We start from the raw sequence: 114542 nt of genomic DNA, 5'->3' as shown, positions 1-114542 counted from the left end.
CGGTGTCGAGGTACTGCGGGTGTTTGGGGGTACCTCCCATGCCGAAGGCTATGGGGGAGGGCCGGACGGGCGCGGTGGGAACGCGCTCGGCGTCGTGCGCGATGGCGCGGCCGTGCCCGGGGCGGCGCGGCGCCAGGCCCTGGCGGCCGAACTCGGTTTCAGCGAGACCGTGTTCATCGATGACACGGAGCGCGGCGTCGTCGACATCTACACCCCCAGTGTCCGGCTGCCCTTCGCGGGCCACCCCTTGGTCGGCACCGCCTGGCTGCTGCGGGACCTCGGCCGGGCCCCGGACGTGCTGCGCCCGCCCGCCGGGGAGGTCCCGGTCTCGTACGACGGCGAGTTGACGTGGGTGCGCGGCCGGGCCGCGTGGGCGCGGGGGAAGCGCACCGAGCGGTACGGCTCGGCGGCCGAGGTCGACGCCATCCCCGGCCCGCCGGAGGGCGAGGGGTTCCTGTACGCATGGGCCTGGCTGGACGAGTCGGCCGGGCTGGTGCGCGCGCGGGCCTTCCCACGGCGCGGCGACGCCATCGTGGAGGACGAGGCGACCGGGGCCGCCGCCGTCGTCCTCACCCACGAGCTGGGCCGCGCCCTGGACATCCGCCAGGGCATCGGCTCGCGGATCCTCACCCGCCCGCACCCGGACGGCACGGTCGAGGTCGGCGGCCGGGTCACCCGGGAACGGGGCGGGACCGCCGACTAGCCTCGGACACTACGCGCTGACCGGGAACTGCCTCGGACACTACGCGCTGAGCGGGAACTGCTCGCCCAACTCCCGGAAGACCGCCGTGTTCAGCGCGAACGCGCGCTTGCACTCCTCGACCACCCGGTGCCGCTCCAGGTCGTCCACCGGCAGCGCGTCCAGCAGCTCGCGGTAGTGCCGCTTGAACGCGGCCGGGTTGGCGATGCCCTCGAAGACGTAGAACCGCACGCCGTCGCCTTTGCGTTCAAAGCCCCACGTCTTCTCCGCCGTGCCGCGGATGATCTGGCCGCCGGAGAGGTCGCCGAGATAGCGGGTGTAGTGGTGGGCGACATAGCCCGCGGGCCAGGTGCGCGCGCACTCCTCGACCCGCGCCGCGTACGCCGCCGTCGCGGGCAGCGGCCGCAGGCCCGTCCGCCAGCCGGTGCCGCCGAGGTGCGCGAGGTCGCGCTCCAGCTCGGCGGTACGGGCCAGCTCGGGCTGTATGAACGGGCCCGCGACCGGATCGGCGGCGAGCCGCGCGGAGCAGGACTCCAGCGCGCGGTAGACGAACCACAGCTGCTCGGTGTAGCGCCGGTAGGCGTCGACGCCGAGCCTGCCGCCGAGCATGTCGCTCATGAACGTGGAGTTCTCGGCCTCGGTGTGCTGCTCGTGCGAGGCCGTGCGGATGAGCACGGAGAACGGCGGATACGGCGTCGTGCCGGCTGCTGCTGCGGCTGCGGCGTCCAAGACGGCCTCCGGGTACCAAGAGGGGACGGGAAGACAAGTATCGTTACTTAGGCTTGCCTAAGTCAAAGCCTTCCCGACGCGCTGTCGGTAAAACCTACGGGAGGGTGAGAATCTCCGCACCGGTGTCGGTCACGACCAGGGTGTGCTCGAACTGGGCCGTCCGCTTGCGGTCCTTGGTGACGACGGTCCAGCCGTCCTCCCACATGTCGTACTCGTGCGTCCCCAGCGTCAGCATCGGCTCGATGGTGAAGGTCATCCCCGGCTTGATCTCGGTCGTGTGGTGCGGGCTGTCGTAGTGCGGCACGATCAGGCCGGAGTGGAACGCCGAGTTGATGCCGTGGCCGGTGAAGTCGCGCACGACGCCGTACCCGAACCGCTTGGCGTAGGACTCGATGACCCGGCCGATGATGTTGATCTGGCGGCCCGGCTTCACCGCCTTGATCGCGCGGTTCAGGGACTCCCGGGTCCGCTCGACCAGCAGCCGGGACTCCTCGTCCACCTCGCCGCACAGGTAGGTGGCGTTGTTGTCGCCGTGTACGCCCCCGACGAAGGCGGTGACGTCGAGGTTCACGATGTCGCCGTCCCGCAGCACCGTGGAGTCGGGGATGCCGTGGCAGATGACCTCGTTGATCGACGCGCACAGCGACTTGGGGAAGCCGCGGTACCCCAGCGTCGACGGATAGGCCCCGTGGTCGCACATGTACGCGTGCGCCACCCGGTCCAGCTCGTCGGTGGTGACCCCCGGCGCGATGAGCTTGGCGGCCTCCGCCATGGCCTGCGCGGCGATCCGCCCGGCGATCCGCATCCGCTCGATCGTCTCGGCGTCCTGCACCTCGGGCCCGGTGTACGGGGTCGGCGCGGCCTTGCCCACGTACTCGGGGCGGGGGATCGAAGCGGGCACGGAACGGGCGGGGGAGAGCGTCCCCGGGACAAGAAGCGACTGGCCAGACATGTCAGCGAGTGTATCCGGGGGCCATCGGGCAGCATGGCGACAAGACGATGAGCGAGGACAGCGAGGACGGAGACGGGGATGGCGCTGTTCAAGAGACGGCCCGTGGGCAAGCCCGGCGAGTGGTACTACTGCCTCAGGCACCAGAAGGTCGAGGAGGGCCCCGAATGCCGTGCCGCCGACCGCTTCGGCCCGTACGGCACGCGTGAGGAGGCCGCTCACGCGATGGAGACCGCCCGCGAACGGAACGTGGAATGGGAGACGGACCAGCGCTGGCGAGACGATCGGACCTGACCAGCCCTACGGCACCGGTGCCGCGGCCTGCTCTCCGCGCTTCGCCCGCGCCGCGCGCACGCGCGCGGCGTGGTCGTCGGTGCGGGCGTCGTACGACATGAGCTTCGGCAGGGTCAGGGCGAGCAGCCCCACCGCGCCGACGCAGGCGAGCCCGCCGGACCAGACGGCGGTGCGTACGCCGGTCAGGCCGGCCATCGTGCCGGCGCGGACCTGGCCGAGTTGGGGGCCGACGGTGTACGAGAGGAGCTCGATCCCGGCGAGCCGGCCGCGCAGCTCGTCGGGGATGGTCTGGTTCCACATGGTGGAGCGGAACAGCCCGCTGACCATGTCCCCGGCGCCCGCGACGGCCACGCACAGCAGCACCAGCCAGATGTTCGTCATCTGCCCGGCCGCGGCCATCGCCAGCCCCCACACCGCCGCCCCGAGCACCACCATCCGACCGTGCCGGTGCACCCGCGAGGTCCACCCGCTGGTCGCGCTCACCACCATCGAACCGGCCGGCATGGCGGCGTAGAGCAGGCCCAGCGCCCAGGGGGCGTCCAGGTCGTCGGCGAGGAACGGGTAGATCGCGGTGGGGAAGGCGAAGAGCATCGCGGCCATGTCGACCACGTAGGTGCCCAGCAGCTCCTTGCGCCGCCAGGCATAGCGCGCGCCCTCCGCTATCGCGCGCAGCGAGGGTTTCTCCGCGTCGTGCGCGGGCGGCGCGGCGGTCAGCCGCAGGCTGAGCAGCACGGAGCACACGAAGGTCAGCACGTTCAGGCCGTACGCCAGCGGCAGCCCGAGGTAGGCGACGATGACACCGGCCAGCGAGGGGCCCGCCACGGCCGACACCTGCCAGCGCAGCGCGTTCAGGGCGGCCGCCGCGGTGATCTGGTCATGCGGCACGATGCGGGCCACCACGGCGTCGATCGCCGGGCGCTGGAGTCCGGTGAGCGCGCTGGTCAGCGCCGCGACCACGTACAGCGGCCAGAGCATGGGCTGCGGCAGCAGGCTGTTGATCAGCAGCAGCACCGCCAGCAGGCCCAGGCCGGCCTCGGTGAGCAGGATGACCTTGCGGCGGTCGACGGCGTCCGCCAGCGCCCCGCCGTACAGCCCGAAGACGATCAGCGGCACCAGCTCCACCGCGCCGATCGCGCCGACCGCGAACGCCGAACCCGTGAGCTCCTTGATCTGGAGCGGCAGCGCCACCAGGCTCAGGAAGCTGCCGAAGGAGGTCACCAGGCCGGCGACCCACATCAGGCGGAAGTCGCGGGAGGAGCGCCACGGGGACAGGTCGGGCAGCAGGGCGCGCAGCCGGGAACCGCGTGGGGGATGGTCGTCTTCGGTCACGACGGCCCATCGTCCGGTGGGGTGGCTGTAGGCGGCAACCGAATTTCCACGGGCCCGGGGCGGTCGGGCCCCGGCGGCAGCCGGTGCCCGGCTGCCTCCGGCCCGGCCGCTACCAGCGGGGCGGCGGCGGGGCCGTCAGCCGTTCCGCCAGCCGGGAGAGCCGGTCGCGGAACCGGTGCCGACCGCGGCGCGGCGGCAGGCTGTTCTCCCCGGCGGCCGCGCTCACCAGATGCTGCACCGTCTCCAGGTCCAGATCCGCGCCCGCCGGCACGGCCAGCGCGTCATGGGCCAGCGAGTGCAGGCACCGGTCCCCGCCGTCGAGGGCGAGCACCGTCGCGCCGCTGCGCCGCGCGTCGTGCACCCGCTCCAGCAGCCCCGCGCCCGGCCCGTCCGGCGCCACCACCAGCAGCGTCTCCCCGCGCCCCGCCGCCTCCAGCCGGCCGAGCCCGACCGACAGATGGGCCGGGACCCCGTCCGGCACCTGGTGCCGTACGAGGGTCGGGGACAGCTCGGGGAGGCCGGACCAGGCGGCCTCGTCGTCCAGATGCGCGGCCAGATGCCACGGCTCGTACGCCTGGCTGCCGACCAGCAGCAGCCCGCCGCCGCGCGGGCCGACCGCGGCCCGCAGCGATCCGGCGAAGCGGCGGGTGGCCGGCAGCCACTCGGTTCCGGCGAGTACCTCGCGCAGCAGCGCGACTCGTACGGCGTCCATGCGCCCGTATCCTGCCCGCCGCGGCCGCTCGGCAGGCCGGATTCCCCGCCCCGGTCACCTCTTCGGGCGGTGCGCCCGTCCGGGGTCTGGCGCGTCGCGCCGCCGGCCGTCGCACCGGCCGCATCCCCGGCCGTCGAACCGACCTCGCCCCCGGCCGTCGCACCGACATCGCCCCCGGCCGTCGCACCGACCACGCCCCCCGGCTGCCGCACCAACTGTTCATGTGCCGTGCCTTGACGCTCCGTAAGGCAATCCCTATGGTCACCGCACACAAGGGACGTCCTACGTCCGGACGTTCCACGCCCAGTGGGCCGACAGCAGCGCTCGATCGCGACGGGGCATCGGGAGGTCTGATGGCAAGCGGAGTGGCGGCGCGTACCCGTACCTACGAGGTGTCCGTGCCGTTCCGGGCCGGGACCGGCGGCTACGCCAGCTACCGCATCCCCGCCGTGGTGGCCGCGGCCTCCGGTGAGCTGCTCGCCTTCGCCGAGGGCCGGGTGGGGTCCTCCGCCGACACCGGCGACATCGACGTGGTGCTCAAACGGTCCGTCGACGGCGGCCGCACCTGGGGCCGCCCGCAGGTCGTCGCCCGGAACGGGACCGGCACCGCCGGGAACCCGGCGCCCGTGGTCCTGCACACCGGCCCGCACACCGGCCGGATCGTCCTGGTCCACGTCCGCAACGGCGCCGCCGCGAGCGAGAACGCCATCCGGCGGGGCGAGGTCCCGGCGGCCGACGGGCGCCGGGTGTGGGTGCAGTACAGCGACGACGACGGCCGGACCTGGAGCTCGCCGCGCGAGATCACGGGGCAGGTGAAGAAGCCCGCGTGGCGGTGGTACGCGACCACCCCCGGCCACGCCCTCCAGTTACGGCACGGCCCGCACGCCGGGCGCATCGTGGTCCCCGCCAACCACTCGCTGCCCCCGGCCGGTTCCGACGACCCCACCTCGGGCCGGTACAACGGCGGACACGTCCTGCTGAGCGACGACGACGGCCGGACCTGGCGGATCGGCTACGTCGACGACAACCCCGACGGCTACGTCAACGTCAACGAGACCACCGCGGCCGAACTCCCCGACGGCCGCGTCTACTTCAACACCCGCACCGACGCGAACGCCCCGGGCAACCGCGCGGACGCCTACTCCCGCGACGGCGGCGCGACCCTGGTCAAGCCCTTCCGGCCGCAGGCCGGGCTGGTCACCCCCGTGGTCGAGTGCAGCGTGCTGCACCTGGGCGAACCGGACGTGCTGCTCTTCTCCGGCCCCGCCGACCCCGAGTACCGGGCCCTGATGACGGTCCGGGCCAGTGACGACGGCGGCGTCACCTGGCGGACGGCGCACACCGTCGACGGCCTGCCCGCCGCCTACTCCGACCTCGTCCGGATCGACGACGACACGGTCGGACTGCTCTACGAGACCGGCGACTTCAGCGCCTACTCGACGATCACCTTCCGGCGCATCCCGGTGGAGGAGCTGGTATGAGCGAGCACCCCGTCCACGAGCACCCCGTCCACGATCACCCCGTCCATGACCGCCGCACGGTCCTCGGCGGCGCGGCCGCCGCGGCCGCGGGCCTGGCGCTGACCGGCTGCGGCTCCGACGACGACGCCGACGGCGAGCCCAAGGGCCGCAAGAAGGGCGAGAAGGCCACGCTGACCTTCTGGTCCTGGGTGCCGGGCATCGACAAGCCCGTCGACCTGTGGAACCGCAACAACCCTGATGTGCAGATCAAGCTGGAGAAGGTCTCGGCGGTCAACGGCGCGCAGTACGCCAAGATGCACGCCTCCATCAAGGCGGGCAACCCGCCGGACCTGGGCCAGATCGAGTACCCGGTCGTCCCCAGCTTCCTCCTCGACAACGGGCTGCTGGACCTGGCGAAGCACGGCGTCCAGAAGCACAAGAGCAAGTTCGTCGGCTGGCAGTGGCAGCAGGCGGTCTTCGGCGACGGCGTCTACGCCGTCCCGCAGGCATCCGGCCCCATGGGACTCTTCCTGCGCCACGACCTGTTCGACAAGTGGGGCATCGAGCCGCCCGCGACCTGGGACGACTACGCGGCCGCGGCCAAGGCCGTCCGCAGGAAAGGCGCCTGGATCGAGACGTTCTCCGCCACCAACGGCAACCGCTTCGCGGGCCTGGCCTGGCAGGCCGGGGCGACCTGGTTCGGCACCTCCGGCGACGCCTGGACGGTCAGTATCGACGACGAACCCACCCGCAAGGTCGCCGACTTCTGGGAGGACCTGGTCAAGCAGAAGCTGATCAAGACCATCCCGGACCGGCAGAACGCCTGGTACAAGGACATCCAGACCGGCGACATGGCCGGCTGGCTCGGCGCCAGCTGGGGGGACGCGCTGCTGGTCGGCAACGCACCCAAGACCTCCGGCAAATGGCGGGTGGTCCCCATGCCGCAGTGGAAGAAGGGCGCCGGCGCCTACGCCAACTGGGGCGGCTCCACCACCGCCGTGTTCGCCAGGACCGACTACCCCGAGGACGCGCTCGCCTTCGCCGTCTGGCTCAACACCGACCCCGAGTCGATCAGGCTGCTCATCGAGGGCGGCTACGGCTTCCCGGCCGCCCAGCGGGGCTTCGCCGCCTCCGACCTCGACGTGCACAAGGACTTCTTCGGCGGGCAGGCGTACAGCGAGGTGTTCGCGGAGGCGGGCAAGGGGGTCGACACCAGCTGGCGCTGGGGCCCCGCCGTCGACACGCTCTACCAGCGGCTCGGCGACGCGTTCACCGAGGCCCTCGGCGACGGCGGCTCCTTCCGGTCCGTCCTGGCGAAGGTGCAGCGCGAGACGGTCCAGGACCTCAAGGACAAGGGCCTGAAGGTGGAGACCGGGTGAGGCGCGACGCCAAGGGGCGAGGCCGCGCCCGGCGCTGGACCCGCACCGAAGCCCGGAACGCCCGCGCGGCGGCAGGCTTCCTGCTGCCGTTCCTCGCGCTGTTCGTCCTGTGCTTCCTCGCGCCCATCGGCTACGCCGTCTACCAGAGCCTGCTCAAGGTCGAGCGGACCGGGCCGCTCGGCCTCGGCGGCGAGACCAGGGACGTGTGGGCGGGCTTCGCCAACTACCGGCACGCGCTGGAGGACGACCGGTTCGTCGCCGGCTTCGGGCGGGTGCTGCTCTTCGGCGCCGTACAGATCCCGGTGATGATCCTGCTCGCGACGGCGCTCGCGCTGCTGCTGGACGCCGCCTCGGCCCGCTGGGTCGGCTTCTTCCGCACCGCGTTCTTCCTGCCGTACGGGGTGCCGGGCGTCATCGCCTCCATCCTGTGGGGCTTCCTGTACGTGCCGGGGATCAGCCCGCTGGTGGAGATGGCCCACTCGGCGGGCTGGGAGGTGGACTTCCTCGCCCGCGACACCGTGCTGTGGTCCATCGCCAACATCGTCACCTGGCAGTTCACCGGCTACAACATGCTCGTCCTGATCGCCCAGCTCAAAGCGGTCCCCGAGGAGCTGTACGAGGCCGCCAGGATCGACGGGGCGAACGCGTGGCAGGTCGCCCGGCACGTCAAGCTGCCGCTGATCCGGCCCGCGCTCGTCCTGACCACCGTGTTCAGCATCATCGGCACGCTCCAGCTCTTCGCCGAGCCCATGGTGCTGCGCCCGCTGGCCAACACCATCGACTCGGGCTACACCCCCAACCTGCACGCCTACAACGAGGCGTTCACCAGCAACAACCAGCACATCGCGGCGGCCGAGGCGGTGCTGCTCGCCGTCGTTGCGTGCGTGCTGTCGTTCGGCTTCCTGCGCCTGGTGGGAGGCGGCGCGCGGCGGCGCGGACGGGAGGACGGCGGGTGAGCCGGGCCGACACGATCGACAAGACCGGGGAGCCGGACGAGCCGGACGCCGCCGCCGGTGCGGGCCGTGCCGCGCGTACGCCCCGTACGGCCCGTACGCGGCGGGGACGTGGAAGGCCAGGCGGCACGTCCGCCCGGCAGCCGCCGCTCCGGCACCGCGTCATCACCGTCTCGCTGCTGACCGTCGCCGCGATCTACTTCCTCACCCCCGTCTACTGGCTCGCGGTCTCCGCCACGAAGTCCAGCGGCGACCTGTTCGGCACGTTCGGCTTCTGGTTCTCCGACCCGCACCCCGTCGACTACCTCGGCGACGTCCTCACCTACGACGACGGCATCTACGTGCGCTGGTTCGCCAACAGCCTGCTGTACGCGGGGATCGGGGCCGTCGCCGCCACGCTGCTGTCGGCCGCCGCCGGATACGCGCTGGCCAAGTACTCCTTCCCGGGCCGGGAGGCGATCTTCAACGTGGTGCTCGCCGGGGTGCTGCTGCCCGGCACCGCGCTCGCCCTCCCGCTGTACCTGCTCTTCAGCGAGATGGAGCTGGCCAACACGTACTGGGCGGTGCTCATCCCCAGCGTCGTCAGCCCCTTCGGGGTCTACCTGTGCCGGATCTACGCCACCGCGGCCGTCCCCGACTCGCTGCTGGAGGCGGCCCGTATCGACGGCGCGGGAGAGCTGCGGATCTTCGCCACGCTGGGGCTGCGGCTGATGACGCCCGCGCTGGTCACCGTCTTCCTGTTCCAGTTCGTGCACATCTGGAACAACTTCTTCCTGCCGCTGGTGATGCTCTCCGACTCCGACCTGTACCCGATCCAGCTGGGGCTGACCTCGTGGCAGGGGTACGCGGACCGGCAGCCCGAGCTGTACCAGTACACGGTCGGCGGCGCGTTCCTGTCCGTACTGCCGCTGATGGTGCTGATGGGCGTGCTCCAGCGGTACTGGCGTACGGGCCTGACGGAGGGCAGCGTGAAGTCGTGAGGCGTCGTGTGACGGCGTGAGGCGTGGCGTCACGGCGTGACGGACGCAACGGCTCGGGCGCCGGACGAGCGTGACAGTATCGCTGTCATGACGACGACGAACGATGCGGCCGACGCGACTGCCGCAGCGAAGAAGGCCCCCGCCAAGGACCCGTGGGACCTGCCCGACGTGTCCGGTCTCGTGGTGGGCGTGCTCGGCGGGACCGGCGACCAGGGCCGCGGCCTGGCCTACCGGCTCGCCAAGGCCGGCCAGAAGGTGATCATCGGTTCGCGCGCCGCCGACCGGGCCCGGGCGGCCGCCGCCGAGCTGGGCGCCGAGCTCGGCGTCGAGGGCGCGGACAACGCCGAGTGCGCGCGGCGCAGCGACATCGTGATCGTCGCCGTGCCGTGGGACGGCCACGCCAAGACGCTGGAGTCGCTGCGCGAGGAGCTCGCGGGCAAGCTCGTCGTCGACTGCGTCAACCCGCTCGGCTTCGACAAGAAGGGCGCCTACGCGCTGAAGCCGGAGGAGGGCAGCGCCGCCGAGCAGGCCGCCGCCCTGCTGCCGGACTCGCGGGTCACGGCCGCCTTCCACCACCTGTCGGCCGTCCTGCTCCAGGACGAGTCGATCGACGAGATCGACACGGACGTGATGGTGCTGGGCGAGTCGCGCGCGGACACCGACGTGGTACAGGCGCTGGCGGGCCGGATCCCCGGGATGCGGGGCGTCTTCGCCGGGCGGCTGCGCAACGCGCACCAGGTGGAGTCCCTGGTCGCCAACCTGATCTCGGTGAACCGCCGCTACAAGGCGCACGCGGGGCTGCGGGTCACGGACGTCTGACGGCCGCGGCCGGCGGACGCCTGACGGCTGGCGCCGGCGGACGCCTGACGGCGAGGGGCGTGGGGTGCGGGGTGCGGCCGGGGGCCATGGGGGACAATGGCCCGGACTGCTACACCCGGACAGGAGCCGACCCCATGCCCCGCCTCGCTCTCTACTCCTTGATCGTCTGCGCCCTGGCCGTCGCGGCGGCCGTCGTGTCGTTCGCGCAGGGGCTGTGGCTCGGCATCGTCTGGATCTTCGTCGCCGGCATCTCGTCGAACATGGCGTGGTTCTACCTGCGGAAGGCGAAGCTGGAGCGGGCGCAGGCGCACGCCGAGTAGGGGAGGGACCTTGATTCGTACGGTGTTCTACGAGGACTGGGAGATGGAGTGCTGCGGCACGCCGTTCTCGGTGGGGGACGAGGTGACGTGGAACGTCGTGCGCAGCACCTTGCCACCGGGGCAGCGCCCGGCCCCGGTGGACGCCGCAGACGGCGCCGGTGAGCTCTTCGTGTTCACCGCGCACTCCTCGCAGACCGGCACGCCGGCCACCCTCACCGGTCGCGTCCGCCGCATCCAGGTGGTGATCCGGGGCTATCGCGCCTCCCGCCGCGAGCCCGACTCGTTCTCGCCCGTGCCGGGCGACTTCCGGTTGCGCCCGGTGGACACCTGCCCGAAGTGGTTCAAACAGCCCGTCGGCGGACAGCTGCCGCCCCGCGACGGGCGCGCGTACCGGCAGGAGGAGACGGGCGTGCTGGTCGAGTTGGAGGATGCGGCGGAAGGGTGACCCGGTGACGGGTCCGTACGTTCGCGGGCGGGGGGACATGGCGACGGGGACAGGCGAGGCGCCGGGGCACGACGGGGGCGACGGCACGGCGCGGGCGGACGGGGGAGAAGGGCCCGACCGCAAGGACGGGCAGCCGCGCTACGGCATCCTCGGCACCACCCAGGCCCACCGCCCCGACGGCACCGCGATCCCCCTCGGCGGTGCCCGGCTGCGCGCCCTCCTCACGGCGCTGGCCCTGTACCCCGGGCGGGTGCGCACCACCGGCGCGCTGATCGCCGAAGTCTGGCCGGACGAGCCGCCGCGCGACGCGCATGCCGCGCTCCAGGCACTCGTCGGGCGGCTGCGCCGGGCGCTGGGCAAGGACGAGGTGCGATCGGCACCGGGGGATACCGGCTCTGCGCCGACCCCGAGGCGGTGGACCTGTACCGCTTCGAGCGGCTCGCCGACGACGGGGCACGCGCGCTCACGGGCGGCGACCCGGCCGCGGCCGCCGCCCTGCTGGACCAGGCGCTCGCGCTGTGGCGCGGCCCGGCATGCGCCGACCTCCCGGACCGTACGGCACCAGCCGCCCGCGCCGACGCCCGGCACCTGGCGGCGCGCCGGGACCGGGCCGAGGCCGACATCGCGCTGGGCCGCGCGGAGGAGGCGGTGCTGGCGCTCACCCGACTCAGCGGCGACCACCCGCTCGACGAGCCGCTGCACGCCGCACGGATCCGCGCCCTGCGCGCGGCGGGCCGCATGGCGGAGGCCCTCGCCGCGTACGAGGCGGTGCGCGAGGACCTCGCGTCCCGCCTGGGCACGGACCCGGGCCCGGCGCTCCGCGCCCTCCACGCGGAACTGCTGGCGCCGCCCGCCGGTCCGGCGACGGTGCCGACTGGTCCCGATGCGGCCGGTCTCGACGCGGACCGGCCCGTCGCGGCGAGGGCCGTCGCGGCCGGGCCCGCCGCCGGTCTCGGTGCGACGGGGGCCGGCGCGGTCGGACCCGCTCCGGCCGGTCACGGCGCGGCCGGGTCTGTTGCGGCCGGCCCCCTCACGGCCGGGGGCGCTACCGGTCACGGCGCGGCAGGGCCCGGCAATCTGCGGGCCCGGCTCACCAGTTTCGTCGGCCGTGAGGACGACCTCGCCGTACTCCGGGGCGACCTCGCCGCCCACCGGCTCGTGACGCTGCTCGGGCCCGGCGGCGCGGGGAAGACACGTCTGTCGCAGGAGGCCGCCGACGTCGCCGCCGGGGGCTGGCCCGACGGCGTCTGGTTCGTGGAGCTGGCCCCTCTGGACGACCCCGCGACCGTTCCGGAAGCGGTCCTCACCGCGCTCGGCGCGCGCGAGACCGTCATCCGCGGCACCGCCGCCGAGGGGCTGCGCGCGGCTGCCGATCCCGCCGAGCGGGATCCGTACTTCCGGCTCGGCGAGCACTGCGCCGCCCGCCGCATGCTGCTCGTCCTCGACAACTGCGAGCACCTGGTGCACGCCGCCGCGTACCTCGCCGAGTGGCTGCTCGCGCACTGCCCCGGCGTCACCGTTCTCGCCACCAGCCGGGAACCGCTGGCGGTTCCCGGGGAGTTGGTCCGCCCCGTCGACCCGCTGCCGGACCCCGTCGCCCTCAAGCTGCTCCAGGACCGTGGCGCGTCCGCCAGGCCCGGGTTCCGTACGGACGACGATCCGACGGCCTGCGCGGAGATCTGCCGCAGGCTCGACGGGCTCCCGCTGGCCATCGAACTCGCCGCGGCCCGGCTGAGGTCGCTCACCCCGCGCCAGCTGGCGGACCGGCTGGACGACAGGTTCCGGCTGCTGACGAGCGGCAGCCGGACCTCACTGCCGCGCCAGCAGACCTTGCGCGCGGTCGTCGACTGGTCCTGGGACCTGCTGGACGAGCCGGAGCGCGTCGTGCTGCGCCGCCTGTCGGCGTTCGCGGGCGGCTGCGACCTGGCCGCCGCGGAGGCGGTCTGCGCGGACGGCCCACCGTCGCCCGGACCGCATCCGGCAGCCGGGCCGGAGCGAGGAGTCCGGCCCGAGCCAGCAGCCGGTCCAGACCCCCGCGACGTCGCCGCGCTGCTCGGGTCGCTTGTCGACAAATCTCTGGTCGTCGCCACGCCCCAACCCGGCCCCGACGCCGCCGATGGCGGCATCGGCGGCGGGATGCGGTACCGGCTGCTGGAGACCGTCGCGGAGTACGCGGCCGAGCGGCTGGACGCCGCCGGGGAGCGGGCGGCGGTGGAGCGGCGGCATCTTGTCGCGTACCGGGAACTCGCCCGCGCCGCCGACCCCCTGTTGCGCGGCCCCGCGCAGCGCGCCTGGCTGGACCGGCTGGAGCGGGAGCACGACAACCTCCGTACCGCGCTGCGCCGCGCCGTCGCGGCGGGCGACGAGCAGGAGGTCCTGTGCCTGGTGCTCTCGCTCGGCTGGTTCTGGCAGCTGCGCGGGCACGGATCCGACGCCCGGCACTGGTCGGCCGCCGCCGCCCGGCTCGGCCCGAGTCCGCTCCGGCCGCCCGTCACCCCCGCCCCGCCGCTGTACGTCTCGCCGATCGACGCGCCGCCGCCGATGCCGCCCGAGCTGCTGCAAGAGGCGCGGCGCGGCGTGCGGCTGATCTCCCTGGCGAACCTGGACGGCGACATGACGGTGCTGGACGAGCGTCAGGAGGAGTTGCGCGACGGGCTGGTGGCGGCCTACCGCCCCGGGCTGCCGCAGACCTGCCGTACGCCCGGGGTCATGTGGTTCTACGCGGTGATCCTGACCGGCGACTTCGAACTGCTGCAGAAGGCGATCGACGGGGCGGTGGCCGCCTCCCGGGAGCTGGGGCTGGTGTGGGAGCTGGCGTTCGGCCTGCACCTCCGCGCCAAGATGGTGCGGGACACCGGCGAGTCGAGCTCCCACCACGCGGACGCGGACGAGAGCCTGCGGATCTTCACCGAGGTCGGTGACGCCTGGGGCGCGGCCGAGGCGCTGTCCGCCCGGGGCGAGTTGTTCGAGGCGGACGGCGAATACGAGGCGGCCGCCGCCGACTACCGGGCGGCCATAGGTTACGCCCACGAACTCGGCGCCCTGGCCCAGGTCGAGGTGCTGCGCGCCCGGCTGGCCGGGGCCCAGATCGAGTCCCCGGACCCGGCCGAGGCCGAGGAGGGCGAGCGGGTGCTGCGGGAAGTGAGCGCGGGCGAGAGGCACATCGGCGTCGACGCGGTGGCCTACGCCCAGCTGCATCTGGCCCTCCGGTACGGGGGAACCGGCCGCACCGACGCGGCGCGGGCCGAACTCGGCAACGTCATGCAGCAGTTCCATATCCGTGAGCTGCAGATGTTCCAGGGGGTGGTGGAGGGGATCCACGCCTGGCTGGACGTGCAGGACGGGCGGGCCGAGGAGGCGCTGACCCGGGTGCGGGTGGCGCTGCCGAAGGTGCTGCACCCGGTGGCGCGCGTGGTGGCCCCGCAGCTGCCGACCGTCCAACTGCTCACCGCCGCCCGCACGTTCGCCGCCATCGGCGGCGCCGGCGACGCCGCGGCGGCCGGGAAGGCGACGCGGCTGATCGGTGCCTACGACGCGCTACGGGGCGCGATGCGGGACCGGGTGCGGCGTCTGCCGTTCATGGAGCAGCAGGCCCGGGCGGCGGCGGAGGACCTGGCCCGGGCGGAGCTGGGCGATGCCGTGTACGAGCGCCACTACGCCGAGGGGCGCGGGATGACGCTGGAGGACGCCATCGCCCTGGTGCTCACGTCCGGTCGCGGAACTTCCGTACCGCCAGCGGCGCCGTCACCGCCGTGATCGCCACCGCCCACGCCAGCGTGCCCAGCACCGGCGAGGTGACCGCCCCGTGCCCCTGGGTCAGCGCCCGTGCCGCGTCGGCCAGCAGGGACAGCGGGTTGTAGTCGGTGAACGACTCCAGCCAGCCCGGCATGGTGGTGGGCTGCGCGAAGATCGACGATCCGAACTGCAGCGGCATGAGCACCATGAAGCCCACGCCCTGGACCGCCTGCGCGGTTTTCATGGACAGGCCGATCAGCATGAACACCCACGTCAGCGATGCCCCGAAGAGCAGGGCGAGGGCCACCGCGGCGATCAGCTCCAGCGGTCCGGTCTTCACGTCGAAGCCGATGACGAAGCCGAGCGTGAGCAGGATGAGCGTGGAGACCAGCATCCGGCCCATCTCCACGATGACCTTGGCTATCAGCACCGAGGAGCGGGCGATGGGCAGCGACCGGAAGCGGTCCATCACGCCGGTGTTGACGTCCTCGTTGAGGCCGGTGCCCACCCCCATCGCGATCTGGATGCCGCCCATCGCCATCATCCCGGGGATGAAGTAGTCGATGTACGCGTCCCGGTTGCCGCCCGTCATGGCGCCCCCGAAGACGTACACGAAAAGCAGCGTGAAGATGATCGGCATCAGCACGGCGTCGAACATCGACTCCGGATCCTGCTTGATCTTCAGGGCGTTGCGGCGCACCAGCGCGCCGATGTGCCGGGCGTTGTCACGCAGCCCGATCCGGCCGTCTTCGGGCAGGGCGGCGGGATTCGCGGGCAGGGCGGTGGCGGGTTTCGTGGTGACCGCGCTCATGCGGCGACCTCCTCAAGGGTGGTGGCGCCGTCGTCGGCGGTGGAGGTCTTCTGGCCGGTGATGGCCAGGAACACCTCGTCCAGGCTGGGCAGATGGGTGTCGATGCCGGCGAGTGCGAAGCCGCGCTCGCCGAGCAGGCCGATGACGGCGGTCAGCTGCTCGTCGCTGACGATGGGGACGTAGACCAGCCCCTCCTGTGGGGCGGCGGTGGCGCCGCCGATGCCGTCAAGACCGGCCTGGGCCAGGGCGCCGACCATACGGTTCAGCTCGCCCGGATCGGTCGGGCGGATGCGCAGGGTGCGCCCGCCGACCTTGGCCTTGAGCTCGTCCACCTTGCCTTCGGCGACGATCTTGCCGCGGTCGATGACCGTCAGCTCGCTCGCGAGCTGCTCGGCCTCCTCCATGTACTGGGTGGTGAGCAGCACCGTGGTGCCCTCGGTGACCATGTGCTTGACCTCGTCCCACACCTCGTTGCGGGTACGGGGGTCCAGACCGGTCGTGGGCTCGTCCAGATAGAGCACGGCGGGGCGGCCGATCATCGAGGCCGCCAGGTCCAGCCTGCGGCGCATCCCGCCGGAGTAGGTGTGCGCGGCCCGCCGGGCGGCCTCGGTGAGGGAGAACCGCTCCAGCAGCGCGTCCGCGCGCCGCCGCGCCTCCTTGCGGGGCAGGTCGAGCAGCCGCCCGATCATGTACAGGTTCTCCCAGCCGGACAGTTTCTCGTCGACCGAGGCGTACTGGCCGGTCAGGCCGATGGTGCGGCGCAGCTGCCGGGGCTGGCGTACGACGTCGTAGCCGGCCACGGTGGCGGTCCCGGCGTCGGGCTTGATGAGGGTGGACAGGCAGCGTACGAGGGTCGTCTTGCCGGCGCCGTTGGGGCCCAGCACGCCCAGGACGGTGCCCTCCCGCACGTCCAGGTCCACGCCGTCGACGGCCTTGGTGGCACCGAAGTGCTTGACCAGTCCGCGGACCTGGACGGCGTTCCCCCCGCTGGGGTTCGTCTTCGTTTCCGTCATGCCGCAGACGATGGCAGCCGCCACCGACAGACCACCGACAAGCGGCAGACAGCCCGCCGACGGGGGAAGATCGGCGGGCTGTCGGTGTGCCGCGATGGCTTGACGGGTGCCGCTGCGGCCTCAGCGGACCAGTGGTCAGCGGATCAGCTGCCCCACTGGTCGGTGGATCAGTGGAACGAGTGCTCCTCCGCCGGGTAGGCGCCCCCGACGACGTCCTCCGCGAACGCCTTGGCCGCGTCGCCGAGGGTCTGCCGCAGCTGCGCGTACTGCTTGACGAAGCGCGGTACCCGGCCGCCGGTCAGGCCCGCCATGTCCGTCCACACCAGCACCTGCGCGTCGCACTCCGGACCCGCGCCGATGCCGACGGTCGGTATGTGCAGCGAACGGGTGACCTCGGCGGCCAGCTCGGCGGGCACCAGCTCCAGGACGACGGCGAAGGCACCCGCGTCCTGGACGGCCTTGGCGTCGCGCAGCAGCTGCTGCGCCGCCTCCTCGCCGCGGCCCTGGACCGGATAGCCGCCGTACGCGTTGACGGACTGCGGGGTGAGGCCGACGTGCGCCATCACCGGGATGCCCGCCTGGACCAGCAGCTCGATCTGGTGGGCGGAGCGCTCGCCGCCCTCCAGCTTCACCGCGCCGACGCCCGCCTCCTTCACCAGCCGGGTGGCGTTGCGCAGCGCCTGTACCGCGCCTTCCTGGTAGGCGCCGAAGGGCAGGTCGCCGACGATGAGGGCGCGCTTGGTGCCCCGTACCACGGCGGCGGACAGGATGGTGACCTCGTCCATCGTGACGGGCACCGTGGACTCGTAGCCCAGGTGGCAGTTGCCCATCGAGTCGCCGACCAGCATCACGGGGATGCCGGCCTCGTCGAAGACGGAGGCCGTCATCGCGTCGTAGGCGGTGAGCATGGGCCACCGCTCGCCGCGCTCCTTGGCGGCGGCGATGTCACGGACGGTGATGCGTCGGGAACCGCTTCCCCCGTACAGCGCCTTGCTGCTGCCGTCGGGTTGTTTCCGCGCAGCCGCCGGGGCATGGCTGACGTGCGTCATTGCGAACGCTCCTTTGTCATCTCGAAGCACCCTCAGTGGTGTCTCCGGACCACCCCCATGCTGGCATGCGCCCCAGCGCTGGGAAAGTGCCCTCTCTCAGCGGTACGGAGACGGCGGAACGCGCGAACTCGGTCGGGTCACTTTCGATACGAGACGGCTTCGTATCGGAATTGATTTAACGTGGATCACATGGCGACCACTTCCGAGTCCGGATCCGAGGGCGTACGGGGCGTCCCCGAGAGCGTCCACCGCAGGCGGTGGGCGATCCTGACCGTCCTGATGTTCAGCGTCATCGTCGTGGTGCTGGACAACTCCATCCTCAACGTGGCGATGAAGACGATCGCCTCGCCCAAACCCACCGGCCTCGGTGCCCGGCAGAGCCAGCTGGAGTGGGCGATCAACTCCTACACGCTCGTCTTCGCCGGGCTGCTGTTCACCTGCGGGCTGCTCGGCGACCGGCTCGGCCGCAAGAAGACGCTGCTCACCGGCATGGCGGTGTTTGGGCTCGGCTCGGTGCTCGCCGCCTGGTCCAGCTCGCCCGGCGACCTCATCGCCTACCGCGCGCTGATGGGTCTCGGCGCCGCGCTCGTGATGCCCGCCACGCTGGCCATCCTGGTCAACGTCTTCGACCGCGAGGAGCAGCCCAAGGCCATCGGCATCTGGGTGGCCTCCGTCGGCCTGGCCATCGCGATCGGCCCGGTCACCGGCGGCCTGCTGCTGGAGCACTTCTGGTGGGGCTCGGTCTTCTTCGTCAACGTCCCCATCGTGATCGCCGGGATCATCGCGATGGTGCTGCTCATCCCGGAGAGCAAGGACCCCGACCCGGGCCGCCTGGACCCGCTGGGCGTGGTGCTCTCCATGATCGGACTCAGCCTGCTCGTCTACGGCATCATCAAGGGCGGCCAGCTCGCCGACTTCGGCAACGCGGAGGTCCTGGGCACGGCCGCGGCCGGCCTCGCCGTCCTGGCCTGCTTCGTCGTGCACGAGAAGCGCAGCGACCACCCGGCCATCGACATCGGCTACTTCCGCAAGCCGGCGTTCTCCGCCGCCGTCACCGCACTCGGCCTGATCTTCTTCGCCCTCATGGGCGTCACGTTCTTCATCGCCTTCTACACCCAGAGCGCGCGCGGCTACAGCGCCCTGCAGTCCGGCCTGCTGCTCCTGCCGATCGCCGCCACCCAGCTGATCTTCGCGCCACGCGCCCTGCTGGCCGTCGACCGCTTCGGCGCCCGCGCCGTCTGCACGACGGGAATGGTGCTGGTCGCCGGGTGCATGGCGGGCTTCCTGCTGATGGACCGCGACTCGCCGATCTGGTGGCTGGAGGTGCTGTTCTTCCTTCAGGGCTGCGCGATGGCGCACATCATGCCGCCCGTCACGGTCACCATCATGCACGCGCTGCCGCCCGAGAAGGCCGGGTCCGCCTCGGCGCTCAACAGCACCTTCCGGCAGCTCGGCGGGGCCCTCGGCGTCGCCGTGCTCGGCTCGCTGCTCTCCGCCACGTACCGCCGGGGCGTACGGGACGAGCTGGCGGCCGTGCCCGGGCTCCCCGACTCCGTACGCAAGGCGGCGGGCGAGTCCCTGGAGGCGACGCTCGGCATCACCGGCCGGATGGGCTCGGCGGGCGAGGGGCTGGCCGCCTCGGCGGAGGCGTCCTTCGTCCACGCCATGCACGTCACGGCCCTCAGCGCCTCGGCCGTCGCGCTCGCCGGCGCGCTGGTCGTCTGGTTGTTCCTGCCGGGCAAGCAGGCGGCGGGGGAGGAGGCCGGGACCCTGGCGGAGCCGCGGCGGACGACCTCGGAGCGCGGTCGATGACCGGCGCGCGCCCCGGGCCGCGACCGCCCGCCGGCCCCCCGGGCCGCCCGCCCGGCAGGCCGCGCAGCGCCGCCGCCGACACCGCGATCATCGAGACGGTGCTGCGCCTGCTGGAGGAGGGCGTGGGCATCGGCGGGCTGTCGATGGAGCGGATCGCGCGCGAGGCGGGCGTCGGCAAGGCGACCGTCTACCGCCGCTGGCGCGGAAAGGAGGCACTGATACTGGACGTCATGCGGTCCCTGGACGAGCCGAGCCCCGAACCCGCCGGGCTCTCGGTCCGGGACGACCTGGTCACCATCCTGGAGTTCATCCGGCGGCGGGCGCTGGCCAAGCGCCACTCCGCACTGCTGCGCGCCGTCGTCGCCCACGTGCGGGCCAATTCCGATCTCTGGCGCGAGTACCACGAAACCGTCATACAGGCGCGGCGCGAGACCCTGCTGGCCGTACTGCGGCGCGGTATGGCGACCGGCGAGATCCGCGACGACGAGGACCCCGAGCTGCTCGCCGAGCTCTTTGTGAGCCCGATACTCGCCAGGTCGATGCTGCATGAATGGAAGGACCTGTCGGACGGGCTGGCGGAGCGCATCGTGGACACGGTGCTGGAGGGCGTCCGGCCCCAGACGGGCCGGTAGCGGCCCCGACCCGGACCCGCCGTCGGAGGCCCTGCCCCGGACCCGGAAGGGCGCCGTGGACCCGCCCCCCGATCGGGCGGTTGTGCCCGTTCTGTCACAGCTGCCGCGTCGCGGCCCGAATTCGGAACCCACCCCGTCCGCCCTTACGTCCTCCCCTCCGTGAGGCGCCCGCGGCGGCGCCGGAAAAGCCCTGGTCATCGCCTATGGTCATGCCGTAGGCGAAGGTCAGCGGGCAGACACGCAGGTCCGGCAGTGAGGAACAGCGAATGGCGCAGGCGCACACGCAGGAGACGGAGCGGGACGGGGAGCCCCCTCTCCGGCGGACCGGCTCCCGGGCCCGGAACCTGTCGGACCGCCTCCGGAACCTGTGGGACCACTGGCGTACCGACCGCGGCATCTGGCGGCGCGGCATCGTCCTCGCCGCCTGCGCCGTGCTGCTCTCCCTGGTCATGATCTTCCACGCGCAGGTCCCCAACCGGGTGGGCAACCTCGGCAGCCTGGTGGAGACCTTCCTGCCGTGGCTGGGGCTGTTCATCCCGTTGCTGCTGGTCCTGGCGCTGGTGCGCAGGTCGGCGACGGCGCTGCTGGCGCTGGTGCTGCCGGTCGCCGTCTGGCTGAACCTGTTCGGCGGGCTGATGTTCTTCGACAAGTCCGGTGCGGGCGGCGACCTGACCGTCGTCACCCACAACGTCAACGCCGGCAACTCCGACCCCGAGGGGACGGCCCGCGACGTGGCCGCCTCCGGCGCGGACGTGGTGGCGCTGGAGGAACTGGGCGGCGACGGGGTGGCCGCGTACGAGAAGGTGCTGGCCGGTACGTACCGCTACCACACGGTGCAGGGCACGGTCGGGGTGTGGAGCAAGTACCCGCTGCGGGACAGCAAGCCGGTCGACATCAAGCTGGGCTGGACGCGCGCGCTGCGCACCACCGTCGCGACCCCGGACGGCGACCTGGCCGTGTACGTGGCGCACCTGCCCTCCGTCCGGGTGAAAATCGAGGCCGGATTCACCGCCAGCCAGCGGGACGACAGCGCGGAGGCGCTCGGCCAGGCCATCGCCGCCGAGCGGCTGGACAGGGTCGTCCTGCTCGGCGACCTGAACGGGACGATGAACGACCGGGCGCTGGCCCCGGTCACCTCGCAGCTGCGCTCGGCGCAGGGCGCGGCGGGCGACGGCTTCGGGTTCAGCTGGCCGGCCTCGTTCCCGATGGCGCGGATCGACCAGATCATGGTGCGCGGGGTGGACCCGGTGTCGGCGTGGACGCTGCCGAGGACCGGGAGCGACCACCTGCCGGTGGCGGCGTCCGTCGACTTCTGACGCCGTTCACCTGCGCGATTCCCGCCGCGAACACGGGGCATGAGAGACTTTGTTCCGCAAGGAAACATAATCGGTGCCGGGTCGACCGGGCCGGTGGCCACCCCGCCTCGTGAAAGGTCTCTCATGCCCCTCGCCCTGCTCGCGCTCGCGATCTCGGCATTCGGCATCGGCACCACGGAGTTCGTGATGATGGGCCTGCTGCCCAACGTCGCGGACGATCTGGGCACCTCCGTGCCCACCGCCGGCTACCTCGTCTCCGCCTACGCCCTCGGCGTCGTCGTCGGCGCCCCGCTGCTGACCGCGCTGGGCTCGCGCATCCCCCGCAAGCGGATGCTGATCGCGCTCATGGCGCTGTTCACCGTCGGCAACCTGGCCTCCGCCCTCGCCCCGAACTTCGGCCTGCTGATCGCGGGCCGGCTGCTGGCCGGACTGCCGCACGGCGCGTTCTTCGGCGTGGGCTCGGTGGTCGCGGCACGGCTGGTGTCCGAGGGCCGGCAGGCACGGGCGGTCGCCACCATGTTCCTGGGCCTCACCGTCGCCAACATCGTCGGCGTACCGGCCGCCACCCTGCTGGGTCAGCATCTGGGCTGGCGGGCGACCTTCCTGGTCGTGACCGGCATCGGCCTGGTCGCCATGGCCGCCCTCGCCCGGCTGGTCCCCGAGATCCCGCGCGACCAGCAGGCCGGCCTGCGCAGGGAACTGGGCGCCCTGCGCGACCGCCAGGTGCTCCTCGGTCTGCTCACCGCCGTCTTCGGCTTCGCGGGCGTCTTCGCCGTCTACAGCTACCTCGCGTCGATGATGACCGAGGTCACCGGCTTCGCCGAGTCCTCCGTGACGATCGTCCTGGCGCTCTTCGGCATCGGCATGACCCTGGGCGCCCTGGTCGCGGGCCCGCTGACCGACCGCGCCCTGCGCCCCACGCTGTACGGCTCGCTGGCGGCGCTCGCGCTCGTCCTGGTGGCCTTCGACTTCACCGTGCACGTGAAGTGGGCGGCCATGGCGACCGTCGTCGTCCTCGGCGCCGTCGGCTTCATGACCACCACCCCGCTCCAGATGCTGGTCATGGACAAGGCCCGGCACGCCCCGACCCTGGCCGCCGCCTCCAACCACTCCGCCTTCAACCTCGCCAACGCGGGCGGCGCGTGGCTGGGTGGCGCCGCCATCGCGGCGGGCTGGGGCTGGACCTCCCCGACCCTGGTCGGCGCGGCGCTGGCGGTCGCGGGCCTGGCCATCGCGGTGACCGCGGGCCTCATGGACCGCGCGTCGGCGGGCGCGGGGGAGCCGTCCCGGGTGGTGGCACGCGGCGCGGAGCCGGCGATGTCCCCGGAGCGCGTCACCCACTGACGCGCCCGGCGCGACGCGACCTGGCGCGGTGTCACGGGGGCGTGGGCGAGGGCCGGTAGCCCGTACATAGGATCAATGATCGACGCCGGGGCCGGCTCCACGCCGACTCCGGCGTCTGTCCTGCTCCACCCGCACCTTGGAGGACGCATGCGCGCCAAGCGCACCCTCGTCACGGGCCTGCTGGCCACCGCCGCCCTCGCCGCCTCGGTCCCGGCCGCCGACGCGACCCCGCCCGCGACCTCGCCCGCGCCCGCGTACCGTACGAACTGCCCGCAGCTCGACACGTCGCTGACGTGGTACGGCGACAACCGCGCCAAGCTCCAGAAGATGATCGACGAGCGCGGAAGCTGCTCCGGCACCGGCGGTCCCCGCCCCGTCGCCGCCTTCGACTGGGACAACACGGTCGTCAAGAACGACATCACCGACGCCACGCTCGCCTGGGCCCTCAAGCACGACAAGATCCTCCGCCCCAAGAGCTGGACGGACACCAGCGCCTGGCTGACCCCGGCCGCCGACCGCGCCCTGACCCGGGCGTGCGGCACCTCCGTCCCCGTGGGCAGGCCGCTGCCCACCTCCCGCAACGCCGCCTGCGCCGACGAGATCATGGAGATCCGCTCCACCGCCACGACGATGAGCGGCGAGGAGGCCTTCGCGGGTGACTGGAACCACCGCCGCACGGTGCCCGAATACGCCTGGATACCCCAGCTGTTCGCCGGCCACAGCCCGAAGGCGTTGAACTCGTTCGCCAGGAAGGCCCGCGCCGAGAACCTCGCGGCCCCCGTCGGCAGCACGCAGACGGTCGGCACCCACAAGCTGGCCGGCTACATCCGCTACTACGACCAGCAGAAGGACCTCATCCGCACCCTCAAGGCGGCCGGTTTCGACGTCTACATCGTCTCGGCCTCCTCCGAGCCCATCGCCGAGGCATGGTCGGGCGGCGTCGGCCTGGACCGTGAACACACCATCGGCATCCGCAACCTCACCCGGCACGGAAAGCTCACCACCGGCATCCGCGGGTGCGGCGACGTCGCCGACGGCCGGGGCGACGCGCTGCCGTTCATGGACGGCAAGCGCTGCATGATCAACCAGGAGATCTTCAAGATCAAGGGCGCGAACGCCTGGCAGCGGCAGGACCCGGCGCACCGCCTCGCCTTTGGCGCGGGCGACGCGGACACCGACGTGACGTTCGTCGACGACGCCACCGGCGCGCACCTCGCCATCAACCGCAACAAGCCCGAGCTGATGTGCCGCGGCTACGACAACGCGGACGGCCGCTGGCTGGTCAACCCGATGTTCATCGACCCGCTGCCGCAGAAGCCGGGCACGTACCCGTGCGCCACGACGGGCGCCGCCGCGGAGGACGGCTCGCACGTCCCGGTCCTCCGCGCCGACGGCACGGCGATCCCGGACCAGACCGACCGGGTCTTCGGGGGCTGAGGGCAGTTGAGGGGCCACGTCGCGCCGTACGTGGCGCCCTCACCTTCCGGCGATCCGGCACCCGAGGCAGCGCGTATGCCGGGCGCACCGGTCCGGCCGCCGCCGAGCGCGTGCAGGCCGTCTACGGGCCGTACTACGCGCTCCTCGCGGTCCTCTTCGCGGGACTACTCGCCGGACGAAATCGCCGTACTCGCCGACTGGTTCACGCGCGCCGGTACGCTGACGCGCACTATGGTCCACGCTTCGCTGGGGACAGCGTCAGCCACCAAAACGAGAACGGGATACATGACTGCGAGGCAACGGGACTGTCGCAGAGGACGGATCACAGCGGCGCTCGTCGCTCTGTCCTCGTTGATGGCGCTGATATCGGGCACCCAGCAGGCGGCCGCCGACAACACGCCCATCAAGGACGCGGGCCGGCCGTTCACGAGCGAGGACGCGTCCCGCTTCGTTCTCCATCCGCGGGAGATGCCAGGTGTTGACGAGGGCCAGACGGCACGGTCGGTGATCGAGGGGGCCGAGGCGAAGGGCGTCGTGAAGCGGGTGACCCCGCTGAGCGTCGCGCAGTGGCAGGACGACATCAACGTCGGCCGGTCCCTGTGCCACACGACCGGCATCAACGGCACCTTCAAGTACAACGGGTTCTGCTGGGACAAGACCGACGACGACACCAGCGCCTGGTCCGGGGGCTGGCATCCGCAGGGCTTCACCGCCTCGCACGACGCGTACCCGGGCGGCACGGTCGACGGCCATCACCTGTACATGGCGACCTGGTACTACGGCGACGGCGAACGCGAGAGCGACCGCAACAAGAAGGCCCGCATCTCCATCCTCGAATCGACCAACGCGGTGCGGACCTACGGGCACGTCCTGCTCGTCAGGCCCACCGGCAGCCGGGCCAACCCCCAGTTCGCCACGGTCGACGATATTCACGCCGACGGCATGGTCTGGTACGGGGACAAGCTGTTCGTCGCCAATGGCGGCGAGTTGCAGATCTACGACCTCAACCACCTGTGGAAGGTCAACTCGATCTCCGAGAAGTCGGGCATCTCGGGCGGCACATCCGCGGCCGAGGGGCACCGGTGGGCCCTGCCCATGGTCGCCCGCTACTCGAACCGCACCAAGGACCAGCAGTACGGGGCCCCGCCGGACAAGCGCTCCAACATGAACTGCGACGGAGCGGTGGCCTGCCTGAGTTCCTTGAGCCTGGACCGCAGTGTGTCGCCGCCGAGCCTGGTCTCAGGACGCTTCGGGAACGCCCAACGCTCCGAGCCTGTGGACGTGATCCGCTGGCCGCTCGAGAAGCTCAGTGAAGGCGGAACCTCCCCCGTCACGGCGACGGCCGCCTACTCCACTCCCGTCCACGGTTTGCAGGGCGTGGCCACCGACGGCACGTACTACTACATGTCGGCCATGTGCGACACCGGTTACATGGGAGTCGCCGATCCCACGAACACGGATGCCTACTACTGCATTTGGCAGGCCAAGCCGGGTGGCTCCGTATCGATCCTCACCCGTACGTCGCCCCTCACTCAGAACCTGTCCTACGCGCCCTCCTCGGGCCGTTTGTGGGGCATGAACGAGCGCAACGGCAAGCGCGTCGTCTTCTCCCTGCTGCCGCGGAGGGCCGATGACTACCAGTACCTGTCCAACGACTACAGCAAGCTGTGCGCGGGCGTCGGCAGCAAGATCGACAACAGCAGGCCGGTCATCCAGTGGGGCTGCAACAACGCCCAGGACGAGCGCTGGGTGTTGGAGGAGACCAAGGACAGCAACGGCAACCCCGCCTACTTCATCCAGAACACGCACTCCGGCAAGTGCCTGGGCACCGGCAACAGCCTCGCCAACGGCAAGGGCATGATCCAGTACGCCTGCAACGGCAAGGTGGACGAGAAGTGGTGGTACGACCAGGACTCCCACGAGCTGCGGAACGTCTACTCGGGCAAGTGCCTGGGCCTGGGCTCCGCCGCCAAGAAGGGCAGCCAGCTCATCCAGTGGACCTGTAACGGCGCACAGGACGAGCGCTGGACCATCTCCAGGACCGCCCCCAAGGTGTGACCTGAACACGCGCCTCTGACGGCCCGCCGGGAAACCCGGCGGGCCGTGGCGTACCGGCCGACCCCTCCCTTCCTGCCTCTGAGGTCCAGGACCTGCCCGATGGGTCGCGAGCCGTGCGGGGCGAGCGAACGGTGTCAGTGCCCGGCACTAGGGTCCACGGCATGAATCACGACCGCCGACCGATACGTCTGCCCCGCATGGACGCCGCTCCCGTTCTCCGGACCGACTTCACCGACCCCGCCGGTTGGGCTCGCCTGCTGCAGGCCCTGGAGATGCCCGTCACCTTGGAGGAGGGCTCGCAGGACGTCTGCGACTACGACCGGGCCATCTCGTATGTCACCCCGATCGACAAGGAGAAGTACCGGGGCCTGCTGCCCGAGACGGTGCTCGCCGCCGCCCCCGGCACCGGCCACGACCTGCCGTACGATCACCTCTATCTGGCCGACGCGGAGACCTTCGCCTCCGACGATCTGCCGCTGCTCGGCATCGACATCCATGTGGACGACGCGGGCGATGAGCCCTGGCCGCGCGAGAAGCCGTTCCGTGTTCCGGCCCTGCAGGTGGCCGGCATCGAAATCAACGACAGCATCGCCAACTTGTTCTTCCGCGAATTCCACGCCTTCGACTGGTCGGACTCCGAGGTGCATGTGGCGGGGCCGGGGACGGCGGTGTACGAGGAGTTCCGCCAGATGGATCAAGAGGACGAGGACGACGACTGACGGGGTGTGAGCCCGCCCCTCCCAGGGCCGTCAACATGCCTATGCGCTTCCCTGACCAGACCAAGCTGTGCAATACCTGGGCCAACATCGCGGGTAAGCCCTGCGGCACCGTCCACGACTGATCGATGTCGGGGAAGCCGACACACAGGAGGCCAGGACATGCGGAGCAAGCGGCATCGACGCCAGGTGGCGCAAACCGTCGCGCTGCTGAGAGACCCTGTCGAGTCGGCCAAGCTGAGTCGCAGGGAAGTGGAGCGGTTGCTCTTCGACCAGGATGTCTGGAAGGAGATGACCATCGACGACCTGACCCGACTGGGCTTCCCTCCCGGTAGCGGCGACATCACCATCACCACGACCTAGATCCGGCCGCCTGTGGGGAGGCACCTGACCGGCTCAGACGCCAGTGCGGCACCTCGCGCCCAACCAGCCAGTGCGATCGCGCCGTCCGACGCAGCCCTCAGAGTCAAGGTCACGGGGTGCCGCACCAGGGCGTGTTGCGAAGGTGTGTGCGGCGACGGACGTGCCGTAGTACACCTGGGGAGACATAGAGACGCGTTTGTTCTCACTTGGAGTCGTCGATGGCCGTTCGCCGTGTCGTGCCCAACATCCAGTCGGAGGCCGCGCAGGGGAGCCGGGAGTTCTATGGCCTGCTGGGTTTCGAGGAGGTCATGAACCACGGCTGGATCATGACGCTCGCCTCCCCGTCCAGCCCGGCAGCGCAGATCAGCATCATGACCAGCGACAAGACCGCGCCTGTTACCCCCGATATGAGCGTCGAGGTGGACGACGTGGATGCGGCCTATGCGGTCATGCGGGAGAACGGTGCGGAAATCATTCACCCCTTGCAGGACGAGGAGTGGGGCGTGCGGCGGTTCTTCGTCCGTGACCCCAGCGGACGGGTGGTCAACGTCCTGGGCCACCGCTGACGGCCTCTCCCGCACCCCTGGTGAAGGTGCTGGTCACAGCCACTCGTTGATGGCCGCGACCAGGGCGGTAGCTTCGTAGCGGACGGCGAGTTTCTCGTAGCGTGTGGCCACTGCTCGGTGCCTCTTGAGGCGGGCGATGACGCACTCCACCGCGTGCCGCTGGCGGTAGTCGATCTTGTCGAACTTCGGCGGACGGCCGCCGCGGGCGCCGAGCTTCATTCGATTGCGAGCCTGGTCGGCCTTGTCTGGGACGGTACAGCGGACCCCACGTCGTCGCAGGTAGGCGCGGTTCTTGCGGGAGGCGTACGCCTTGTCAGCCCGCACCCGGTCCGGCCGGGTGCGCGGCCTGCCAGGTTCGATGCGACGCACTCGAATCCTCTCCAGCACGGGCTCGAACTGCGGGGAGTCCCCGCGGTGGCCAGCCGTGATCACGATCGACATCGGCTTCTGACCCTGCTCGACGGCCAGGTGCAGCTTGGTGGTCAGGCCGCCACGCGAGCGTCCGAGCCCGTGATCGCCCGGCTCGACTCCGATACCGCCGGGCGGTTCTACCTGCAGGCCCCCCGTTCCGGATCGGCGACCGCGTACGCGGCATCTCGTATGTGGAGCCAGAACGGCGCCGCTGGGACCGGCCGGAACCGTTCGAGGGGGTCGTGGTCCAGGTCGGCAGCGGCTGGGCGGGGGTAGACGCCGACCAGGCGTACCTGTGGACGCGCTTGGTGGACCACACCGAACGCAAGTCGCTGGTGTCGGAGGCGGAATTGCTGCTACGAGCCGAGGAGCGCCGCGGTGGACCACACCCTCATCAAGGGCGCTGAGTGGATGCTGAGCCCCGAGACCGCTGAGGGCGCACCACGGGGGATCTACGGCGCCCAGTGCCTCACCTGCGCGGAAGAGTCCGGCCTGGTCGACGACGACACACGCCCTGTCGGCGTGTGGGCGATCGCGCACACGCGGGACAACCCGACGCACCGGCAGTTCCTGGTCACCACGCACAAGCACTGGCGGGTCGAGCCTGTTCCCGCCAACCACGCCGCCGAACCCGAGCCCGAACCCGAACCCGAGCCCGAGGAACCAGCTCAGACCGCCCCGTCTGTTTCGGCCAAGCCGCCGTGAATCAGTCATCCCCGGCAAGCGCGGGAACTCAAACGATCCGGCGTTCATCTCCTAGGACAGCCCGACACACACGCATATTCCGGGCGATTCACTAACTATCTTTACTTTTCCCAAGGAGTCCCATCATGTCTCGTCGTAGCGCTCTGCGCTTCGCCGTTGCCTCCGTGGCCCTCGCCGGAGCCGTCCTGGCCCCGGCCTCCGCCTTCGCGGCCGAAACCCCTGGCGACAAGGGCGGCGGCGGTCAGGGGCCGGTGCTGCCGGTCGGCACGTGTGTGGTGAGCAAGGAGGTTTCGGTCGGCGCCGGCACCGTGGCGGTGCTGCTCAACACCAACATCGGTCCGTACGCGTCCTTCAAGGACGCGGGCGACGGCACCCAGGTCACCGACTGGCTCGACCGCAAGCACCCCAAGCTGCCCGAGTCCGCCGGAGTCCGGGCGGAGATCCTCGATGCCAACAGCGCCTCTCCCAAGCTGCTGACCAAATTCGAGGGCGGGGATGTCAAGCCGCTGATCACGGCCTTCCCCAAGGCGCCGACGAAGTCGAAGTGCTTCTGATCGCCTGATCCCGCTGTTCGCTTCAGCGTCGTAGTCCGCGAACAGCGAGCAGCGGACAGCGGACAGCGGGAGCCGAACCAGCACCATCACGACCGGCGGGACCCCAGCGGCCCGCCGGTCGCCCGCTGTCGGCGGCGCACGTGCTTACGGCCGGTCCTGGGCGGCCCGTGGCGGTACCGCGCAGGCGTCTGCGATCGCCGCGGTGTCCCAGTAGAAGGGACGGACGTTGGCGATCCGGCCGTCCGTGACCTTGATCGTCTGAAGGATCGGGAACGTGAGCTCGCGGCCGGTGGCACGGGCGCGGGCGCGGACCCGGGTGAGGACCACCGCGGTCTCGCCCGTCGCGAGGAACTCCTGCTCCGCCATGTCGAAGGTTTCCCACACCTGGCTCATCATGACGAAGAACCGTTCCATGCCCGCGTGTCCACGCCAGGTTCCGCCATAGGGCAGAGCGTCGGCCTGGTGCAGTACGACATCGGGCGCGAAGAAAGGGGCGAGCAGAGCGAACGGGGCCTGGCCCGGGCCTCCGGCTGCCAGGTATTCCGCCTCGGCCGCGTACATGCCGGTCAGGACGGTCATCGAGTCGAGGGTGGGTGAAGTGGTCATGCCGCCAGTGTGATCAGCCGCGGCAGATCACGCTGGCGGCGATCAGACATCGACATGTCTCGGCAACCGGTGGTCCCACGACTGTCTCTGAAGGGTCGCCAGGAATGATCGGTCAGGCGGCTACTGCACAATGAGCGGCAAGCAGCCCCCGACCTCGGCAGGGGCTGCTGCCTTGCCTGGAGGCGCGTTGCCATAACAGCAACATGAGTTGTAGCCCCGGTCGTTGTGGCCGCAGTCTGATGCTCGACCGAAGGCCGTCGACAACCATCAGGAGGCCACCACCATGACCACCCACGAAGGCGCCCGTTCCGCGCTGAGCGCCGACGGCAACCGGCCGCTGGGCGACCGCGTCCACCACGTCCGAGCCGGTGAGTTGGACGGCCATGCCGCCATCAGCGGCGGCACGGTCGGCTCGACGAACCTCTGGATGGGCCTTGTGGAGAATCCGCCCCTGAGCGCGACGGACAACCACCATCACGGCGCGTCGGAGGCGGGGATCTACGTGGTCAGCGGCCACCCCGTGTTCGTCTTCCACGACGGCACACAGGAGGTGCGGATCTCCGCCGGTCCCGGCGACTTCCTGCTGGTCCCCCCGTTCGTCCCGCACCGCGAGGAGAACCCCGATCCGGACGAGCCCGTGGTCGTCGTGATCGCACGGACCACGCAGGAGCCGATCAAGGTCTCCGTTCCCGAGCTGTACCACGTCCTCGCGGAGGAGCCGGACGCGGCGGCCCCGTGAGCGGTCAGGGGCCGACCTCGGCGAGGAACTCCCGCATCATCGCCAGCCACTCCTCCTGGCGCTCCGCGAACGGCAGGTGGCCGGTGGCCAGTTCGCTCAGGCGGGCGCCGGGGATGCCCTCGGCGAGTTCCCGGTGGTGGAAGGGCGTGACCAGGCTGTCGTGCGTCGTCGAGACGACGAGCGTCGGCGCCGTGATCTGCGCGAGGTCGCCGCGTACGTCGACGCGCTCGACCAGGTCGAGATGGTCCGCCGTGCCGGGCGGGATGGTCGCCGCGGCCTGCTTGAGGGCGGCGTCGAGGGTGTCCTGAGGGAGGGCGTCCAGGGCCGGCGCGCCCATGCCGATCAGGGCCGCGAAGGCCGCCAGTCGAGCGGCGTCGCCTGCCTGGAGGAGCTCCCGCCACAGCTGTACCGCGAGAAGGAAGCGCGGGTTCGGCCGGGCGAAGCCCGCGGTGAGGACGAGGGCCGTGACGCGTTCGGGGTGGCGGGTGGCCGCGCGCACGGCCACCGCGGCGCCCAGGGAGTACCCGGCGATCGCGAACGACTCCACGCCCTCCTCCACGGCGGTGGCGACCAGTTCGTCGGCCAGCCCGTCCAGCGTCAGCGGGGTGCTCCTCCGCGGGGTACGGCCCGTCCCCGGGAAGTCGGGCCCGACCACGGTGCGGCCCTCGGCCAGCCCGGCCAGTATCGGTCCGTAGTTGGGCTCGACGCCCCCGCCCGCGCCGTGTGCGAGCAGCAGACCGGGGCCCGTACCACGGACGACGCGGCCGAGCGAGGAGGTCGGAAGGGCAGGGGTGGACGTGGACATGCGCGCCTCTCTTTCGGTTACGGGGGCTTCCGCGAGAGGGACGCTAAGGCCTGACATCGATGTGAGAGTCAAGGCGTGAGAGTCAAGGCGTGGGAGTCAAAGGATGTGAGAGTCAGAGGATGTGAGAGTCAAGCGCGGGGAATCGAGGCCGCACCGAGTCGCGTCACCCTGATCGCAGGAGTTCCCCGATGACATGCCGTGCGGTGGTCGCCATGACCGGATGCGTGTCCCGGTAGTACGAGAGCTCCATGAGCGCGATCGACAACGCCCAGCCGCGGCCTCGCGCCCACATCGCGTCATCGGCCCCCACGGCGGCCCGGAAGACGCCGCGCGCGTCGGCGGGCAGGACGTACCACGCCGCGATCAGGTCCACGGCGGGATCGCCCACGCCCGCGCACCCGAAGTCGATGACGGCGCTGAGCCGGCCACGGGCGGCCAGCAGGTTCCCCGGTTGCAGGTCCGCGTGGATCCAGACGGGCGGGCCGGGCCACGCGGGTGCCCGCAGGGCCGACTCCCACGCGGCGGCGGCCGCGCCGGAGTCGACGACTCCGCGCAGCTTCTCCAGCGCGGCCCGCGTCGCGGCGTCTCGTGCCGCCAAGGGCTCGCTGCGGTACGCGGGAGGCGCGTCCGCGGGGTCGATCCGGCGCAGCGCGGTGACGAACTCCGCCAAGCCCCTCGCGAACGCGCCCGGTTCCGCCATGCTGTGGGCGGCCGGTGTCTCGCCCTCCAGCCAGCGGTAGACGGACCACGGGTACGGGTAGCCCTCGGCGGGCACGCCCTCGCCCAGCGGCACGGGGATGGCGACGGGAAGCGGCGGGGCGAGCCGCGGCAGCCACCGGTGCTCCTTCGCCACGTCGGCGGCGGCCCCCGCGATGCGGGGGAGCCGCACGACCATGTCCGGGCCGAGCCGGTACATCGCGTTGGCCGTGCCGACCGAGCCGACCGGCGCGACGGGCAGGTCCGCCCACCGCGGGAACTGCGCGGCGAGCAACCGGCGCACGAGGGATATGCCGATGTCCGCCTCGTCGGGATGCATCATGCGGGCATCCTGCCAGTGCCCCTGAGCACAGGCCACGGGGTTTCGGATCACCCGCGGGGGCGGCTCACGCGTGCTCGCGCCACCGGTTGGTGATGGGCAGGCGGCGGTCCTTGCCGAAGCCCTTACCCGAGATCTTGGTGCCCGGCGGGTACTGGCGGCGCTTGTACTCGGCCGTGTCCACCAGCCGCAGCACCCGCGTGACCAGCTCCTCCTCGAAGCCCGCCGCCACGATCTCCGCGCGGCCCCGGTCCTGGTCGACGTACAGCTCCAGGATCCGGTCCAGGACGTCGTAGTCGGGGAGTGAGTCGGTGTCGACCTGGCCGGGGCGCAGCTCCGCGCTCGGGGGCTTGGTGATGGAGTTCTCCGGGATCGGCGGGGTCTGGCCGCGGTCCCGCGCCGCCTGGTTGCGCCACTTCGCGAGGCGGAAGATCTGCGTCTTGTACACGTCCTTGATCGGGCCGTACGCGCCGACCGAGTCGCCGTAGAGCGTCGAATAGCCGCAGGCCAGCTCGGACTTGTTGCCCGGGGCCAGGACGATGTGGCCCTCCTGGTTGGACAGGGCCATCAGCATCGTGCCGCGCAGCCGGGACTGGAGGTTCTCCTCGGCCAGACCGGTCAGCCCCAGCGAGCCCATGTACGCGTCGAACATCGGGGCGATGGGGACGGTGCGGAAGTTCAGGCCGGTGCGGCGCGCCAGTTCGGCGGCGTCGTCCTTGGAGTGCTCGGAGGAGTAGCGCGAGGGCATCGACACGCCGTACACGTGCTGGGCGCCGAGCGCGTCGCACGCGATGGCCGCGACCAGCGCCGAGTCGATGCCGCCGGACAGGCCGATCAGGACGCTGCGGAAGCCGTTCTTGGCGGCGTAGGCGCGCAGGCCCACGACCAGCGCGGTGTACACCTCCTCGTCGTCGCCGAGCCGCTCGGCCTCGCCGCCGGCCAGCTCCGGCTCGTAGGGAGGCAGGGGGTCGGCGGAGAGCGTGACGTGGTCGACGCGCAGGCCGTCGTCCACGGTGCCCGAGGGGATCTCGTCCGCCGCGGCGGGCAGGTCCAGGTCGAGCAGCACGCAGCCCTCGGCGAACTGCGGCGCGCGCGCGATCACTTCGCCGTCGCGGTCGACGACGATCGAGTCGCCGTCGAAGACCAGCTCGTCCTGGCCGCCGATCATCGCCAGGTAGGCCAGGGTGCAACCGGCCTCCTGGGCGCGCTTGCGGACCAGCTCCAGGCGGGTGTCGGTCTTCTCGCGCTCGTACGGGGAGGCGTTGATCGACAGCAGCAGACCGGCCCCGGCGGCGCGGGTGGCCGGGACCCGGCCGCCCTCCTGCCACAGGTCCTCGCAGATCGCCAGCGCCACGTCCACGCCGCGCACCCGGATGACGGGCAGCGTCTCGCCGGGCACGAAGTAGCGGAACTCGTCGAAGACGCCGTAGTTCGGCAGGTGGTGCTTGGCGAAGGAGAGGGCGATCTCGCCGCGGTGGAGTACGGCGGCGGCGTTCTGCGGGGCGCCGGCCGGCTGCCCGTACCGCGGCTGGGCCTGCTCGCCGCGGTCGAGGTAGCCGACGAGTACGGGCAGGTCGCCGAGGCCCTCGTCGGCCAGGCGGGCGGCGAGCGCGCGGAGGGCGGCACGGGACGCCTCGACGAAGGAGGGGCGCAGCGCCAGGTCCTCGACGGGGTAGCCGGTCAGCGCCATCTCGGGGAACGCCACCAGGTGGGCGCCCTGCTCGGCGGAGTGCCGGGTCCAGTGGACGATCGTTTCGGCGTTCCCGGTGAGGTCGCCGACGGTCGAGTCGATCTGGTTCAGCGCGAGGCGAAGATGAGGCACGCGCCCAGTGTAATCGTCTGTCTGACGCAATAGGCGTGGGCTGGACCACACCCGCCGGCACGACGGCGGCGGGTGCCGGGTGGGCTCGTACTCCCGTCCCCGGCACCCGCCCGCGCCGTTCCCCGTCGTTACTTCTTCGCCGGGTCGACCTTGAAGATCTTGGCCATGTCGTCCAGCACGATGTGCGCGCCCTGCACCGAGACCGACGTCATCCAGGTCTCGTCGTCCACCTCGTGCACATCGCCGCTCTTCACGCCCTTGAGGCGCTTCCACAGCGGGTTGCCGAGGAACTTCTTCTCGCGCTCCTCGCCACCGGAGAAGGTGGTGTAGAAGATGACGTCGCCGTCGGCCTGCCCGATCTGCTCCTCGCTGATCTCGATGTTGAACTCCTTCGGATCACGCTGGTTCTTCGGCCGGGCCAGGCCCATGTCCTGCAGGATGATGCCGCTGAAGGTCTTCGGCAGGTAGATCCGCGTGGGGCCGTCGACGAAGCGGACGATCGACACCTCCGGCTTGTCCGCCTTGGCGTTGATCGCGTCGCCGACCTTCTTCGCCCGCGTCTCGTACGCGGTCAGCAGCTCCTCGGCCTTCTTCTCCTCGCCGAGCGCCTTGCCGAGCAGGGTGAGGTTGTCCTTCCACAGCGGGCCGGTGGTCTCCACGAAGACCGTCGGCGCGATCTCGGAGAGCCGGTCGTACAGGTCGTCGTGGCGCACCGTCGCCGAGACGATCAGGTCGGGCTTGAGCGCCGCGATGGCCTCCAGGTTCGGGCTCTCCTGCGGGCCGACGTCCTTGGTGTCCTTGACCGCGTCGCCGAGGTACTTCGGGAACCCCTTCTGGTCGCGGTACGAGCCGATGCCGCCGCACAGCGGACGGTCCAGCGCCACGACGGCCTCGACCAGGCTGTTGTCCAGGGCGACGACGCGCTTCGGCTTCGCCTCCAGCTTGGTGCTGCCCTTGTGGTGCTTGACCGTCCTGGGGAAGCCCGCGGCGGACTCGGAGCCGGCCTCGGAGGACGAGCAGGGGCCGGACGCCTTGCTCTCGGAGTCACCGCCGCCGCAGGCGGCGACGCCGACGGTCAGGGCGGCGGTGAGGACGAGGGCGCCGATTCGGCCACGCCAGCGGCGTCTGTCGATGTGCAGCACGGTGTTCCTTCCAAGGGGAGCGGGGATGGCTTAGGTAAGCCTTCCCTGTCTAAAGGCTGCGTAAGGGTAGCTCCACAGCGTGGAGGTGTGTTCCACAGGGGGTGGCCGAAAACGAAGGTTAGGCATGCCTTAACGTGTGCGCGTGTCCTTGAAGCCCGCGCCTGCCGCCGCGCAGGAACCGACGGCGACCGCCCGGCCCGCGCGGCGGACCTCCACCCGCCTCACCGTGGTGGTCGTCCTGCTCGCGCTGCTGGCCGCCGCGGGCTGCGCCTCGCTCGCCATCGGCACCAAGCCCGTGCCGCTGTCCGACGTGTTCGCCGCGCTCGGCGGCAGCCGGGAGGGCGACGCGGTCGTCGTACGGGAGCTGCGCATGCCGCGCACCCTCCTCGGGCTGCTCGTCGGACTGGCCCTGGGCGCGGCGGGCGCGGTCGCCCAGGACATCACCCGCAACCCGCTCGGCGACCCCGGGCTCATCGGCATCAGCGCCGGAGGCTCCTTCGCCGTCGCGGCGAGCATCGGCGGGCTCGGGCTGACCAGCTCGTACCAGTACATCTGGTTCGCCTTCCTCGGCGGGGCGCTGGCCGGTCTCCTCGCGTACGCGGTCGGCGGCACCGGATACGGCGGCGCCACCCCCGCCAAGCTGGCCCTGGCCGGAGCCGCCGTCACCGTCCTGCTCGACGCCTGCACCAACACCCTGCTGATGCTGGACGTCCGCACCCTGGACCAGTACCGCTTCTGGGCGGTCGGCTCGCTCGCCGGCCGCGACGCCGACCTGGCCTGGCAACTGCTGCCGTTCATCGCGGTGGGACTGCTGCTGGCCCTCGGGCTGAGCGGGCGGCTCAACGCCCTCGCCCTCGGCGACGACCTCGCCAGCAGCCTGGGCACCCGGGTCCGCACCACCCGGGCGCTCGGCGGGCTCGCGGTCATCCTGCTCACGGGCGCGGCCGTCGCCGCCGCCGGCCCCGTCACCTTCGTCGGCCTCGTCGTCCCGCACGTCGTACGGGCCTTCACCGGGCCGGACGCGCGCTGGCTCATCCCCTGCTCCGCGCTGGGCGGAGCCGTCCTGCTGATCTCCGCCGACGTCGTCGGACGCATGGTCGCCCGCCCCGGCGAGTTGGAGGCCGGAGTGGTCACCGCGCTCGTCGGCGCGCCGTTCCTCGCCCTGCTGGTCAAGCTCGGCAAGCTCAAGGAGCACACGCGATGAGAGTGGAGTTCGGGCCGGTCGGCGTACGGCTGCGCCCCAGGGTCGCCCTCACGGTCCTCGGGCTCGCGGTGGCCGGTTTCGCCGCCCTCATCGCCTCGGTGTCGATCGGCACCTACCCCATCCCCCTGCGGGACGTGCTCGGCGCGGTCCTCGGCTTCGGTGACGGCTCCGCCGACCTGATCGTCCATCAGCTCCGGCTGCCGCGCGCCCTGACCGCCCTCATGGTCGGGGCCGCCTTCGGGATGGCCGGCGCCATCTACCAGGCGGTCACCCGCAACCCGCTGGCCAGCCCCGACCTCATCGGCATCTCGGCCGGGGCCGGCGCGGGCGCCGTCTCCGCGATCGTCCTGGGCGGGGTCACCGCGGCCGGCGCCGGCACCTTCGAAGCGGTGCCCTTCGGGGCGCTGGCCGGAGCGCTGGCCACCGCCACGCTGATCTACCTGCTGGCCTACCGGGGCGGCACCATCACCGGCTACCGCTTCGTCCTCGTCGGCCTGGCCGCCAACGGCGCGTTGATCGCGCTCACCCGCTGGCTGCTGGCCCGCGCCGACATCGACCAGGCCTCCCGCGCCCTGGTCTGGCTCACCGGCAGCCTCAACGGGCGCGGCTACGACCACGTCCGCTGGGCCGGGTACGCGCTCCTCCTCCTGGTCCCGCTCACCCTCGCCCTGGCGCGGTCCTACCAGCTGCTCCAGTTCGACGACGACACCGCCCTCAGCCTGGGCATCCGGCTGGGCCGGGCCCGTATCGCCCTGCTGGTCCTGGCCACCTGCCTGACCGCCGTGGCCACCGCCGCGGCCGGACCCATCTCCTTCATCGCCCTGGGCGCCCCGCAGATCGCCCGCTGGCTCGCCGGAACCGCCGGGATCCCGCTGGTCATCAGCGGGATGGTCGGCTCCGTCCTGCTGCTGTTCGCCGACCTCGCCGCCCGCCAGGTCCTCGCCCCGACCGAGCTGCCGGTCGGCATCATCACCGGCGCCATCGGCGCGCCCTACCTGCTGCTGCTGCTCGCCCGCGCCAACCGGGCCGGAAAGGGAGGCTGACCATGGCCGACATGGCCGACATGGCCGACATGGCCGAGACGACGGGCGCGGCCCCTGCGGATGGCGTATCCGGTGCGGCGAAGACCGCCGATGCCGGCGCACCCGGCGCCGCGCTCGGCGGCACCGGGCTGCGCCTCGCGTACGGCGACCGCGTCGTCGCCGACGGGCTCGACCTGGAGATCCCCGCGGGCCGGGTGACCGCCCTGGTCGGCCCCAACGCCTGCGGCAAGTCCACCGCGCTGCGCGCCCTGGCCCGCCTCCTCAAGCCCGCCGCCGGCGCCGTCCACCTCGATGGCCGGGACATCGCCGAGCTCTCCGCCCGCGACCTCGCCCTCCGGCTCGCCCTGCTGCCGCAGAGCCCCGCGGCGCCGGACGGGATCACCGTACGGGACCTGGTCGCCCGCGGCCGCACCCCGCATCAGCGCTGGTGGCGGCAGTGGTCCCAGACCGACGACGCCGCCGTCGACGCGGCCCTGGAGGCCACCGGCGCCGCCCCGCTGGCCGACCGCGGCCTGGACGAACTCTCCGGCGGCCAGCGGCAGCGCGTGTGGATCGCGATGGCGCTGGCCCAGGACACCTCCGTACTGCTCCTGGACGAGCCCACCACCTACCTCGACCTCGCCCACCAGGTCGACGTCCTGGAGCTGGTCAGCGAGCTCAACCGGGCCGACGGCCGCACGGTGGTGATGGTCCTGCACGAGCTCAACCTCGCCTGCCGCTACGCCGACCACCTCATCGCCATGCGCGACGGCGAGGTGGCCGCCGCGGGCCCGCCCACCGACGTCGTCACCCCGGACCTCGTCCACGACGTTTTCGGCATGCGCGCCGCCGTCATCGAGTGCCCCGTCGCGGGCACGCCGCTGGTCATCCCCGAAGGCGGCCGCCGTACCGCCCGCTGAGCCGGGAGTCGACCACATACGCACCAACAGGCAAGATGGGCAGCACAGCGGTACACCCGTACGAGGTGAGGCGCAAGCGCCGTGTCTCGACCTGTGTGCGCAACGCACACGTAACGGTGTGGTGGGATGCTCAGGTGCCCCCGATGTGCCCCGCGGCCTGGGAACGGGCGGCCTGACCTGCGAGGATGGGTGGATATGGATAAGCAGCAGGAGTTCGTGCTCCGTACGCTCGAAGAGCGCGACATCCGGTTCGTGCGGCTGTGGTTCGCCGACGTGCTCGGCTTCCTCAAGTCCGTGGCGGTCGCCCCCGCCGAACTGGAGCAGGCCTTCGACGAAGGCATCGGCTTCGACGGCTCCGCGATCGAGGGCTTCGCCCGCGTCTACGAGTCCGACATGATCGCCAAGCCGGACCCGAGCACCTTCCAGATCCTGCCCTGGCGCGCCGAGGCCCCCGGCACCGCCCGGATGTTCTGCGACATCCTGATGCCCGACGGCTCCCCGTCCTACGCGGACCCGCGCTACGTCCTCAAGCGCATCCTCGCCAGGACCTCCGACCTCGGGTTCACCTTCTACACCCACCCCGAGATCGAGTTCTTCCTGCTCAAGGACAAGCCGGTGGACGGCACCCGGCCGGTCCCGGCCGACTCCTCCGGCTACTTCGACCACACCCCGCAGAACGTCGGCATGGACTTCCGCCGCCAGGCGATCACCATGCTCGAATCCATGGGCATCTCGGTCGAGTTCTCCCACCACGAGGGCGCCCCCGGCCAGCAGGAGATCGACCTGCGGTACGCCGACGCGCTCTCCACCGCCGACAACATCATGACCTTCCGGCTGGTCATGAAGCAGGTGGCGCTGGAGCAGGGCGTCCAGGCCACCTTCATGCCCAAGCCGTTCTCGGAGTACCCCGGCTCCGGCATGCACACCCACCTGTCCCTCTTCGAGGGCGACCGGAACGCGTTCTACGAGTCCGGCGCCGAGTTCCAGCTGTCCAAGGTCGGCCGGTCCTTCATCGCCGGTCTGCTGCGGCACGCCGCCGAGATCTCCGCCGTGACCAACCAGTGGGTCAACTCCTACAAGCGCATCTGGGGCGGCGCGAACCGCACCGCGGGCGCCGGCGGCGAGGCGCCCTCGTACATCTGCTGGGGCCACAACAACCGCTCCGCGCTGGTCCGCGTCCCGCTCTACAAGCCCGGCAAGACCGGCTCCACCCGCGTCGAGGTCCGCTCCCTCGACTCCGGCGCCAACCCCTACCTGGCGTACGCGGTGCTGCTGGCGGCCGGCCTCAAGGGCATCGAGGAGGGCTACGAGCTCCCGGCGGGCGCCGACGACGACGTGTGGGCCCTGTCCGACGCCGAGCGGCGCTCGCTCGGCATCGAGCCGCTGCCGCAGAACCTCGGCGAGGCCATCTCCCTGATGGAGCGCAGCGAACTGGTCGCCGAGACGCTCGGCGAGCACGTCTTCGACTTCTTCCTTCGTAACAAGAAGCAGGAGTGGGAGGAGTACCGGTCGGAGGTCACCGCCTTCGAGCTGCGCAAGAGCCTGCCGGTGCTGTAGCGGATCCGGCCCGGGCGGTCGCCTGGCGGATCCCCCGGCGGTCGCCTGGCGGGTCCCGCCCCGGCCGCCTGGCGGATCCCGCCCCGGCCGCCGGGCCGTCGCCGGGTCGCCGGGGCTAAGCTCGCAGGCGAGCGATCATGAGGCAGGCAGTGGGAGGCGGTGCGCCGTGCTGCACGGGCGACGGGACAGCCGGTTCGGGCGACTGCTGCGGTACGGGTTCAACGACCCGGCGGCGGCCGAGCGCCTGCTCGATCTGCCGGAGCTGGCCGGGGTGCGCGGCGACCCGGTGCTGCTGGACGCCCTCGGCGGCACCGCCGACCCCGACCTGGCGCTGCTCGGGCTCGTACGGCTGGTGGAGGCGCTGCCCGGTCCCGAGGACGCCGGCGGCACGGGGCGCGACGGCTCCCGGCAGGCCCTGCTCGACACGCTCGTCGCCGCCAAGCCGCTGCGCGACCGGCTGCTCGGGGTGCTCGGCGCGTCCGAGGCGCTGGGCGACCACCTGGCCCGGCACCCGGGGGACTGGCAGTCGCTGGTCACCTACGAGGCGGCGGACCTGCACCCCACCACGCCGGAGTTCGAACGGGCGCTCGCCGAGGGCGTCCGGGGCCCGGCAGGCATGGCCCGCCCGCGCCCCGACGCGCTGCGCGCCGCCTACCGCCGCGCGCTGCTGGGCATCGCGGCCCGCGACGTCTGCGGCACCATCGACGTCGTCCAGTCGGCCGCCGAGCTGGCCGACCTCGCCACGGCGACGCTCCGGGCCGCCCTGGAGATCGCCGCGGAGGAGCAGCCCGCGGACGCCGCACGCTGCCGGCTCGCCGTGATCGGCATGGGCAAGTGCGGCGGCCGGGAGCTGAACTACGTATCGGACGTGGACGTCATCTTCGTCGCCGAGCCCGCGGCGGACGACGGGGGACGGGAGGGCGAGGAGGCCAAGGCCCTCCAGGCCGCCACCCGGCTGGCCTCCCGCATGATGCGGATCTGCTCCGACGTCACCGCCGAGGGCACCATCTGGCCGGTCGACGCCAACCTCCGCCCCGAGGGGCGCAACGGGCCGCTGGTGCGGACCCTCTCCAGCCATCTGGCGTACTACCAGCGCTGGGCCAAGACATGGGAGTTCCAAGCCTTGCTCAAGGCCCGGCCCGTCGCCGGCGACCCGGAGTTGGGGCGTGCCTACGTTGAAGCCGTGGAACCTCTGGTATGGCAGGCCGCCGAGCGCGAGAACTTCGTCACCGACGTCCAGCAGATGCGCCGCCGCGTCGTCGAGAACATCCCCGTCGCCCAGATCGAACGGGAGCTGAAACTCGGCCCCGGCGGGCTGCGCGACGTCGAGTTCGCCGTGCAACTGCTCCAGCTGGTGCACGGCCGCACCGACCCGTCCCTGCGCAGCGGCACCACCCTCGACGCCCTCGACGCGCTGGCGGCCGGCGGCTATGTGGGCCGCGCCGACGCGGCCGTACTCGACTCGGCGTACCGCTTCCTGCGCTCCATGGAGCACCGCATCCAGCTCTACAAGCTGCGGCGTACGCATCTGATCCCCGAGGACGAGGCCGAACTGCGCCGCCTGGGCCGCTCGTTGGGCTTCCGTACGGAGCCGGTCAGCGAGCTGGGCAAGGAGTGGCGGCAGCACGCGCGCGAGGTCCGGCGGCTGCACGAGAAGCTGTTCTACCGGCCGCTCCTGGACGCCGTCGCCCGGCTGGAGCCCGGCGCCGCCCGGCTCAGCGCCGCGGCGGCCGGCCAGCGGCTGGAGGCGCTCGGCTATGCCGACCCAGCAGGCGCTTTGCGCCATCTCGAGGCGCTTGCCTCAGGAGTCACCCGGAAGGCGGCCATTCAGCGTACGCTGCTGCCCGTGCTGCTGGGCTGGTTCGCCGACTCCGCAGACCCCGACGCGGGCCTGCTGAACTTCCGTAAGGTGTCCGACGCGCTGGGCAGGACGCCGTGGTACCTGCGGCTGCTGCGAGACGAGGGCGCGGCCGCGGAGAACCTGGCGCGGGTGCTGTCCGCCGGACGGCTCGCCCCGGACCTGCTGCTGCGCGCCCCCGAAGCGGTCGCCCTGCTCGGCGACCCGGAGGGGCTCAGGCCCCGTGGCCGCCCCGCCCTGGAGCAGGAGATCCTCGCGGCGGTCGGCCGCGCCGACGGCGGTGAGCAGGCGGTGGCGGCGGCCCGCGGCGTCCGGCGGCGCGAGCTGTTCCGCACGGCCGCGGCGGACATCATCGGCGCGTACCGCAACGGCTGGCACGCGGGCGGCGGCGGTCTGCACCGCAACGGCGCGACCACGGCCGCGCCCGGCGCGCTGGGCGGCCCCCTGGGGGCCACGCCCGCGAGCGGCCTGGTCGGCGGGACGGCGGCCCCCGGCTCACTTCGCGGCGTATCCGGCGACGGTACGGTGCGCGGCACGGGTGGTGGCATGGCGGCGGGCGGACCTGGCCCGCAGGGCGGCTCCGGCGGCACCGCACGCGGCGTCACCCCAGGCTTCCGCGCGCCCGGTTCCGGTCCCGCCCCGGCAGGCCGACAGGGCACAGGACGGGGCGGCGGCGGCCTCGGCGGTGTCGGACAAGGGGCGCCCGGTTCCGGTTCCGCCCCGGCAGGCCGCGGGCCCACAGGACCGGTCGGCGGCGCTCCGGGCGCCGCGGCCGGGGGCTCGCGCGGCCCGGCCGGACGCCTCGGCTCACCGGGCGGCCAGGACGGCCCCGGCGGCCCCGCCGCGGCCGCCCGGCACACGGCTGCCGTCCCGGTCATGGCCGATCCCGACCCCGCCCACAACAACCTCGGCGCCTCCGTCGACCTCGTCGGCGGTGCCGTGTCCGACATCAACGCCGCCACCCTCGCGGGCGCGCTGCGCGCCGCCGTGCGCGATGCCTGGGGCGAGACGCTGCCGACCCGTTTCGCGGTCATCGGCATGGGCCGCTTCGGCGGCCACGAACTCGGCTACGGCTCCGACGCCGACGTGCTCTTCGTGCACGAGCCCCGTGACGGCGTCGCCGAGCAGGAGGCGTCCCGGGCCGCGTTCGCCGTCGCCAACGAGATGCGGCGGCTCCTCCAACTGCCCACCGTCGACCCGCCCTTGCACATCGACGCCGACCTGCGCCCGGAGGGCAAGTCGGGGCCGCTGGTGCGCACCCTCGGCAGCTACGCCGCCTACTACCGGCGCTGGTCGCTGGTCTGGGAGAGCCAGGCGCTGCTGCGTGCCGAGCCGGTCGCGGGCGACGCGGAACTCGGCCGCCGCTTCACCGAACTCATCGACCCGCTGCGCTACCCGGCCGAGGGTCTCGGCGAGGACGCGGTCCGGGAGATCCGGCGGCTCAAGGCCCGGATGGAGAGCGAACGGCTGCCGCGCGGCGCGGACCCGACCCTGCACACCAAGCTGGGCCGCGGCGGCCTGTCCGACGTGGAGTGGACCGTCCAGCTGATCCAGATGCGGCACGGCTGGGCCGAGCCGGGCCTGCGCACCACCCGCACCCGCGAGGCGCTGGCCGCCGCGCACGCGGCACGGCTGATCGACACGGAGGACGCGCAGATCCTCGACGAGGCGTGGGTGCTGGCCACCCGGGTGCGCAACGCGGTGATGCTGGTGCGCGGCCGGCCCGGCGACACCTTCCCCGTCGGGAGCCGCGAACTCGCCGCCGTCGGCCGGTATCTGGGCTACGAGCCCGGCCACGTCGGCGAGATGCTCGACGACTACCGCAGGATCACCCGCCGCGCCCGCGCCGTGGTGGAACGGCTCTTCTACGGCGGCTGAGCGGGTCCACGACGTGTTCCGGTGCGAGGGCTTCCCCTGTCCCGCCCCTTCCCGAAACTGGGGCTCCGCCCCAGACCCCGGGGTTCCAGGGGCGGAGCCCCTGCCACGCGGCGGAGCCGCGCATGAGACGCGGTGCCGCGTGGCACACCGGAGAGGCCCTACGCCCGCGGCCGGGCGGGAGGGACCGTGGCGCGCTGCCGTACCAGGTCAGGGCCAAGGGCGGAACCGCCGCCGCCCCGCGGCGTCGGCGCGAAGAGCTGCTCCAGGACCGCCGCCACCCCGTCCTCGTCGTTGCGCGGCGCCACCTCGTGCGCGACGGCGCGCAGGTCCGGGTGCGCGTTGCCCATCGCGACCCCGTATCCGGCCCAGGTCAGCAGCGGAATGTCGTTCGGCATGTCACCGAAGGCGATCGTCTCGGACGGGGTGAACTCCAGCCGCTCGGCCGCGCGCCGCAGCCCGGCCGCCTTGGTGACCCCGGCGGGCAGGACCTCGACCATGCCCTTCTCGGAGTGCGTGACCGACACGTCGGCCCCGCCGACCCGCGCCGCCGCCTGGGCGACCAGCTCGTCCGGCAGCTCCCGGTGGCACAGCAGCACCTTCTCGATGGGCTGGGCGAACAGCTCGGCCGGGTCCTCGACCAGACCCCACTCGGGCCGCATCCGGTCGGTGAAGCGCGGCGTGATCACAAAGCGGTTCGCGGGCGCGGCCGTGACCACCGCCAGCTCCAGCCGCGTCCCTCCCAGCGCCCGCTCCGTACGGTCCACCACCGAGCGGGCCAGGTCCCGGTCGAGCTCGGCGCTGCTCAGCAGCCGGTCCGCCGTGGCGTCGTACAGCTGCGCGCCCTGCCCGCACACCGCGAGGCCCCGGTAGCCGATCGCGGTGAGGAACGGCCGGCAGGAGGCGGCGGGCCGCCCGGTGACGACGATGTGGCGCGCCCCGCCGTCCGCGGCCAGCGCGAGCGCCGCGCGGGTACGGGCCGAGACGGTCCGGTCGCTGCGCAGCAGCGTGCCGTCCAGGTCCGTGGCGACGACGGTTAACCGGGACCGTGCCGGGCGGCGCGGCGCCCCCGCGCCCTGCCGCGGGCCCAGGGTGCATTCCATGTCAGGTTCCCTCCCAAGACGGGGCGCATCCGCTGGTCGGTGCGGATGCGATCAAGGAACCTTAACCGGTGTGGCGGCCGGTCCTCCGGGGGCCGCTGGGGGAGGACGCCGCAGGCTCCGCGACCCGCGACGCCTGTTCCACCCGCCCCGTCCGTTCCACCCGCGCCGGCTGTTCCACCCGCGCCGGCTGGTCCGCCGGTACCTTCGGCAGCCGGTAGCAGAACCTGCCGTACCACAGGAGCGACAGCGCGAAGCCGAAGCCGAGGCAGAGGATGCCGCCGGCCGCGTCCAGCCAGAAGTGGTTGGCGGTGGCCACGATGACCACCAGGGTCGCCGTCGGGTAGAGCAGCCCCAGCACCTTCACCCACACGGGGCGGGCCAGCATGGCGATCGTCAGCCCGCACCACAGGGACCAGCCGATGTGCATCGAGGGCATGGCCGCGTACTGGTTGGACATGTTGGCCAGGTTGCCCGACGCCATGGAACCCCAGGTGCGGTGCACCACGACGGTGTCGACGAAGTCCCCGCCGGGCATCAGCCGGGGCGGGGCCAGCGGGAACAGGTAGTAGCCGAGCAGCGCGACACCGGTGGTCGCGAAGAGCACCAGGCGGGTGGCGGCATATCGGCCGGGATGCCAGCGGTACAGCCACACCAGCACGCTGATCGTCACGATGAAGTGCAGCGTCGCGTAGTAGTAGTTCATGGGCACGATCAGCCACCCGACCGAGTCGACCGCGTGGTTGACCGAGCGTTCGAAGGCGAGCCCGAGGGTGTGCTCCCACTCCCAGATCCAGTCGGCGTTGCGCAGCGCCTCGGCGCGCTGCGCGGGCACCGCGTTGCGGATCAGGGAGTACGTCCAGTAGCTGACGGCGACCAGCAGGATCTCGAACCACAGCCGGGGCCTACGGGGCGTGCGCAGCCGGGTCAGAAGCGTAGGCGGGGAGGAGGGGACGGCCTCGGTCTCGTCGATGGGTGACGAGGTCGCCGTCCGGCCTTCAGGGGTCCTCAGGATCGCTTCACCCATAGGGCAACAGTCTGCCAGATGGTGAGCTGCACCAGATCATCCCGAGGTACGGTCTTCGCCAGTTCTGTCCCGCTTCTGGACGGATCCTCGTCCCCCGGGTACCGAGGCGGTTGAACCTCGAACCACCAGTTCGGGGAGGAAGACGAACTCGCTGTGCGGGGCCGGGGTGCCGCCGATCTCCTCCAGCAGCGCCCGCACCGCCGCCTGCCCCATCGACTGCACCGGCTTGCGGATGGTGGTCAGCGGCGGATCGGTGAACGCTATGAGCGGGGAGTCGTCGAAACCGACCACCGAGATGTCGCGCGGGACCGCGAGCCCCCGCTGCCGGGCGGCGCGGATCGCGCCCAGCGCCATCATGTCGCTGGCGCACACCACCGCCGTGCAGCCGCGGTCGATCAGCGCGGTCGCGGCGGCCTGTCCGCCCTCCAGGGTGTAGAGGGAGTGCTGGATCAGCTGCTCGGACTCCTCGGCGGACAGCCCCAGCTGCTCGGCCATCCCGCGCTGGAAGCCCTCGATCTTCCGCACCACCGGGACGAACCGCCTCGGGCCCAGGGCCAGCCCGATCCGGGTGTGCCCCAGCGACGCCAGGTGGGTGACGGCCAGCACCATCGCGGCCCGGTCGTCGGGGGAGATGAACGGCGCCCGCACCTTCGGCGAGAAGCCGTCCACCAGCACGAACGGCACGCCCTGGCCGCGCAGCTGGTCGTAGCGGCCCATGTCGGCGGAGGTGTCGGCGTGCAGTCCGGAGACGAAGATGATCCCCGCGACGCCCCGGTCCACCAGCATCTCGGTGAGCTCGTCCTCGGTGGAGCCGCCGGGGGTCTGGGTGGCCAGCACCGGCGTGTAGCCCTGACGGGTCAGCGCCTGGCCGATCACCTGGGCCAGCGCCGGGAAGATGGGGTTCTCCAGCTCGGGGGTGATCAGCCCGACCAGCCCGGCGCTGCGCTGCCGCAGCCGCACCGGCCGCTCGTACCCCAGGACGTCGAGTGCGGCCAGGACGGATTCGCGGGTGCCCGCCGCCACCCCCGGCTTGCCGTTGAGCACGCGGCTGACCGTGGCCTCGCTGACCCCCGCCTGGGCTGCGATGTCAGCAAGCCGTGCGGTCATGGGATTGGACTGTACCGGTCGCATGTCACATTGCCCACCACGTACAGGAGTCGGGGGGCAGACGCACCGTGTCCGCCCTGGCGCCCGGCTCGGCGGAGGACAGCAGCAGCCGCCCCGGTACGGGGAGTTCGACGGCGTCACCGCGGGTGTTCAGGACGCACAGGAAGCCCGGCCGGGACAGCGCGAGCACGCCCTCCGGCGCAGGTCCCCAGGACATCGGGCCGTCGCCGAGGCCCGGCACCTTCCGGCGGATGGCGAGGGCGGAGCGGTACAGCTCCAGGGTGGAGCCGGGGTCCCCGGTCTGGGCCTCGACGCTGAGCGCGGCCCAGCTGTCGGGCTGCGGCAGCCAGCTCGGACCGCCCTCCTCGGGCCCGAACCCGTACGGTGCCTGCGTACCCGACCACGGGATCGGCACCCGGCAGCCGTCCCGGAAGCCGTCCTGGCCGGCCGCGTCGCCGGTGCGGAAGAAGGCGGGGTCCTGGCGGACCTCGTCGGGCAGGTCGGTGACCTCGGGCAGGCCGAGCTCCTCGCCCTGGTAGATGTACGTGGAACCGGGCAGCGCCAGCATCAGCAGCGCGGCCGCGCGCGCCCGCCGCAGCCCCTGCTCCGGGCTGTCCTCGGCGTAGCGGGTGGTGTGCCGTACGACGTCGTGGTTGGACAGCACCCATGTCGTCGGCGCCCCCACCGAGGCGGTGGCGGCCAGCGACTCGTCGATGACCGCCCGCATCGCGGCGGCGTCCCACGGACAGCGCAGGAAGTGGAAGTTGAACGCCTGGTGCAGCTCGTCGGGGCGGACGTACAGGGCGAGCCGGTCGGCGCTGGGCGCCCACGCCTCCGCGACGCCGATCCGGTCGCCGGGGTAGGAGTCCAGCAGCCGCCGCCACGAGCGGTGGATCTCGTGCACGCCGTCCTGGTCGAAGAACGGCAGCACCTGCGCGCCGATGAGTTTGGCCTGTTCCTTGCGGCCGATGTCGGGCAGCCCGGCCGCCTTGACCATGCCGTGCGCGACGTCGATACGGAACCCGTCCACACCCAGGTCGAGCCAGAAGCGCAGCACGGAGTCGAACTCGGCGCGCACCTCGGGGCAGTCCCAGTCCAGGTCGGGCTGCTCGGGCGCGAACAGGTGCAGGTACCACTCTCCACCGGTCCTCGACCGGGAGGTGCCCCCAGGCGTGCCGTCGGGGTCCGTGGTCCGGGTCCAGGCCGGGCCGCCGAAGACCGACTCCCAGTCGTTGGGCGGCAGCGCGCCGCCGGGTCCCCGGCCGGGGCGGAAGTGGTAGCGGGCGCGGGCCGGGCCGCCGGGCCGGTCCGCCAGCGCCTCGGCGAACCACGGGTGCCGGTCGGAGGTGTGGTTCGGCACCACGTCGACGATCACCCGCAAGCCCAGCTCATGGGCGGTGCGCACCAGGTCGTCGGCGTCCTGGAGGTCCCCGAAGAGCGGGTCCACGGCGCGGTAGTCCGCCACGTCGTAGCCGCCGTCGGCCTGCGGCGAGGCGTAGAACGGCGTGAGCCAGACGGCGTCCACACCCAGCCGGGCGAGGTGCGGCAGCCGCTGCCGGGCCCCGCGCAGATCGCCGATGCCGTCGCCGTCGCTGTCCGCGAACGACCGCACGTACACCTGATAGATGACCGCGTCGCGCCACCAGCCGGCGCCGCCGTCCGGTGCCGGGGCGGTCTCGGGGCGGGGAGAGGGAGCGGAGGTCGTCGTCAGCTCTTGCGTCATGGGCAGCTCCTGCGTCATGGGCGCTCTCTGTCGAACCGGCCGGGCGGCTTAACCGGAACGTAACAGCTTTGCAAGACTTGCGGAAGAGCTTGCAGACTCTCAGCCGGGCGCGCCGCCTACGCCCCCGCCACGGCGGTGTCAAGCGCCCCATCGGCAACCGCCAGGACACGCCGACGTAACGATCCCCGGCTCTTGCAGAAATTTGCCGCAAGGTCTTTCGGTGCTTTTGCATCCCTGTTACGTTCCTCGACAACTCGGCGCCGCGATGGCGCGGCCGGCTTCGAAGGAGTTCACATGCGACGTGGCATAGCGGCCACTGCGCTCGTCGCGGCGATAGCGCTCGCGGCGACCGCCTGCGGCGGTGACGACAGTGACAGCGGTAGCAAGTCCCCCGGAGAGATCTCCGGCACCGTGACCTACTGGGACACCTCCAACGATGCCGAGAAGGCCACGTACGAGAAGCTCGCCGAGGACTTCTCCAAGAAGTACCCGAAGGTCAAGGTCAACTACGTCAACGTGCCCTTCGGCGAGGCGCTGAACAAGTTCAAGAACGCCGCCGGCGCCGGCGGCTCCGGCGCCCCCGACGTGCTGCGCGCCGAGGTCGCCTGGACCCAGGACCTCGCCAATATCGGCTACCTGGCCCCGCTGGACGGCACCCCGGCCCTCGACAACGAGAAGGACTACCTGCCCAAGGCGCTCGCCAGCACCAAGTTCAACGGCAAGACCTACGCCGTACCGCAGGTCATCGACACCCTGGGCCTCTTCTACAACAAGAAGCTCCTCAAGGACGCGGGCGTCGAGCCGCCGAAGTCCCTGACCGAGCTCAAGGCCGCCGCCAAGAAGATCAAGGACAAGACCGGCAAGACCGGTCTGTACCTGCGCGGCGACGACGCCTACTGGTTCCTGCCCTTCATCTACGGCGAGGGCGGCGACCTGCTCGACACCGAGGCCAAGAAGGTCACGGTGGACGACGAGGCGGGAGTCAAGGCGTTCGCCGCCGCCCGCGACCTGGTCAAGTCCGGCGCCGCGACCACCGACGCCACCGACGGCTGGGACAACATGCAGAACGCCATCAAGAACGGCGACGTCGCCATGACGATCAACGGTCCGTGGGCGATCGAGGACACCCTCGCGGGCAAGGCGTTCAAGGACAAGGACAACCTCGGCGTCGTCCCGGTCCCGGCCGGCGGCGCCGGGCAGGGCTCCCCGCAGGGCGGCCAGAACCTCACCGTGTACGCGGGCTCGAAGAACCTCGACGCCTCCTACGCGTTCGCCAAGTACATGAGCTCGGCCGAGGTCCAGATCAAGACCACCGAGAAGCTCAGCCTGCTGCCCACGCGCGCCTCGGTCTACGAGAACAAGGCCGTCGCCGCCAACCCGAAGGTGAAGTTCTTCAAGGACGCCGTGGACAAGGCCGTCGAGCGCCCCTGGATCCCCGAGGGCAACAGCCTCTTCCAGGCGATCCTCGTCCAGTTCCCGAACGTGGTGACGGGCAAGACCTCGCCTGAGGACGCCGCCTCCGAGGTCGGCGACGCGTACCGCAAGCTGCTCAAGGGCGACTGGAAGTAGGGGACCGGACACCGATGGCTGTCGACACCAGGCAGTCGGCGGGATCGGCCGGGGGCGCGGACGGCGCCCCCGGCCGGGTCCGCAAGACTGCCACGAGCAAGGGCGGACCCGGCCGGATCCGCCGCGCACTGGCCACCCACTGGTACGCCTGGGCCATGGTCGCCCCCGTGGTGATCGTGATCGGCGTGATCGTGGGTTACCCGCTGGGCCGCGGCGTCTACCTGTCGCTGACCGACGCCAACGAGGCCAACGTCGAGCGGCACATCGGGGTCAACCACCTCCCCGCGACCTACGACTTCGTCGGCCTGGACAACTTCACCGCGATCCTCAAGGACGAGATCTTCTGGGACCGGCTCGGCTGGACGGTCGTGTGGACCGTCTCCTGCGTCGCCGTGTCCTTCGTGCTCGGGCTCGGCCTGGCCGTCATGCTCAACCGCCAGTTCAAGGGCCGTACCCTCTACCGGTCCTTGCTGATCCTGCCGTGGGCCGTGCCCGCCTTCGTCTCCGTCTTCGCCTGGCGGCTGCTGTACAACGAGAAGAACGGCATCCTCAACAAGATCCTCGACGGCGGCGGCATCGACGCGGTGCCGTGGCTGAACGACCCCACCATGGCGAAGGTCTCCGTCATCGCGGTCAACGTCTGGCTGGGCGTGCCGTTCATGCTCGTCGCGCTCCTCGGCGGCCTGCAGTCCATCCCCGGCGAGCTGTACGAGGCCGCCGAGATGGACGGCGCGAGCCCCTGGCAGCGGTTCCGGCACATCACCCTGCCGGGCCTGCGCTCGGTCAGCAGCACGGTCGTCCTGCTCAGCACCATCTGGACCTTCAACATGTTCCCGGTGATCTTCCTGCTGACCCGGGGCGGACCCGGTGACAGCACGGAGATCCTGGTGACGTACGCGTACCGGCTGTCGTTCGTCAACAGCCCGCGCGACTTCGCGGGAGCCTCCGCCTGGGGCGTGATGATCCTGCTCATCCTGATGCTCTTCGCGGTGGTCTACCGCCGTTCGCTCCGCAAGCAGGGAGAGGTGTGGTAGCCATGGCGACCGCCAAGACCCCGGCCAAGACGCCGGCCAGGACGACGGCCAAGTCCTCCGGCCGCGGCAAGCGTTCCCTGCCCGCCTCGATCGCCCTGCACGGGACGCTGCTGATCGCCTCCGCCGTCGCGGTCTTCCCGCCGCTGTGGCTGCTGGTGACCTCGTTCAAGCCCAAGACCGAGGCGTTCAGCACCGATGTGGTCAAGAGCCCGACGCTGGAGAACTACGACCACGTCCTCAACGACACCGAGTTCCTGAGCTGGTTCGGCAACTCGCTGCTGATCGTCGCCGTCACCACCGTGCTCGGCGTCCTGATCGCGGCCACCACCGGATACGCCGTCAGCCGCTTCCGCTTCCCGGGCATGCGCCCGCTGATGTGGCTGCTGCTGATCACCCAGATGTTCCCGATGGCGATCCTCATCGTGCCGCTCTACAACATCATGTCGAAGCTGGGCTGGCTCAACCAGCCGGTCTCCCTCATCGTCACGTACCTGACGATCGCCGTGCCGTTCTGCGCGTGGATGATGAAGGGCTTCTTCGACACCATCCCGGTGGAGATCGACGAGTCCGGCCGGGTGGACGGGCTCAACCCGTTCGGCACCTTCTGGCGGCTGATCCTGCCGCTGGCCAAGCCGGGCATCGCGGTCACCGCGTTCTACACCTTCATCACCGCCTGGGCCGAGGTCGCCTACGCGTCGGCGTTCATGACCGGCGAGGAGAACCTCACGCTCGCCGCGGGCCTCCAGACCTTCGTCAACCAGTACACGTCCGACTGGGGCGCCATGACCGCGGCCGCCGTGATGATCGCCGTCCCGGCCGCACTGGTCTTCTCCTGGGCGCAGCGGCACCTGGTGGCGGGCCTCACGGCCGGAGCGACGAAGTCGTAGGGGCGTCAGCGCGGCCCACGACGACCCACAACTACGAGAACCAGGAAGACATGACGCAGCATCTCGCTGACCCCGCCGTCGCCACGGCAACCACCCCCGAACGCCGCGGCGGCAGCCGCGACTGGTGGAGAGACGCCGTGATCTACCAGGTCTACCCGCGCAGCTTCGCCGACGGCAACGGCGACGGCATGGGCGACCTCGAAGGCGTACGCAGCCGGCTGCCGTACCTCAGGGACCTGGGCGTCGACGCCGTCTGGCTCAGCCCCTTCTACGCGTCCCCGCAGGCCGACGCCGGATACGACGTCGCCGACTACCGCGCCATCGACCCGATGTTCGGCACCCTGCACGACGCCGACGCCGTCATCCGCGAGGCGCACGCCCTGGGCCTGCGGGTCATCGTGGACCTGGTGCCCAACCACTGCTCCGACCAGCACACCTGGTTCCGGCAGGCGCTGCAGGAAGGGCCCGGGTCGCCGCTGCGCGAGCGGTTCCACTTCCGCCCCGGCCGGGGGAGAACGGCGACGAGCCGCCCAACGACTGGGAGTCCATCTTCGGCGGCCCCGCCTGGACCCGGACCACGGACCCGGACGGCACGCCCGGCCAGTGGTACCTGCACCTGTTCGCCCCGAGCAGCCGGACTTCAACTGGGACCACCCGGCCGTCCGCGACGAGTTCCGCTCGATCCTGCGGTTCTGGCTCGACATGGGCACCGACGGCTTCCGCATCGACGTGGCGCACGGCCTGGTCAAGGCCGAGGGGCTGCCCGATCTCGGCCGCGGCGAGCAGCTGAGGCTGCTCGGCAACCAGGCCATGCCGTTCTTCGACCAGGACGGTGTCCACGAGATCTACCGCAGCTGGCGCACGATCCTGGACGAGTACGACGGCGACCGGATCGGGGTCGCCGAGGCGTGGACGCCCAGCCCCGAGCGCACCGCGCTCTACCTGCGGTCCGACGAGCTGCACCAGGCGTTCAACTTCCACTTCCTGGGCACGCCCTGGGACGCCGAGAAGATGCGCGCGGTCATCGACGAGTCGCTGGAGTCGATGCGCCCGGTGGGGGCGCCGACGACATGGGTGCTGTCCAACCACGACGTCGTACGGCACACCACCCGCTACGCCGAGGACAGCCCGGAGCAGGGGCTGCGGCGGGCGCGGGCGGCCGCGCTGCTGATGCTGGCGCTGCCCGGTTCCACGTACATCTACCAGGGCGAGGAGCTCGGCCTGCCCGAGGTCACCGACCTGCCCGACGAGGTCCGCCAGGATCCCTCCTTCTTCAGGGAGAACGGCCAGGACGGGCTGCGCGACGGCTGCCGGGTGCCGATCCCGTGGTCGGGTACGCAGGCACCGTACGGGTTCGGGCCCGAGCCGGGCGGTCCGAGCTGGCTGCCACAGCCCGACAGCTGGGCCGCGCTCAGCGTCGAGGCGCAGACCGGGGACCCCGGCTCCACCCTGGAGCTGTACCGCTCCGCCCTCGCCATCCGCCGGGCCCACGGTGACCTGGGCGCGGGCGAGTCCGTGGAATGGCTCGACGCGCCGCACGGCGTGCTGGCCTTCCGCCGCGGCGACGTCGTCTGCACCGTCAACACCACCAAGGCGCCGGTATCGATAGCCGTACCGGGCCGGGTGCTGCTGGCCAGCGGTGAACTGCCCGACGCGGGCGGCCCGTTCGAGCTGCCCGCGGACACCGCCGTGTGGTGGGCCGGGTGAGCGCACCGCCGTCACGCGATGACGGCCTGGCGGGAACGCCGCGGCTCGCCGACATCGCCGCCCAGGCGTCGGTGAGCGAAGCCACCGTCAGCCGGGTGCTGAACGGCAAGGCGGGGGTCGCGGGCAGCACCCGGCAGCGGGTCCTCGCCGCCCTCGACGTGCTCGGCTACGAACGGCCGGTGCGGCTGCGGCGGCGCAGCGCCGGTCTGGTGGGGTTGGTGATCCCTGAGCTCATCAACCCCATCTTCCCGGCGTTCGCGCAGGTCATCGAGCAGACGCTGGCCGGGCACGGCTATACGCCCGTGCTGTGCACCCAGATGCCCGGCGGGGCCACCGAGGACGAACTGGTCGAGCAGTTGGAGGAACGCGGGGTCACCGGCATCGTGTTCCTCTCCGGGCTGCACGCCGACACCACCGCCGACACCACCCGGTACGCGAAACTCGCCGCGCGCGGCGTCCCGTTCGTCATGATCAACGGATACAACCCGCGGGTCACCGCGCCGTTCGTGTCCCCGGACGACCGGGCGGCGGCGCGCATGGCGGTGGCGCATCTGGCCGCGCTGGGGCACGAGCGGATCGGGCTGGCCGTCGGCCCCGCCCGGTTCGTCCCCGCGCAGCGCAAGGGGGAGGGCTTCGTGGCGGCCATGGCCGAGTCCCTGGGCGCCGACGGCGAGCAGGCCCGTTCCCTGGTCCAGCACACCCTGTTCACCGTCGAGGGCGGACAGGTCGCGGCGGGCGCACTGCTCGACCAGGGGGTGACGGGCATCGTCTGCGGCAGCGACCTGATGGCGCTCGGCGCCGTACGCGAGGCATGGCGGCGCGGACTGAACGTGCCGCGGGACGTCTCGGTCGTCGGTTTCGACGACTCCCCGCTCATCCCCTTCACCGACCCGCCGCTGACCACCGTGCGGCAGCCGGTGCAGGCGATGGCCACCGCCGCGGTGGGGGCGCTGCTGGAGGCCGTCGAGGGCAATCCCGTGCAGCCCACGGAGTTCGTCTTCCAGCCCGACCTGGTGGTACGCGGCTCGACGGGGCAGGTGCGCCGGAGCGGTTGACGGGGGGCGTACGCCGGAGGGGGCGTACGTGCAAACCGGTCCGGCCGGCCGGGCGCGTGGGGTCCGCGTCGTGTGGCGCGGCCCCCCGGCCGGCCGGACCGGCGGCGTCGAACGTAACACCGTCGCAATCCTTTGCGAAAGGTCTTGCAACAAACAACTACCGGGGATACGGTCCGGTAACCGCGAATGAGCGATCGGCCGCTCGTTCGTCACGACCCTTCACTGGCCTTATGGGCATGGCGCGTTGCCGTACGAGGCTGAACGTCACCCCCAACTCCTTCCCCCCACGGAGGAACGATGGCCATCAGAACGCGTACCGCTGCCCTCGCCACCGCCCTCGCGGCGGGCGCCGCCACGCTGTGCGCCCTCCCTGCCCCGGCCGGGGCCGCCCCGCCCGGCGAAAAGGACGTCACCGCCGTCCTCTTCGAGTGGAAGTTCGCCTCGGTGGCCAAGGCGTGCACGGACACCCTGGGCCCGGCGGGCTACGGCTACGTCCAGGTCTCGCCGCCCCAGGAGCACGTCCAGGGCAGCCAGTGGTGGACCTCGTACCAGCCCGTCAGCTACAAGATCGCGGGTCGGCTCGGGGACCGCACCGCGTTCACGCGCATGGTCGACACCTGCCACGACGCGGGCGTCAAGGTCGTCGCCGACACCGTCATCAACCACATGACCTCGGGCTCCGGGACCGGCACCGGCGGCACCTCGTATACGAAGTACGCGTACCCCGGCGCCTACTCGGCCTCCGACATGGACGACTGCACGACGGAGATCACCGACTACAAGGACCGCGCCAACGTCCAGAACTGCGAGCTCGTCGGGCTCGCCGACCTCGACACCGGCGAGGACCGGGTGCGCGACCGGATCGCCGCCTACATGAACGACCTGCTCTCGCTCGGCGTCGACGGCTTCCGCGTCGACGCCGCCAAGCACATGCCCGCGGCCGACCTCGCCGCCATCAAGGCGAAGGTGGGCGACGGCGACACCTACTGGAAGCAGGAGGCCATCTACGGCGCCGGGGAGACCGTCTCGCCCAGCGAGTACCAGGGCACCGGGGACGTGCAGGAGTTCCGGTACGCCCGCGACCTCAAGCGGGTCTTCACCAACGAGAACCTCGCCTATCTGAAGAACTACGGCGAGGGCTGGGGCTACATGCCGTCGGGCAAGTCCGCCGTCTTCGTCGACAACCACGACACCGAGCGCGGCGGCGACACGCTGAACTACAAGGACGGCGCAAACTACACCCTCGCGAACGTCTTCATGCTGGCCTGGCCGTACGGCTCGCCCGACGTGCACTCCGGCTACGAGTGGAGCGACAAGGACGCCGGGCCGCCCAACGGCGGCACGGTGAACGCCTGCTTCAGCGACGGCTGGAAGTGCCAGCACGCCTGGCGCGAGATCTCCTCGATGGTCGCCTTCCGCAACACCGCCCGCGGCCAGGCGGTCACCAATTGGTGGGACAACGGCAACGACGCGATCGCCTTCGGGCGCGGCGACAAGGCGTACGTCGCCATCAACCACGAGACCGGCGCGCTGTCCCGCACCTTCCAGACGTCGCTGCCCGCGGGCACGTACTGCGACGTGCAGTCGGGCCGCAGCGTCGCGGTGAACGGCTCCGGCCAGTTCACCGCGACCCTGGGCGCCAACACGGCGGTCGCCCTGCACGTGGGAGCCCGCACCTGCGCCGGCTAGCCGCCGGTACCCCCGATCGGCCGCCCGGCGAACCACCCCGCCTCGCCGGGCGGCCCACCCGTACCCATCCTGACGAGGAGACGCAGTCTTGATCCGCTCACCGCGCCGGACGGCGATCACCGTCGCCGTCGCCCTGGCCACGGCGGTCATCCCCGCCGCACCGCACGCCCTCGCCGTCCCCGTGGCACGGGTCGCGGCGGCCCAGACGTCCGACCCGCCCGTCGACCTCACCAAGTCCAAGGCGCAGTGGATCGACCGCGACACCATCGCCTGGCGCACCGACCCCGCCGACGCCACCGGTCAGACACTCGCGTACGCGCCCGACGGCGGCATCGCCGTAGACAACGGCAAGCTGACCGGCGCGACCGGCCACCTGCGCCTGACCCCCGTCGACGGCGGCCTCACGGACGCCCAGCGCGCCGCCTACCCGCACCTGAAGGACCTCCCCGCCTACCGGATCGACCCGCGCGACCGCGACCGGGTCCGCCAGGCCCTGCGCGGTCAGCTCGTCGCCGCGCGGACGGACGCCGACGGCACCGTCACCGCGGCCACCGGAGTCCAGATCCCCGGCGCCCTGGACGACCTGTACGGGGACGCCGCCACGCGCGCCGCGCTCGGCCCCGTCTTCCGCGACGGCCGTCCGACCCTCGCCGTCTGGGCCCCCACCGCCCGCAACGTCGCGCTGGAGTTGGACGGCGGCAGGGCCGTTCCCATGCGCCGGGACGCCGACAGCGGCGTATGGCGGGTCACCGGGGACCGGAGCTGGCGAGGCAAGCCGTACCGCTACGCCGTCACCGTCTGGGCCCCCAGCGTCCGCCGGGTCGTCACCAACAAGGTCACCGACCCCTACTCCACCGCCCTGACCGCCGACTCCACCCGGAGCCTCGTCACCGACCTGCGCGACCCGGACCTGGCCCCCGGGGCTGGTCCACGCTGAATAAGCCACGGGCCGTGCCCGCCCGCGACGCGCAGATCCAGGAACTGCACATCCGCGACTTCTCCATCGCCGACCGCACCAGCGACCACCCCGGCGGCTACCTGGCCTTCACCGACCGGGGCTCGGACGGCATGAAGCACCTCGCCCGGCTCGCCGCGGCCGGCACGTCGTACGTCCACCTGCTCCCCGCCTTCGACTTCGGCACCGTCCCCGAGAACCGCGCCGACCAGGCCGAACCCGACTGCGACCTGGCCGCGCTGCCCGCCGACTCCGAGCGGCAGCAGGAGTGCACGGCGGCCGTCGCCGCCAAGGACGGCTTCAACTGGGGCTACGACCCGCTGCACTACACCGTCCCCGAGGGGTCTTACGCGACGAACCCGGACGGTCCGGGCCGCACCCGTGAATTCCGGCGGATGGTCCAGGGCCTCAATCGCACCGGCCTGCGCACCGTCATGGACGTCGTCTACAACCACACCGTGGCCGCCGGCCAGGACGAGAAGTCCGTCCTCGACCGCATCGTGCCCGGCTACTACCACCGCCTCCTCGACGACGGCGCCGTCGCCACCTCCACCTGCTGCGCCAACACCGCGCCCGAGCACCGCATGATGGACAAGCTCATCGTCGACTCGGTGGTGACCTGGGCCAGGGAGTACAAGGTCGACGGCTTCCGCTTCGACCTCATGGGGCACCACCCCAAGGCCAACATCCTCGCTGTACGCAAGGCCCTCGACGCCCTGACCATGGAGAAGGACGGCGTCGACGGCAAGGCGGTCATCCTCTACGGCGAGGGCTGGAACTTCGGCGAGGTCGCGAACGACGCCCGCTTCGTGCAGGCCACCCAGCGCAACATGGCGGGCACCGGCATCGCCACCTTCAGCGACCGGGCCCGCGACGCGGTGCGCGGCGGCGGCCCGTTCGACGAGGACCCGCGCGTCCAGGGCTTCGCCTCCGGTCTGTACACCGACCCCAACGGCGCGCCCGCGAACGGCGACCCGGCGCAGGCGAAGGCCCGCCTGCTCCACTACCAGGACCTGATCAAGGTCGGACTGAGCGGCAACCTCAGGGACTTCTCCTTCACCGACACCCGCGGGCAGCGCGTCAAGGGCTCCGACGTCGACTACAACGGCTCCCCGGCCGGCTACGCCGCCGACCCCGGCGACGCCCTCGCCTACGCCGACGCCCACGACAACGAGACTCTCTACGACGCCCTCGCCTTCAAACTCCCGCAGGGCACCTCCGCCGCCGACCGCGCCCGCATGCAGGTCCTGGCCATGGCCACCGCGGCGCTCTCCCAGGGCCCGGCGCTCAGCCAGGCCGGCACCGACCTGCTGCGCTCGAAGTCGCTGGACCGCAACTCCTACGACAGCGGCGACTGGTTCAACGCCCTGCACTGGCGGTGCCAGGACGGCAACGGCTTCGGCCGCGGGCTGCCCCCGGCCGCCGACAACCGGCCCAAGTGGCCGTACGGCAAGCCCTTGCTGGCCGACCCGGCACTGCGCCCCGGCTGCGCGGAGACCACCGGCGCCTCGGCCGCGTACCGGGACCTACTGCGGATCCGTACGACGGAGAAGGCGTTCAGCCAGGCCACGACCGCCCAGGTGCAGTCCGCGCTGTCCTTCCCGCTCTCCGGCACGGACGAGACGCCGGGCGTGATCACCATGCGCCTCGGACCGCTCGTCGTGGTCTTCAACGCCACCCCGGAGCGGCAGCGCCAGACGGTGCCCGCTCTCGTGGGGGAGCGGTACGGGCTGCACCCGGTGCAGGCGGCCGGCGCGGACGCGGTGGTGAAGACCTCCTCGTACGAGGCGGATTCCGGCACCTTCGCGGTCCCGGCCCGCACCGTGGCGGTCTTCGCCCGCGGCTAGGTCCCGAAGGGCTCCTGGGCCCGCGGCTCGCCCCGCGGGCTCAGGGAGCCGTCTGCGGGACGAGGCCGATCAGCCGGGTCGCCAGCTCGGCGAGCGGCCCGGCCGGCGGCTCCTCCGCCAGCATCCGGCGCAGCAGCTCCGCCACGCCGTCGTCGTACGCGGCGCTGACCGCCGTCAGCGCCGCGAAGTCGTGCACCAACTGCCGCTCCAGCTCCCCGCGCGGCACCCGGCGGCCGTCCAGCCACAGCAGCGCCGTGGTCTCGGCGTGCGACACCCACGAACGGACCAGCAGCTCCACGCGGGGCGAGGGCTCCGCGATCCCCAGGTGCCGCAGGATCTGCTCGTACCCCTCCTGCCGTACGCGCTCGATGATCGCGCTCGTACTGCTGCTGCCCACCGCCGGGCCGCCGCGCATCAGCGCCGAGAAGCCCGGCCCGTGCTCGTCCACGAAGTCGAAGAACCGGTGCGTGACGCGCAGCAGCCGCGCGCCCAACGGGCCCTCCTGCGGCTCCTGGAAGCGGCCCTCCAACTCCTGCGCCGCCCGCCGCACCGCCGCCTCGTACAGGCTCTGCTTGCCCGGGAAGTAGTGGTAGACCAGCGGTCGCGATATCCCCGCGGCCTCCGCTATCTCGTCGATCGAGACGTCCTCGGGCGCGCGGTGGCTGAACAGCTCCAGCGCGACCGAGATCAGCTGCTCGCGTCGCTCCTGAACGCCCATTCTCCGGCGCACTCCGCTCGTCATGCACCCACTCTAATGACCGAAGGTGAACGGGCCCGCGACGATACGGCTCACAGGTCCAGGACGAGACGGTCCCCGCAGGCCCGCGAGACGCAGATCAGCATCGAGCCGGCGCGCTCGGAGTCCGTCAGCAGCTCGTCGCGGTGGTCGACCTCGCCGGAGACCACCGACTGCCGGCAGGTGCCGCAGAAGCCCTGCTGACAGGAGTACGGCAGGTCGGGCAGCGCCCGTTCGCGGAGGGCGGCCAGCACACTCTGCCCGGCGGGCACCGCCACCATGCGGCCGCTGCGCCGCAACTCGACCTCGAACGCGCGCTCCCCGCCCGCGCCCGGGGCCACCGGCGTGAACCGCTCGGTGTGCAACTCGGCGCCCTCGGGAAGCAGTTCGGCGACCGCCGCCATCAGCGGCTCGGGCCCGCAGGTGTAGACCGCGCGGTCGCGCGGCGCCTCGGCGAGCGCGGCGGCCGGATCCGGCAGCCCGTCGGTGTCCTCGGCCACGATCCGCACCCGGCCCGAACCACCCGCGGCGCCCAGCTTCTCGACCTCGTCCAGGAACGGCATCGTCGCCCGCGACCGCCCCCCGTAGAGCAGCGTCCACGGCACACCCGCCGCCTCGGCCGCCCGCAGCATCGGCAGGATCGGGGTGATACCGATGCCGCCCGCGATGAACACGTAGGCACGGCCGGCCACCAGCGGGAAGCGGTTGCGCGGACCGCGCACCGTCACCGCCGTGCCCTCGTGCAGTTGCTCGTGCACCTCCCGCGAGCCGCCCCGGCCGTCCTCGACGAGCCGGACGGCGACGGTGTACGAGGAGCGGTCGGCCGGATCGCCGCAGAGCGAGTACTGCCGCACCGCGCCCGAGGGCAGCACCAGGTCCACATGCGCGCCCGGCTCCCAACGGGGCAGCTCCTCGCCCTCCAGGCGGAGCCGTACGACGCCGTCGGCCTCCTCGGCGCGCTCCACCACGAGCAGCTCGCGGCCGTCGCCGGTCCGCCGCCGCCCGACCCCCGATATGGGCTCCGGCAGCGCGGGGAAGGGCCACAGCGGAGACGCCTTGATCCGTCGCCGCAGGGACCGCCGCGCCAGCAGCGCGGTCCCGGCGACCAGCAGGGCCGTGCGGGCGCGGGGCAGGGGCATGTCAGGAACCTCCGGTGGTGCGGGCGTCGGCGGTACGGGCCTCGCTGCCGGCACGGGTACGGGCGTCGGCGGCCAGCGCGGCGGGCGACCCGGCCAGGTACGCGGCGGCCTGCGCCGAACTGCCGTGCCGCGACGGGTGGTACGAACGGCTGAGGTACTGCGGGATCGAGCGCGCCATGGCACCGGGGTGCGGCAGCACGCCCTCCCGTCCGGCGCGCAGCAGCTCCTTGAAGCTCGCCCTGCCGTCGCCGTCGGCCAACGTCGGATCGTTCTCCATGAAGAAGCGCACCCCGCGCTGCCACAGGAAGACCAGCGCGCCGAACGCGGTGGCCCAGGTCCGCACCCGGCGCCGGTAGCCGCCGTCGACGTGCAGGAACAGGTCGAAGGCCACCGAGCGGTGCTCGACCTCCTCGGCGCCGTGCCAGCGCAGCAGGTCCAGCATCATCGGGTCGGCGCCCTTGCGGTCCAGCGCCTGGGCATTGAGGACCCAGTCCCCGAGGAACGCCGTGTAGTGCTCGATCGCCGCGATGATGGCGACCCGCTCCAGCAGCCACCACCGGCTCGCCCGGCCCGGCGGCAGCGTCCGGTCCCCGAGCAGCTTCTCGAACATCCAGTCCACCTGCGCGGTGTACGGCGTGGGGTCCAGGCCCAGCTCGCGCAGGTGCGGCAGCACGTCGTCGTGCGCCTTCGCGTGCATCGCCTCCTGGCCGATGAACCCGATGACGTCCTCGCGCAGTGCGTCGTCCCGGATGAAGGGCAGGATCTGCTTGTACACATGCACGAACCAGCGTTCGCCTGCCGGGAGCAGCAGGTGCAACACGTTGATCGTGTGGGTCGCGCACGGGTCGCCCGGGATCCAGTGCAGCGGCGTGTCCGCCCACGCGAAGGAGACGTTGCGGGCACGCAGCGGGGTGTGCTCCGACGCTATCGGAGCGGGCTGCGCCTTCGCCTTGTTAGACATGGTGTCAATGTACTGGCCGGTTCTCTTCCGGCAACAGGCTCGTGCGGCGAACTTTTCGCACGGGAGGGAGGCGGCTGCCCGCGGCTGACCCCAGGGCAGGACCGCTCAGCGCAGCGGCCTGATCAGCCTGCCGTCCGCCAGCCGGGCCCGCAGCCTCGGGCGGGCCCCCGCCTCGGCGGGCAGTGCCAGCACCCGCCCCGCCTCCGCCCCCGTCACCGCGCCGCCGGCCGCGATCGACGTGACCTGGCGGCTGCCCGCCGCCATCACGTACCACTGGCCGCCCCGCGCCTTCCACAGCACGCCCGCCAGCACCCGCGGCTGCCGCGGCCCGCACGCGGCCGTGTCGTCCGCCACCGCCGCGACCATGCCCGGCGCGCTCGGCTTCGCCGCAGGGGCTGGAACTCCGCCAGCACGCTGCTGCCCCTGCCCCGCCAGGTCTCCACGCGCACGCACGCCCACGCCGCGCTGCCGGTCCCGTCGGGCAGCGGCTGCGCCGCGAACCGCCAGGAGTTCACGCTGCGCACCCCGCGCGAGGTCACCGCCGACAGCTTGCACGCCGTACGGGCCCAGCTCGCGCGTGCCTGCGCGCCCGCCGCCTCGCCCGGCGCGCCCGGCGGCCCGTACGTCAGCCGGGCCGGGATCAGGTCCCCGAGGTCGGTGACCACATACCGGCCGAACTGCAGCGCGCGCCAGCTCTCGCAGCCCCCGAGCGGGCCGCGGGGCTGGCCACGGGCGCCGTCACCCCGCTGGCCGAGCGCGCCAGGGCCCGCGCGGGATCGGTGGGCCGCAGCAGGTCCCGAACCGCCGCGTGCCGCACCCAAGGGGCGGTGAGGAAACGGACCTCGCCCTCGGCCCGGTCGACGACCAGCGCCGTGGTGGAGGCCGCGTTCCCGGCGTCCGCCCGCGCGAAGTCCAGCACCGCGCCGCCGCCCGCCACCTCGGCGTACCGCACCACGCGCAGCCCGTCGTGCAGCAGCACCACCGTCGAGCCGTCCACGTCATCGGCGAACAGCAGCTGCGGCGGCCCGGCGGGCGGCCCCGACGAGGTGCCGGGCGCCGCCGTCACCCGCACCCGGTCGCCCGGCCGCGCCCACGCCGCCAGCGCGCGGCGCAGCAGCGCCGTGTCGGCCAACCGGCCGCCGCGCGCCGGCCACGCCGCGAAGTCCGCCCGGGTCGCCTTCCGCCACGCGGTGGGGGAGACCCGGGTCAGCCGCGCGGGGTCCAGGGCCTGTTCGACGGCGGGATACGGGGCGTACCGCCCGGCCATCCGGCCGTTCGGCCCCCAGCCCTCGCCCGGCACCCCGAGCAGCGCGCCGCACACCACCAGCGCCACGCCGCCCACCAGCGCGGCCCGCACGTGCTGCCGCCGCCGCAGCAGGTCCGTCGGCCGCGCCTGGAGCAGGCACGGGTCGAACTCCGCGGACTCCAGCGGTGATCCGTCCCGGCTGCCCGCCGGGTCGCGCACCGTGTCCGCCTCGGTCAGCGCGGCCCGCGGATCACTCACCCCGGCGGCCGTCAGCAGCTCCCGGACCTCGGTGTCGGTCAACTCTTCCAGCCCGCGCAGCACATAGGCCGCCCGGCCGGGCCCGGTCAGCGCCGACAGCGCCTGGTCCAGGGCGAGTTCGTCCGCGCCACCGGAGCGCGGGAACAGCCGCAGCCCCCACACCTGCGGCAGCAGCGGCGGCAGTTGGGCCCGCCGCGGCAGCCGCCAGAACCGGCGCCCCCGCCCGGCCTCCAGCGCGCCGCGCACCACCCGCAGCCGCACATACGCGTACGCCGGGTCCGTGGGCAGCCCCTCGGCCGTCCGCTGCTCCGGCAGATACACCTCGCCGCCGCCCGGCCGCAGCCGCGGCAGCGCCCGCTGCGTCAGCGCGTGCGCCGTCAGCACCCGGCGGTTGCGCGCCGTACCGGGCGGAAGGATCAGGTAGCCGAGGCGCACCAGCCGCGGGTAGTGCTCGACGATGGCGGCCTCGGCCTGCTCGACGTCGACGGACCCGAAGGGCCCGGGGAGGGGGGCTGTCGCCTGCTGCTGGTCCACGACCCGTAGAACGAGTCACGGGGCGAGATGGTCACCAAGTGCCGTTGGTCCGTGGCCGGGGCATCTGCCGCTTCTGGACGGTCTTGCCGGAGGCTGACGGGCTCCATCACACTCAAGGCTCCGTTCCAGCCGCCGCATCGGATCCGCGTGTTCGGGAGGACGACTGTGGACTTGCCGCGTCATGTGTCAGTGATCGATTCACCTGAGCGTCTCGACGACGTGGTCGCCAAAGTGGTCCAGGAGTGTCAGAACGGGCTGCCGGACCGGGCCCTTCGGCTACCGGCCGACGTGAGATGGCAGGACGTGCGGGAACGTGTCACCGCGTACGCGCGGCGGATCGAAGCCCCGTGCACGGGCGGGGAGGGCCGCCTCGAACTCACGGTTCCCCGCGCCGTGGTGACGGTCGAGCGGCTGGCGGAGGGCGCCCTGGTCCGCGGCCGTCGCGTCGGGGCCCGTGGACAGAGCACCGGACCGGCGTCCGCGCGGCGCGGCGGCGCGTCATCGGTGATCGGCGGCGCGTCACCGATGACCGGCAGCGCGTCACTGGTGGCCCGCGACCCGTTACCGGTGGCGCGGGAGGCGGCCGAGGTGTGGCAGCTCGCCGAGCGGCTGACCGGCCTCCTGCCCGGCGCCGGGCCGCTGCCCCCGGGCGCGGAGGCCCTGCTCGAGGGGGCGCTCAAACACGAGAGCTGGCTGGTCGCCACGCTCGCCTGCGACGTGCTCAACCGGACCGGCGTCCCGGCGGTTCCGCAGTTCGTCCGCGACCACGACCCGTGCCCCGCCGGCCGGCACGGCGAGCCCGCACGTCCGCGCCGCCGCCCGGCGGACGGCGGCGACGGCAGCTTCACGGAGCGGTGGGAGGCGCGCATCAGCGTCGACGAGTACGCGCTCTTCGAGGCCACGCACCCGGCATACGCGCTCCAGATGGTCGAGTTGGGCCGCAGCGTACGGGCCCATTGCCGCACGCCGCCTCCCACCGTGCTCGACGTGGGCAGCGGGCCCGGCCTGCCGACGGTGATGCTCGCCGAGATGTTCCCGGGCGCCCGGATCGACGCGGTCGAGCCCAGCCCGGCCGCCTTCCCCCACCTGCTGCGCAACGCCGCACGGCACTCGATCACCGCGTACAACGCGGGAATCGCCGACTTCGCGGGAGCGCGGGACTATCCCGTGACGGTGTCGGTCGGCGCCTCGCACCACCTGGACACCCGCGTGTTCCTGAGGGGGCTCAAGCGGCACACGGCGCCGGGCGGCCTGATCGTGGTCGCGGACGAGATGATCGCGCCCTTCACGACGGTCGCCGAGCGGACGCGGGCCATCATCGACCATCACTTCACCTACATCGACCAGGCCCTCGCCCACATTCAGGAGGAGGATCTCCCGCCGGCCGAGCGGCGGCGCCTGCGGGCCCTGCGCGACCCGGGAAGGCGGTCGCCGGAGCGGCTGCACGCGCTCCTGGCGGAGACGCGCCGGGACCGCCTCTTCCACGCCGGGGACTCCAGCCCGTGGCAGCGCGTGCGCTTCTGCGTGCTGGAGCTGGAGGCGCTGGTGGCCGGCGTCGACTACGACGTCGAACGCAAGACCTACCCGGAGAACTTCATCGCCCTGGCCGCGGACGAGGGGCTGGAGCTCGTCGAACACCACCGCGTGCACGCCACCGTGGGAGACCGCGACCTCGACGCGGGCACGCACGTTATCGCAATGCGTCATTCCGGCCGCCGCCTGTAGCCACGAGGACACCGTGACCGAAGCCCACCGCCGCCCCCTGGCGCGCATCCACATCGAGAGCCGCGAGTGCAGCGCCCAGGTGCTGGAGCGCCTGACCGGTGCGACCTACTTCCCCGAACGTCTGCTGGGTCCGGCGATCGTCGCCACCGTCTGCCGCGCCGGGGGACACCTGCTCTACGTCACGGCCCCGCCCATGGCCGACGCGGACGAGCAGCTGGACTACTACCTGACCCTCCTGACCGGCGGCCTCGACGACGCCGACGCGGGCGCGCGGCAGAGCGCACGTGACCGCGTCCGCATCGTGCCGCTCGACGACGACTCCTCCCGCTGGCTGAGCGAGAAGGTCCTCGACCCCGCCAACCCGCAGGCGGCCTCCGTACGGCGGGCGTTGCGCGCGTTCGTGGACGACCAGCGGAGCGCGGGAGCCGATGTCCGGCTGAGCTACTTCGAGCCGTCCGAGCCACTCGAACAACTCGCCCGCGACCTGGGCGTACCCGGCAGCCAGGCGTCGTCCGCCTGCATCCCGCTGGCCACCAAGCACGCGGGCCGCCGGATCCTCGCCGCCGCGGGCATCCCGCTGCCCGCGGGGACCGACCTGTGCCACGACCTCGCCGCGCTCGCAGCCGAAGTGGCCAAGCTCGTGCGGGCGGGGCACCGCAAGGTCGTGCTGAAGCTGAACAGCACCGCCTACGGTGGCGGGCTCGGCAACGCCCTGCTCGCACTGGACGAGGCCGTCACCTCCGCGCCGGACGACGCTGTGGACAAGCTGGTCGCGGATGCCCTGCCCCACGCCACCCTGGTGGACACCAAGATCACCTGGGACGACTTCGTCGCCCTCATGAAGGACTCCGGCGCGATCGCGGAGGAGCTGCTCGAAGGGACCCCGATGCTCAGCCCGAGCTTCCAGGGCCGGCTGACCGGCACCGGCGAGGCACAGGCCGTCTCCACCCATGACCAGGTCTTCGGCGCGAGCGGCCAGAGCTACATCGGATGCACCTTCCCGGCCCACGCGGACTACCGGGCGCAGATCATCGACTACGGACTGCGCGTGGGCCAGGTCCTGCTGGAGCACGGCGTGGACCGCGGGGACTACGGGGTCGACTTCCTCGCCCTGCGCTCGGGATCCGGCTGGCGGCTGCTCGGTTGCGAGGTCAACCTGCGGGCCACGGGCACGAAGCACGCCTTCGCCATGGCCGCCGCGCTCCTCGGCGCGGCCCCGGCGGACGACGGGCGCCTCCTGGTGGAGGGCACCGAGTACGTCTACGAGGCGTCGGACGGCATCATGGACCTCCGGTACGTGGGGCTCCGCCCCGCACAGCTGATCCGCGCCGTCACCGACTCGCCCCTCGCGTACGACCCGGTCCGCAGAACCGGCGTGGTGCTGCACATGATGAGCCCGGTCGTCCGGTACGGGAAGTTCGGTGCCCTGTGCATCGGCACCGACCGCGCCCACGCGGCCGCGCTCATGCGGCGACTGCGCGAACTCGTCGACGCCCTGGCCCCGGGGAGTTAGCGGGGCCGGTGCGGCGCCGGGCCGCAGCAGCCCCGCAGCGCCTCCACCGCCGCCCGCCCCGCCGTGCCGATCGCCGCGTCGAGGTCGGGGCGCCGGTCGCGGAGGTCAGCGGTCTCGGTGAAGACGGAGACGGCATAGCGGCCGCCATCCGGGTACGTGACGACGCCGATCTCGTTCCGTACGCCGAGCAGCGTGCCCGTCTTGGCGGCGACCGCCACGTCCTCCGGAAACGCCGCCGCCAGGCGATGCCAGCTGACCTGGTGGGCCATCAGCGCGCGGACCTGCGCGCAGGCCCCCGGCGGACCGGCCCGGTCGGTCCAGACGAGGGAGAGCAGGCGGGTCATCTCGCGGGCGGTGCTGCCGTTGGTGTGCCGAGGGTCCCTGACCCGCAGGGCCCGCAGGCGCGCGGGGGAGAGGGCCGGATACACGGCGGCGAACGCGGCCGGGTCCGCCGCGCCGACGTCCTCCATCATGCTCCGCAGGAGCGCGCGGGGAGAGCCGACGATCCGCGTACGGGACAGGCCCAGCTCCCTGACGAGCAGCCGCACCGTGTCGACGCCCACCCGCTCGAACAGCACGTCAGCCGCCGAGTTGTCGCTGACCGACAGGGCGAACCCGGCCAGGTCCCGCAGGCTCATCTCCACATCGTCCAGACAGCCCGCCGTGCCCGTCCCGCCCAGCCGGTCGGCCCGCCGCACCACCGCCCGCTCCGCCGGGTCCAGCTGCCCGTGGGCGACCTGCCGGGCGAACTCCAGCACCAGCGGCACCTTGACGACCGAGGCCAGCACCACCGGCTCGTCCGCCCGGAGCCCGGTCTGGCGGCCGCAGTCCACGCACGCCGCGTGCAGCCTGAGCCGCGCCCCCAGGGCGGTGACCGCCTCGTCGATCTCCGCGTTGTTCGTCCCGCCGATCAGCTCGTCCACCGCGCCATCGTGCCGTACCGGCCCGCGGCCCCCGCCGGACACGTCACGTACACGCCATTGCTCCCGACCGTCACCGTGGTTAACGTGCCGTGCGCACAACATCGTTGGCCTTTGCCTGGAGGGCACACGTGAGTGATCTGACCAGACGTACGCTGATCGGAACCGCCGGGGCCCTCGGTGCCGGGGCCGCACTGGGGAGCCCTACCCCGGCGGCGGCCGACGAAGGGGACGCCGGACCTTTCGACACCGGGCCCGCGCGGGCCGCACTGGAGCGGCTGCTGCCCGACCACGCCGACCAGTTCCGGCTGCGCGCGCTGGACGAGGAGGAGGACGGCGCCGAGCGGTTCCGGGTCACCGGGGCGCGCGGGCGGATCACCGTGGCCGGGACCGGTCCGGCGGTCCTGCTCACCGGCGTCCACTGGTACCTCAAGTACACCTGCCGCGCCCACATCTCGTGGTCCGGCGACCAGCTCGACCTGCCGGGGAAGCTGCCCGCGCCGGATGGCGCCCTGGAGCGGGCGACGTCGCTGCCGCACCGCTTCGCGTTCAACGACACCCACGACGGATACACCGCACCGTACGCCGATTGGGCCCGCTGGGAGCGCCTGATCGACGTCGCCGCCCTGCACGGCTGCAACGAACTGCTGGTCACCACCGGTCAGGAAGCGGTCTACCACCGGCTCCTGAAGGACTTCGGCTACTCCGACGAGGAGGCCCGCGCCTGGCTTCCCGCCCCGTCCCACCAGCCGTGGTGGCTGCTGCAGAACCTCAGCGCGTACGGCGGGCCGATGAGCCCGGAGCTGCTGGCCAAGCGCACCGACCTGGGCCGCCGGATCGGCGACCGGCTGCGCGAACTGGGCATGGCGCCGGTCCTCCCCGGCTACTTCGGCACCGTTCCGGACGGCTTCGCCGCGCGTAATCCGGGCGCCCGGACGGTCCCGCAGGGCGAGTGGCACGGGTTCAAGCGCCCGGACTGGCTCGACCCGCGCACCGGGGCCTTCCGCGAGGTGGCCGCCGCCTTCTACCGGCACCAGCGGGACCTCTTCGGTGACGTCGACCTCTTCAAGATGGACCTGCTGCACGAGGGCGGCAGCGCGGGCGACGTACCGGTCGCGGCGGCGGCGCGAGCCGTCGAGGCGGCCTTGCGGGCCGCCCGTCCCGGGGCCACCTGGGTGATCCTCGGCTGGCAGGAGAACCCCCGGCGCGAGCTGCTGGACGCCGTGGACCATGACCGGATGCTGGTGGTGGACGGGCTGTCCGACCTGGAACGGGTGACGGACCGGGAGCAGGACTGGGGCGGGGTGCCGTACGCGTTCGGCACCATCCCCAACTTCGGCGGCCGGACGACGATCGGCGCCAAGACGCACATGTGGACCCAGCGGTTCACCACCTGGCGGGACAAGCCTGGCAGCAAGCTGGTGGGCACCGCGTACATGGCGGAGGCGGCCGAGCGCGACCCGGCGGCGTTCGAGCTGTTCAGCGAGCTGGCGTGGCGCGAGGCCGCGGTGGACCGCGCGGAGTGGTTCAGGGAATACGCCGACGTGCGGTTCGGCGGGCGCGACGAGCGGGCGCGGGAGGCGTTCGCCGCGCTGCGCGACACCGCGTACGAGATCAGCAGCCGCGACGGCCGCCCGCACGACAGCGTCTTCGCCGCCCGCCCGAGCCTGACCGCGCGCTCGGGCACGCACTACGCCACCCACACCCCCGCGTTCGACCCCGCGGCGTTCGACGCCGCGCTCGCCGCGCTGCTCACGGTACGGCCCTCGCTGCGCGGCAGCGACGCGTACCGCCACGACCTGACCGACGTCGCCCGCCAGGCACTGGCCAACCGCTCCTGGCAGCTCATCCCGCAGCTCCAGGCCGCCTACCTGCGCAAGGACCGCAAGACCTTCGCCGCCCTGTCCCGGCTGTGGCTGAAGCTGATGCGGCTGAGCGACGAGATGGCGGGCGCCCACCGCCGGTTCCTGCTGGGCCCGTGGCTGGAGGACGCCAAGCGGCTGGCGTCCGGGGACGCGGAGGCGGCGCTGCTCGAGCGGACCGCGCGGATCCTGCTCACCACCTGGGGCGACCGGGCGACGGCGGACGCCGGAAAGCTGATCAACTACGCCAACCGCGACTGGAACGGCCTGATCGCCGACTTCCACCTGCCCCGGTGGCAGCGCTACCTGGACGAGCTGGAGGACGCCCTCGCCGAGGGACGGGAGCCCGAGGTCTTCGACTGGTACGCGATCGAGGAGCCGTGGACGCGGGAGCGCACGGCGTACCCGGTGCGGCCGACCACCGACGCCCACCGCACCGCGCTGCGGGTGTTCGAGACGCTGGCGAAGGCCCCGTACCAGGGCACGGTCGCGGTCACCGCCGAGCCGTCGGCGCTGCCGCCCGGCGGCAGCGGCACCCTGACGGCCGTCTTCCGCAACGTCAACGGGCTGCGCGCCACCGGCGCCGTGGACTTCGAGGTGACCGGTCTGCAGGCCGTGCCGCAGGGGTCCGCGACCCTGCCGGGCGTCGAGGCGGGCGGCAGCGGCACGGTGCGCTGGCGGGCCACGGCCCCCGACACCCCGCTGGAGGCGCCGCTGAAGCCGCTGCCGTACGAACTCGCCGTGTCCTACGGGCCGCGGGGCGAGCGGCGGGTGCGGGTGGTGCGCGAGGAGAGGCTGTGGGTGGCGGGCCCGCTGGAGGCGGGGCTGCGGACGGTGACCACCAACGCGGCCGTCTTCGGGCAGGCGGGCGGCCGGTTCGCCATCGACGGCGCGGGCCAGGACCTGTGGAAGGCCACGGCGGAGTTCGGCGCGGTCTACCGGGAGGGCGCGCTGGCCGCCGGGGCGCAGGTGACGGTGCGGGTGGACGCCCAGGCGGCCACGGGCCCGTGGGCGCGGGCGGGCATCGTCGTGCGGGACCGCCTGGCCACGGCCGGTTCGGCGGGCTTCGTGAACCTGGCCGCCACCCCGGCCGGCGGTGTGGTGCTGTCGTACGACGCCAACGGCGACGGGACACTCGACACGTACAAGCGGATCACGGGGGTCAAGGCCCCCGTGTGGCTGCGTCTCACCCGGACCGGCGACGCGTCCTACACGGGGGAGCTGGCCACGGACGCCGACGGCACGGCGTGGCGGACGGTCGCGACGGTGACCGTGCCACGCACGGCCGCCGCCCAGGACGCGGGCCTGTTCATGACGGCGGCGAACGGGGGCGACGGGGCGCGCGGAACGGTCGAGTTCAGCGGCTGGCGCTTCGGCTGACGCGGACGCCGTGCGCGCCGCCGACCGGGCTAGACGGCCTCCCCCGGCGGCGCGTACACCACGTCCCAGGGCCGCGACGGTGCTGCCGCCGCGCTCGGCTCGGCCGGGGTCTCGGCGGCCGGCATCGCCGCGGCCCTCGGCCCGGTCGGGTCCTCGGTGCCCAGCACCGCCGCCGCCACCTCCGCCAGCCGTGGTGCGGCCGGGTGCGGGGCGTCGGCGGGCCAGACGAAGGACATGTCCCAGCGGAGGGCGTCCGGGGCGAGCGGACGCCAGACGACCCGCGGCTCCTTGCGGGCGACCGCGGCATGCGCCAGCGCGATCCCGCGCCCGGCGATCACCAGGCCCAGCACCACCTCGGGGCTGCCCGCGTGGACCACCGACGGCGGGCGGTAGCCCCGTGCGCGGCAGGCGGCCAGCGTGGCGTCGTACAGGCCGGGCGCCGCGTCCCTGGGGAAGATCACCAGGGGGTGGCCTGCCAGCTCCTGGAGGGGCAGGTCACCGGTGGCTCCGAAGCCGCCGGAAGCGACGGTGTCGGCGAGCGGTGAGTCGCGCGGCACCACCACGCCCAGCGGCAGGCTCACCGCGGGCCCGCTCGTCAGGCCCGCGAGGTCCGCCGGACGCTGGACCAGGCCGGTGTCCAAAGCGCGCTCGGCCAGCAGCCGCAGCTGCCCCGCCGTGCCGATCTCCTGCAAGTCCAGCCGCACATCGGGGACCTCGGCCGCGAAGGCGGTGAGGATCTCGGCCAGCACCCGCCCCGGAAGCTCCGGCGGCACCCCGACGCGCAGCGTCCCGTACGCGCCGCTCGCCGCCAGCGAGACCCGTTTCCGGGTGCGCTCGGCGGCGGCCAGCAGCTCCTCCGACTCGGCCAGCAGCACCTCGCCCGCGGCGGTCAGCCGTACGCCGCGCGAGGACCGGTCGAACAGCCGGGCGCCCAACTCCTCCTCCAGCCCGCGGATCCGCTGGCTGAGGGGCGGCTGGGCCATGCCGAGCCGCTCGGCCGCCCGGCCGAAGTGCAATTCCTCGGCGACGGCTCGGAAGTAACGCAGGTGACGCAGCAGGTCCACGCTGCAACGATATCGATGCCGATATCGCCGAGGAGCCCTTTCGATCTTGGACGGGGCCCGGCCCGCGGTGCTCTGATGCCCGCATGCGCAATCCCTTCACTTCCGACCGCTCCACTTCCGATCGCTCCACCTCCGATCGCTCCCCCCTGTCCCGGCGCCGTCTGCTGGGAGCCTCGGCCGCGGGCCTGACCACCGCCGCGGGGCTGACGGCGGCAGCCCTGTCCCAGGAGCCCGCGCGCGCCGAGCCGGACGGCACCGCGCCGGACGGCGCGCGGAGCCGAACCCAGCGGGGCCGGGCCCCGGCGGGGAAGTCCGGCATCCGGCTGCGCTGGCTCGGCAACAACGGCTGGGAGATCCGCATCGCCCGGCCGGGCGCCGAGCCCGCCACCGTACTCATCGACCCCTGGCTGACCCGGTTCCGCACCGGTACGTACACCAAGGAGGGCGCCGATCCGCAGACCCCGCTGACGGTCGACACCGGGCTCATCGACCGCCACCGGCTGACGGCGGACCAGATCCTCGTCACCCACGGCCACTACGACCACCTGCCGGACATCCCCCATCTGGCGACCACCACCGGCGCCACCGTCTTCGGAACCGAGAGCCACACCAACCTGCTGCGCGCACTGGACGCGCCCGAGGACCAGCTGTCCGTGGTGAGCGGCGGGGAGTATCTACGGTTCGACGGCTACACGATCCGAGTGCTGCGCTCCCTGCACTCCATGCCGGGCCCGCGCGCCCAGGTCCCCTTCCCCGGCACCCGCCCCGGCGGCCCGCCACCCCGGCCCAGGGTCATCGCCGACCTCGTGGAGGGCGGCACCCTCGCCTACGCCGTCACCTCCACTGCCACCGGGTTCACCGTCGTCGACTTCGGCGGCTCCAACTACAGCGCCGCCGAACTGGCGGGCCTGGCCCCCGACCTGGTCATGGTCCAGCCCGGCGGCTCCACCGTCCACGACTACGTACCCCGCCTGCTGGCGGCCCTGGACCACCCGAGGTACGTCGTGCCCACGCACTGGGACGACTTCGATCTGCCGCTCGACCGGCCCGCGAAGGACTGGGGCGGTCTGGCGGACCTGGAGGCGGCCGTCCGGCGGGCGAGCCCCCGGGCGCGCTTCGTCCGCCTCGACCACCTGGAGACGTTCACGCCCTGACCTGACCCCGGTCGAGGTAGGCCAGGACCGCCAGCACGCGGCGGTTGTCGTCGTCGGACGGCGGCAGGCCGAGCTTGCCGAAGATGTTCGACGTGTGCTTGGCCACCGCGCGCTCGGTGACGCACAGCTGCGTGGCGATGGCCGCGTTCGACCTCCCCTGGGCCATCAGCTCCATCACCTCCCGCTCACGCGGAGTCAGATTCCCCATCGGCTCGTCCTGGGACCTGCGCGTGAGCAGCTGCGAGATCACCTGCGGGTCCATCGCCGTGCCGCCCGCCGCCACCCGCCGTACCGCGTCGATGAACTGGTCGGCGTCGAACACCCGGTCCTTCAGCAGATAGCCCACCCCGCCGCTGCCGTCGGCCAGCAACTCCCGGGCGTACAACTGCTCCACATGCTGGGAGAGCACCAGCACCGGCAGCCCCGGTGCGGCGCGGCGGGCGGCCAGCGCGCACTGGAGCCCCTCGTCGGTGAAGGAGGGCGGCAGTCGGACGTCGACGACGGCGACATCCGGTTTCAGCTCGGCCAGCGCCCGGCTCAGCTCCGGGCCGCTCTCCACGGCGGCCGCGATCTCGAAGTCGTACGCCTCCAGCATCCGCACCAGGCCGTCTCTCAGAAGGAAGAGGTCTTCGGCGAGGACAACGCGCACGGCAACTCCAGGGATTCGGGCTCGGGGCGACGGCGGAACGGGTCGAATCTACCGCCGGTGACGAGCGATCCGGCCCGAGCGTGCCTCTCCCGGCACGAGCGTGCGTCCCCCTGGCACGAGCGTGCCTCCCCCCCGGCCCGAGTGTGTCTCCCTCTGGCCCGAGCGTGTCTCCCCCGGCACGAGCGCGCCTCCCCCCGGCCCGAGCGTGCGTCCCCCCCGGCTCGAGCGTGCCTCTCCCCGGCCCTTCGGAACCGCCGGCACGCGCCGGGCCCCGCACGGACTGCCCGCAACGCCTCCCGTGCGGACACGCCCGCGTCCGCCCGCTAGGCCTTCCGTGCGGACGCCGCGTCCGCTCGCACGGGCAGCGCGCACGGTATCTCCATCGTCACCATCGTCGGGCCGCCCACCGGGCTGTTGACCGCCAGTACCCCGTCGAACGCGCCGAGCCTGCGCTCCAGGCCGCGCAGCCCCGAGCCCGCCGCGATGTCGGCGCCGCCCCGGCCGTTGTCGGTGACCGCTATGCGCAGCGCCCCGTCCGCGTACGTCACATCCAGCCAGACCCGCTCCGCGCCCGAGTGCTTCGCCGCGTTCGTCAGCGCCTCGCTGATCGCGAAGTACGCGGCCGATTCGACCGGCTCCTCGGCCCGGCCGGGCAGTTCCACCTCCACCTCGACCGGCAGGGGCATCCGCAGCGCGAGCGCCCGCACCGCGTCGCCCAGCCCGCGCTCGGCCAGCACCGGCGGGTGGATGCCGCGCACCAGGTCCCGCAGCTCGGCCAGCGCCTCGGCGGAGTCCGCCCGCGCGGCGGCCAGCAACTCCTTCGCCTTCGCCGGGTCCTTCTCGATCAGCGCCTCGATCGTGCCCAGGCTCATGCCCATGGCGACCAGCCGGGCCTGCGCGCCGTCGTGCAGGTCCCGCTCGATCCGCCGCAGCTCCGCGGCCGAGGTGTCCAGCGCGTCGTGCCGGGTCACCGTCAGCTGCTCGACCCGCTGCGACAGCGACATCTGCGGGGTCGGGGCCAGGAAGGCGCGCGTCAGCAGGAAGTGCCCACGCAGCATCGCCGGGCCGAAGGCCAGCGAGATCGCGATCCATATGGTGCCCAGGCCCGCCGCGAGGAACGCCGTGGTCTGACTGTCGACGGGGATGAACGCGTACCAGTACGTGCCGTCGGCGTCGTAGATGGGCTCCCACACCCCGGACGCCAGCACATAGCCGAACAGGCCCTCGGCGAGCAGGCCGGGCGGCAGGATCGCCGTCACGCATCCCGCGGTCATGTCGACCTGGAGCCACAGCAGGTCGCGCCAGGTGGCTGGGTCCTTCAACAGCAGGGAGCAGCGCTCCACATGCCCGGCGAATCCGCCACGCGGATCAGGGGGCAGGGGGCGGTACGGCTGCGCGATCCGCACCCCGCCCCACCGGAAGGCCAGCTGCCGCCGATACGTGGCGTACTTGCGCAGCGCGTCGACCATGAACGGGGTGGTGACGATGCCGATACCGACCGGTATCAGAGCGATCGACACCACCGTGAACACGGACAGGGTGATCGAGCACACCAGCGTCGTGAACGCCAGCATCTGCCCCCGTACGGCGGCCCGCAGCGCGCTGCCCACCTTCATTCGATGACTCCCCGTTGCCGTGCTCCGCGCCGCCCGGACCTCGGGCGACGGAACCAGTGTGCGGTCCGCGGTCATGATCGGTCACGGGGGCCGGCACCCGTCCTCGGGGTGTACCCAGCACCACCCCCGGAGCTCGGCGCATCGGCGCGCCGTGTCAGGCCCCGGCCTGCCGCTCCGCGCGGCGGGCGGTCGCGCGCAGCAGCTCCCACCGGATCAGCGCCGCGCCGCCCGCGATGAGCACCCAGTACGCGGTGAAGGCGGCACGGGAGCGGCCGTCCGTGCACAGGACCCGGGTCTCGGCGCTCAGCACGCTGCCGTCGCCGTCCGGGACGACCCGTACGCCCATGGCGGCCTTGGCCCAGCCGGGCTCGCGCAGCTCCCGGAACGCCTCCGGGTCGCGGTGGGATATCCGGGCGGCCGGGGCCCGCATCCGCCAATACTTCGCGGCCCGGCCCCGCACCTCCTCGTACGGGCCGATCGTCAGCCGCGGCACCGGGAACGCCCTGGCGACGGGCCCGCGCAGTCGCACCCGGCCCAGCCCACGCACCCGCATCAGCGCCCGCAGGATGGGCAGTTCCTCGGTGGTCAGCTCCTGGTAGGCACGCCACGTGGTGTCCGGGTCGGCCGCGACGCGGCGCTGGAAGCGGGATCGGAAGTGGTACGAGGGCAACAGGCGGTTGAGTTCCACGGTTCACTCCTCGGCCAGGTGACGGCGGACGCGGCCCCCAGGGCAGCGGCGCCACGATATACCGGCCGTTTCCGAACGCAATCCGCCGCCCTGCGGGCCCACTTGGCCTGCCTGCCTGCCTGCCTGCCGCTGCCTCGGCTCAGGCGAGTCGCAGCTCGGCTCAGGCGAGCCCGCCGCCGGGTCAGGCGATTGGCACGTACTTGTACCCGACCCGCCGGACCGTCACGATGGCGCCCCGGTGCTCGGCGCCCAACTTCCGGCGCAGCCGGGCGATATGGACGTCAACGGTGCGGCCGTCGCCCACGTGTCCGTAGCCCCAGACCGTCGTCACCAGCTGGTCCCTGGTGTGCACCCGGTGCGGATGGGCGACCAGGTGCGCCAGCAACTCGAATTCCAGGTACGTCAGGTCGAGCTGCCGGTCCTTGACCCATACGGTCCGCTGGTCGGGGTCGATCCGCACGAGCTGGTCGCCCCGCACGGCGGATTCCCCAGGCGATTCAGGCGCCTTGGGCGTCGCGGACGCCTGGGGGGCCTCGGGCGCCGGAGCCACCCGGTCCGCCGGTACGAGCACCAGGTAGCCGACCATCGGCGGCTGGCCGGGCAGCACGGGCAGGGTGTGCGGAGGGGCGGGCAGCCAGGTGGCGCCGGAGTGCAGAAGTTCGGCGACCGGCGGCACCTCGTCCGCCGCGACGGCGCGCAGCCGCTGGCGGTGCGTATGAGCATGAGGGTGAGGGTGGGGGTGGGGGATGCGCGAAGGCACGGTGCGGGAAGGAGTGCCGAGGGTACGGACGTTGGCCATGGAGAATCAGCTTCTTTCGCACAGGAGTCGTCAGGGACGTCGTGTGCGCGGGACGAGCCGCCGAGGCTGAGAGCTGAGAGCCGACCGGACGCGAGAAGCGGCGTCAGCCGAGCGAGCGGGCCCGCGCGTGGGACGCGCGGCAACACTCGCGGTCGAAGTGGTGCGCCTGCCGGGACGGCCAGAACGGCTCAAGGTCGAAGCGACCCGTCGCGGTCCCGTGGTCGTGGAAGCTGGCCATGCCCCTATTGAAGCATGCACCCGGGTCACGCGGCCCGTCCCGTGCTGTGGATCACCAGGAACACCTGGATCATCGGGAAAACCCTGGACCACCGGGTCCCCCGATCACCGCCCGACTGCACCGGCTGCGGGCGGCGCATGGACCACCTGCTCACCGTCGACAGCGCGGAGTTCGACGGCGGCTCGACGCGCACCTGGCTGCCGGAGGAGGACATGCCGCCCGCGGGGAAGGTCTTCGACCTCCCTTACGAGCGGCGGCGCTCCTGAACGCGCGCGGACGGCGGCAGGAATGCCGCCGTCCGCACTGCCATGAGGTCAGGAGTCGACCACTTGCGTGTCGACCACTTGCGTGTCGACCACCTGCGTGTCGACCACCTGCCTCAGGAGCCGACTATCCCGTCAGGAGTTGACCTGCTGCGTGACCAGGCTGGAGAAGGTGGTCAGTCGGGTGTAGATGCCCGGCACACCCGGGTCCGCGCAGCCGTCGCCCCAGGACACGACGCCCGCGAGCCGCCCGTTGATCATCAGCGGGCCGCCGCTGTCGCCCTGACAGGTGTCGACGCCGCCCTCGTCGTAGCCCGCGCAGACCATGTCGGAGGCTATGAAGCGGTTGCCGTAGGCGTTGGCGCAGTAGCTGTCCGAGGTGACCGGGACGGTCGCGGTCTTCAGCCGGTTGGAGGACTGGCCGCCCGAGCTGGTGGTGCCCCAGCCGACGATGCGGGCGGTGGCGCCCTCCGCGTAGATGCCGGTCTCGGACGAGGACACGTACTTGGCCGTGGTGTACGGCATCGCCGTCGACAGCGTCAGCACGGCCACGTCGTCGCCCTTGGTGACGGTCTGGTACGACGGGTGGACCCAGATCTTGCTGACCTTGGCGACGGTGCCGTTGGTGCCGTTGCGGTAGGTACGGCCGCCGACGACCCGGATGTCGGCGGCGGACTCGCCCGCCATACAGTGCGCGGCGGTGACGACCTTCGTCGGCGTGACGAGCGTGCCGCCGCAGAACTGGTTCTGGCCGGCGTCCGTGATCTGCATGACGTACGGGTAAGCGCTCGCGGTCGTGTTCGTACCGCCGACGATGGGCTGCGGGGCGGCCTGGGCGGCGGTGGCCGACAGACCGACGGCGATGGCGGCGGTGGCGGCGGCCGCGGCCGCGACGGCCTTGACACGGCGGGGGAGTGCGAAGGACATGAATCTCCTCAGAGCGTCATGGTGGGGGCTTCCGCCGGTGGTGGGGGGTGACGCACCAGATGCGGCACACGCACCGGGCGGGAGACTGGCCGACGTCGTCGTCGACTGGCCGTCAGGCTAGAAGCCGCGGCGCCCCGGACCAATGAGGGATGTCCCTCGTATCAGGACATAGGGAGAACCCCATGTCCGTGGCTCCGGCGGGCTCTTGGGCGACGGGCCGCAGGCCGCGGGCCGCGGCAGGCGCCCGCCATTCCGCCGCCGCGCTGCGGCAGCCCCGCCATTCCGCTGCCGCGCTGCGGCAGCCCGGCCATTCCGCCGCCGCGCTGCGGAAAGCTCCGTCGCTCCGCCACCGACCGCGCTGCGAAAGCCCCCGTCACTCCCCGCCGCGCGAAGCCAGCCGCACGATGTCGACCCGCGAGCGGATCCCCAGCTTGCGGTAGACCCTGGTCAGCGTGGCCTCGACCGTCTTGACGCTGATGAACAGCCGCTCGGCGATCTCCCGGTTGGTCGCCCCTTCCAGGACGAGGGCCGCCACGCGCCGCTCCATCGCGGCGAGGACGTCCAGCGTGCGGGGGGTCGGCGCGGCGCCCGCGCCCAAGCGGGAGTCTGGCCCCGCGCCCAAGCCGGAGTCCGATCCCGCGCCCAAGCCGGAGTCCGATCCCGCGCCCAAGCCGGAGTACGGTCCCGGGTCCCGCCCCGCGTCAGGTCCCGAGTCCCGTCCCACGTCCAGTGCCGCGTCAGGTCCCGGTGTACGGCACCTATCCGGCCCCGGCCCCGGCTCCGGCCCCGGCCCCGGCGCACGGCACATGTCCGCGAGGTGCGCGCGGGCCGCCGATGCCTGGTCCAGCCATGGGCGGGCCTTGGCCCGGCGGAAGATCCGCGCGGCCTCCTCGTACGCCGCCGCGCTGGCCTCGTACCCCGCCGCGCTCGCCGCGGCCGCGCCGCGCCGCGACTCCACCACGGCCAGCGCCAGTCGCGCCCGGCCCTCCTCCACGCGGTAGCCCAGGGCGCCCAGTTCGCGGGCGGCCGTACGCAGCCGCTCCGCCGCGCCGTCCAGGTCCCCGTACCCGGCGCGTACGAGGCCTTCGGCGCGGTTCAGCACGGCCAGCACCCCGGCCCTGCGCAGTCGGGTGGCGGCGGCGCGCGTGCCGGCGACGAGTTCGCGGGCCTCGGCGAGTTCGCCGACCCGCACCAGCGCCTCCGCGAGGTCGCCGTGCCAGCGGCCCCGGGCCGGGTCGGTCACCCCCTGCCCGCGCTCCATGTCCCGGACCCGGCGCAGCGCGGCCACCGCCCCCTGGGCGTCGCCGCCGGTCAGCCGGGCGTGGCCGAGCGCGGCCAGCGCGCGGGCCAGATAGATCAGGTCGCCGTCCTCCTCCGCGCTGTGCACCGCCTCCTGAGCCAGGGCCAGGGCGCGCGGCACGCTGCCGCCCGCCGCCTCGGCGAGCGCGGCCAGGTGCAGCACCGGCCCCTCGCCGACCCCGGCGTCGCGGGCCAGCCGCAGGCTGTCGTGCGCGTGCGCCAGCGCCACCGCGCAGCGCCCGGCGCGCAGTTCGGTCTCCGCCAGCCCGCGCAGGAACAGCAGCTGGCTCTCGACGGCGCCGCGCCGGGCGGCCAGCCGCACCAGTGAGCCGATCGCCGCCCGCGCCTCCTCCAGCCGGTCGCTCATCAGCAGCAGACGGAACCGGACGGCGACCGGCCCGTTGTGGTCGCAGGCCACCCGCGGGTCCTGCGGCTCGGCCAGCGCCGCGGCCAGTGTGCGGTCCGCGTCCTCATGGCCCGTCACCGCCTCGGTGAGCGCCTGTAGGGACAGGGCGAGGAGTTCGGTGCGCCGGTCGGCGGCCTGGGCGGCGAGCGCGGCGGCCCGCGCGGCCTCGGTACGGGCCCGCGGCGGCGAACCCCCGGCCAGCAGGGCGTGCCACGCCAACTGGTAGCGCAGCGGCGCCAGCAGCCGCGGGTCGTCGCCCGCGTCCGCCAGCGCCTGCGGGAAGACGTCGTCCACGTCCGCCATCGCCTGCCCCGCCGAGTCGATCACCGCGATCCACGCCCGTACCCGGTCGGCGGGGCGCGCGGCCTCGGCGAGTACCTCCTGCGCGGTCTGCCGGGCCAGCTCCGGCTCGCCCGCTACCAGCGCGTCCTCGGCCGCGTCCAGCCGTCGGCCGGTCGCCGCCGCCGTGTCGTACGCGGGGGTGCGCTCGGCGGCGAACAGGCCCAGCCGGGCGGCCGCGCCGGGCGCGCCGCGCTCGCGGGCGACGGCGGCGGCCCGCGCCAGGGTGGCCGCGACCTGCTCGTCGGGACCGGGAGTGGCCAGCGCCAGGTGGCGGGCGCGTTCGATGGGGTCGGTGGAGGCGCGGGCGAGCGCCGTGTGCGCGGCCCGCCGGTCGTACGGGTCCGCCTCGGCGTAGAGCGCGGCCGAGATGAGCGGATGCGCGAACCGTACGGTCAGGTCGTCGCCGGTCCCGGCGATGCCCAGGGCGGACGCCGCGGCGAGCTCCGCCTCGGCGTCGGGGCGGCCCGCGGCGCGCAGCAGGGCGAGGCCGGGGCGGGCGCCCGCGGCGGCGATCAGCAGGGTGCGGCGGGCCTCGGCCGGCAGCGCGCGGAGCCGGTCCAGAACGAGGCTGCGCAGGCTGGTCGGTACGGGCAGCGGGTCGCCGGGGCGCGGCGGGGTGTCGCGCTCGGCCAGCGCGCGCCCGAGTTCCAGGGCGAACAACGGGTTGCCGCCGCTGGCCCGGTGGATCTCGCGCAGCACGGCGCCGGGCAGGGCCGAGCGTCTTCGGCGGCGCAGCAGTTCCGTCACCTGGCCGGGGCTGAGCGGGGGGACCGGCAGCACGCGGGCGGGTGGCGGCAGCACCCGCAGGGCGCGTCCGAGCCCGTCTGCACCGTCCCGATGGAACGCCGCACTGTCCCGATGCCACGCCGCACCGTCCCGGTGCCCTGCGCCACCGCCGAGGGCCCATGCGGTTCCGTCGTGGCCCCCTGCCTCCCCGTCCCGGTCCCGCGCCGCACTGTCCCGGCCCCACGGCTCCCCGGCGGTCGCGGTCCGTACGGCACCGATCACGAGCACGGGCAGCTCGCCGACCCGCCGCGCGACGAAGGCCAGCAGCTCCGCGCTCGGCTCGTCCATCCACTGCAGGTCGTCGGCGACCAGAGCCACGGGGGTACGGGCGGCCAACGCCCGGAACACGGAGAGCACCGCGAGCCGCAGCGCCAGCCCGTCGTGCTGCGCCACCCCGCCCGCCCGGCCGGTGAGCGCCGCGTCCAGGACGGCGTGCTGGGCGGCGGGGAGGTCGCCGGAGACCTCGGCCACGACCGGGCCGAGCGCGTCGATCAGGGCCAGGAAGGGCAGTTGGGACTCGGACTCGGTGGGGGAGCAGCGCAGCAGCAGATGGCCCTGCGCCGCGTAGTCGGCGGCCAGGGACGCCAACACGGTGGACTTGCCGATTCCGGCGGGCCCCGGCAGCAGCAGGCCGCCGCCGCGCGCCAGCAGACCGCGGGCGCGCGCGAGCAGCCCGGCTCTGCCGACCACGCCGTCGGGTAGGTCTCGCTCCACAGGTCATCGCCCCCCTGTGCCTTACGCGCGCCCTCCCCGCAGCACGGAGTCCATCCAATCGGACATCTATCTATAAACCCGGGCGAGGCGCACAATGGTCATGGCGGTGCTTCATCGCATCGCACGGTCAGACTTCCATGATCGAAGGAGGCGAGTCGCATGGCCGACGTCTCGCATCGCAGTGATATTACGGGCCATCCCGATGTTTCCGAGATGCGGGAACGGTACGCCCGGATGACCGGTGGCAGGGATGTCGTCTTCCTGGACGGTCCGGTGCTGCTCGCCGGTGTGTATCTCGCGGCCTCCCCGTATGTGGTGGGATTCGCGGGCACCACGGACATGAGATGGCACAACCTGATCGTCGGCCTCTCTGTCGCCGTGCTGGGTCTGGGGCTGACGCTGGCGCCGCAGCGCATGTACGGCCTGAGCTGGACCCTGATCCCGATCGGCCTGTGGCTGGTCATCTCCCCCTGGGGCATCCTGGGATCCCCCACCGTCGGAGTCATCTGGAGCAACATCGTCGCCGGCGCGGTCACGTGCGTGCTGGGTGCGGCTGCGGCCACCCTGGCGCTGAGGAGCAATCGCGGCACCAGGGCCGCGGCGCCATGGACGGAGACACCACGCACCACCGCGACCTGAACCCTCAGTAGGCCGCCGGCCGCGCCTCCCCGCCGGGGGAGGCGCACGGCGGCCTACGCACACGAGTCGGCGTCCTACGCGCATAGCCCGCGCGTAGCCCTGCGCACATAGCCCTACGCACATAAAAGTGCGTACTTGTCGCCGCTCCCGCGCCCGCCAAGACTCTCTGATCAAGGAAACAGTCGATCAAGGGAGTCGAAGATGAGCACCACCTCCGCGGCGTCTCGGGATGCGGACGCCGGCGGCGTCGTGGCGTCCGTAGCGGTCCTCGGCCTGGGCGCCATGGGAACGGCCCTGGCGGACGCCCTGCTCGCGCGGGGCCACCGGGTGACCGTCTGGAACCGCACCCCCGCCAAGGCCGCCGGGCTGGTGGAGCACGGCGCACGCCAGGCGGAGTCGGTCGCCGCGGCGGTGGCCGCCGCCGACCTGGTCATCGTGTGCGTCCTCGACTACGCAGGGGTCACCGACCTGCTGGAACGGCAGGCCGGTGACGCGCTCAAGGGCCGCGTCGTCGTCAATCTCACCAACGGGGCGCCCGAGGATGCCCGCGCCATGGCCGAGCGGGTCGCGGCGTTGGGCGCCGACTACCTCGACGGCGGCATCATGGCTGTTCCCGCCATGATCGGCGGGCCGGAGGCCGTCCTGCTGTACAGCGGCTCCAGCGCGGCGTTCACGGCCCACCAGCCGGTGCTGGACGCCTTCGGGCGCGGCGTCTTCGTCGGCGGGGACGCGGGTCTCGCGCCGCTGAACGACCTCTCGCTGCTGGCCGGGATGTACGGGATGTTCGGCGGCTTCATGCACGCGGCGGCGCTGGTGCGCTCGGCGGGCCGGCCCGTCGAGGAGTTCACCACGACGCTGCTGGTGCCGTGGCTGCATGCCATGAGCGCGTCGCTGCCGCAGATGGCCGCCCAGATCGACTCCGGCGACTACTCCGCGACCGGCTCCAACCTTGCCATGCAGGTCGCGAACGACAGTATCGGCGACGTGAGCCGCGCCCAGGGCGTCAGCGCCGAGCTGTTCGCCCCGATGTACGCGCTGATGAAGCGGCGGGTGGCCGACGGCCACGGCGACGAGGACATGGCGGGCGTCGTGGAGCTGCTGCACAAGCGCTGAGCGCACCGCGCAGCGACACCCCGGGGTGCGGCCTCGAGCAGCCACACCCCGGGGGTGCGGTCTTGAGCGGGCACACCCCCGGGGGTACGGCCTCGAGCGGGCACACCTTCGGTGCGACACCGCGGTGCCATGCCGCGGTGTCGCACCGTCCTGGCACAATGGCGGGCCCCTGCGAAGGAGCCCTGCATGTCGATGGTCGGCACCCTACGGAAGGTCGCGCGGCTGGCCGCTCCGCGCCGCCGCGTGGACCTGAGCCATCCCGCCCGGTCCCCGCTGGGCAGCGCGGTGGTGAACTGCGTGACGTACCGGGACGGCGTCCGACAGGCCGGATGCGACTCGCTGGTGGACGCGGTCGAGTACGTACGGAAGACCGGCGACGGATTCGTGTGGCTGGGGCTGCACGAGCCCAGCGAGCGGGAGTTCGCGGGGATCAGCGAGTTCTTCGGGCTGCACCCGCTGGCCGTCGAGGAGGCGGTCCACGCCCACCAGCGGCCGAAGGTGGAGCGGTACGGCGACACGCTGTTCGCCGTGTTCAAGACCGTGTGCTACGTCGAACACGAGGAGCTGACCGCGACCAGCGAGGTGGTGGACACCGGCGAGATCATGGTCTTCACCGGCCGCGACTTCGTCATCACCGTACGGCACGGTCGGCACGGCTCCCTGGGACCGCTGCGCGAGGACCTGGAGGGCGTACCCGAACAACTGGCCAAGGGCCCGTCCGCGGTGCTGCACGCGGTCGCCGACCACGTCGTCGACGGGTATCTGACAGTCACCGACGCGGTACGGTCCGACCTCGACCAGGTCGAGGCGGACGTGTTCGCGGCGGACCGCCGGCGCGGCGCCGACCCTGCCCGCACCTACCAGCTCAAGCGCGAACTGCTGGAGCTGAAGCGGGCCGTGGCCCCGCTGAACCAGCCGTTGCAGATGCTCGCCACCCGGCCGATACCGGCGGTGGCGCCCGCGATCAGAACGTACTTCCGGGACGTCGCCGACCACCTGACCCAGGCCACCGAGCAGATCGCCGCCTTCGACGAGCTGCTGAACTCGATACTCCAGGCCCAGCTGGCGCAGGTGAGCATCGCCCAGAACGAGGACATGCGCAAGATCACGGCGTGGGCGGCGATCCTGGCCGTACCCACGATGGTCTTCGGCGTGTACGGCATGAACTTCGACCACATGCCCGAGCTGCGCTGGACCTACGGCTATCCGCTCATCCTCGGCGTCACGGCGCTGGCCTGCCTCGTCCTCCACCGCTGCTTCCGACGGAACGGATGGCTGTGACCCACGGGACGGCGCCGTAGCCGGCGGCGATCACGCCTACGGTCCCGGGGAAGCGGCGTGTGCGCCTGGGTTTCGGCCCCGGGGGGGAGAGAGAGCGGCGGCTGGCAGGGCTTCGGACCCCCGGGAAGCGGCGGCGGTCACGGCTTCGGGCCGCGCGGTACGGCGAACCGCACCAGCCGGGCGGCGCCCGGCGCGAGCTCCGACCACGTTCCGTGCCACGTCAGCACCGCGACGGCGGCCGTGGGGAACTTCGCCGCGGCCCGCTCCAGGGCGTCACCCACCGCATCGCGGGCGAGCCGCAGCGTCAGTTCCTGCATGCCGGGGTTGTGGCCGATCAGCAGCAGCGTCCCGAGGGCGGCCGGGGTCTCGCGTACGACGTCGATCAGGGCCGGGGCGGTAGTCGCGTAGAGCCGCGGTTCATAGCTGACCGGCGGGGCGGCGGTGCTGAGTGCGGCGGCGGCGAGCTCCCAGGTCTCGCGGGCGCGGCGGGCCGTGGAGCAGATGGCGAGATCCGGTACGCGGCCGGCGTCGCGCAGCCACCGCCCGGCCGCCGGGGCGTCCCGCCGACCACGCGGCGCCAGTGGCCGGTCCCGGTCCGCCACTCCGTCGGGCCACGCCGACTTGGCGTGCCGCAGCAGCACCAACCGCCGCACGCCCGCCTGGTCCGCCTCGTCAGCTCGTCCGTGTGGTCTGGTCATACCGCCATCATTGATGAACCCCGCTCGCCGTGTGGAGGATGTGCGAGATCACTCAGGAGGACAACCCCCAAGGAGCTGTCTGTGGCGAGCGGTTGGGCGGCCGAACTGCTGCTGGGCGGCATCATCATGATGGGCGCGTCGGTGCAGTGGCTGACGGGGATGGGGTTCGCGCTCATCGCGGTACCCGCCCTCGTCCTCGTGCTCGGCCCGACCGAGGGCGTGGTGCTCGCCAACTGCGGGGCCGGAGCCATCAGCGTGGTCGGGCTCGCGGGCGGCTGGCGTCGGGTCCGCCCCAGGGCGATGGTCCCACTGGTCCTCGCGTCCGCGTGCACCGTCCCCGCCGGCACGTGGGTGGCCACCCGACTGCCGGAACCCGTACTCCTGGCCGGGATGGGCGCCCTGGTGACCGCGGCCGTCCTGCTGGTGATGCGCGGCGCCCAGGTGCCCGCCCTGCGCGGCGCCAAAGGAGCCCTGACCGCGGGGGCCGTGGGCGGCTTCATGAACTCATCGGCCGGGGTGGGCGGTCCGCCGGTCTCCTTGTACGCGGTGAACGCGGGTTGGACGGTGCGGGAATTCGTACCAAATGCCCAATTCTACGGAGTCATGGTCAACGCGTTCTCCGTCGCCACCCACGGCGTCCCCCGACTCGGCGGCTCCGTCTGGGCACCGGCCGTAGCCGGCATGGCGGTGGGCGCCGCCATGGGGAAGGCACTCGCGGAGCGCATCCCGGAGAAGACGGCCCGACTGCTCCTCCTCTCGCTCGCCCTGGCCGGCGGCCTCACCACGATGGCCAAGGGCCTGTGGAGCCTGTGACCTCGCTGCGCTCAACACAGGCGGTCCCGCATGGCGACCGCACCCACAAAACGGCCGTCGGCCGTGCCCTTCCAGTGCGGGAAGGGCACGGCCGACGGCCCACCGGATCAGCTCTCGCCTCGCCCTGCTTCGGGCTCTCCGGGTGTATGGCCTCCCGCATCGCTGGAGTTGACCGCGGGTGTGCCCGGGCTGGTGGTGCCCGCCGAGTGGTCCGGAGAGCCAGAGCCGGTACCACCGCTCAGTTCCTGCCGTACCTGCCGCCACGCGCGGATGATCTGTGGCAGCCTCGACAGCACCTCGCTGATCTGCGTCAGCAGTAGCGTGACGCAGCCGAACGCGGCGAGGATGATCAGGGTTACATCGTCCCACTTCATCGCGTGGCCTCCGCCTTCTGCCGGGCCGGGGCGCGCCGCGCGGAGATGTCCAGTCCGAGCGTGCCGTCACGTGAAACGGCGCCGAAAGCGGCTTGCCTGTGGTCGCTCAAGAACTGCATACGGGCGTGGGCCAGGGCTTGGTCATTACTTGTGGGCATGTCGACACCTCGCGCCACCCCGGCTGGCACTTCAGGTCATATACCTGGTGAACCACTGATGCCAGTGTGCGGAGTTGGGCGAACCACGCCCATGTGCGGCGTCCTCGGGTGCCGGGGCCCGTAGGAAAATGCCGCCCGCCGACTCTCCGCGAGCCGGATGCATCGAGGGCATTCCCCGGTGCGAGGGTTTCCCCGACTCAGGCCTGTCAGCGGACAGGCGGGCCGGGTGGCGCGCTAGCCGAATAGTGCCTGGCGGGAAATCCAGTCGAGGGCATCCGCCCCCAGTTGGTCGGGTGCTTCGAGCAACGCGGCCTCCACCGCCGCGAGGTCGGTCAGCGCCTCGGGTGCGCCTGACCGGTCCAGCGTGGCGAGACGCTCCATTGCCGAGGCGACCGCGCCGGGCCAGCCTGGCATGCCGAAGTGGGTGGGAGCCTTGAACGCGGCCGAAGCGGCTCTGTGCAGCAGCCCCGAGCGCCAGCCCTGTTCACGCATCACCTCTGCGGTGAACCAGACCCGGTCATCGACGTGCTGGACGAACTCGGCCACCGATTCGGACACCTTCCGCAGCGCGAAGCGTGAGCCGCCGGCCCATGGAAGGTCCACGTCCGAGGCGACAGCCACGAACGCAAGCAGCACCTCGGGCCCGTCGTCCCGCGCCGCCACCAGTGCTGCCCGGGCCCTGCGGTACAGATCGACGCTCTGCGCGAAGATCTCCCCCTGGCTCGGCCCGTCGTCGGCCGCGTGGATCACGTCCAGCGGCCCCTCGCGCCAGGCGTCGGCGACCAGACCGACCGCCGCCGCGCTCACCAGGACGTCGGTGTCGTCTGTGTCGATGCCGTAGTGCGCCAGGACAGCGGTGGCCTGCTCCTCAATGTTCGCAAGCGGCGGGCGCTTCTCCTCGGCCTCGGTCTTCCCCAGGAGAGACGCGAACCGAGGTGACAGGGATTCGGGCTGCGGCTTCTCCACGGTGATTCCGTGTTCCGCCAGATCGTCGAACACGGCGTCCGGTCCGCAGTCGATATGCGAGGAGTCATGGCGTCCCGAGCAGCCTTCCGGGCACTCGAACTCCTCGCACATCTCCGGCTCTTCAGGCTGCACCTCGTTGATCAAGTGGTAGGCGAGCCGCTCTGCCACCGCCTCGCGCGCCGTAATCATGGCCAGGTCGAGCCGGAAAGCCTCGTCCCTCAGCTCCGAGTCCTCGCGATCCACAGAGGCAGGCGGCTCAGGTGCGTCCGGGACCCAGGTGTACGCCGATTCCAGTGAAACCAGTAGCCAGGCGACCCGTAGTGCCTCGCTGTCACCGTCCCGTGCCAGCCCGGCCACGGCCTCCGCGGCCTGCCGCACGCTCTCGAGCCGGGCGAGATGCCGCTCACGCACCGGCAGCCAGGCCGCGGACTCCGCTCGGGCCCGTTCGGCGTCCTGGGCCAGAGCGGCGTCGCGGGCCCGCCGCGCCCGGGTGACCAACCGGGTCAGACAGGGGCGGCATCCGAACAGCCCGGACGTCGGTGTCGGCCCGAGTGGTACGGGCAGCCGATCCCCGAAAGGCTTGCCGCAGAGGCAGCAGTCCAGCGCCCCCACCTGCCGGGAGGTGGGGACGGTCGGCAGCGCGGACCGGATCATGGCACGGGCATAGTCAGGGATGTGCACGGGCGGGCAACTCCTCGGAAGACGGCGCCGGTTCGCTCGCGGCGCTGACTCCATGCTCCGGCCCGTCTCCGACTGCTTGTCGTCGTTTGACGCCCAGGACAGAGAACTTGGCGCAATCTGACATGTGGCCACCTGGCCTGCAAGCTCTACGCTCTTGGCGCTATCTGACGGTCATCCGGACCGCCGCACGAAGGCCGAAGGGATCCGCCGTTCCGTGACCACCGACACCGCCCCTCCTCCGAACGAAGCCCACCAGGAACTGGTACGCGCCCTGGAAGAGCTCCACCGGGCAGCCGGCCGCCCCGGCATGCGGAAGGTGAGCGCTCTGATCGCCGAGGGCGACCACCCGGCAGCCGTCAGCCACGAGGGAGTCCGTACGACCCTCAAGGGCCTGGTCGTCCCGCGCTGGCCGACCGTGCAGTCGATCGTGGCGGTACTCGCCGCCGCCTGCGTCGATCCGCCCCGGGACCCGACGGCCGAGGTGGCGCGGTTCCTGCCCCTGTGGCGTGCGGTGGGGGAGGGAGAACCGGGCGGCATGAAGTCGGCCCGGGAACTGGCCCTGTCGCAGGGCTGGGGCCCGGACGACGGGCAGTGGTCCGCCGAGGCGGTCCTCGGCATGATGATCAACCCGTTCAACGCCATCGAGATCGATCCCTCGCTCGCGGTGCCGCACGAGCCGGTGGTCTCGGAGGACGAATGGGTACAGGTCGGTGTCCGCCTCATCGAGGAGCACGGTGCCGAGCTCGCTCTGCGCGCCCTCCTGCGGACCTTGAAGGGCGACTACCTCGGTGCCGAGCAAGGCAGCCCCTACGGCTATCACTACCCGGACCAGGCGGCGGTCGATGCGCATACGGCCTTCCGTTACGGCTGCGACCGGATCCTCCGGCGCCTGGCGGTCGAGCCGAACCTCCTCCAGCGGTCGATCAGCGCCATGCACGCCGACGAGACCATGGACCGTGAGGACCGCATCGAGATGCTGCGCGCCGAATCGGACGCGTCGTTGATGCGGGAGATCATGACCGCGACCCCGGAGACCTGGCACGAACTCTCCGAGGAAGCCCACCACCAGATCTTCGGCTATCTCATCAAGGAGATTGGCCCGGTGGGCAGATTCGGGCTTCCGCCGGACCAGCGGTTCCGCATCACCTGGCGCATCTCCGAGCCGCCCGCGGCGTAGCTTCGCTTGCTTCCCGTAACGGAGTCCTCACGGCGAAGGCCGCCACCCCGGAGCAGAGTGGCGGCCTTCGCACAGAATCCGCGGCTTAGATGTCGAAGTACAGCTAGGGGAAGGCTGTGACCTGCATGGACGTGTCGCTGACGGGTGGCCCGGTGCACAGTCGGTGCACATCGCGCCGGGAGGGACTTGCTGGTGCACCCCATTCGGGCGCGGTGCTGGCCGCCACGCCCAAGGGGGACGACGTCTTAGCAACTAACGGTGTTGCGTTGAGCCCGGCCGGTAGCATTCCAGGAGCAACAGCCGCCGCTGAGGGGTGATCGCCATCAAGGAGACGGTACTCAAGGAGCTGACCTTCGGTGCCCGGGTCGCGGAGGAGGAGGCTGGCGAGCTGGCCTCGTATTTCGTGGAGACCGAGCAGTGGAAGCAGGTCTGGCAGGACAAGGTTGACATTGTCTACGGACCCAAGGGCTCAGGTAAGAGTGCGATCTACGCCACCCTCGCAGCCCGCGAGTCGCAGCTGTTCGATCGCAACATCCTGATCAGCCCGGCGGAATCACCCCAGGGCTCGCCTGCGTTCGCCACACTTGAGGCCAATGCCGTCATCGATGAGGATCAGTTCGTCGGGCTGTGGAAGGTTTACTTCTTGGCGGTGATCGCCGACACCTTCGCAGATTACGACCTGCGGGGCCCTGCGGCCAAGTTGGTAGTCCGGACGCTAACAGACGCCGGGATGGTTCCGGGACGCAATGTGTCGCTCCGGCAGAAGCTAGCTAATGCTGCGGCCTACGTGCGCAGGATGTTCAGCGAGATTGAGCCAAGCGTCTCGGTAGCCGGGGTCGTAGACCTCGGCACCCGCATCCGGTTCACCGAGCCGGACGACGTGCAGCGCTCCAAGGGGGCGATGCACGTCGACGAGCTACTGGCCACGGCGGGACAGGCCCTAGAAGACGAGGGGCTGCAGTTGTGGCTACTGCTGGACCGGCTGGATGTGGCATTCGCCGGCAAGCCGCACCTGGAGCAGCAGGCGCTGCGCGCGCTGTTCAAGGTCTACCTGGACCTTGGGAACATCGACCGGATCAGGCTGAAGATCTTCCTGCGCAGCGACATCTGGAAGGCCATCACCGCTAGTGGATTCCGTGAGGCCAGCCACATCACGCGGGAGCTGACGCTGCGTTGGGATAGGGCGGCCCTTCTACAACTGGTCACACAGCGCTTGGTCCGCAACAAGACGCTGCGTGACTTCTACGGCGCGACGCAGGACGGGGTCGCTTCGGTTGCCGGGCAGGAGGACCTCTTCCAAAGGGTGTATCCCGAGCAGGTCGAGAACGGCCCGAACAAACCAAAGACATTCGACTGGTGCCTGTCCCGGACTAGTGACGGCACCAAGCGCACTGCGCCGCGCGAGCTCATCCACCTGCTCACCGAGGCTCGTGGCGTCCAGCTGCGACGTCAGGAGGTTGGCGAAGACGAGCCGGTTGGCGATGTCCTGTTTGACGGTAGCTCTCTCAAAGGCGCACTGCCCGCGGTCTCCGAGACCCGGCTGACCAAGACGCTCTATGCTGAGCACCCGGATCTCAAGCGGTTCATGTCGGCGCTGGAGGGCCACAAGACCAATCACAGCGTACAAAGCCTCGCTGCGATCTGGGAGTGCCCACAGGACGAGGCGAAGGCAGCAGCGCTCCGGCTGGTCGACATCGGGTTCTTCGAGAAACGTGCGCAGATGCAGTTCTGGGTACCTTTTCTCTACCGGCCAGCCCTGGACCTGGTACAGGGAAGTGCCGAGGGCGTCAGCATCCCCGGTGACGTCCCGCCCGATGATGAAGACTCTTCCGGTGCGTAGTGTAGGGCTGCAACTTACCGTAGGTATGTCGTCGCCCCGGCAGCGGCGACCTGCCTACCTCCAACAGATCGCTAGTAGCGCTTGCCGATCGCCTTTCGAGCCTTCTCCACCGCGCCCTTGACGCGATGCACGTACCGGCGCAGCGTGAACGCTGGATCCTCGTGACCGAGCAGGTCGGCGAGCGTGTAGACGTCTACACCCTCGTTGATCGCCTCCGAGGCGAAGAGGTGCCGAAGGGCGTGCATCATCTTGTCCCGGCAGGGCTCCCACCTGCGGCCCTTGCCGGTCGGCTTGTCGTTCATCGCCTCGATGGCGCCGATCGCCTCAAGGGCCGCCTTCCAGAGGGAGTTGAAGTAGTTCTTGTTGAGCGCCTTGCGCTCGCGTGTGGTGAACATGAGGCGCACGGTGACCAGCTCGCCGTCCTTCTCCAGCCACGGCAGCGTGACCTCAACCGGAGGGAACTCCCGCATGTGCTCGCGCAGCAGCCTCGCCAAGTCCTCGTCGAGAGGGACGTAGCGGTCCTTCGGATCGTCCTTGGTGCCGCCCTTGGGCGGCGCGAAGACGAGCGTGCCTCGGTGATGCGTGATCTGGCGGCAGATGTGGACGGTCTTGTCGTCATCCGACCAGTCCATGTCATCCGGGCTGAAGCCGAATATCTCGCCCTGCCGCACCCCGAGCCCACGGCCGCAGTCGACCGTGGCCTGGTACCGGTCGTCCAGGTGCTTGCGCAGGTCGTCCGTCTGCTCTCAGGAGAGCGGCACGTCCTTGGCCGGCTTCTTGACCGCCTGGGCTTCACGCGCTTGACCGACCCGGTCTCGCACGGGTTCTTCGGGATCAGGTCGTCGTCCACCGCCATGGCGAGGATCGACGACAGGTGGGTGAAGATCAGGCCGACGGTCGTGTCGTCGAGCACCTGTAGCCGGCGCTTGATCCAGGTCTGGACCGTGGAAGGCTTGACCTGCCGCAGCTTGAGATCCCCCAGCGGCCCGACGATGTGGTTGCGGACGCGGGATTCGTACTGGTGGTACGTCCGTTCACGGGACGGCACCTTGCCGTGGGCCTTGCATACCTCCTCGCCGGGCTGAGGCCGCTTCTTGTGCCAGCGGTCATACGGCTCAGCCAAGAAGGGCCCCCTGGGTGGGGTTGAGGGTCTGGGCCGCGGAGTGGGAGGTGACGCTGTGAGCCGTCCACTGGGGCAGTAGGGCAGTCGGAGGTACGCCGAGGGCGGCGGCGATGGCGACGAGGTCGTCGACGTCGCAGTGGTGGCGGGCGCGTTCGGTGCGGCTGAGGGCGGTGTTGGACAGGGGCGGCCGAGGGCGGTGCAGCGTTCGGCGAGGCTGAGCTGGGAGATTCCGCGCAGCAGTCGCAGGCGCTCGATGTTGCGCGCGGTGTGGATTCCGGCGGGGCCTATTTTTACGGGTCGGGTTGCCATGACAGATAGCTGTCACTCGAAATTGGCGGCCGCGGCAAGGGTTTACTCAAGAGGTCTAGAAAACTTGCTGACGCTGGCTATTTGAGGGGCTCGCGTGGGCGGTTCGGCGAAGTCGAATTTCCGTGGTGCGGTGCCACGCCGCTGCGTCCCGGGGCTCCCGACGCACGCGCCCCTACGGGTGCTGGCCTCGTACTTTGGCCTCGGCGGGTGTGCCGCACGTGGTCGAGATGGTCTGGTGGAAAGCTGGCAGATTCCCCTCGAATTCCGGCGCGACTTCGGCAACCGGGGATCGCCTTTTACGGTATGGGTCCAATCGGCGAGGCGCCGTTTGGTGGGCGTGTATTTCTCGCAAAATGCCGCTGGATGCGTCGCGAAACCTGTGGCCATCATGTCCCCGACCCATGCCCCGTGAAGGAGTCCCATGCCCCGAACCCTCCGCAGTGCCACCGCGTCCGATCGCGCTGGCCGCGATCCGCTCGCCACGCCGGAGGAGGTTGCCGCCTACCTCGGTGTGCCGGTGAAGACCCTCTACCAGTGGCGGCACCGCCGTACCGGCCCCCAGGTCCACAAGGTCGGCCGCCACCTGCGCTACCGCTGGCAGGAGGTCGACGCATGGCTGGACGCCCAGACGTCGTACGGCCTCACGGCCTGTCCCCGCACCTGGCGCGGGCAGCGAAGCGGCCCTCGGTGAGCCACCGCCAAGGGCCGGAGATTCCCCAACTGATCGCCCATCCCTGAACGAACGAGCCGGTGAGGGGCCGGGCCTTGCCCGCCTGGTCCCTCACCAGAGAGGAACGTCTATGGAGGACACTACGTCCTCGCGTACTTCGAGTGCATCCCTCGCCTCCGCCGACTCGGAGGCCAAGCCAAGGTGGTCTGGCCGCCGGTGGCGGTGCCCGGCCAAGGGTTTGGTCCGCGCGATGCGGACCACGACGACGACCGGTCCGCCGGACCGCACGCGCCGGACAGCTCTGGTCCGCAGGCTGGTCCGCAGCGTGCGGCAGTCGCGGACCGGTCGGCCCAAGGCGCACTGACCGGAATCCCGGCGCCTGACCGGATACCCACACTTGTGGAGGAAGCACAGGTCGGCGGCGTACGGATCGGATCACATGCTGCGGACCAGGATGGTCCGCATGAGGTGAAGCGGTCCGCTCCCGCTGGTCCGCTGGTGCGCAGGGGCACGGACCAGCCGGCGGATCCCGGTCCGCACGACCGGGATCAGACTGGCATCCCTGCCGGTGAGCGGACCAGCCTCCAGCCACCGGAGCAGGTTGACGGACCGGACCAAGGCCCGCGGACCGGTCCGGGAGAGCCGTCCGGACCGGCGGACCACGCAGAGCAGACTTCCGGTGAGGGAGCCGTCCTGCTGGATGAGTTCCGGGCGGTGATCGGCAAGTATGTGGTGCTGCCGAGCGAGGAGGCGCTGACCGCGCTCACCTTGTGGGCGGCGGTGCCCCACATCCAGACCGCTCTGCAGCACGCGCCGCGCCTGGCGGTGGTGAGGCCGACGAAGGGCTGCGGCAAGTCCCGCGTCCTGGACGTGCTGCACGAGACCGTGCATCAGCCGATGATGACGGTGAACACCTCACCGGCGGTCATCTTCCGCGTCATCGGCAAGAACCCGCCCACTCTGCTGGTGGACGAGGCCGACACCATCTTCGGCCCCAAGGCGGGCGACAAGGAGGACCTGCGCGGCCTGCTCAATGCGGACCACCAGCGCAACCGGCCCGCCTGGTGCATCTCCGGGCCGGAACACAAGCCGACCCCGTACCCGACTTTCGCCATGGCCGCGATCGCGGGGATCGGCGACCTGCCGGACACGATCATGGATCGGGCGGTCGTGCTGCGGATGCAGAAGCGCAAGATGGGCGAGAAGGCCACCCCCTTCCGGTCGCGGTACTCCGTGCCCGAACTCCACGCGCTGTGCGACCGGCTGGCCGCCTGGCTGACTCCGCTGGGCGGTCAGGCTGCTCGCATGGTGCCGCAGATGCCGGTGGAGGACCGGGCGGCGGACACCTGGGAGCCGCTGGTCATCATTGCTGACCTGGCTGGCGGTCACTGGCCCGCACGCGCTCGCGCCGCGTGCGTGGCGATGACCCGGCACGAGGCGGTCCAGGACGAGCAGAGCAGCCTGAAGACGCGGCTGCTGCGCGACATCCACCGGATCTTCGGGCAGGCGGACAATCCCGAGGCCCTGGCCACCCAGGACCTGGTCGCCGCCCTGATCCAGGACGCCGACGCCCCGTGGGCGGAGTACGGCACCAAGGGGCTGAACGCCTACCACCTGGGCAACCTGCTGCGGGACTTCAACATCGGCTCGGCCAACTATCGGTTCGACAAGGGCAGGCAGGCCAAGGCGTACATGCGCAACCGGTTCCTCGATGCCTGGGCCCGTAACTGCCCCGACCTCGTCGAGGCGGCACCCGAGCCCGCACACGGCGTCGCGCCTGCCCGCCCGGCCCAGGGCAAGCCGCCCGCCGCCCCGGCGGGTTCGCTGCCCATCGGTCCGCCCGGTGGCCCCACCGGGCCGCAGCGAACTCTCTGATCCCACCAGGGGCGTAGTCCGTATTACTGCGTCGCAACCGTCCCCGCGCAGGTCAGCGCGGGGACGGACTTTCTCGCCGGGACGCACTTCTCCGTACCTGGGCTCGTGTCCGTACCTGCGCTGACCAGGCATGCGACGCATGCGACGGACGTGACACAGCCCCACCCCCCTCACCACCGGACACACCATGCACACTGAGAACGACACCAACTCCGCCTTCTCCCGCCGCAGGGGATGGTTCGGCCCGGGCCGACGAACAGCAGCAAGCTGGAGCGAACGAGCCTCTAACGAGGCTTCGTCCGCGCTTGCCCCCGCCCCTGGGGTGGCGAGGAGGGGGCCGGGCGCCAGCGGGCACCCGAGCCGGAGGAGGAGGTGGGCGAGCCCGCCACCGCGCCCTACGCCGACAGTGCCGAGCAGCCCGTCGCCGACTCCGTCGCCGCGCACGATGAGCCGTCCACCGACAGCGCAGACAGCGCGCCGCCCGTCGAGCAGCCCTCGTGGCGTGAGCCCGACGCCCCGGTGCTGCCCGCGCTGATGAACCGCAAGCGCACCAGCGAGAAGCGCGACCAGGACAAGACCATCCGCTTCACCCCGACCGCCGTCCGTATCGTCACCGCCGCAGCCAAGCAGCGCGGTCAGAAGTTCGCCGGGTTCGTCGGCGACGCCGCCCTCGCGGTCGCGCTCGGCAAGGCGGGCATGGTCGGCAGCCCAGAGGACGACCCGATCCGCCCGCTGGTGGAGGCCATCGAGGCACACACCAAGGCGCTGAACCGGATCGGCACCAACCTCAACCAGATCATGAGCGCCATCCACTCCGGCGCGATACCCGAGCGAGCCGAGGTTCTCCTTGACCGCATCGAGCAGGCCGCCGAGGCCAGTTACGGGCTGATCGACCAGCTCCTGGCGGAAGGGGCCAGCCATGGTGCCTGATGTCTCCACCGGCTCCGACACCCGCGGGCTGGTCGCCTACCTCTTCGGTCCTGGCCGTCGGGACGAGCACACCGACCCACACATCGTCGCCGCCTGGGACATGACCGGCGCCCCCGACCCCGGCCGCGACGCTAACGCCACGTACACCCAGCTCGCCAAGCGCCTGGACCACCACGTCGACCTGCGCACCCGCGAGCTGGGCGGCAAGAAGCCGCCCCAGCACGTGTGGCACTGTCCGGTGCGCACCGCTCCTGGTGACCGCTACCTGACCGATGCCGAGTGGGCCGAGGTCGCCCGCCGCGTCGTGGCGGCCACCGGCATCGCGCCCGAGGGCGACGAGAAGGCGTGCCGGTGGATCGCGGTACGCCACGCGGACGACCACATCCACATCATGGCCACCACCGTCCGTGCCGACGGCCGCCGTCCGCGCACGAACCGCGACGGGCAGCGCGCCCAGGCCGAGTGCCGCAAGATCGAGGCCGAGTTCGGGCTGCGCCGCCTCAAGTCAGGTGACCTCACCGAGCCCAAGACGCCCACCGGCGCCGAACGCGCCAAGGTCGAACGTCAGGGTCAGGAGAAGGCCACGCGGGAGTGGCTGCGCGAGCAGGCGTACGCGGTCGCCGCCGCTGTGCGGAGTATGGACGACTACTTCACCGTCCTGGGCTCGCTCGGTATCCAGGTCAAGCCTCGCATCGGTCCCGAGAGCGGTGAGGTGACGGGCTACAGCCTGGCCGCACCCGGCGACACCATCTGGTATGGCGGATCCAGCCTGGCCCCCGACCTGTCCTACATCCGCCTACGCGAACGCCTCCCCACCCAGGAGGTGGCCGACCGTCCGCAACCGGTGGCGGACCCGGCCGACTCGTGGCGCCGAACCGAATCCGCCGTGCACACGGCCCGCACCGTTCTCGATGCGGGCGACGACGCCGTGGCCCAGGGCCACCTGGAAGCCTTCGGCGACACCCTGCACAACCTGGCCCGCGCCACACACAGCCCGCACCAGGCCGAGCTGCAAGCAGCGGCCCAGGCGTTCAACCGGGCACGCCGCTCAGCGATCCGGGCCGACCACCAAGCCGCCACCGAGCTGTGCCAAGCCGCCAAGGAACTCACCTACGCCCCCAACCTTCCGGGCGGACTCGCCATCGCCCTGGTCTTCGCCGCCCTCCACCTGGCCCGCGCCGCCGCCCACTGGCACGCACAGCACGGCCACGAACAGCAGGCAGCCGCAGCCGAACAGGCCGTCCGCCACCTCCAAGCCAACTACCGCCAGGCCGCCGAGCCGGTCTTGGCGGACCTCGCCCGCCGCGCCCCGCGCGCCACAACTGCCCACCGCTTCGAGCAGGATCTCCGCGCCACCATCCCCGACCAGGCGGACCGCATCCTCGCCGACCCGGCCTGGCCCGCCTTGACCACCACCCTCGCCCGCGCCGAAACCGCCGGCCGCAACCCCCGCCACCTCCTGGCCGAAGTAGCCGCCCGACGAGAACTCGACACAGCCGAGCGCCCCGCCGAAGTCCTCAACTGGCGCATCACCGCCCAGCCGAACAGGCGCGCACAGGCAGCACGCAGGCAAAGCGTCCGCAGCACCCGGCCCATCGCGCAGGCACCGCAGCCTGCGCCTACGACGGTGGGCGAACGGTCTGCGGAACGCGGCCGACGCCGATAGCGATCACGGGTCTGCTCAGCGCTGCCTGGTCGCGGACAGAGCCGTCACGAGCCTTCCCAGATCTCCGGTGTAGACGATCACTTCTTCGTCGTCTTCCGGAGGGTCGAAGCGGGCGAAGAAGTCGTCGAGGGCTTCCGGCGTGACAGTGAGGGCGTTGGCGTGCTCGCGCTGGTTGCGTTCGGCGAGGCGCCGCAACAGTTCCTCCCGGTCGACCGGTAGGTAGATCACGAGGGGTGGCCGCCCGCTTCGCGGGCGGCCCGCCTCCAGGCGTCACGCTCGTTACGGCGCCACAGCCCGTGATCCAGAACGACGTCGTGTCCGGCTTCCAGCTCCTTGACGAACCGTTCCCGGATCGCCTCGACCACGGGACGTTCGCGCTCGAAGTAGGTGTGCTCGGGGTAGTCGATGCCGTAGCGGCCGTGGAGGCGGTGGACCTCCTCGTCCACGGAGAGGCGGATCATGCTGCGCTCGGCCAGGGCCTGGGCGACGGTCGTCTTGCCGGAGCCGGTGATGCCGACCAGCAGCACGGCCAGCGGTGCGGCGGTGTTCACGTTCGGTTCCCTTCCTGCCGGTGCACAGGTGCCCAGGTGCCCATTCTGGCCGATCTGGCCGATCTGGATGGGCTACCGGCTGGTTGCGCCATGGGGGTGCCAGCGAGCGGTGATGGTGCGGGCTTCGGCCGTCCAGCCGGTCGGCATCCGGTCGAGGGTGGCACGGCGGAAGGCCAGACGGGGATCGGCCACGTCGATGCGGCCGTGGTGGCGGTCGATGTGATCAAGCAGGCGGCCGGCCTCCTCCCGCACAGCCGGGGTGTGCTCGGCCCAGTCGCCGGCGGTGAACCTGTCGACTCGCCGCTGGAGGTCGTCCAGGACGCCCATGCGCCACTTGAAGTGGTGGACGCAGGCCAGCATGTCCGGATCCGGCTTGTGGCCCAGGGCCCGGTGGTTGCCGGAGGCCACCGGCACCCCGGATCGGGCGAGGACGATCTTGCGCGGGTCGCCGTGCAGGAGGCGGTGGGTGAGGTGGCCGCCGAGCGGGAAGGCGCGGTCCAGGCCGGTCTCGGGCCGCCAGTGGGCCAGGCGGCCGTCCGCGGCGACGCGGTCGAGCATCAAACCGCCCACCACCTGCCGACCGGCCTTTCCGGCGGCGGCGGTCACCTCGGCGAACGGGGCGGGGTAGGTGTGGAACTCGTCGGAGTCGGCGAGAAGGTGCCAGCCGGGCCCTGCCTGCTCGCGCAGGGCATCGCGGAGCTCGGTGTTGGTGTGCTCGTGCCACGGTCCGGTGCTGATCTTCGTGGGGACGATGCCGAGGTCGCGGCTGGTGGCAAGGAGCTGGTGCTGCCACGCGTGGGGGACGTGGTCGGGGAAGTGGAAGGCGAGGTGGAAGTCCTCGATGCCCAGTGCACGGTAGTGGGCGGTCCAGGCAGTCAGCAGGGCCGGTTCTACGGGGCCGATGACGGCGATCAGGGCAGGGGACGTACTCAGCATGGGGACTCCTTCGTACGCAGTGGGGCGAAGGTGTGGGTGAGGAAGTCGGCTTGCTCGGCGGCGGTCCACATACCCAGCAGGTGGGGCGCCTCGGGACCGGGCCGTGGGAGCGGCTGACGGACGACGGCGTGCAGGGCGTCGGCGAGGCCGTCGGGGTCACCGGCGGGGAAGGTCAGGGCCCAGGGCTGGCCGCGAAGGCGGGCGGTGAGGGCGGGGTCGTGGCCGGAGACGATCAGGGGGACGCTGAGGCGGACGGCGTCCATCACGAGCCCGGATTCCTTGCCGACAGCGGGCTGCCGGGCAACCAGGGCAGCGTCGGCGGCGGCGTACACCAGGCGCAGCACCGATTCGGCGACGGGACCGGGCACGGTATGCAGGCGGAGAGCTGGCAGTGCTCGCCACCGGTCCAGCACGGCCTCGTCGAGCGGGGCGCCTACGACTATGAGGTGCAGCGGCTCCTTCAAGCGGGCCAGCGCGGCGTCGACGGTGGCGATGTCCTTGTACGGCCACCAGCCGCCCACCAGGCACACCACGGCTTCGACTGCGGGGATGCCGAAGGCCGCCCGGCCGCCTTCGCGTTCGGCGTCGGTGAGACGGTGGCCGTCGTCGACCGCGAAGGCACGTACCACCGCAGGCAGGTGAGGGAAGGCCGCGGCAAACTCATCGGCGACAGCCGGTGTCGGGTAGACCGCGAGGACGCGGCGCTCGCCCCGGCGGGCCAGTCGGCCGAGTAGCCGCACCACGGCGTCCTCGGTGGTGACCTGTTCGTGGATGAACCGTAGGTGCGGCTGGCCACCAAGGAGGGCGGCGGCCCCGTGCAGGGCCTCGCTCGCGGTCAGGATCACCACTGCCTCGGCTCCGGGCTCCAGACGGCGGGCGGTCCGCAGCGCGGACGCCTCCGCAAGGCACCGGGCGACCAGGGTGACCTGGTGCGGCAGCCGCCGCAGGACGCGGGGCCAGCGGCGTGAGCGGAACACCCGCTGCTCGGCCGTGGAGATTCCAGCCGCGAGGCAGGAGGCGGCCAGCAGCACGGCCCCCGGCAACCCAGACGGTGCGGTCACCAGCCGGGCGCCAGCCTTGCGCAGTGCCGTAACCGTGTCGCGGGCGACCCCATGCGGGGTGATGACCAGACTGCCGGGCCGGGACCGGGCGAGCGCCACCAGCGTGCGCTGGTGATGCCCGCCCAAGCGGTCGGCGTACGGCTCGATGAGCACGAGCCGGCCGGTCATCCGGACACCGCCTGGTCACCGTGGGCGGTGGTGAACCGGGCACACAGCCACGTTGGGTCGTTGAGGTGGTCGAACTGCTTCGCATCGCGTGCTGCTTCGCGGGTGAAGGCGATGCCTTCGCGGGCTCCGGCGGCGGCGTAGGTGGCGAACTCCCCGTCCCTGCTGGACGTCCATGCCTCCACCCGCTGGCGGGCGTCGTCGTCGGCCATCCCGTACTCGCTGCCGCGGGCGAGCATCGCGCACTCGCGGAAACCTGCCTTCCAGGCATGGAAGGGACTTTGGTTGAACCGCGTGATCCCGGCGGTCGCCTGAGCGAACTCGATGCGGCCGGGCAGGGCCGCGAGCACGTCCACGGCATCGCCCATCTCGCGCAGAGCACTGCGGCGGATCAGCTTCAGCCCGCCGTAGCCATAGGACAGGCCGTTGACCGGATTGACCGCTCGCCACACCCGCATGGACACGCCCTCGTCCAGCGGTTCGACGGCGGCCGGGTCGAAGCCGGTGTCGATGGCGAAGTCGCCATCGGCGAGGAAGAACTGCTCGCGGTCGACGACCTCGGCGCACAGCCGGAAGGCCCGGCGCATCCCGTGCACGCCGTGCAGGCGCTTGACCGAGCCGCCGAGCGTTCGCTGCGTGCGGGCGTGGAGGGAGTTGGCCATCGGCTCGTCGTAGGAGAGGAAGACCGCGTCGTACTCGGTCACGAGATGGCCTCCAGGTAGCGGGCGGCGACCACGGCGGGGGCGAAGTCGGCGGTGGAGGCGTGGGCGCGCTTGGCGTGCACGGCGTGGAACTCGTCGTCCGTGGCCAGCCGCTCGGCCAAGGCCACGGCCTCGGCCGAGGTGGTGAAGCACAGCTCGGGATCGATGTGCTCGGCGAGCCAGCCCAGGCGCGGGGAGATGACCGGTAGGCCCATGCCCTGGCAGTCGATCACGCTCATGGACCAGGGGCAGCCGGGCCTGAACGGGGCGATGCCGAAGCGGGCGCCGGCCACCAGGCTCTTGTAGCGGACGCGGTCGCCTCGGTCGGAGACAACCTGGACGTGCGGTAGGGCGGCGAGCTGGTCGCGCATCTTCTCGGGGCTGTCGTCCAGGCCCGTGCGCTCGGCCCGGCGTGTGCCGAACAGGTCCATGACCCGCAGCCGGATGGTGCCGGAGGCCACCAGCTCCCGGGCGAGATCCACGAACTGCTCGGTGCCGTAGTGCGCGTACAGCCGGTGGTTATAGACCCCGATCGCCCCAGTCTCGGGTCCGCTGCGAACGGTGGCGGGGGCGCGCACTAGGCGCTCGTCCCGTGGGGCTGGCACCACGCGCAGACGGTCGCCGAGCTCCACGGCCATGCGGGCGGCGGCGGCCGAGGTCCAGGACGCGGCCGTGGAGGAGTGGACCATCACCCGGTCGCACGCGGCCAGCCCGGCAGCGAACGCCAGCAGCACCGGCCGCCCCAGCCCTGCGTCGTCAAGGGACGGGTCGAGCAGGAGCTGACCGCCGTCAGCGAACGAGAACGGCAGGTAGTGGCAGAACCCGGCCAGCAGCGCGTTCGATCCGGCCTCCAGCAAGGCGGTGCGGACAGCCGGGGCCTGCTCGATCTGATTGGCCACAACCGCGTCCGGCTGCTCGGCCTGAATGAGCGCCACCAGCTCGTCAATGTCCGTCGAGAACCGGGCCCGGTACTTCGTCCCCGGCACCTTCGTCCGGTGGAAGCCACAGCGGGCGTCCCCAGCCGGAGCCGGAGCCGCGACGGTCACTTCCGCCCCGGCGTCTGCCAAGGCCGGCGCGAGCAAGTCCGCGAAGATCCACCCGGAGTCCGCAGACAGCCGATCGGGGTTGGAGATGTTCAGCAGGTACAGCACCCGCATGGCGCGTCGCCTCCCTCATCTGCCCGGACGGGTCGATCCGGGTCGGTGAGGGAAGGAAAACGGCGACGCTGGCCGTGACGGGATGATGAACTGGGATCACTCACGGTTCATTCATGCTCACCAACGATGACGCGGGGCGGGGCTTCGATGGGCACGCAGGACGAGGAGATCACCGTCGAGCAGGCGGCCGAGCACTTCGCCGCCGAGGTGGCGCGGTGGCGGGAAGTGCGCGGCATGTCCAAGCGCGCGTTGGCGCGGGCCATGGGCTTCGACCCGTCGTACGTCAGCCACATGGAGTCCGGCCGCCACAAGCCCAGCGAGGAGTTCGCACGGCTCGCCGACGATGCCCTGAACGCCGGGAAGGCGATCTGGAGACGCTGGTGCGACTACGAGCAAGCCAAGGCCAGGGAGGCGCGGGTCCGGCGTCCTCCCGTAGCCCCGCCGACCCCGCGCAGGCCCGAGCAGCCGTACGCGACCGGCTCCGCCCTCGTGGTCGAACACGATGCTGCCCGCCTCCAGTACGACGGCCGTTCCTACCGGCTCACCATGCGGCGGCTGCTGCGGAACACCGGTACCGAGCCGGTGACCCGCTACCTGATCCGCATCTCCGTCGACCGCTACCCAGGCGACCCCGAGCGGTCCAACGCCCACTACCGCGCCCACCCGCTGACCTGGGGCGAACTCGACCTCACCGCCACCTGCCGGGGCGAGACGATGCACTGGCAGGCCAAGCACGACCGCGACGCCTTCAAGGAAGTCTGGCTGCTGTTCGACAACGAACACGGCCGCTTCCCGCTCTACCCAGGCGAGTCCGTGTGGATCGAGTACGCCTACACCGTCGGCGACGACAAGTGGGGCCATTGGTTCCAGCGGGCGGTACGCCTGCCCACCGAGCAACTCGAAGTCCAGCTCGCCTTCCCCGCAGCCCTCGACCCGGTCGTGTGGGGCACCGAGACTTCCATGACCGCCGAAGCCTCCCCGCTGCGGACCCCGCCCGTACGCAGTGACGACGGTGAGCTCCGGCAATTCACGTGGATCACGACCACGCCCGCCCTACACGCTCGGTACCGTCTGGAGTGGCGGTTCCGGGCACGGCCCGAACGCAACACGGATCAAGGGGAGTTCATGTGATGGACGTGCGGCCCAGCCAGCAGATGCGAGACCTCGGCGTCGTCCAGCACGGCGCCGGCATCCTCGCCGAACCGGCCCGCGCCTTCGACCTGCCCGCCGAGCGCGACCAGGCCGAGCGCATCACGGACGAGCTGTTCGCCGCCATGGAGCGGATCGGCCAGGTCCACCCCTTCGCCAAGGGCATGGGCATCGCGGCCCCCCAGACCGGCATCGGACGCGCCGCCGCCGTCGTCCAGCCACCCGGCGACGCCCCCGCCATCATCCTGCTCAACCCGCGGATCACCGCACGCTCCGACGAGACGGACGAGCAGTACGAGGGTTGCCTCAGCTTCTTCGACGTCCGCGGCCTCGTACCCCGCCCCCTGAAGATCACGGTGGAGACCACGGCCCTGACCGGCGACACCGTGACCACCGCGTACGAACGCGGCCTCGCCCGCCTCGTCCACCACGAGATCGACCACCTCGACGGGCTGCTGTACACCGCCCGCATGCGAACCGGGGTCGCCCCGATCCCCGTGGAGGAGTACCGGCAGTCCGGCCGGGATTGGGTGTATGACGGGGCGTGACTGCGGCTCCGCTGCGTGGAGGCGTCGTTCGCGTTACCAATGTCCTCTGTCGGCGACACCACCCGCCGAAACAGGACCCTCAGCCATCCGGCAACAGGCGCTCGGCAAGGCGCCGCCACGACCTGTTGAAGAGCATGGTCAGCCGTCAGAAACGACCGCTTAGGATCGGTCGCATGGACGCTCTCCGACCTCATGATCCTGAACGCATAGGAAATTACGTCCTGATGGGGCGCCTGGGAGCGGGCGGCATGGGGCAGGTGTATCTCGGCCGTTCCCCGGGTGGTCGCCTGGTGGCGATCAAGGTGATCCGGGACGAGATCATCGACCACCCCGGCGCGCTCGCCCGGTTCCGGCGTGAGGTTGAGACGGTGCGGGCGGTGCGCAGTGCCTACACCGCAAGCCTGATCGACGCATCCCTGGATGTGGCCCCTTACTGGCTGGCAACCGAGTATGTGTCGGGCCCGACCCTGAGCAAGGCGGTCGGCATGCGGGGCCCGTTGCCGGTGGAAGCCTGTCGCAGTGTGTTCGCCGCTTTGGCGGAGGGGCTCGCGGCGGTTCACGCGTATGGCGTTACTCATCGGGACCTCAAGCCGCAGAACGTGATCCTCTCGGCCCAGGGCCCTCAGCTCATCGACTTCGGTATCGCGCGCGGTATCGGGCAGGCCGCCCTTACCGAGACGGGATATGCGCCGGGAACGCCTGGTTTCACTGCCCCTGAAGTGCTGCTGCGTAACGAGGTAGGGCCGGCGGCGGACGTCTTCGCACTCGGCGCCACCATGGCATACGCCGCTACTGGGCGGCCTCCGTTCGGCAGCGGCGAGGCAGCTGGCGTCAGCTACCGCGCGGTTCACGAGGACATTGACGTGGCCGGTCTGGAGGCGCCGCTTGCGGAGCTGATCCAGGCGTGTGTGGCTAAAGACCCGACTGCGCGGCCAGGGCTGCAAGACGTCGTTGCACGCTGCTCTGTGCGGTCAGCCTTGGCAGAGGACGTTACCTACGCCGCCCTCGTTGCACTTGCCGAACCAATACCCCAGATTCCGTCAGCATCGCAATCCGAAGGCAGACCACCGACGGCTCCCGGCTTCGGGTCGGCTGATGCCGTCACCCAGACCGGTCTGTCGTCGGCGCCCCCGCTGTACCCCTACACCCCGACGCAGGTGTCCGCACCAGGGGCCCCGAAGCGGCGCATATGGCTGTGGGGTACATCGGCTGGGCTCGGTGCTGCCGCGCTAGGTGTGGTCGCGGTGCTCCTCGTCCAGGGGCTGGCCGATGACGATCGTGGCGGGCAAGGCGCAGCAAGGAAAGGCGACGACAGGAAGCCGCCGACTGCGACGAGCCCGACGGGCGAGTCCACCAACACGCCGAAGAAGAAGAGCCCACCAGCTCATATCGACGGCGACGTGAAGATCTCGCGCGATTACTGGACCGCTGACCCAGCCGAGGCGACGGGAGGGAAATGCAACCTGCCGCCTGAGGAGCGGTTTGACGGAGGCGATCTGCTTACCTCTGTCGAGCCGGACCCGAATTCCCGCAGGGTGTACATCACCTTCCGGGATAAGTACCCGCCTGTGGAGACAGCCAGGACGTACTACGTGTCCGTCGCTGTCAAACCCCCGCACGAGATCGACGCGGATACCGGGAAGCCCTTTGACTTCGGTGGCGGAGCCGCTCAGCAGAGTCTAAATGTGGGCTACACCAGCAAACCCATCAATCTATATGACCTTCCCGGTTCACCCGGCGAGGCGCAGCTGACCTACCCGGACGACTTCACCGACTGGTTCAAGGGGAAGAAGGTCGCGGACGAAGGCATTCCCCTGAGCAACGACCCGGGCGACTGGACGGTGCAGTTCATGCACGTGAAGAGCCCCCGCGACTACGTAAGCATTGCGTGCGATGGTTTCACTTGGAAGTAACTGGTAAACGCAGGCATGCCACACGCGGGCGGCCACCAGTCGGCCACGTTCAGCCTGGACCGTCACCGTGGCTCCTGTCCGGGGTGAGGAGCGCGCAAAACTCGGAACATTCAGATGCTCCACCGATGGGTGAAGCTAAGTAGCGGTCTGAGTAGGAGTGCTCAGGACCGGGGCGGACGAGGTCAGGATGCTAGGGGCATGACGATGCCATCTCCTGCTGGCCCGCCGCCGCATTCGCCCAGCGCAGTTGGGGATCCGCCTCCGTCGCCGGTTGCACCCGGGCGGCCGCGGCGGCGTGGGGCGGTGGCTGGTGTGGTGGCGGTGTTGGCGCTCGTGCTCGTCGGCGGGTGGTTGCTGATGCGTGACGAGGACAGCGCGCCGTTGGCAGGGCGGCCGCGGGTGACGGACGAGGCTGCCGGAGTCTCGTACGCGATACCTGAGGGCTGGAGGCACCGCAAGGGCGAACCGAGCGACCACTACACCTCCTCGCTTGCCGGGAAGCATCTGGGCGGTGAGGGAGGCGGAATGGTTCTCGCTGGGCGGTACGGGGCCGTACCGGAGCACGCCCTCAAGCGGGAGGCGGAGCAGAAGGCCCGGACGAACGCGGAGATCTTCTGCCACGACGGAAGCTCGACGATCGTGGAGTCCCGGGCGACGAAGGTGAGTGGTCGGTCGGCGCACACGGTGGCAGTGAAGCCTGGCTGTGAGGAGGCCACAGGCCACCTTCGCCTGACTCTCATCGCGGTGGACCGTAGTCGTTCGGCTTTCCTCGTCGGCATCGCCGAGTCCGCGGAACGGGGCGAACCGCCGGTGGTTGATCTGGTGCTGGAGAGTGCCGCTGTGAACTGATCGCCAGGGGGGCGTTCACCGTAGCAGCGGAGCCATGGTGGGCACCGTACCGACTGTGACCTCTCCAAGCTGGAGTCAGGCGGAGGGCGGAGTGCTCCGCTTGGGTGCGGCTACCTAGATGGACGTGAGCAGCCGGACGGACGGCGGCCAGGCCACGGCCGGCGCCGACCTGGCCAAGTCGCCCAGCGCAGCGTGTCTGCCTCCTCCGACTGCAGCAGCCCAGCGCCAATGAGCGCAGCCCGGGCCGCCTGCTGTCCAGCGATCTTGTACCCGAACTCGGAGGAGTCCACCTCGTGGTAGCTGCCGTCTGTGAGCAGTACGGCGGCCGCCACCCAGTCGAGCCCCTTCAGCAGGCCGCGCGCAAGGCCGGAAGGTACTCCGTGGGCAGCCGCGCCTCCGGTACGGCATTGAGCAATTCCAGCCTGCCGTCCAGGCCGGCGGTTCGAAGTCCGCGACGATATGCGCGTACAGCCCGCAGGCGCCGATGTTCATCTTCACGCGGACGCACGCCTGGGGAGCGGGAACGGGAAGACCAGTCATGGGCGTCACCGTATGGGCATCCACGACGGGCCAGCCAGGGCGTTCAGGCTGGACTCCCCCTGGGTAGCGAACGCTATGTAACGAATCAGACACGTACGGCTGTGTATGTATCCAGGGCGCACGTCGGCATTGCAACTATCACTCCATGCGAAGCCGCGCCGCCACCGCCGTCATCAGTGTCGTTGTGCTTCTCTCGCTCACCGCATGCGGAGGTGACGACTCCAATGGCACCCCAGAGAAGACCGAGACCAAGAGCCCCGGTGCGCCCAGCCCCACTGAAAAGGCGAGGACGGCTGAGCTGCCCAATCTAGTGGGCAAAGGGTTGCAGAGTGCTCAGGACGCCGCCCAGGCTGCTGGCTTCTCAGTGCTTACGTCGCACGACTCGCTCGGCCGGGGGCGGAACCAGATCCTCGATCGCAACTGGAAGGTCTGTTTCCAGAAGCCTAAGCTCGGGCAGCAGCCGACAGATGTGCAAATCGACCTCGGCGCTGTGAAGCTTGAGGAGAACTGCCCGGCCACGGACAGCACTGAGCAGCGGAAGGCTGGCGCGAAGATGCCGGACTTCCAAGGGAAGTCGGTGACGGTCGCACGCGAAGCGCTGGATCCCTCGACGAGCCTCACGGTTAAAGACGCCTCCGGTCAAGACCGGAACATCTTGGTCGAGTCGAACTGGAAGGTCTGTGGCCAGGAGCCGCAAGCGGGGGCGAACCTGACAGGCCAGCCTGTCACTCTGACGGCCGTGAAGTTCGAGGAATCCTGCCCGTAGTGCCCGGTGGGCTATGCGCCCGAAGCTATAGCCGGTCGTGGCCAGGGGTCGGGCGGCCATCCGCCCTGGACGCCCCCAGCGGGCACATTCAGGTACAACGCAACGCACCGAAAAACACTGCGGACCAGCGAGAACTGCCGAGCATAGTTTGCCCTCGCCCGCAGGGGCTTCGCGGCAAAGCCGCAGCTCAGACCCCACCTCGCGTCATTTGATCCTCTTGCGGTGGTCGATGAGCAAGGTACTCGTCTCGGAGTGGATCTAGCAGCGAAGGCCACTACCCCGGATGCCGGGTAGTGGCCTTCGCTGTCATTCCTGACATCAAGTCAGAGAATTGGCCGGGCGGTGCACACGGGGTGCACAAGGGGGTGGAAAGCAAGGGCGATCAGCGAGAACTGCTGAGAAGAGTTTTCGCAGGTCACAGCCTGTTTCCAGGGCTTCCGCCCAGGTCACCCGACCGCGCTCTTTAGATGTCGAAGTACAGCTCGAACTCGTGCGGGTGCGGGCGGAGCTGGATCGGGGCGATCTCGTTCGAGCGCTTGTAGTCGATCCAGGTCTCGATCAGGTCCGTGGTGAAGACGCCGCCCGCCTGCAGGTACTCGTTGTCCTCCTCCAGGGCGTCCAGGACGGCCGGGAGGGAGGTCGGGACCTGGGGGACGCCGGCGTGCTCTTCGGGGGCGAGCTCGTAGAGGTCCTTGTCGATCGGCTCGGCCGGCTCGATCTTGTTCTTGATGCCGTCCAGGCCCGCGAGGAGGAGGGCCGAGAAGGCCAGGTACGGGTTGGAGGACGGGTCCGGGGCGCGGAACTCGACGCGCTTGGCCTTCGGGTTGGAGCCGGTGATCGGGATACGCATCGCGGCCGAGCGGTTGCGCTGCGAGTACACCAGGTTGACCGGGGCCTCGAAGCCGGGGACCAGGCGGTGGTAGGAGTTCACCGTCGGGTTGGTGAAGGCCAGGAGCGAGGGGGCGTGCTTGAGGATGCCGCCGATGTAGTAGCGGGCGGTGTCCGACAGGCCCGCGTAGCCCTGCTCGTCGTAGAACAGCGGGTCGCCGTTCGACCAGAGGGACTGGTGGACGTGCATGCCCGAGCCGTTGTCACCGAAGATCGGCTTCGGCATGAAGGTCGCGGTCTTGCCGTTGCGCCAGGCGACGTTCTTCACGATGTACTTGAAGAGCATCAGGTCGTCGGCGGCGGCCAGCAGGGTGTTGAACTTGTAGTTGATCTCCGCCTGGCCCGCCGTGCCCACCTCGTGGTGCTGGCGCTCGACCTGCAGGCCGGCCTTGTTCAGCTCCAGGGAGATCTCGGCGCGCAGGTCGGCGAAGTGGTCGACCGGCGGGGCCGGGAAGTAACCGCCCTTGTAGCGGACCTTGTAGCCGCGGTTGTCCTCCCGCGCGCCGGTGTTCCAGGCGCCGGCCTCGGAGTCGATGTGGTAGAAGCCCTCGTTCGCGCTGGTCTGGAAGCGCACGCTGTCGAAGACGTAGAACTCCGCCTCCGGACCGAAGTACGCGGTGTCCGCGATGCCGGTGGACGCGAGGTACGCCTCGGCCTTCTTCGCGATGTTCCGCGGGTCACGGCTGTACTGCTCGCCCGTGATCGGGTCGTGGATGAAGAAGTTGATGTTGAGGTGCTTCTCCTGGCGGAACGGGTCCAGACGGGCCGTCGACAGGTCCGCGCGGAGCGCCATGTCGGACTCGTGGATCGCCTGGAAGCCGCGGATGGACGAGCCGTCGAACGCCAGCTCCTCGTCCGGGTCGAACGACTCCACCGGGACTGTGAAGTGCTGCATGACACCGGGAAGGTCGCAGAACCGGACGTCGATGAACTTGACGTCGTTGTCCTTGATGAACTTCCGAGCGTCGTCGGCGTTCTGGAACATCCAACTCCTCCTAGGCCCGGCCGCGGGGGGTCGGGGTTGCTTCGATGGCGCAGTCCATGTGCGGTGGCGCGCTGGGGCCGACATTAGGGAGCCGGGATTTCCCGAGCATGACCCGTTTGTTTCGCCGAGGTTAACCGGAGTGCGGGGGTGGGGACGGCTTTGTGTGAGCCTTTCGGGGTCGCGTGCCGCGCTCGCGCCCGAGGGACCGTCCTCGCTGGTCGGGCAGGGTGCGGGCGGTATCTCCTCCCAGTGTCGCACCGTCCCGGTCGTCCTGGCGCGCCACCGTCGGGCCCTCTCGGGCCGGGGCGCCGGGCGGTTCCGGCGCCCCGCCCGGCAGGGAACGTATGCGGTCGCATACCGTGGTCTGGTGGACAAGAGGCAAGCAATCGGATCGTGGCTCTCCGGGCCGCGCGCGGCCGCCGAGGAGATGGGCGTCGACTTCGGTTACCGGGGTGAGCGGCTCGGGCTGCCCCAGGACGGGCCGGGCTCGATGGCCCCGCCCGGGCGGCGCATCGCGGCCATCCTCGTCGACTGGGGGCTGTGCATGCTCGTCTCGTACGGGCTCGTCGCCCGCGGCGGCGACGCGCAGTCCGTCGGCAACTGGGCCGTCGGCGTCTTCTTCGTGCTCAGCGTCCTGACCGTCGGTACGGTCGGCTCGACGCCCGGCAAGCTGCTGCTGCGGCTGCGCGTCATCGGCGACCGGGGGGACCGGCTGTCGCTGCCCCGCGTGCTGCTCCGAGGCGTGCTCCTCCTGCTGGTCGTCCCCGCGGTCGTCTGGGACCGCGACACCCGCGGTCTGCACGACCGGCTCTCCGGGGCCATTCAGGTGCGGATCTGACCGCATCCACATGAGGGCCATGACAACCGCAGGCGCACGACAGGCATGACGACAGACATGACAGAAGCGGCCCGGAACCTGCTGGTTCCGGGCCGCTTCTGTCTGTTCTGTCTGTGTCGGTGAGCCTCAGCGGCCCCGCATGCCCTTCGGGATCCGTGCGCCCTTCGGCAGCGGGCCCTTCGGAATCGGCATGTTCTTCATCAGGTCGCCCAGCGCCCGCAGCCGGTCGTTGACGACCGTCACCTGCGCGCCCGGGAGCACCCGCGGCAGCTTCAGCAGCGTGGTGCGCAGCTTCTTGATCGGGACTTGGCCCTCGTCGGTGCCGACGATGATGTCGTGCACCGGGACGTCGGTGACGATGCGCGCCATCCGCTTCTTCTCGGCGGCCAGCAGCCCCTTGCAGCGGTTCGGGTTGCCCTCGGCGACCAGCACGATGCCCGCCTTGCCCACGGCCCGGTGCACCACGTCCTGGTTGCGGTTCATCGCGACGGCCGGGGAGACCGACCAGCCGCGGCCCACGTTCTCCAGCACCGCCGCAGCGGCGCCGGGCTGGCCCTCCAGCTGTCCGAAGGCCGCCCGCTCAGCCCGTCGTCCAAAGACGATCGCCATCGCCAGGAAGGCCAGGACGAAGCCGAGAATGCCCAGGTAGATCGGGTGATCGATCCACAGGCCGAACGCGAGGAAGGCGCCGAAGACGACGATGCCGACGGCCGCGACCACCAGGCCGACCTTCTTGTCGACCTTCTTGGTCATCTTGTAGGTCAGGGCGATCTGCTTCAGTCGCCCCGGGTTCTCGGAAGATTCCTGCCTCGCCATGTAGCGAAGTTTACGTGGCCTGCGGAGTCCTGTCGGACGCGGTCTCCAGGACGTACTGCGCCTCGCGGCGGTCCTTCGCGCGGCGCCGGTCCTCCAGCACCGCGGTCCACGCGTTCCGGCGGGCGGTGCGCTGCCCGCGGCCGAACAGCAGGCCCTCGATCATCAGCAGCGCTTCGGTGACGGACGGCGGGCGTACAGGCGCGGCCTGCATGGCGGTATCCCCCTCGGGAGCGGCTGGCGGGAGCACGCTCGGCGCGTGCTCAGGGCGTGCCTCAATCGTTACCCAAAGGTGTTACCAGTGCGTGACCGGCTGGTCAAACGCCGATGAAACGCCGGCGCGGCCCGTACGCCCGCCCCCACCTGGGGAGCCGTACGGGCCGCGCGGCCTGCCTGTGCGGGTGTTCACACCGCCTGACGGGTGATCTCCGTCTCGTCCGGCCCCGCGGAGCCGTCGGCCCGGCGCTGCTCGATCGCCTGCTGGTACAGGCGACCGGCGCGGTACGAGGAGCGGACCAGCGGGCCCGACATGACGCCCGCGTACCCGATTTCCTCGGCCTCCTCCTTCAGCTCCACGAACTCCTGGGGCTTGACCCAGCGCTCGATGGGGTGGTGGCGGACGGACGGGCGCAGGTACTGCGTGATCGTGATGAGCTCGCAGCCCGCGTCGTACAGGTCCTGGAGCGCCTGGCTGATCTCCTCGCGCTCCTCGCCCATGCCGAGGATCAGGTTGGACTTGGTGACCAGCCCCGCCTCGCGGGCCCGCGTGATGACCTCCAGCGAGCGCTCGTAGCGGAAGCCGGGGCGGATGCGCTTGAAGATCCGCGGCACCGTCTCGACGTTGTGCGCGAGCACCTCGGGGCGGGAGGAGAAGACCTCGGCGAGCTGCTCGGGCACCGCGTTGAAGTCGGGGATCAGCAGCTCGACGCCGGTGTCCGGCATCGCCGCGTGGATCTGCCGGACCGTCTCCGCGTACAGCCAGGCGCCGCCGTCCTCCAGGTCGTCACGGGCGACACCGGTGATCGTGGCGTACTTCAGCTCCATCTGCTGCACGGACTCGGCCACCCGGCGCGGCTCGTCGCGGTCCAGCGCCTGCGGCTTGCCGGTGTCGATCTGGCAGAAGTCGCAGCGCCGGGTGCACTGGTCGCCGCCGATGAGGAACGTCGCCTCGCGGTCCTCCCAGCACTCGTAGATGTTCGGACAGCCCGCCTCCTGGCACACCGTGTGCAGGCCCTCGCGCTTCACCAGGCCGTGCAGCTCGGTGTACTCGGGG

At 71.7% G+C, this 114542-nt stretch carries 95 protein-coding genes and 8 pseudogenes (2 of these 103 running past the window's edge); 56 read left to right on the top strand and 47 right to left on the bottom strand.

The features are described from left to right. On the top strand, positions 1-703 hold the 3' portion of the coding sequence (locus Q3Y56_RS08830; RefSeq protein ID WP_304461399.1) for a PhzF family phenazine biosynthesis protein. The gene continues 5 nt to the left of window position 1, outside the view; 703 of the gene's 708 nt are visible here — the last part of the coding sequence; its start codon lies beyond the left edge, outside the window; the stop codon is at positions 701-703. A gap of 39 nt (positions 704-742) precedes the next feature. Here the strand turns inward: Q3Y56_RS08830 and Q3Y56_RS08825 are convergent, their stop codons facing one another. Together Q3Y56_RS08825 and map are read right to left on the bottom strand one after the other, a co-directional pair. Beyond that, positions 743-1429 carry a heme oxygenase (biliverdin-producing) gene (locus Q3Y56_RS08825; protein ID WP_304461398.1) on the bottom strand — a complete coding sequence of 229 codons (687 nt, stop codon included), beginning with the start codon at positions 1427-1429 and terminating at the stop codon, positions 743-745. A 94-nt stretch (positions 1430-1523) separates the two neighbouring features. Continuing rightward, positions 1524-2381 carry a type I methionyl aminopeptidase gene (map, locus tag Q3Y56_RS08820; protein ID WP_304461397.1) on the bottom strand — a complete coding sequence of 286 codons (858 nt, stop codon included), beginning with the start codon at positions 2379-2381 and terminating at the stop codon, positions 1524-1526. 78 nt (positions 2382-2459) lie between these two features. Between map and Q3Y56_RS08815 the strand changes: the two genes are divergently transcribed. Further along, the gene (locus tag Q3Y56_RS08815; protein WP_304461396.1) at positions 2460-2672 is read left to right on the top strand and encodes a hypothetical protein; all 213 of its coding nucleotides are present in this window, start codon (positions 2460-2462) and stop codon (positions 2670-2672) included. A 6-nt stretch (positions 2673-2678) separates the two neighbouring features. Here Q3Y56_RS08815 and Q3Y56_RS08810 read toward each other — a convergent pair whose 3' ends face one another. After that, on the bottom strand, positions 2679-4001 hold the full coding sequence (locus Q3Y56_RS08810; protein WP_304461395.1) for an MFS transporter: 1323 nt from the start codon (positions 3999-4001) through the stop codon (positions 2679-2681). Positions 4002-4110: 109 nt separating this feature from the next. Beyond that, complete coding sequence (locus Q3Y56_RS08805) at positions 4111-4713, bottom strand: hypothetical protein (protein ID WP_304461394.1); 603 nt, start codon at positions 4711-4713, stop codon at positions 4111-4113. Between the two features lie 353 nt (positions 4714-5066). Between Q3Y56_RS08805 and Q3Y56_RS08800 the strand changes: the two genes are divergently transcribed. From Q3Y56_RS08800 to Q3Y56_RS08765, 8 genes and pseudogenes are all read left to right on the top strand, one after another. Next, on the top strand, positions 5067-6194 hold the full coding sequence (locus Q3Y56_RS08800; protein ID WP_304461393.1) for an exo-alpha-sialidase: 1128 nt from the start codon (positions 5067-5069) through the stop codon (positions 6192-6194). Continuing rightward, entirely contained in the window at positions 6191-7552 is a 1362-nt protein-coding gene (locus Q3Y56_RS08795; protein WP_304461392.1) for an ABC transporter substrate-binding protein, read from the top strand. The genes Q3Y56_RS08800 and Q3Y56_RS08795 overlap by 4 nt, the downstream gene beginning before the upstream one ends. After that, entirely contained in the window at positions 7549-8508 is a 960-nt protein-coding gene (locus Q3Y56_RS08790) for a carbohydrate ABC transporter permease (RefSeq protein ID WP_304461391.1), read from the top strand. Before Q3Y56_RS08795 ends, Q3Y56_RS08790 begins: the two co-directional genes overlap by 4 nt. A gap of 161 nt (positions 8509-8669) precedes the next feature. After that, a complete protein-coding gene (locus tag Q3Y56_RS08785; protein WP_304465522.1) occupies positions 8670-9485 on the top strand; it encodes a carbohydrate ABC transporter permease in 816 nt (271 codons plus the stop codon). Between the two features lie 87 nt (positions 9486-9572). After that, positions 9573-10304, top strand: a complete 732-nt coding sequence (gene npdG, locus Q3Y56_RS08780) for an NADPH-dependent F420 reductase (protein ID WP_304461390.1) — start codon at positions 9573-9575, stop codon at positions 10302-10304. A 134-nt stretch (positions 10305-10438) separates the two neighbouring features. Then, positions 10439-10624, top strand: a complete 186-nt coding sequence (locus Q3Y56_RS08775) for a hypothetical protein (protein ID WP_304461389.1) — start codon at positions 10439-10441, stop codon at positions 10622-10624. 10 nt (positions 10625-10634) lie between these two features. Beyond that, positions 10635-11069 carry a DUF6578 domain-containing protein gene (locus Q3Y56_RS08770; RefSeq protein WP_304461388.1) on the top strand — a complete coding sequence of 145 codons (435 nt, stop codon included), beginning with the start codon at positions 10635-10637 and terminating at the stop codon, positions 11067-11069. Between the two features lie 145 nt (positions 11070-11214). Then, positions 11215-14825 (top strand): annotated as a pseudogene (locus tag Q3Y56_RS08765) (BTAD domain-containing putative transcriptional regulator). Here the strand turns inward: Q3Y56_RS08765 and Q3Y56_RS08760 are convergent. The 3 genes from Q3Y56_RS08760 to panB all read right to left on the bottom strand — a co-directional run bounded on the left by Q3Y56_RS08760 (position 14773) and on the right by panB (position 17677). Beyond that, complete coding sequence (locus tag Q3Y56_RS08760; RefSeq protein ID WP_304461387.1) at positions 14773-15615, bottom strand: ABC transporter permease; 843 nt, start codon at positions 15613-15615, stop codon at positions 14773-14775. The pseudogene Q3Y56_RS08765 and the gene Q3Y56_RS08760 sit on opposite strands and share 53 nt — an antisense overlap. Continuing rightward, a complete protein-coding gene (locus tag Q3Y56_RS08755) occupies positions 15612-16628 on the bottom strand; it encodes an ATP-binding cassette domain-containing protein (protein ID WP_304461386.1) in 1017 nt (338 codons plus the stop codon). The genes Q3Y56_RS08760 and Q3Y56_RS08755 overlap by 4 nt, the downstream gene beginning before the upstream one ends. Positions 16629-16795: 167 nt before the next feature. Then, positions 16796-17677, bottom strand: a complete 882-nt coding sequence (gene panB, locus Q3Y56_RS08750; RefSeq protein WP_304461385.1) for a 3-methyl-2-oxobutanoate hydroxymethyltransferase — start codon at positions 17675-17677, stop codon at positions 16796-16798. Positions 17678-17866: 189 nt separating this feature from the next. Here panB and Q3Y56_RS08745 point away from each other — a divergent pair, with 189 nt between their 5' ends. From Q3Y56_RS08745 to Q3Y56_RS08705, 9 genes are all read left to right on the top strand, one after another. After that, positions 17867-19489 (top strand): MFS transporter, encoded by a 1623-nt coding sequence (locus Q3Y56_RS08745; protein WP_304461384.1) that lies wholly within the window; start codon positions 17867-17869, stop codon positions 19487-19489. Further along, a complete protein-coding gene (locus Q3Y56_RS08740; protein ID WP_304461383.1) occupies positions 19486-20121 on the top strand; it encodes a TetR/AcrR family transcriptional regulator in 636 nt (211 codons plus the stop codon). Before Q3Y56_RS08745 ends, Q3Y56_RS08740 begins: the two co-directional genes overlap by 4 nt. A 266-nt stretch (positions 20122-20387) precedes the next feature. Continuing rightward, the gene (locus Q3Y56_RS08735) at positions 20388-21437 is read left to right on the top strand and encodes an endonuclease/exonuclease/phosphatase family protein (protein ID WP_304461382.1); all 1050 of its coding nucleotides are present in this window, start codon (positions 20388-20390) and stop codon (positions 21435-21437) included. Between the two features lie 123 nt (positions 21438-21560). Next, positions 21561-22781, top strand: a complete 1221-nt coding sequence (locus Q3Y56_RS08730) for an MFS transporter (protein WP_304461381.1) — start codon at positions 21561-21563, stop codon at positions 22779-22781. Between the two features lie 147 nt (positions 22782-22928). Continuing rightward, the gene (locus Q3Y56_RS08725) at positions 22929-24218 is read left to right on the top strand and encodes a haloacid dehalogenase-like hydrolase (RefSeq protein ID WP_304461380.1); all 1290 of its coding nucleotides are present in this window, start codon (positions 22929-22931) and stop codon (positions 24216-24218) included. A 354-nt stretch (positions 24219-24572) separates the two neighbouring features. Next, positions 24573-26276 carry an RICIN domain-containing protein gene (locus Q3Y56_RS08720; protein WP_304461379.1) on the top strand — a complete coding sequence of 568 codons (1704 nt, stop codon included), beginning with the start codon at positions 24573-24575 and terminating at the stop codon, positions 26274-26276. Between the two features lie 161 nt (positions 26277-26437). Continuing rightward, complete coding sequence (locus Q3Y56_RS08715) at positions 26438-26995, top strand: hypothetical protein (protein ID WP_304461378.1); 558 nt, start codon at positions 26438-26440, stop codon at positions 26993-26995. A 186-nt stretch (positions 26996-27181) separates the two neighbouring features. Next, the gene (locus tag Q3Y56_RS08710; RefSeq protein ID WP_304461377.1) at positions 27182-27355 is read left to right on the top strand and encodes a hypothetical protein; all 174 of its coding nucleotides are present in this window, start codon (positions 27182-27184) and stop codon (positions 27353-27355) included. 218 nt (positions 27356-27573) lie between these two features. Continuing rightward, positions 27574-27921: a VOC family protein gene (locus tag Q3Y56_RS08705; RefSeq protein ID WP_304461376.1), complete on the top strand. Its 348-nt coding sequence runs from the start codon at positions 27574-27576 to the stop codon at positions 27919-27921. A gap of 33 nt (positions 27922-27954) precedes the next feature. Here Q3Y56_RS08705 and Q3Y56_RS08700 read toward each other — a convergent pair whose 3' ends face one another. Further along, the gene (locus Q3Y56_RS08700; protein ID WP_304461375.1) at positions 27955-28719 is read right to left on the bottom strand and encodes an IS5 family transposase; all 765 of its coding nucleotides are present in this window, start codon (positions 28717-28719) and stop codon (positions 27955-27957) included. On the opposite strand from Q3Y56_RS08700, the gene Q3Y56_RS08695 reads away from it, so the two are divergent. Both Q3Y56_RS08695 and Q3Y56_RS08690 read left to right on the top strand, forming a co-directional pair. After that, positions 28711-29037 carry a hypothetical protein gene (locus tag Q3Y56_RS08695; RefSeq protein WP_304461374.1) on the top strand — a complete coding sequence of 109 codons (327 nt, stop codon included), beginning with the start codon at positions 28711-28713 and terminating at the stop codon, positions 29035-29037. The two genes, Q3Y56_RS08700 and Q3Y56_RS08695, sit on opposite strands and share 9 nt — an antisense overlap. Before the next feature lie 125 nt (positions 29038-29162). After that, positions 29163-29591, top strand: a complete 429-nt coding sequence (locus Q3Y56_RS08690) for a hypothetical protein (RefSeq protein ID WP_304461373.1) — start codon at positions 29163-29165, stop codon at positions 29589-29591. 144 nt (positions 29592-29735) lie between these two features. On the opposite strand, the gene Q3Y56_RS08685 is transcribed toward Q3Y56_RS08690, so the two are convergent. Then, a complete protein-coding gene (locus Q3Y56_RS08685; RefSeq protein WP_304461372.1) occupies positions 29736-30197 on the bottom strand; it encodes a nuclear transport factor 2 family protein in 462 nt (153 codons plus the stop codon). Positions 30198-30480: 283 nt separating this feature from the next. On the opposite strand from Q3Y56_RS08685, the gene Q3Y56_RS08680 reads away from it, so the two are divergent. Then, positions 30481-30936, top strand: a complete 456-nt coding sequence (locus Q3Y56_RS08680) for a cupin domain-containing protein (protein ID WP_304461371.1) — start codon at positions 30481-30483, stop codon at positions 30934-30936. Between the two features lie 4 nt (positions 30937-30940). On the opposite strand, the gene Q3Y56_RS08675 is transcribed toward Q3Y56_RS08680, so the two are convergent. From Q3Y56_RS08675 to Q3Y56_RS08660, 4 genes are all read right to left on the bottom strand, one after another. Continuing rightward, complete coding sequence (locus Q3Y56_RS08675; RefSeq protein ID WP_304461370.1) at positions 30941-31741, bottom strand: alpha/beta fold hydrolase; 801 nt, start codon at positions 31739-31741, stop codon at positions 30941-30943. Between the two features lie 163 nt (positions 31742-31904). Then, the gene (locus Q3Y56_RS08670; protein WP_304465521.1) at positions 31905-32777 is read right to left on the bottom strand and encodes an aminoglycoside phosphotransferase family protein; all 873 of its coding nucleotides are present in this window, start codon (positions 32775-32777) and stop codon (positions 31905-31907) included. Positions 32778-32844: 67 nt separating this feature from the next. Continuing rightward, positions 32845-34599 (bottom strand): NAD+ synthase, encoded by a 1755-nt coding sequence (locus Q3Y56_RS08665; RefSeq protein WP_304461369.1) that lies wholly within the window; start codon positions 34597-34599, stop codon positions 32845-32847. 128 nt (positions 34600-34727) lie between these two features. Further along, complete coding sequence (locus Q3Y56_RS08660; protein WP_304461368.1) at positions 34728-35741, bottom strand: ABC transporter substrate-binding protein; 1014 nt, start codon at positions 35739-35741, stop codon at positions 34728-34730. Positions 35742-35883: 142 nt separating this feature from the next. On the opposite strand from Q3Y56_RS08660, the gene Q3Y56_RS08655 reads away from it, so the two are divergent. From Q3Y56_RS08655 to Q3Y56_RS33390, 6 genes and pseudogenes are all read left to right on the top strand, one after another. Next, complete coding sequence (locus Q3Y56_RS08655) at positions 35884-36945, top strand: iron ABC transporter permease (RefSeq protein ID WP_304461367.1); 1062 nt, start codon at positions 35884-35886, stop codon at positions 36943-36945. Then, a complete protein-coding gene (locus Q3Y56_RS08650; RefSeq protein ID WP_304461366.1) occupies positions 36942-37988 on the top strand; it encodes an iron chelate uptake ABC transporter family permease subunit in 1047 nt (348 codons plus the stop codon). The genes Q3Y56_RS08655 and Q3Y56_RS08650 overlap by 4 nt, the downstream gene beginning before the upstream one ends. A 2-nt stretch (positions 37989-37990) precedes the next feature. After that, entirely contained in the window at positions 37991-38887 is an 897-nt protein-coding gene (locus Q3Y56_RS08645; RefSeq protein ID WP_304461365.1) for an ABC transporter ATP-binding protein, read from the top strand. A 195-nt stretch (positions 38888-39082) separates the two neighbouring features. Beyond that, positions 39083-40444: a glutamine synthetase family protein gene (locus tag Q3Y56_RS08640; RefSeq protein ID WP_304461364.1), complete on the top strand. Its 1362-nt coding sequence runs from the start codon at positions 39083-39085 to the stop codon at positions 40442-40444. 166 nt (positions 40445-40610) lie between these two features. Then, a pseudogene (locus tag Q3Y56_RS33395) lies at positions 40611-42665 on the top strand (bifunctional [glutamine synthetase] adenylyltransferase/[glutamine synthetase]-adenylyl-L-tyrosine phosphorylase); the annotation flags it as partial. 546 nt (positions 42666-43211) lie between these two features. Then, positions 43212-44180: pseudogene (locus tag Q3Y56_RS33390) on the top strand (bifunctional glutamine-synthetase adenylyltransferase/deadenyltransferase); the annotation flags it as partial. A gap of 158 nt (positions 44181-44338) precedes the next feature. On the opposite strand, the gene Q3Y56_RS08630 reads toward Q3Y56_RS33390, so the two are convergent. The 4 genes from Q3Y56_RS08630 to Q3Y56_RS08615 form a co-directional block, all read right to left on the bottom strand. Then, on the bottom strand, positions 44339-45280 hold the full coding sequence (locus Q3Y56_RS08630; protein ID WP_304461362.1) for an HAD family hydrolase: 942 nt from the start codon (positions 45278-45280) through the stop codon (positions 44339-44341). 61 nt (positions 45281-45341) lie between these two features. Next, on the bottom strand, positions 45342-46304 hold the full coding sequence (locus Q3Y56_RS08625; RefSeq protein WP_304461361.1) for a phosphatase PAP2 family protein: 963 nt from the start codon (positions 46302-46304) through the stop codon (positions 45342-45344). A gap of 36 nt (positions 46305-46340) precedes the next feature. Continuing rightward, on the bottom strand, positions 46341-47411 hold the full coding sequence (locus Q3Y56_RS08620) for a LacI family DNA-binding transcriptional regulator (RefSeq protein ID WP_304461360.1): 1071 nt from the start codon (positions 47409-47411) through the stop codon (positions 46341-46343). A 25-nt stretch (positions 47412-47436) separates the two neighbouring features. After that, a complete protein-coding gene (locus Q3Y56_RS08615) occupies positions 47437-49134 on the bottom strand; it encodes a glycoside hydrolase family 13 protein (protein WP_304461359.1) in 1698 nt (565 codons plus the stop codon). A 294-nt stretch (positions 49135-49428) separates the two neighbouring features. On the opposite strand from Q3Y56_RS08615, the gene Q3Y56_RS08610 reads away from it, so the two are divergent. From Q3Y56_RS08610 to pulA, 7 genes and pseudogenes are all read left to right on the top strand, one after another. Next, positions 49429-50703 (top strand): extracellular solute-binding protein, encoded by a 1275-nt coding sequence (locus tag Q3Y56_RS08610; protein WP_304461358.1) that lies wholly within the window; start codon positions 49429-49431, stop codon positions 50701-50703. Between the two features lie 14 nt (positions 50704-50717). Then, positions 50718-51737 carry a carbohydrate ABC transporter permease gene (locus Q3Y56_RS08605; protein ID WP_304461357.1) on the top strand — a complete coding sequence of 340 codons (1020 nt, stop codon included), beginning with the start codon at positions 50718-50720 and terminating at the stop codon, positions 51735-51737. Between the two features lie 2 nt (positions 51738-51739). Further along, a complete protein-coding gene (locus tag Q3Y56_RS08600; RefSeq protein ID WP_304461356.1) occupies positions 51740-52624 on the top strand; it encodes a sugar ABC transporter permease in 885 nt (294 codons plus the stop codon). 50 nt (positions 52625-52674) lie between these two features. Continuing rightward, a pseudogene (locus Q3Y56_RS08595) lies at positions 52675-54331 on the top strand (glycoside hydrolase family 13 protein). Beyond that, the gene (locus Q3Y56_RS08590) at positions 54319-55386 is read left to right on the top strand and encodes a LacI family DNA-binding transcriptional regulator (protein WP_304461355.1); all 1068 of its coding nucleotides are present in this window, start codon (positions 54319-54321) and stop codon (positions 55384-55386) included. Before Q3Y56_RS08595 ends, Q3Y56_RS08590 begins: the two are co-directional and overlap by 13 nt. A 297-nt stretch (positions 55387-55683) precedes the next feature. After that, positions 55684-57072 (top strand): annotated as a pseudogene (locus Q3Y56_RS08585) (alpha-amylase family protein); the annotation flags it as partial. A 91-nt stretch (positions 57073-57163) separates the two neighbouring features. Then, positions 57164-59877, top strand: a pseudogene (gene pulA, locus Q3Y56_RS08580) (pullulanase-type alpha-1,6-glucosidase). A 40-nt stretch (positions 59878-59917) separates the two neighbouring features. On the opposite strand, the gene Q3Y56_RS08575 reads toward pulA, so the two are convergent. The 4 genes and pseudogenes from Q3Y56_RS08575 to Q3Y56_RS08560 all read right to left on the bottom strand — a co-directional run bounded on the left by Q3Y56_RS08575 (position 59918) and on the right by Q3Y56_RS08560 (position 64751). Beyond that, positions 59918-60619 (bottom strand): TetR/AcrR family transcriptional regulator, encoded by a 702-nt coding sequence (locus Q3Y56_RS08575; RefSeq protein ID WP_304461354.1) that lies wholly within the window; start codon positions 60617-60619, stop codon positions 59918-59920. A 47-nt stretch (positions 60620-60666) separates the two neighbouring features. Beyond that, entirely contained in the window at positions 60667-61752 is a 1086-nt protein-coding gene (locus Q3Y56_RS08570) for a PDR/VanB family oxidoreductase (protein WP_304461353.1), read from the bottom strand. Position 61753: 1 nt separating this feature from the next. Beyond that, positions 61754-62713 (bottom strand): metal-dependent hydrolase, encoded by a 960-nt coding sequence (locus Q3Y56_RS08565; RefSeq protein WP_304461352.1) that lies wholly within the window; start codon positions 62711-62713, stop codon positions 61754-61756. A 105-nt stretch (positions 62714-62818) separates the two neighbouring features. Continuing rightward, a pseudogene (locus Q3Y56_RS08560) lies at positions 62819-64751 on the bottom strand (hypothetical protein). A gap of 303 nt (positions 64752-65054) precedes the next feature. Between Q3Y56_RS08560 and Q3Y56_RS08555 the strand changes: the two are divergent. Next, positions 65055-66476, top strand: coding sequence for a trans-aconitate 2-methyltransferase (locus Q3Y56_RS08555; RefSeq protein ID WP_304461351.1), 1422 nt, complete (start codon positions 65055-65057; stop codon positions 66474-66476). 13 nt (positions 66477-66489) lie between these two features. After that, positions 66490-67989 carry a peptide ligase PGM1-related protein gene (locus Q3Y56_RS08550; protein WP_304461350.1) on the top strand — a complete coding sequence of 500 codons (1500 nt, stop codon included), beginning with the start codon at positions 66490-66492 and terminating at the stop codon, positions 67987-67989. Here the strand turns inward: Q3Y56_RS08550 and Q3Y56_RS08545 are convergent. After that, positions 67986-68837 carry a serine hydrolase gene (locus Q3Y56_RS08545; protein ID WP_304465520.1) on the bottom strand — a complete coding sequence of 284 codons (852 nt, stop codon included), beginning with the start codon at positions 68835-68837 and terminating at the stop codon, positions 67986-67988. The genes Q3Y56_RS08550 and Q3Y56_RS08545 overlap by 4 nt on opposite strands. 203 nt (positions 68838-69040) lie before the next feature. On the opposite strand from Q3Y56_RS08545, the gene Q3Y56_RS08540 reads away from it, so the two are divergent. Continuing rightward, complete coding sequence (locus Q3Y56_RS08540) at positions 69041-72151, top strand: alpha-N-acetylglucosaminidase (RefSeq protein ID WP_304461349.1); 3111 nt, start codon at positions 69041-69043, stop codon at positions 72149-72151. A 29-nt stretch (positions 72152-72180) separates the two neighbouring features. On the opposite strand, the gene Q3Y56_RS08535 is transcribed toward Q3Y56_RS08540, so the two are convergent. Next, positions 72181-73215, bottom strand: coding sequence for a LysR substrate-binding domain-containing protein (locus Q3Y56_RS08535; protein WP_304461348.1), 1035 nt, complete (start codon positions 73213-73215; stop codon positions 72181-72183). Between the two features lie 83 nt (positions 73216-73298). On the opposite strand from Q3Y56_RS08535, the gene Q3Y56_RS08530 reads away from it, so the two are divergent. After that, complete coding sequence (locus Q3Y56_RS08530; RefSeq protein ID WP_304461347.1) at positions 73299-74369, top strand: MBL fold metallo-hydrolase; 1071 nt, start codon at positions 73299-73301, stop codon at positions 74367-74369. On the opposite strand, the gene Q3Y56_RS08525 is transcribed toward Q3Y56_RS08530, so the two are convergent. The 5 genes from Q3Y56_RS08525 to Q3Y56_RS08505 form a co-directional block, all read right to left on the bottom strand. Next, positions 74359-75018, bottom strand: a complete 660-nt coding sequence (locus tag Q3Y56_RS08525; RefSeq protein ID WP_304461346.1) for a response regulator transcription factor — start codon at positions 75016-75018, stop codon at positions 74359-74361. The genes Q3Y56_RS08530 and Q3Y56_RS08525 overlap by 11 nt on opposite strands. A gap of 323 nt (positions 75019-75341) precedes the next feature. After that, the gene (locus tag Q3Y56_RS08520; protein ID WP_304461345.1) at positions 75342-76634 is read right to left on the bottom strand and encodes a sensor histidine kinase; all 1293 of its coding nucleotides are present in this window, start codon (positions 76632-76634) and stop codon (positions 75342-75344) included. A 154-nt stretch (positions 76635-76788) separates the two neighbouring features. Continuing rightward, positions 76789-77322 carry a hypothetical protein gene (locus Q3Y56_RS08515; RefSeq protein ID WP_304461344.1) on the bottom strand — a complete coding sequence of 178 codons (534 nt, stop codon included), beginning with the start codon at positions 77320-77322 and terminating at the stop codon, positions 76789-76791. Positions 77323-77503: 181 nt separating this feature from the next. Next, positions 77504-78121, bottom strand: coding sequence for a winged helix-turn-helix domain-containing protein (locus tag Q3Y56_RS08510; RefSeq protein ID WP_304461343.1), 618 nt, complete (start codon positions 78119-78121; stop codon positions 77504-77506). Positions 78122-78224: 103 nt separating this feature from the next. Further along, positions 78225-78359 carry a hypothetical protein gene (locus Q3Y56_RS08505; protein ID WP_304461342.1) on the bottom strand — a complete coding sequence of 45 codons (135 nt, stop codon included), beginning with the start codon at positions 78357-78359 and terminating at the stop codon, positions 78225-78227. Positions 78360-78373: 14 nt separating this feature from the next. Here Q3Y56_RS08505 and Q3Y56_RS08500 point away from each other — a divergent pair, with 14 nt between their 5' ends. Continuing rightward, positions 78374-78625 carry a hypothetical protein gene (locus Q3Y56_RS08500; protein ID WP_304461341.1) on the top strand — a complete coding sequence of 84 codons (252 nt, stop codon included), beginning with the start codon at positions 78374-78376 and terminating at the stop codon, positions 78623-78625. Positions 78626-78757: 132 nt separating this feature from the next. Here the strand turns inward: Q3Y56_RS08500 and Q3Y56_RS08495 are convergent, their stop codons facing one another. Then, entirely contained in the window at positions 78758-79549 is a 792-nt protein-coding gene (locus tag Q3Y56_RS08495) for a trypsin-like serine protease (RefSeq protein WP_304461340.1), read from the bottom strand. A gap of 373 nt (positions 79550-79922) precedes the next feature. Then, positions 79923-83096, bottom strand: a complete 3174-nt coding sequence (locus Q3Y56_RS08490) for a LuxR family transcriptional regulator (protein WP_304461339.1) — start codon at positions 83094-83096, stop codon at positions 79923-79925. 159 nt (positions 83097-83255) lie between these two features. Between Q3Y56_RS08490 and Q3Y56_RS08485 the strand changes: the two genes are divergently transcribed. The 3 genes from Q3Y56_RS08485 to Q3Y56_RS08475 all read left to right on the top strand — a co-directional run bounded on the left by Q3Y56_RS08485 (position 83256) and on the right by Q3Y56_RS08475 (position 86129). Continuing rightward, positions 83256-83735 (top strand): SPW repeat protein, encoded by a 480-nt coding sequence (locus tag Q3Y56_RS08485; protein WP_304461338.1) that lies wholly within the window; start codon positions 83256-83258, stop codon positions 83733-83735. A 201-nt stretch (positions 83736-83936) separates the two neighbouring features. Then, positions 83937-84848: an NAD(P)-dependent oxidoreductase gene (locus Q3Y56_RS08480; RefSeq protein ID WP_304461337.1), complete on the top strand. Its 912-nt coding sequence runs from the start codon at positions 83937-83939 to the stop codon at positions 84846-84848. Positions 84849-85034: 186 nt separating this feature from the next. Continuing rightward, positions 85035-86129: a magnesium and cobalt transport protein CorA gene (locus Q3Y56_RS08475; RefSeq protein WP_304461336.1), complete on the top strand. Its 1095-nt coding sequence runs from the start codon at positions 85035-85037 to the stop codon at positions 86127-86129. 137 nt (positions 86130-86266) lie between these two features. Here Q3Y56_RS08475 and Q3Y56_RS08470 read toward each other — a convergent pair whose 3' ends face one another. Then, a complete protein-coding gene (locus Q3Y56_RS08470; protein WP_304461335.1) occupies positions 86267-86827 on the bottom strand; it encodes a histidine phosphatase family protein in 561 nt (186 codons plus the stop codon). A gap of 126 nt (positions 86828-86953) precedes the next feature. Here Q3Y56_RS08470 and Q3Y56_RS08465 point away from each other — a divergent pair, with 126 nt between their 5' ends. Further along, entirely contained in the window at positions 86954-87640 is a 687-nt protein-coding gene (locus Q3Y56_RS08465) for a sulfite exporter TauE/SafE family protein (protein ID WP_304465519.1), read from the top strand. Positions 87641-87747: 107 nt separating this feature from the next. On the opposite strand, the gene Q3Y56_RS08460 is transcribed toward Q3Y56_RS08465, so the two are convergent. The 3 genes from Q3Y56_RS08460 to Q3Y56_RS08450 form a co-directional block, all read right to left on the bottom strand. Beyond that, on the bottom strand, positions 87748-88014 hold the full coding sequence (locus Q3Y56_RS08460; RefSeq protein ID WP_304461334.1) for a hypothetical protein: 267 nt from the start codon (positions 88012-88014) through the stop codon (positions 87748-87750). Further along, positions 88011-88172 (bottom strand): hypothetical protein, encoded by a 162-nt coding sequence (locus Q3Y56_RS08455; protein ID WP_304461333.1) that lies wholly within the window; start codon positions 88170-88172, stop codon positions 88011-88013. Before Q3Y56_RS08455 ends, Q3Y56_RS08460 begins: the two co-directional genes overlap by 4 nt. A gap of 234 nt (positions 88173-88406) precedes the next feature. Next, positions 88407-89819 carry a hypothetical protein gene (locus Q3Y56_RS08450; protein ID WP_304461332.1) on the bottom strand — a complete coding sequence of 471 codons (1413 nt, stop codon included), beginning with the start codon at positions 89817-89819 and terminating at the stop codon, positions 88407-88409. A gap of 214 nt (positions 89820-90033) precedes the next feature. On the opposite strand from Q3Y56_RS08450, the gene Q3Y56_RS08445 reads away from it, so the two are divergent. Both Q3Y56_RS08445 and Q3Y56_RS08440 read left to right on the top strand, forming a co-directional pair. Beyond that, positions 90034-90996, top strand: a complete 963-nt coding sequence (locus tag Q3Y56_RS08445) for a hypothetical protein (RefSeq protein WP_304461331.1) — start codon at positions 90034-90036, stop codon at positions 90994-90996. Positions 90997-91309: 313 nt separating this feature from the next. Then, entirely contained in the window at positions 91310-92836 is a 1527-nt protein-coding gene (locus Q3Y56_RS08440; RefSeq protein WP_304461330.1) for a P-loop ATPase, Sll1717 family, read from the top strand. A gap of 71 nt (positions 92837-92907) precedes the next feature. Here the strand turns inward: Q3Y56_RS08440 and Q3Y56_RS08435 are convergent, their stop codons facing one another. Both Q3Y56_RS08435 and Q3Y56_RS08425 read right to left on the bottom strand, forming a co-directional pair. Then, positions 92908-93507, bottom strand: a complete 600-nt coding sequence (locus Q3Y56_RS08435) for a tyrosine-type recombinase/integrase (RefSeq protein WP_304461329.1) — start codon at positions 93505-93507, stop codon at positions 92908-92910. Between the two features lie 308 nt (positions 93508-93815). Beyond that, positions 93816-94268: pseudogene (locus Q3Y56_RS08425) on the bottom strand (hypothetical protein); the annotation flags it as partial. Between the two features lie 421 nt (positions 94269-94689). Here Q3Y56_RS08425 and Q3Y56_RS08420 point away from each other — a divergent pair. From Q3Y56_RS08420 to Q3Y56_RS08405, 4 genes are all read left to right on the top strand, one after another. Next, positions 94690-94959 (top strand): AlpA family transcriptional regulator, encoded by a 270-nt coding sequence (locus tag Q3Y56_RS08420; RefSeq protein ID WP_304461328.1) that lies wholly within the window; start codon positions 94690-94692, stop codon positions 94957-94959. A 672-nt stretch (positions 94960-95631) separates the two neighbouring features. After that, complete coding sequence (locus Q3Y56_RS08415) at positions 95632-96813, top strand: DUF3631 domain-containing protein (protein ID WP_304465518.1); 1182 nt, start codon at positions 95632-95634, stop codon at positions 96811-96813. Between the two features lie 372 nt (positions 96814-97185). Further along, positions 97186-97743: a hypothetical protein gene (locus tag Q3Y56_RS08410; protein ID WP_304461327.1), complete on the top strand. Its 558-nt coding sequence runs from the start codon at positions 97186-97188 to the stop codon at positions 97741-97743. After that, positions 97733-99409, top strand: a complete 1677-nt coding sequence (locus Q3Y56_RS08405; RefSeq protein WP_304461326.1) for a relaxase/mobilization nuclease domain-containing protein — start codon at positions 97733-97735, stop codon at positions 99407-99409. Before Q3Y56_RS08410 ends, Q3Y56_RS08405 begins: the two co-directional genes overlap by 11 nt. A 15-nt stretch (positions 99410-99424) precedes the next feature. Here the strand turns inward: Q3Y56_RS08405 and Q3Y56_RS08400 are convergent, their stop codons facing one another. From Q3Y56_RS08400 to Q3Y56_RS08375, 6 genes are all read right to left on the bottom strand, one after another. Next, positions 99425-99637: a hypothetical protein gene (locus Q3Y56_RS08400; RefSeq protein ID WP_304461325.1), complete on the bottom strand. Its 213-nt coding sequence runs from the start codon at positions 99635-99637 to the stop codon at positions 99425-99427. Continuing rightward, a complete protein-coding gene (locus Q3Y56_RS08395) occupies positions 99634-99960 on the bottom strand; it encodes an ATP-binding protein (RefSeq protein WP_304461324.1) in 327 nt (108 codons plus the stop codon). Before Q3Y56_RS08395 ends, Q3Y56_RS08400 begins: the two co-directional genes overlap by 4 nt. A gap of 72 nt (positions 99961-100032) precedes the next feature. After that, positions 100033-100896, bottom strand: a complete 864-nt coding sequence (locus tag Q3Y56_RS08390; RefSeq protein WP_304461323.1) for a glycosyltransferase family 2 protein — start codon at positions 100894-100896, stop codon at positions 100033-100035. Next, positions 100890-102125, bottom strand: a complete 1236-nt coding sequence (locus Q3Y56_RS08385; protein ID WP_304461322.1) for a glycosyltransferase — start codon at positions 102123-102125, stop codon at positions 100890-100892. The genes Q3Y56_RS08390 and Q3Y56_RS08385 overlap by 7 nt, the downstream gene beginning before the upstream one ends. Beyond that, positions 102122-102826, bottom strand: a complete 705-nt coding sequence (locus Q3Y56_RS08380; protein ID WP_304461321.1) for a hypothetical protein — start codon at positions 102824-102826, stop codon at positions 102122-102124. The genes Q3Y56_RS08385 and Q3Y56_RS08380 overlap by 4 nt, the downstream gene beginning before the upstream one ends. Continuing rightward, positions 102823-103980, bottom strand: a complete 1158-nt coding sequence (locus Q3Y56_RS08375) for a glycosyltransferase (RefSeq protein WP_304461320.1) — start codon at positions 103978-103980, stop codon at positions 102823-102825. The genes Q3Y56_RS08380 and Q3Y56_RS08375 overlap by 4 nt, the downstream gene beginning before the upstream one ends. 147 nt (positions 103981-104127) lie before the next feature. Here Q3Y56_RS08375 and Q3Y56_RS08370 point away from each other — a divergent pair, with 147 nt between their 5' ends. The 4 genes from Q3Y56_RS08370 (at position 104128) to Q3Y56_RS08355 (ending at position 108439) form a co-directional block, all read left to right on the top strand. Next, positions 104128-105111, top strand: coding sequence for a helix-turn-helix transcriptional regulator (locus tag Q3Y56_RS08370; protein ID WP_304461319.1), 984 nt, complete (start codon positions 104128-104130; stop codon positions 105109-105111). Beyond that, a complete protein-coding gene (locus tag Q3Y56_RS08365) occupies positions 105111-105677 on the top strand; it encodes a peptide deformylase (RefSeq protein WP_304461318.1) in 567 nt (188 codons plus the stop codon). Before Q3Y56_RS08370 ends, Q3Y56_RS08365 begins: the two co-directional genes overlap by 1 nt. A 173-nt stretch (positions 105678-105850) precedes the next feature. Further along, entirely contained in the window at positions 105851-107590 is a 1740-nt protein-coding gene (locus Q3Y56_RS08360) for a protein kinase (protein WP_304461317.1), read from the top strand. A gap of 303 nt (positions 107591-107893) precedes the next feature. Continuing rightward, positions 107894-108439, top strand: a complete 546-nt coding sequence (locus tag Q3Y56_RS08355) for a hypothetical protein (RefSeq protein WP_304461316.1) — start codon at positions 107894-107896, stop codon at positions 108437-108439. A 110-nt stretch (positions 108440-108549) separates the two neighbouring features. Here Q3Y56_RS08355 and Q3Y56_RS33385 read toward each other — a convergent pair whose 3' ends face one another. Further along, positions 108550-108855: a hypothetical protein gene (locus Q3Y56_RS33385; protein WP_369696851.1), complete on the bottom strand. Its 306-nt coding sequence runs from the start codon at positions 108853-108855 to the stop codon at positions 108550-108552. 269 nt (positions 108856-109124) lie between these two features. On the opposite strand from Q3Y56_RS33385, the gene Q3Y56_RS08350 reads away from it, so the two are divergent. Then, positions 109125-109745 (top strand): PASTA domain-containing protein, encoded by a 621-nt coding sequence (locus Q3Y56_RS08350; RefSeq protein WP_304461315.1) that lies wholly within the window; start codon positions 109125-109127, stop codon positions 109743-109745. Between the two features lie 463 nt (positions 109746-110208). Here Q3Y56_RS08350 and glnA read toward each other — a convergent pair whose 3' ends face one another. After that, positions 110209-111618: a type I glutamate--ammonia ligase gene (glnA, locus tag Q3Y56_RS08345; RefSeq protein WP_304461314.1), complete on the bottom strand. Its 1410-nt coding sequence runs from the start codon at positions 111616-111618 to the stop codon at positions 110209-110211. Between the two features lie 367 nt (positions 111619-111985). On the opposite strand from glnA, the gene Q3Y56_RS08340 reads away from it, so the two are divergent. Further along, positions 111986-112456: an RDD family protein gene (locus Q3Y56_RS08340; protein WP_304461313.1), complete on the top strand. Its 471-nt coding sequence runs from the start codon at positions 111986-111988 to the stop codon at positions 112454-112456. Positions 112457-112582: 126 nt separating this feature from the next. Here Q3Y56_RS08340 and Q3Y56_RS08335 read toward each other — a convergent pair whose 3' ends face one another. The 3 genes from Q3Y56_RS08335 to lipA all read right to left on the bottom strand — a co-directional run. Next, entirely contained in the window at positions 112583-113272 is a 690-nt protein-coding gene (locus tag Q3Y56_RS08335) for a DUF4191 domain-containing protein (protein ID WP_304461312.1), read from the bottom strand. Between the two features lie 10 nt (positions 113273-113282). Continuing rightward, entirely contained in the window at positions 113283-113483 is a 201-nt protein-coding gene (locus tag Q3Y56_RS08330; RefSeq protein ID WP_304461311.1) for a hypothetical protein, read from the bottom strand. Positions 113484-113674: 191 nt separating this feature from the next. Further along, positions 113675-114542, bottom strand: the 3' portion of a protein-coding gene (gene lipA, locus Q3Y56_RS08325; RefSeq protein WP_304461310.1) for a lipoyl synthase. The gene runs 110 nt beyond the window's last position; only the last 868 of its 978 coding nucleotides appear in the window; the start codon falls outside the window, past its right edge; the stop codon is at positions 113675-113677.

Origin of the sequence: Streptomyces sp. XD-27 (genome assembly GCF_030553055.1) — a bacterium.
In the GTDB taxonomy this organism is placed as follows: domain Bacteria; phylum Actinomycetota; class Actinomycetes; order Streptomycetales; family Streptomycetaceae; genus Streptomyces.
Note: the sequence above shows the minus strand (reverse complement) of the source record. Positions and strands in the feature narration are given on the sequence as shown.

What these genes read in the sequence shown, in the direction of transcription:
- panB (WP_304461385.1), bottom strand. Translation starts at nt 17,677, where the DNA reads ATGACGCACGTCAGCCATGCCCCGGCGGCTGCGCGGAAACAACCCGAC.
- Q3Y56_RS08705 (WP_304461376.1), top strand. Translation starts at nt 27,574, where the DNA reads ATGGCCGTTCGCCGTGTCGTGCCCAACATCCAGTCGGAGGCCGCGCAG.
- Q3Y56_RS08505 (WP_304461342.1), bottom strand. Translation starts at nt 78,359, where the DNA reads ATGGCCAGCTTCCACGACCACGGGACCGCGACGGGTCGCTTCGACCTT.
- Q3Y56_RS08565 (WP_304461352.1), bottom strand. Translation starts at nt 62,713, where the DNA reads ATGTCTAACAAGGCGAAGGCGCAGCCCGCTCCGATAGCGTCGGAGCAC.
- Q3Y56_RS08605 (WP_304461357.1), top strand. Translation starts at nt 50,718, where the DNA reads ATGGCTGTCGACACCAGGCAGTCGGCGGGATCGGCCGGGGGCGCGGAC.
- Q3Y56_RS08620 (WP_304461360.1), bottom strand. Translation starts at nt 47,411, where the DNA reads ATGACCGCACGGCTTGCTGACATCGCAGCCCAGGCGGGGGTCAGCGAG.
- Q3Y56_RS08365 (WP_304461318.1), top strand. Translation starts at nt 105,111, where the DNA reads ATGGACGTGCGGCCCAGCCAGCAGATGCGAGACCTCGGCGTCGTCCAG.
- Q3Y56_RS08330 (WP_304461311.1), bottom strand. Translation starts at nt 113,483, where the DNA reads ATGCAGGCCGCGCCTGTACGCCCGCCGTCCGTCACCGAAGCGCTGCTG.
- Q3Y56_RS08420 (WP_304461328.1), top strand. Translation starts at nt 94,690, where the DNA reads ATGCCCCGAACCCTCCGCAGTGCCACCGCGTCCGATCGCGCTGGCCGC.
- Q3Y56_RS08385 (WP_304461322.1), bottom strand. Translation starts at nt 102,125, where the DNA reads ATGACCGGCCGGCTCGTGCTCATCGAGCCGTACGCCGACCGCTTGGGC.
- Q3Y56_RS08795 (WP_304461392.1), top strand. Translation starts at nt 6,191, where the DNA reads ATGAGCGAGCACCCCGTCCACGAGCACCCCGTCCACGATCACCCCGTC.
- Q3Y56_RS08670 (WP_304465521.1), bottom strand. Translation starts at nt 32,777, where the DNA reads ATGCATCCCGACGAGGCGGACATCGGCATATCCCTCGTGCGCCGGTTG.
- Q3Y56_RS08615 (WP_304461359.1), bottom strand. Translation starts at nt 49,134, where the DNA reads ATGACGCAAGAGCTGACGACGACCTCCGCTCCCTCTCCCCGCCCCGAG.
- Q3Y56_RS08685 (WP_304461372.1), bottom strand. Translation starts at nt 30,197, where the DNA reads ATGACCACTTCACCCACCCTCGACTCGATGACCGTCCTGACCGGCATG.
- Q3Y56_RS08805 (WP_304461394.1), bottom strand. Translation starts at nt 4,713, where the DNA reads ATGGACGCCGTACGAGTCGCGCTGCTGCGCGAGGTACTCGCCGGAACC.
- Q3Y56_RS08730 (WP_304461381.1), top strand. Translation starts at nt 21,561, where the DNA reads ATGCCCCTCGCCCTGCTCGCGCTCGCGATCTCGGCATTCGGCATCGGC.
- Q3Y56_RS08370 (WP_304461319.1), top strand. Translation starts at nt 104,128, where the DNA reads ATGGGCACGCAGGACGAGGAGATCACCGTCGAGCAGGCGGCCGAGCAC.
- Q3Y56_RS08725 (WP_304461380.1), top strand. Translation starts at nt 22,929, where the DNA reads ATGCGCGCCAAGCGCACCCTCGTCACGGGCCTGCTGGCCACCGCCGCC.
- Q3Y56_RS08455 (WP_304461333.1), bottom strand. Translation starts at nt 88,172, where the DNA reads ATGCCCACAAGTAATGACCAAGCCCTGGCCCACGCCCGTATGCAGTTC.
- Q3Y56_RS08470 (WP_304461335.1), bottom strand. Translation starts at nt 86,827, where the DNA reads ATGACCAGACCACACGGACGAGCTGACGAGGCGGACCAGGCGGGCGTG.
- Q3Y56_RS08405 (WP_304461326.1), top strand. Translation starts at nt 97,733, where the DNA reads ATGGTGCCTGATGTCTCCACCGGCTCCGACACCCGCGGGCTGGTCGCC.
- Q3Y56_RS08610 (WP_304461358.1), top strand. Translation starts at nt 49,429, where the DNA reads ATGCGACGTGGCATAGCGGCCACTGCGCTCGTCGCGGCGATAGCGCTC.
- Q3Y56_RS08495 (WP_304461340.1), bottom strand. Translation starts at nt 79,549, where the DNA reads ATGTCCTTCGCACTCCCCCGCCGTGTCAAGGCCGTCGCGGCCGCGGCC.
- Q3Y56_RS08480 (WP_304461337.1), top strand. Translation starts at nt 83,937, where the DNA reads ATGAGCACCACCTCCGCGGCGTCTCGGGATGCGGACGCCGGCGGCGTC.
- Q3Y56_RS08500 (WP_304461341.1), top strand. Translation starts at nt 78,374, where the DNA reads ATGCACCCGGGTCACGCGGCCCGTCCCGTGCTGTGGATCACCAGGAAC.
- Q3Y56_RS08375 (WP_304461320.1), bottom strand. Translation starts at nt 103,980, where the DNA reads ATGCGGGTGCTGTACCTGCTGAACATCTCCAACCCCGATCGGCTGTCT.
- Q3Y56_RS08640 (WP_304461364.1), top strand. Translation starts at nt 39,083, where the DNA reads ATGGATAAGCAGCAGGAGTTCGTGCTCCGTACGCTCGAAGAGCGCGAC.
- Q3Y56_RS08760 (WP_304461387.1), bottom strand. Translation starts at nt 15,615, where the DNA reads ATGAGCGCGGTCACCACGAAACCCGCCACCGCCCTGCCCGCGAATCCC.
- Q3Y56_RS08625 (WP_304461361.1), bottom strand. Translation starts at nt 46,304, where the DNA reads ATGGGTGAAGCGATCCTGAGGACCCCTGAAGGCCGGACGGCGACCTCG.
- Q3Y56_RS08475 (WP_304461336.1), top strand. Translation starts at nt 85,035, where the DNA reads ATGTCGATGGTCGGCACCCTACGGAAGGTCGCGCGGCTGGCCGCTCCG.
- Q3Y56_RS08390 (WP_304461323.1), bottom strand. Translation starts at nt 100,896, where the DNA reads ATGCTGAGTACGTCCCCTGCCCTGATCGCCGTCATCGGCCCCGTAGAA.
- Q3Y56_RS08360 (WP_304461317.1), top strand. Translation starts at nt 105,851, where the DNA reads ATGGACGCTCTCCGACCTCATGATCCTGAACGCATAGGAAATTACGTC.
- Q3Y56_RS08575 (WP_304461354.1), bottom strand. Translation starts at nt 60,619, where the DNA reads ATGACGAGCGGAGTGCGCCGGAGAATGGGCGTTCAGGAGCGACGCGAG.
- Q3Y56_RS08465 (WP_304465519.1), top strand. Translation starts at nt 86,954, where the DNA reads ATGATGGGCGCGTCGGTGCAGTGGCTGACGGGGATGGGGTTCGCGCTC.
- Q3Y56_RS08650 (WP_304461366.1), top strand. Translation starts at nt 36,942, where the DNA reads ATGAGAGTGGAGTTCGGGCCGGTCGGCGTACGGCTGCGCCCCAGGGTC.
- Q3Y56_RS08460 (WP_304461334.1), bottom strand. Translation starts at nt 88,014, where the DNA reads ATGAAGTGGGACGATGTAACCCTGATCATCCTCGCCGCGTTCGGCTGC.
- Q3Y56_RS08690 (WP_304461373.1), top strand. Translation starts at nt 29,163, where the DNA reads ATGTCTCGTCGTAGCGCTCTGCGCTTCGCCGTTGCCTCCGTGGCCCTC.
- glnA (WP_304461314.1), bottom strand. Translation starts at nt 111,618, where the DNA reads ATGTTCCAGAACGCCGACGACGCTCGGAAGTTCATCAAGGACAACGAC.
- Q3Y56_RS08720 (WP_304461379.1), top strand. Translation starts at nt 24,573, where the DNA reads ATGGCGCTGATATCGGGCACCCAGCAGGCGGCCGCCGACAACACGCCC.
- Q3Y56_RS08745 (WP_304461384.1), top strand. Translation starts at nt 17,867, where the DNA reads ATGGCGACCACTTCCGAGTCCGGATCCGAGGGCGTACGGGGCGTCCCC.
- Q3Y56_RS08510 (WP_304461343.1), bottom strand. Translation starts at nt 78,121, where the DNA reads ATGGCCAACGTCCGTACCCTCGGCACTCCTTCCCGCACCGTGCCTTCG.
- Q3Y56_RS08520 (WP_304461345.1), bottom strand. Translation starts at nt 76,634, where the DNA reads ATGAAGGTGGGCAGCGCGCTGCGGGCCGCCGTACGGGGGCAGATGCTG.
- map (WP_304461397.1), bottom strand. Translation starts at nt 2,381, where the DNA reads ATGTCTGGCCAGTCGCTTCTTGTCCCGGGGACGCTCTCCCCCGCCCGT.
- Q3Y56_RS08735 (WP_304461382.1), top strand. Translation starts at nt 20,388, where the DNA reads ATGGCGCAGGCGCACACGCAGGAGACGGAGCGGGACGGGGAGCCCCCT.
- Q3Y56_RS08485 (WP_304461338.1), top strand. Translation starts at nt 83,256, where the DNA reads ATGGCCGACGTCTCGCATCGCAGTGATATTACGGGCCATCCCGATGTT.
- Q3Y56_RS08335 (WP_304461312.1), bottom strand. Translation starts at nt 113,272, where the DNA reads ATGGCGAGGCAGGAATCTTCCGAGAACCCGGGGCGACTGAAGCAGATC.
- Q3Y56_RS08755 (WP_304461386.1), bottom strand. Translation starts at nt 16,628, where the DNA reads ATGACGGAAACGAAGACGAACCCCAGCGGGGGGAACGCCGTCCAGGTC.
- Q3Y56_RS08680 (WP_304461371.1), top strand. Translation starts at nt 30,481, where the DNA reads ATGACCACCCACGAAGGCGCCCGTTCCGCGCTGAGCGCCGACGGCAAC.
- Q3Y56_RS08530 (WP_304461347.1), top strand. Translation starts at nt 73,299, where the DNA reads ATGCGCAATCCCTTCACTTCCGACCGCTCCACTTCCGATCGCTCCACC.
- Q3Y56_RS08740 (WP_304461383.1), top strand. Translation starts at nt 19,486, where the DNA reads ATGACCGGCGCGCGCCCCGGGCCGCGACCGCCCGCCGGCCCCCCGGGC.
- Q3Y56_RS08815 (WP_304461396.1), top strand. Translation starts at nt 2,460, where the DNA reads ATGGCGCTGTTCAAGAGACGGCCCGTGGGCAAGCCCGGCGAGTGGTAC.
- Q3Y56_RS08800 (WP_304461393.1), top strand. Translation starts at nt 5,067, where the DNA reads ATGGCAAGCGGAGTGGCGGCGCGTACCCGTACCTACGAGGTGTCCGTG.
- Q3Y56_RS08350 (WP_304461315.1), top strand. Translation starts at nt 109,125, where the DNA reads ATGCGAAGCCGCGCCGCCACCGCCGTCATCAGTGTCGTTGTGCTTCTC.
- Q3Y56_RS08675 (WP_304461370.1), bottom strand. Translation starts at nt 31,741, where the DNA reads ATGTCCACGTCCACCCCTGCCCTTCCGACCTCCTCGCTCGGCCGCGTC.
- Q3Y56_RS08645 (WP_304461365.1), top strand. Translation starts at nt 37,991, where the DNA reads ATGGCCGACATGGCCGACATGGCCGACATGGCCGAGACGACGGGCGCG.
- Q3Y56_RS08715 (WP_304461378.1), top strand. Translation starts at nt 26,438, where the DNA reads ATGAATCACGACCGCCGACCGATACGTCTGCCCCGCATGGACGCCGCT.
- npdG (WP_304461390.1), top strand. Translation starts at nt 9,573, where the DNA reads ATGACGACGACGAACGATGCGGCCGACGCGACTGCCGCAGCGAAGAAG.
- Q3Y56_RS08600 (WP_304461356.1), top strand. Translation starts at nt 51,740, where the DNA reads ATGGCGACCGCCAAGACCCCGGCCAAGACGCCGGCCAGGACGACGGCC.
- Q3Y56_RS08775 (WP_304461389.1), top strand. Translation starts at nt 10,439, where the DNA reads ATGCCCCGCCTCGCTCTCTACTCCTTGATCGTCTGCGCCCTGGCCGTC.
- Q3Y56_RS08630 (WP_304461362.1), bottom strand. Translation starts at nt 45,280, where the DNA reads ATGGAATGCACCCTGGGCCCGCGGCAGGGCGCGGGGGCGCCGCGCCGC.
- Q3Y56_RS08570 (WP_304461353.1), bottom strand. Translation starts at nt 61,752, where the DNA reads ATGCCCCTGCCCCGCGCCCGCACGGCCCTGCTGGTCGCCGGGACCGCG.